Origin of the sequence: Citrobacter sp. RHB21-C05 (assembly GCF_013889015.1) — a bacterium.
Lineage (GTDB): Bacteria > Pseudomonadota > Gammaproteobacteria > Enterobacterales > Enterobacteriaceae > Citrobacter_A > Citrobacter_A sedlakii.
Window position 1 is genome coordinate 403,179 of sequence record NZ_CP057611.1, and the last position, 110,524, is coordinate 513,702.

The 110,524-nt window shown below is 54.3% G+C and carries 123 protein-coding genes, 3 tRNA genes and 4 rRNA genes (1 of these 130 running past the window's edge); 93 read left to right on the forward strand and 37 right to left on the reverse strand.

Going from position 1 to position 110,524, the window contains the following annotated elements:
• From mdcA to mdcH, 8 genes are all read left to right on the forward strand, one after another.
• Positions 1–648, forward strand: partial view of a malonate decarboxylase subunit alpha gene (mdcA, locus tag HVX72_RS01815; protein ID WP_181822443.1) — the end only. 1,008 nt of this gene lie to the left of the window's left edge; 648 of the gene's 1,656 nt are visible here — the last part of the coding sequence; the start codon falls outside the window, past its left edge; its stop codon occupies positions 646–648.
• Positions 648–1,505, forward strand: coding sequence for a triphosphoribosyl-dephospho-CoA synthase (locus HVX72_RS01820; RefSeq protein ID WP_181822444.1), 858 nt, complete (start codon positions 648–650; stop codon positions 1,503–1,505). The genes mdcA and HVX72_RS01820 overlap by 1 nt, the downstream gene beginning before the upstream one ends.
• A gap of 9 nt (positions 1,506–1,514) precedes the next feature.
• Positions 1,515–1,814 (forward strand): malonate decarboxylase acyl carrier protein, encoded by a 300-nt coding sequence (gene mdcC, locus HVX72_RS01825; RefSeq protein WP_042286285.1) that lies wholly within the window; start codon positions 1,515–1,517, stop codon positions 1,812–1,814.
• Positions 1,807–2,640 carry a biotin-independent malonate decarboxylase subunit beta gene (locus tag HVX72_RS01830; RefSeq protein WP_042286283.1) on the forward strand — a complete coding sequence of 278 codons (834 nt, stop codon included), beginning with the start codon at positions 1,807–1,809 and terminating at the stop codon, positions 2,638–2,640. The genes mdcC and HVX72_RS01830 overlap by 8 nt, the downstream gene beginning before the upstream one ends.
• Entirely contained in the window at positions 2,640–3,440 is an 801-nt protein-coding gene (gene mdcE / locus HVX72_RS01835) for a biotin-independent malonate decarboxylase subunit gamma (RefSeq protein WP_181823229.1), read from the forward strand. Before HVX72_RS01830 ends, mdcE begins: the two co-directional genes overlap by 1 nt.
• Before the next feature lie 124 nt (positions 3,441–3,564).
• Positions 3,565–4,524, forward strand: coding sequence for an AEC family transporter (locus HVX72_RS01840; RefSeq protein ID WP_181822445.1), 960 nt, complete (start codon positions 3,565–3,567; stop codon positions 4,522–4,524).
• Positions 4,525–4,526: 2 nt separating this feature from the next.
• Complete coding sequence (locus HVX72_RS01845; protein ID WP_181822446.1) at positions 4,527–5,144, forward strand: malonate decarboxylase holo-ACP synthase; 618 nt, start codon at positions 4,527–4,529, stop codon at positions 5,142–5,144.
• Positions 5,144–6,043, forward strand: a complete 900-nt coding sequence (gene mdcH / locus HVX72_RS01850; RefSeq protein ID WP_181822447.1) for a malonate decarboxylase subunit epsilon — start codon at positions 5,144–5,146, stop codon at positions 6,041–6,043. Before HVX72_RS01845 ends, mdcH begins: the two co-directional genes overlap by 1 nt.
• 65 nt (positions 6,044–6,108) lie before the next feature.
• On the opposite strand, the gene HVX72_RS01855 is transcribed toward mdcH, so the two are convergent.
• Both HVX72_RS01855 and HVX72_RS01860 read right to left on the reverse strand, forming a co-directional pair.
• Positions 6,109–7,041 (reverse strand): LysR family transcriptional regulator, encoded by a 933-nt coding sequence (locus tag HVX72_RS01855; RefSeq protein ID WP_181822448.1) that lies wholly within the window; start codon positions 7,039–7,041, stop codon positions 6,109–6,111.
• A 15-nt stretch (positions 7,042–7,056) separates the two neighbouring features.
• Entirely contained in the window at positions 7,057–8,958 is a 1,902-nt protein-coding gene (locus HVX72_RS01860) for an ABC transporter ATP-binding protein (RefSeq protein ID WP_181822449.1), read from the reverse strand.
• 137 nt (positions 8,959–9,095) lie between these two features.
• On the opposite strand from HVX72_RS01860, the gene kefG reads away from it, so the two are divergent.
• The 4 genes from kefG to slyD all read left to right on the forward strand — a co-directional run bounded on the left by kefG (position 9,096) and on the right by slyD (position 12,359).
• Entirely contained in the window at positions 9,096–9,647 is a 552-nt protein-coding gene (kefG, locus tag HVX72_RS01865; RefSeq protein WP_042286933.1) for a glutathione-regulated potassium-efflux system ancillary protein KefG, read from the forward strand.
• Entirely contained in the window at positions 9,647–11,452 is a 1,806-nt protein-coding gene (gene kefB, locus HVX72_RS01870) for a glutathione-regulated potassium-efflux system protein KefB (RefSeq protein WP_181822450.1), read from the forward strand. The genes kefG and kefB overlap by 1 nt, the downstream gene beginning before the upstream one ends.
• 9 nt (positions 11,453–11,461) lie before the next feature.
• Positions 11,462–11,662 carry a YheV family putative zinc ribbon protein gene (locus HVX72_RS01875; RefSeq protein WP_042286259.1) on the forward strand — a complete coding sequence of 67 codons (201 nt, stop codon included), beginning with the start codon at positions 11,462–11,464 and terminating at the stop codon, positions 11,660–11,662.
• Positions 11,663–11,756: 94 nt separating this feature from the next.
• A complete protein-coding gene (gene slyD, locus HVX72_RS01880) occupies positions 11,757–12,359 on the forward strand; it encodes a peptidylprolyl isomerase (protein ID WP_042286257.1) in 603 nt (200 codons plus the stop codon).
• Positions 12,360–12,494: 135 nt separating this feature from the next.
• On the opposite strand, the gene HVX72_RS01885 is transcribed toward slyD, so the two are convergent.
• On the reverse strand, positions 12,495–12,713 hold the full coding sequence (locus HVX72_RS01885; RefSeq protein ID WP_042286253.1) for a protein SlyX: 219 nt from the start codon (positions 12,711–12,713) through the stop codon (positions 12,495–12,497).
• Positions 12,714–12,935: 222 nt separating this feature from the next.
• On the opposite strand from HVX72_RS01885, the gene fkpA reads away from it, so the two are divergent.
• From fkpA to bfr, 11 genes are all read left to right on the forward strand, one after another.
• Positions 12,936–13,760 carry an FKBP-type peptidyl-prolyl cis-trans isomerase gene (fkpA, locus tag HVX72_RS01890; protein ID WP_042286250.1) on the forward strand — a complete coding sequence of 275 codons (825 nt, stop codon included), beginning with the start codon at positions 12,936–12,938 and terminating at the stop codon, positions 13,758–13,760.
• Positions 13,761–13,926: 166 nt separating this feature from the next.
• Entirely contained in the window at positions 13,927–14,649 is a 723-nt protein-coding gene (locus tag HVX72_RS01895) for a transcriptional regulator (RefSeq protein WP_042286247.1), read from the forward strand.
• On the forward strand, positions 14,649–15,035 hold the full coding sequence (gene tusD, locus HVX72_RS01900) for a sulfurtransferase complex subunit TusD (RefSeq protein ID WP_042286241.1): 387 nt from the start codon (positions 14,649–14,651) through the stop codon (positions 15,033–15,035). Before HVX72_RS01895 ends, tusD begins: the two co-directional genes overlap by 1 nt.
• Entirely contained in the window at positions 15,035–15,394 is a 360-nt protein-coding gene (tusC, locus tag HVX72_RS01905; protein WP_181822451.1) for a sulfurtransferase complex subunit TusC, read from the forward strand. The genes tusD and tusC overlap by 1 nt, the downstream gene beginning before the upstream one ends.
• Before the next feature lie 7 nt (positions 15,395–15,401).
• Positions 15,402–15,689, forward strand: coding sequence for a sulfurtransferase complex subunit TusB (tusB, locus tag HVX72_RS01910; RefSeq protein WP_042286237.1), 288 nt, complete (start codon positions 15,402–15,404; stop codon positions 15,687–15,689).
• A 125-nt stretch (positions 15,690–15,814) separates the two neighbouring features.
• Positions 15,815–16,189 (forward strand): 30S ribosomal protein S12, encoded by a 375-nt coding sequence (gene rpsL / locus HVX72_RS01915; protein WP_000246815.1) that lies wholly within the window; start codon positions 15,815–15,817, stop codon positions 16,187–16,189.
• A gap of 96 nt (positions 16,190–16,285) precedes the next feature.
• Positions 16,286–16,756 carry a 30S ribosomal protein S7 gene (rpsG, locus tag HVX72_RS01920; protein WP_002920113.1) on the forward strand — a complete coding sequence of 157 codons (471 nt, stop codon included), beginning with the start codon at positions 16,286–16,288 and terminating at the stop codon, positions 16,754–16,756.
• Positions 16,757–16,852: 96 nt separating this feature from the next.
• The gene (gene fusA, locus HVX72_RS01925) at positions 16,853–18,967 is read left to right on the forward strand and encodes an elongation factor G (RefSeq protein ID WP_042286235.1); all 2,115 of its coding nucleotides are present in this window, start codon (positions 16,853–16,855) and stop codon (positions 18,965–18,967) included.
• Positions 18,968–19,037: 70 nt separating this feature from the next.
• Positions 19,038–20,222, forward strand: coding sequence for an elongation factor Tu (gene tuf, locus HVX72_RS01930; RefSeq protein ID WP_181822206.1), 1,185 nt, complete (start codon positions 19,038–19,040; stop codon positions 20,220–20,222).
• A 180-nt stretch (positions 20,223–20,402) separates the two neighbouring features.
• The gene (gene bfd / locus HVX72_RS01935) at positions 20,403–20,597 is read left to right on the forward strand and encodes a bacterioferritin-associated ferredoxin (RefSeq protein ID WP_042293128.1); all 195 of its coding nucleotides are present in this window, start codon (positions 20,403–20,405) and stop codon (positions 20,595–20,597) included.
• A gap of 72 nt (positions 20,598–20,669) precedes the next feature.
• Complete coding sequence (gene bfr / locus HVX72_RS01940; protein ID WP_042293126.1) at positions 20,670–21,146, forward strand: bacterioferritin; 477 nt, start codon at positions 20,670–20,672, stop codon at positions 21,144–21,146.
• On the opposite strand, the gene HVX72_RS01945 is transcribed toward bfr, so the two are convergent.
• Entirely contained in the window at positions 21,136–21,612 is a 477-nt protein-coding gene (locus tag HVX72_RS01945; protein WP_181822452.1) for an A24 family peptidase, read from the reverse strand. The two genes, bfr and HVX72_RS01945, sit on opposite strands and share 11 nt — an antisense overlap.
• Before the next feature lie 378 nt (positions 21,613–21,990).
• On the opposite strand from HVX72_RS01945, the gene rpsJ reads away from it, so the two are divergent.
• The 31 genes from rpsJ to arfA all read left to right on the forward strand — a co-directional run bounded on the left by rpsJ (position 21,991) and on the right by arfA (position 36,834).
• Positions 21,991–22,302 carry a 30S ribosomal protein S10 gene (rpsJ, locus tag HVX72_RS01950; RefSeq protein ID WP_001181005.1) on the forward strand — a complete coding sequence of 104 codons (312 nt, stop codon included), beginning with the start codon at positions 21,991–21,993 and terminating at the stop codon, positions 22,300–22,302.
• A gap of 32 nt (positions 22,303–22,334) precedes the next feature.
• Complete coding sequence (gene rplC, locus HVX72_RS01955) at positions 22,335–22,964, forward strand: 50S ribosomal protein L3 (protein WP_042293120.1); 630 nt, start codon at positions 22,335–22,337, stop codon at positions 22,962–22,964.
• 10 nt (positions 22,965–22,974) lie between these two features.
• Positions 22,975–23,580 (forward strand): 50S ribosomal protein L4, encoded by a 606-nt coding sequence (gene rplD / locus HVX72_RS01960; protein WP_000424395.1) that lies wholly within the window; start codon positions 22,975–22,977, stop codon positions 23,578–23,580.
• Positions 23,577–23,879 carry a 50S ribosomal protein L23 gene (gene rplW / locus HVX72_RS01965; protein ID WP_000617546.1) on the forward strand — a complete coding sequence of 101 codons (303 nt, stop codon included), beginning with the start codon at positions 23,577–23,579 and terminating at the stop codon, positions 23,877–23,879. Before rplD ends, rplW begins: the two co-directional genes overlap by 4 nt.
• A gap of 17 nt (positions 23,880–23,896) precedes the next feature.
• A complete protein-coding gene (rplB, locus tag HVX72_RS01970) occupies positions 23,897–24,718 on the forward strand; it encodes a 50S ribosomal protein L2 (protein ID WP_000301864.1) in 822 nt (273 codons plus the stop codon).
• Between the two features lie 16 nt (positions 24,719–24,734).
• Positions 24,735–25,013 (forward strand): 30S ribosomal protein S19, encoded by a 279-nt coding sequence (rpsS, locus tag HVX72_RS01975; RefSeq protein WP_001138117.1) that lies wholly within the window; start codon positions 24,735–24,737, stop codon positions 25,011–25,013.
• 14 nt (positions 25,014–25,027) lie between these two features.
• Positions 25,028–25,360 carry a 50S ribosomal protein L22 gene (rplV, locus tag HVX72_RS01980; protein ID WP_000447529.1) on the forward strand — a complete coding sequence of 111 codons (333 nt, stop codon included), beginning with the start codon at positions 25,028–25,030 and terminating at the stop codon, positions 25,358–25,360.
• Between the two features lie 17 nt (positions 25,361–25,377).
• On the forward strand, positions 25,378–26,079 hold the full coding sequence (gene rpsC, locus HVX72_RS01985; RefSeq protein WP_000529945.1) for a 30S ribosomal protein S3: 702 nt from the start codon (positions 25,378–25,380) through the stop codon (positions 26,077–26,079).
• 12 nt (positions 26,080–26,091) lie between these two features.
• Complete coding sequence (gene rplP, locus HVX72_RS01990; RefSeq protein ID WP_000941208.1) at positions 26,092–26,502, forward strand: 50S ribosomal protein L16; 411 nt, start codon at positions 26,092–26,094, stop codon at positions 26,500–26,502.
• A complete protein-coding gene (gene rpmC, locus HVX72_RS01995; RefSeq protein ID WP_000644742.1) occupies positions 26,502–26,693 on the forward strand; it encodes a 50S ribosomal protein L29 in 192 nt (63 codons plus the stop codon). The genes rplP and rpmC overlap by 1 nt, the downstream gene beginning before the upstream one ends.
• Positions 26,693–26,947 (forward strand): 30S ribosomal protein S17, encoded by a 255-nt coding sequence (gene rpsQ / locus HVX72_RS02000; RefSeq protein ID WP_002438707.1) that lies wholly within the window; start codon positions 26,693–26,695, stop codon positions 26,945–26,947. Before rpmC ends, rpsQ begins: the two co-directional genes overlap by 1 nt.
• Before the next feature lie 162 nt (positions 26,948–27,109).
• Positions 27,110–27,481, forward strand: coding sequence for a 50S ribosomal protein L14 (gene rplN, locus HVX72_RS02005; RefSeq protein WP_002919748.1), 372 nt, complete (start codon positions 27,110–27,112; stop codon positions 27,479–27,481).
• 10 nt (positions 27,482–27,491) lie between these two features.
• The gene (gene rplX / locus HVX72_RS02010; RefSeq protein WP_000729185.1) at positions 27,492–27,806 is read left to right on the forward strand and encodes a 50S ribosomal protein L24; all 315 of its coding nucleotides are present in this window, start codon (positions 27,492–27,494) and stop codon (positions 27,804–27,806) included.
• A 14-nt stretch (positions 27,807–27,820) separates the two neighbouring features.
• On the forward strand, positions 27,821–28,360 hold the full coding sequence (rplE, locus tag HVX72_RS02015; RefSeq protein WP_001096202.1) for a 50S ribosomal protein L5: 540 nt from the start codon (positions 27,821–27,823) through the stop codon (positions 28,358–28,360).
• A 14-nt stretch (positions 28,361–28,374) separates the two neighbouring features.
• On the forward strand, positions 28,375–28,680 hold the full coding sequence (rpsN, locus tag HVX72_RS02020) for a 30S ribosomal protein S14 (RefSeq protein WP_012135425.1): 306 nt from the start codon (positions 28,375–28,377) through the stop codon (positions 28,678–28,680).
• Positions 28,681–28,713: 33 nt separating this feature from the next.
• Positions 28,714–29,106 (forward strand): 30S ribosomal protein S8, encoded by a 393-nt coding sequence (gene rpsH, locus HVX72_RS02025; RefSeq protein ID WP_000062611.1) that lies wholly within the window; start codon positions 28,714–28,716, stop codon positions 29,104–29,106.
• A 12-nt stretch (positions 29,107–29,118) separates the two neighbouring features.
• A complete protein-coding gene (gene rplF, locus HVX72_RS02030; RefSeq protein WP_012135817.1) occupies positions 29,119–29,652 on the forward strand; it encodes a 50S ribosomal protein L6 in 534 nt (177 codons plus the stop codon).
• A gap of 9 nt (positions 29,653–29,661) precedes the next feature.
• Complete coding sequence (gene rplR / locus HVX72_RS02035) at positions 29,662–30,015, forward strand: 50S ribosomal protein L18 (RefSeq protein ID WP_000358960.1); 354 nt, start codon at positions 29,662–29,664, stop codon at positions 30,013–30,015.
• Between the two features lie 14 nt (positions 30,016–30,029).
• Positions 30,030–30,533 carry a 30S ribosomal protein S5 gene (gene rpsE / locus HVX72_RS02040; RefSeq protein ID WP_000940121.1) on the forward strand — a complete coding sequence of 168 codons (504 nt, stop codon included), beginning with the start codon at positions 30,030–30,032 and terminating at the stop codon, positions 30,531–30,533.
• Positions 30,534–30,536: 3 nt separating this feature from the next.
• Entirely contained in the window at positions 30,537–30,716 is a 180-nt protein-coding gene (gene rpmD, locus HVX72_RS02045; protein WP_001140434.1) for a 50S ribosomal protein L30, read from the forward strand.
• A gap of 3 nt (positions 30,717–30,719) precedes the next feature.
• Complete coding sequence (gene rplO / locus HVX72_RS02050) at positions 30,720–31,154, forward strand: 50S ribosomal protein L15 (protein WP_012908430.1); 435 nt, start codon at positions 30,720–30,722, stop codon at positions 31,152–31,154.
• Positions 31,155–31,161: 7 nt separating this feature from the next.
• Positions 31,162–32,493 (forward strand): preprotein translocase subunit SecY, encoded by a 1,332-nt coding sequence (gene secY, locus HVX72_RS02055; RefSeq protein ID WP_001118864.1) that lies wholly within the window; start codon positions 31,162–31,164, stop codon positions 32,491–32,493.
• Positions 32,494–32,524: 31 nt separating this feature from the next.
• On the forward strand, positions 32,525–32,641 hold the full coding sequence (rpmJ, locus tag HVX72_RS02060; RefSeq protein WP_000868187.1) for a 50S ribosomal protein L36: 117 nt from the start codon (positions 32,525–32,527) through the stop codon (positions 32,639–32,641).
• A 146-nt stretch (positions 32,642–32,787) separates the two neighbouring features.
• Positions 32,788–33,144: a 30S ribosomal protein S13 gene (gene rpsM, locus HVX72_RS02065; protein ID WP_012908431.1), complete on the forward strand. Its 357-nt coding sequence runs from the start codon at positions 32,788–32,790 to the stop codon at positions 33,142–33,144.
• Between the two features lie 16 nt (positions 33,145–33,160).
• Positions 33,161–33,550: a 30S ribosomal protein S11 gene (rpsK, locus tag HVX72_RS02070; protein WP_001029684.1), complete on the forward strand. Its 390-nt coding sequence runs from the start codon at positions 33,161–33,163 to the stop codon at positions 33,548–33,550.
• A gap of 33 nt (positions 33,551–33,583) precedes the next feature.
• Positions 33,584–34,204 carry a 30S ribosomal protein S4 gene (gene rpsD, locus HVX72_RS02075; RefSeq protein ID WP_012908432.1) on the forward strand — a complete coding sequence of 207 codons (621 nt, stop codon included), beginning with the start codon at positions 33,584–33,586 and terminating at the stop codon, positions 34,202–34,204.
• Positions 34,205–34,229: 25 nt separating this feature from the next.
• Entirely contained in the window at positions 34,230–35,219 is a 990-nt protein-coding gene (gene rpoA, locus HVX72_RS02080; RefSeq protein WP_001162094.1) for a DNA-directed RNA polymerase subunit alpha, read from the forward strand.
• Between the two features lie 40 nt (positions 35,220–35,259).
• On the forward strand, positions 35,260–35,646 hold the full coding sequence (gene rplQ, locus HVX72_RS02085) for a 50S ribosomal protein L17 (protein WP_001216372.1): 387 nt from the start codon (positions 35,260–35,262) through the stop codon (positions 35,644–35,646).
• 108 nt (positions 35,647–35,754) lie between these two features.
• The gene (locus HVX72_RS02090) at positions 35,755–36,123 is read left to right on the forward strand and encodes a DUF1992 domain-containing protein (RefSeq protein ID WP_042293094.1); all 369 of its coding nucleotides are present in this window, start codon (positions 35,755–35,757) and stop codon (positions 36,121–36,123) included.
• A 10-nt stretch (positions 36,124–36,133) separates the two neighbouring features.
• Positions 36,134–36,559 (forward strand): Zn(2+)-responsive transcriptional regulator, encoded by a 426-nt coding sequence (gene zntR, locus HVX72_RS02095; protein WP_042293092.1) that lies wholly within the window; start codon positions 36,134–36,136, stop codon positions 36,557–36,559.
• A gap of 56 nt (positions 36,560–36,615) precedes the next feature.
• Entirely contained in the window at positions 36,616–36,834 is a 219-nt protein-coding gene (gene arfA, locus HVX72_RS02100; RefSeq protein ID WP_042293091.1) for an alternative ribosome-rescue factor ArfA, read from the forward strand.
• On the opposite strand, the gene mscL is transcribed toward arfA, so the two are convergent.
• The 5 genes from mscL to def all read right to left on the reverse strand — a co-directional run bounded on the left by mscL (position 36,831) and on the right by def (position 41,595).
• Entirely contained in the window at positions 36,831–37,244 is a 414-nt protein-coding gene (gene mscL, locus HVX72_RS02105; RefSeq protein WP_042293089.1) for a large-conductance mechanosensitive channel protein MscL, read from the reverse strand. The genes arfA and mscL overlap by 4 nt on opposite strands.
• A gap of 139 nt (positions 37,245–37,383) precedes the next feature.
• Positions 37,384–38,760 (reverse strand): Trk system potassium transporter TrkA, encoded by a 1,377-nt coding sequence (trkA, locus tag HVX72_RS02110; protein WP_042293086.1) that lies wholly within the window; start codon positions 38,758–38,760, stop codon positions 37,384–37,386.
• 21 nt (positions 38,761–38,781) lie between these two features.
• Positions 38,782–40,071 carry a 16S rRNA (cytosine(967)-C(5))-methyltransferase RsmB gene (gene rsmB, locus HVX72_RS02115; RefSeq protein WP_181822453.1) on the reverse strand — a complete coding sequence of 430 codons (1,290 nt, stop codon included), beginning with the start codon at positions 40,069–40,071 and terminating at the stop codon, positions 38,782–38,784.
• Positions 40,072–40,123: 52 nt separating this feature from the next.
• Positions 40,124–41,071 (reverse strand): methionyl-tRNA formyltransferase, encoded by a 948-nt coding sequence (gene fmt, locus HVX72_RS02120; protein WP_060570675.1) that lies wholly within the window; start codon positions 41,069–41,071, stop codon positions 40,124–40,126.
• Positions 41,072–41,085: 14 nt separating this feature from the next.
• Positions 41,086–41,595, reverse strand: coding sequence for a peptide deformylase (gene def, locus HVX72_RS02125; protein ID WP_181822454.1), 510 nt, complete (start codon positions 41,593–41,595; stop codon positions 41,086–41,088).
• Between the two features lie 129 nt (positions 41,596–41,724).
• Between def and dprA the strand changes: the two genes are divergently transcribed.
• From dprA to HVX72_RS02155, 6 genes are read left to right on the forward strand one after another with little or no spacing between them, the layout of a single operon-like run.
• Positions 41,725–42,849 carry a DNA-protecting protein DprA gene (gene dprA, locus HVX72_RS02130; RefSeq protein WP_042293077.1) on the forward strand — a complete coding sequence of 375 codons (1,125 nt, stop codon included), beginning with the start codon at positions 41,725–41,727 and terminating at the stop codon, positions 42,847–42,849.
• Complete coding sequence (smg, locus tag HVX72_RS02135) at positions 42,821–43,294, forward strand: DUF494 family protein Smg (protein WP_181822455.1); 474 nt, start codon at positions 42,821–42,823, stop codon at positions 43,292–43,294. The genes dprA and smg overlap by 29 nt, the downstream gene beginning before the upstream one ends.
• 26 nt (positions 43,295–43,320) lie before the next feature.
• A complete protein-coding gene (locus HVX72_RS02140; protein ID WP_060570672.1) occupies positions 43,321–43,875 on the forward strand; it encodes a type I DNA topoisomerase in 555 nt (184 codons plus the stop codon).
• The gene (gene tsaC / locus HVX72_RS02145) at positions 43,868–44,440 is read left to right on the forward strand and encodes an L-threonylcarbamoyladenylate synthase type 1 TsaC (protein ID WP_042293071.1); all 573 of its coding nucleotides are present in this window, start codon (positions 43,868–43,870) and stop codon (positions 44,438–44,440) included. Before HVX72_RS02140 ends, tsaC begins: the two co-directional genes overlap by 8 nt.
• A gap of 4 nt (positions 44,441–44,444) precedes the next feature.
• Positions 44,445–45,263 carry a shikimate dehydrogenase gene (gene aroE / locus HVX72_RS02150; protein WP_042293069.1) on the forward strand — a complete coding sequence of 273 codons (819 nt, stop codon included), beginning with the start codon at positions 44,445–44,447 and terminating at the stop codon, positions 45,261–45,263.
• A complete protein-coding gene (locus HVX72_RS02155; RefSeq protein WP_042293067.1) occupies positions 45,260–45,517 on the forward strand; it encodes a DUF1488 domain-containing protein in 258 nt (85 codons plus the stop codon). The genes aroE and HVX72_RS02155 overlap by 4 nt, the downstream gene beginning before the upstream one ends.
• On the opposite strand, the gene HVX72_RS02160 is transcribed toward HVX72_RS02155, so the two are convergent.
• The gene (locus HVX72_RS02160; protein WP_060570669.1) at positions 45,493–46,047 is read right to left on the reverse strand and encodes a gamma carbonic anhydrase family protein; all 555 of its coding nucleotides are present in this window, start codon (positions 46,045–46,047) and stop codon (positions 45,493–45,495) included. The two genes, HVX72_RS02155 and HVX72_RS02160, sit on opposite strands and share 25 nt — an antisense overlap.
• A 468-nt stretch (positions 46,048–46,515) precedes the next feature.
• Between HVX72_RS02160 and HVX72_RS02165 the strand changes: the two genes are divergently transcribed.
• The 7 genes from HVX72_RS02165 (at position 46,516) to rrf (HVX72_RS02195) (ending at position 51,956) form a co-directional block, all read left to right on the forward strand.
• Positions 46,516–48,057 (forward strand): 16S ribosomal RNA (locus HVX72_RS02165).
• A gap of 69 nt (positions 48,058–48,126) precedes the next feature.
• A tRNA-Ile gene (locus HVX72_RS02170) sits at positions 48,127–48,203 on the forward strand.
• A 110-nt stretch (positions 48,204–48,313) separates the two neighbouring features.
• Positions 48,314–48,389, forward strand: a tRNA-Ala gene (locus HVX72_RS02175).
• A 172-nt stretch (positions 48,390–48,561) separates the two neighbouring features.
• Positions 48,562–51,466, forward strand: a 23S ribosomal RNA gene (locus tag HVX72_RS02180).
• Between the two features lie 128 nt (positions 51,467–51,594).
• A 5S ribosomal RNA gene (rrf, locus tag HVX72_RS02185) occupies positions 51,595–51,710 on the forward strand.
• Positions 51,711–51,724: 14 nt separating this feature from the next.
• A tRNA-Thr gene (locus HVX72_RS02190) sits at positions 51,725–51,800 on the forward strand.
• 40 nt (positions 51,801–51,840) lie between these two features.
• A 5S ribosomal RNA gene (gene rrf, locus HVX72_RS02195) occupies positions 51,841–51,956 on the forward strand.
• Together the 16S, 23S and 5S rRNA genes with 3 tRNA genes alongside form the textbook arrangement of a ribosomal RNA operon.
• A gap of 104 nt (positions 51,957–52,060) precedes the next feature.
• Here rrf (HVX72_RS02195) and HVX72_RS02200 read toward each other — a convergent pair.
• The 6 genes from HVX72_RS02200 to HVX72_RS02225 all read right to left on the reverse strand — a co-directional run bounded on the left by HVX72_RS02200 (position 52,061) and on the right by HVX72_RS02225 (position 61,037).
• Positions 52,061–52,819, reverse strand: a complete 759-nt coding sequence (locus tag HVX72_RS02200; RefSeq protein WP_042292042.1) for an amino acid ABC transporter ATP-binding protein — start codon at positions 52,817–52,819, stop codon at positions 52,061–52,063.
• 7 nt (positions 52,820–52,826) lie between these two features.
• Positions 52,827–53,930, reverse strand: coding sequence for an amino acid ABC transporter permease (locus HVX72_RS02205; RefSeq protein ID WP_181823230.1), 1,104 nt, complete (start codon positions 53,928–53,930; stop codon positions 52,827–52,829).
• Between the two features lie 9 nt (positions 53,931–53,939).
• Complete coding sequence (locus HVX72_RS02210; protein ID WP_060571029.1) at positions 53,940–55,121, reverse strand: amino acid ABC transporter permease; 1,182 nt, start codon at positions 55,119–55,121, stop codon at positions 53,940–53,942.
• Positions 55,122–55,190: 69 nt separating this feature from the next.
• Positions 55,191–56,216 carry an amino acid ABC transporter substrate-binding protein gene (locus tag HVX72_RS02215; protein WP_060571030.1) on the reverse strand — a complete coding sequence of 342 codons (1,026 nt, stop codon included), beginning with the start codon at positions 56,214–56,216 and terminating at the stop codon, positions 55,191–55,193.
• Positions 56,217–56,736: 520 nt separating this feature from the next.
• Positions 56,737–59,862, reverse strand: coding sequence for an efflux RND transporter permease subunit (locus HVX72_RS02220; protein ID WP_181822456.1), 3,126 nt, complete (start codon positions 59,860–59,862; stop codon positions 56,737–56,739).
• Between the two features lie 11 nt (positions 59,863–59,873).
• Positions 59,874–61,037 (reverse strand): efflux RND transporter periplasmic adaptor subunit, encoded by a 1,164-nt coding sequence (locus HVX72_RS02225; RefSeq protein ID WP_042292029.1) that lies wholly within the window; start codon positions 61,035–61,037, stop codon positions 59,874–59,876.
• Between the two features lie 407 nt (positions 61,038–61,444).
• On the opposite strand from HVX72_RS02225, the gene envR reads away from it, so the two are divergent.
• Entirely contained in the window at positions 61,445–62,107 is a 663-nt protein-coding gene (envR, locus tag HVX72_RS02230) for an acrEF/envCD operon transcriptional regulator (RefSeq protein WP_181822457.1), read from the forward strand.
• Positions 62,108–62,134: 27 nt separating this feature from the next.
• On the opposite strand, the gene HVX72_RS02235 is transcribed toward envR, so the two are convergent.
• The 13 genes from HVX72_RS02235 to HVX72_RS02295 form a co-directional block, all read right to left on the reverse strand.
• Positions 62,135–62,299, reverse strand: coding sequence for a DUF2556 family protein (locus HVX72_RS02235; protein ID WP_042292024.1), 165 nt, complete (start codon positions 62,297–62,299; stop codon positions 62,135–62,137).
• Between the two features lie 82 nt (positions 62,300–62,381).
• Positions 62,382–63,266, reverse strand: coding sequence for an adenine-specific DNA-methyltransferase (yhdJ, locus tag HVX72_RS02240; protein ID WP_042292021.1), 885 nt, complete (start codon positions 63,264–63,266; stop codon positions 62,382–62,384).
• An 85-nt stretch (positions 63,267–63,351) separates the two neighbouring features.
• Entirely contained in the window at positions 63,352–63,648 is a 297-nt protein-coding gene (fis, locus tag HVX72_RS02245; protein ID WP_000462905.1) for a DNA-binding transcriptional regulator Fis, read from the reverse strand.
• Between the two features lie 23 nt (positions 63,649–63,671).
• On the reverse strand, positions 63,672–64,637 hold the full coding sequence (gene dusB, locus HVX72_RS02250; RefSeq protein WP_181822458.1) for a tRNA dihydrouridine synthase DusB: 966 nt from the start codon (positions 64,635–64,637) through the stop codon (positions 63,672–63,674).
• Positions 64,638–64,963: 326 nt separating this feature from the next.
• A complete protein-coding gene (locus HVX72_RS02255) occupies positions 64,964–65,704 on the reverse strand; it encodes a carbonic anhydrase family protein (protein ID WP_042292016.1) in 741 nt (246 codons plus the stop codon).
• A gap of 143 nt (positions 65,705–65,847) precedes the next feature.
• Positions 65,848–66,729, reverse strand: a complete 882-nt coding sequence (gene prmA, locus HVX72_RS02260) for a 50S ribosomal protein L11 methyltransferase (protein ID WP_042292014.1) — start codon at positions 66,727–66,729, stop codon at positions 65,848–65,850.
• Between the two features lie 11 nt (positions 66,730–66,740).
• A complete protein-coding gene (gene panF / locus HVX72_RS02265) occupies positions 66,741–68,192 on the reverse strand; it encodes a sodium/pantothenate symporter (RefSeq protein WP_181822459.1) in 1,452 nt (483 codons plus the stop codon).
• Positions 68,182–68,424: a YhdT family protein gene (locus HVX72_RS02270; protein WP_181822460.1), complete on the reverse strand. Its 243-nt coding sequence runs from the start codon at positions 68,422–68,424 to the stop codon at positions 68,182–68,184. The genes panF and HVX72_RS02270 overlap by 11 nt, the downstream gene beginning before the upstream one ends.
• Before the next feature lie 108 nt (positions 68,425–68,532).
• Entirely contained in the window at positions 68,533–69,882 is a 1,350-nt protein-coding gene (accC, locus tag HVX72_RS02275) for an acetyl-CoA carboxylase biotin carboxylase subunit (RefSeq protein WP_042292006.1), read from the reverse strand.
• 10 nt (positions 69,883–69,892) lie between these two features.
• Positions 69,893–70,360, reverse strand: coding sequence for an acetyl-CoA carboxylase biotin carboxyl carrier protein (gene accB, locus HVX72_RS02280; protein WP_042292003.1), 468 nt, complete (start codon positions 70,358–70,360; stop codon positions 69,893–69,895).
• A 383-nt stretch (positions 70,361–70,743) separates the two neighbouring features.
• On the reverse strand, positions 70,744–71,343 hold the full coding sequence (gene msrQ, locus HVX72_RS02285) for a protein-methionine-sulfoxide reductase heme-binding subunit MsrQ (RefSeq protein WP_181822461.1): 600 nt from the start codon (positions 71,341–71,343) through the stop codon (positions 70,744–70,746).
• Complete coding sequence (gene msrP, locus HVX72_RS02290) at positions 71,344–72,348, reverse strand: protein-methionine-sulfoxide reductase catalytic subunit MsrP (protein WP_181822462.1); 1,005 nt, start codon at positions 72,346–72,348, stop codon at positions 71,344–71,346. It lies immediately after the preceding gene.
• 105 nt (positions 72,349–72,453) lie between these two features.
• Positions 72,454–73,428: an MDR family oxidoreductase gene (locus HVX72_RS02295; protein ID WP_181822463.1), complete on the reverse strand. Its 975-nt coding sequence runs from the start codon at positions 73,426–73,428 to the stop codon at positions 72,454–72,456.
• 205 nt (positions 73,429–73,633) lie between these two features.
• Between HVX72_RS02295 and csrD the strand changes: the two genes are divergently transcribed.
• The 8 genes from csrD to tldD all read left to right on the forward strand — a co-directional run bounded on the left by csrD (position 73,634) and on the right by tldD (position 86,084).
• A complete protein-coding gene (gene csrD / locus HVX72_RS02300; RefSeq protein ID WP_060571039.1) occupies positions 73,634–75,574 on the forward strand; it encodes an RNase E specificity factor CsrD in 1,941 nt (646 codons plus the stop codon).
• A 308-nt stretch (positions 75,575–75,882) separates the two neighbouring features.
• Positions 75,883–76,926 carry a rod shape-determining protein MreB gene (gene mreB, locus HVX72_RS02305; RefSeq protein WP_181826346.1) on the forward strand — a complete coding sequence of 348 codons (1,044 nt, stop codon included), beginning with the start codon at positions 75,883–75,885 and terminating at the stop codon, positions 76,924–76,926.
• A gap of 63 nt (positions 76,927–76,989) precedes the next feature.
• Positions 76,990–78,015, forward strand: a complete 1,026-nt coding sequence (gene mreC, locus HVX72_RS02310) for a rod shape-determining protein MreC (protein WP_060571040.1) — start codon at positions 76,990–76,992, stop codon at positions 78,013–78,015.
• Positions 78,015–78,503 carry a rod shape-determining protein MreD gene (mreD, locus tag HVX72_RS02315; RefSeq protein ID WP_042291986.1) on the forward strand — a complete coding sequence of 163 codons (489 nt, stop codon included), beginning with the start codon at positions 78,015–78,017 and terminating at the stop codon, positions 78,501–78,503. The genes mreC and mreD overlap by 1 nt, the downstream gene beginning before the upstream one ends.
• 17 nt (positions 78,504–78,520) lie before the next feature.
• Positions 78,521–79,114 (forward strand): nucleoside triphosphate pyrophosphatase, encoded by a 594-nt coding sequence (locus HVX72_RS02320; protein WP_181822464.1) that lies wholly within the window; start codon positions 78,521–78,523, stop codon positions 79,112–79,114.
• The gene (gene rng / locus HVX72_RS02325; protein WP_042291983.1) at positions 79,104–80,573 is read left to right on the forward strand and encodes a ribonuclease G; all 1,470 of its coding nucleotides are present in this window, start codon (positions 79,104–79,106) and stop codon (positions 80,571–80,573) included. The genes HVX72_RS02320 and rng overlap by 11 nt, the downstream gene beginning before the upstream one ends.
• 94 nt (positions 80,574–80,667) lie before the next feature.
• On the forward strand, positions 80,668–84,471 hold the full coding sequence (yhdP, locus tag HVX72_RS02330; protein WP_181822465.1) for an AsmA2 domain-containing protein YhdP: 3,804 nt from the start codon (positions 80,668–80,670) through the stop codon (positions 84,469–84,471).
• A gap of 167 nt (positions 84,472–84,638) precedes the next feature.
• Complete coding sequence (tldD, locus tag HVX72_RS02335) at positions 84,639–86,084, forward strand: metalloprotease TldD (RefSeq protein ID WP_042291977.1); 1,446 nt, start codon at positions 84,639–84,641, stop codon at positions 86,082–86,084.
• A gap of 100 nt (positions 86,085–86,184) precedes the next feature.
• Here the strand turns inward: tldD and aaeR are convergent, their stop codons facing one another.
• Positions 86,185–87,117: an HTH-type transcriptional activator AaeR gene (gene aaeR / locus HVX72_RS02340; RefSeq protein WP_060571044.1), complete on the reverse strand. Its 933-nt coding sequence runs from the start codon at positions 87,115–87,117 to the stop codon at positions 86,185–86,187.
• A 181-nt stretch (positions 87,118–87,298) separates the two neighbouring features.
• Between aaeR and aaeX the strand changes: the two genes are divergently transcribed.
• From aaeX to HVX72_RS02365, 5 genes are all read left to right on the forward strand, one after another.
• Positions 87,299–87,502, forward strand: coding sequence for a p-hydroxybenzoic acid efflux pump operon protein AaeX (gene aaeX, locus HVX72_RS02345; RefSeq protein WP_000051841.1), 204 nt, complete (start codon positions 87,299–87,301; stop codon positions 87,500–87,502).
• A 7-nt stretch (positions 87,503–87,509) separates the two neighbouring features.
• Complete coding sequence (aaeA, locus tag HVX72_RS02350; protein WP_181822466.1) at positions 87,510–88,442, forward strand: p-hydroxybenzoic acid efflux pump subunit AaeA; 933 nt, start codon at positions 87,510–87,512, stop codon at positions 88,440–88,442.
• A gap of 5 nt (positions 88,443–88,447) precedes the next feature.
• The gene (gene aaeB, locus HVX72_RS02355) at positions 88,448–90,415 is read left to right on the forward strand and encodes a p-hydroxybenzoic acid efflux pump subunit AaeB (protein WP_042291969.1); all 1,968 of its coding nucleotides are present in this window, start codon (positions 88,448–88,450) and stop codon (positions 90,413–90,415) included.
• An 87-nt stretch (positions 90,416–90,502) separates the two neighbouring features.
• Positions 90,503–91,951 (forward strand): NAD-dependent succinate-semialdehyde dehydrogenase, encoded by a 1,449-nt coding sequence (locus tag HVX72_RS02360; RefSeq protein WP_181822467.1) that lies wholly within the window; start codon positions 90,503–90,505, stop codon positions 91,949–91,951.
• A gap of 29 nt (positions 91,952–91,980) precedes the next feature.
• Positions 91,981–92,253: a barstar family protein gene (locus HVX72_RS02365; RefSeq protein WP_181822468.1), complete on the forward strand. Its 273-nt coding sequence runs from the start codon at positions 91,981–91,983 to the stop codon at positions 92,251–92,253.
• A gap of 57 nt (positions 92,254–92,310) precedes the next feature.
• Here the strand turns inward: HVX72_RS02365 and yhcN are convergent, their stop codons facing one another.
• On the reverse strand, positions 92,311–92,574 hold the full coding sequence (yhcN, locus tag HVX72_RS02370; RefSeq protein ID WP_042291961.1) for a peroxide/acid stress response protein YhcN: 264 nt from the start codon (positions 92,572–92,574) through the stop codon (positions 92,311–92,313).
• 368 nt (positions 92,575–92,942) lie between these two features.
• Entirely contained in the window at positions 92,943–93,413 is a 471-nt protein-coding gene (argR, locus tag HVX72_RS02375) for a transcriptional regulator ArgR (protein ID WP_012135369.1), read from the reverse strand.
• Between the two features lie 415 nt (positions 93,414–93,828).
• Between argR and mdh the strand changes: the two genes are divergently transcribed.
• Complete coding sequence (gene mdh, locus HVX72_RS02380; RefSeq protein WP_042291960.1) at positions 93,829–94,767, forward strand: malate dehydrogenase; 939 nt, start codon at positions 93,829–93,831, stop codon at positions 94,765–94,767.
• A 201-nt stretch (positions 94,768–94,968) separates the two neighbouring features.
• Here mdh and degS read toward each other — a convergent pair whose 3' ends face one another.
• From degS to zapG, 3 genes are all read right to left on the reverse strand, one after another.
• Complete coding sequence (gene degS, locus HVX72_RS02385; protein WP_042291957.1) at positions 94,969–96,036, reverse strand: outer membrane-stress sensor serine endopeptidase DegS; 1,068 nt, start codon at positions 96,034–96,036, stop codon at positions 94,969–94,971.
• A 90-nt stretch (positions 96,037–96,126) separates the two neighbouring features.
• The gene (gene degQ, locus HVX72_RS02390; RefSeq protein ID WP_181822469.1) at positions 96,127–97,494 is read right to left on the reverse strand and encodes a serine endoprotease DegQ; all 1,368 of its coding nucleotides are present in this window, start codon (positions 97,492–97,494) and stop codon (positions 96,127–96,129) included.
• A 168-nt stretch (positions 97,495–97,662) separates the two neighbouring features.
• A complete protein-coding gene (zapG, locus tag HVX72_RS02395; RefSeq protein WP_042292056.1) occupies positions 97,663–98,061 on the reverse strand; it encodes a Z-ring associated protein ZapG in 399 nt (132 codons plus the stop codon).
• A gap of 192 nt (positions 98,062–98,253) precedes the next feature.
• On the opposite strand from zapG, the gene zapE reads away from it, so the two are divergent.
• The 11 genes from zapE (at position 98,254) to nanQ (ending at position 107,492) form a co-directional block, all read left to right on the forward strand.
• Positions 98,254–99,378, forward strand: coding sequence for a cell division protein ZapE (gene zapE, locus HVX72_RS02400; protein WP_181822470.1), 1,125 nt, complete (start codon positions 98,254–98,256; stop codon positions 99,376–99,378).
• A gap of 241 nt (positions 99,379–99,619) precedes the next feature.
• On the forward strand, positions 99,620–100,048 hold the full coding sequence (rplM, locus tag HVX72_RS02405) for a 50S ribosomal protein L13 (RefSeq protein ID WP_000847556.1): 429 nt from the start codon (positions 99,620–99,622) through the stop codon (positions 100,046–100,048).
• A 15-nt stretch (positions 100,049–100,063) separates the two neighbouring features.
• The gene (gene rpsI, locus HVX72_RS02410; RefSeq protein ID WP_000829818.1) at positions 100,064–100,456 is read left to right on the forward strand and encodes a 30S ribosomal protein S9; all 393 of its coding nucleotides are present in this window, start codon (positions 100,064–100,066) and stop codon (positions 100,454–100,456) included.
• Positions 100,457–100,760: 304 nt separating this feature from the next.
• A complete protein-coding gene (gene sspA, locus HVX72_RS02415) occupies positions 100,761–101,399 on the forward strand; it encodes a stringent starvation protein SspA (protein ID WP_042291949.1) in 639 nt (212 codons plus the stop codon).
• 5 nt (positions 101,400–101,404) lie between these two features.
• On the forward strand, positions 101,405–101,902 hold the full coding sequence (sspB, locus tag HVX72_RS02420; RefSeq protein WP_181822471.1) for a ClpXP protease specificity-enhancing factor: 498 nt from the start codon (positions 101,405–101,407) through the stop codon (positions 101,900–101,902).
• A 118-nt stretch (positions 101,903–102,020) separates the two neighbouring features.
• On the forward strand, positions 102,021–102,803 hold the full coding sequence (nanR, locus tag HVX72_RS02425; RefSeq protein WP_042291946.1) for a transcriptional regulator NanR: 783 nt from the start codon (positions 102,021–102,023) through the stop codon (positions 102,801–102,803).
• 120 nt (positions 102,804–102,923) lie between these two features.
• A complete protein-coding gene (nanA, locus tag HVX72_RS02430) occupies positions 102,924–103,817 on the forward strand; it encodes an N-acetylneuraminate lyase (protein WP_181823231.1) in 894 nt (297 codons plus the stop codon).
• Positions 103,818–103,928: 111 nt separating this feature from the next.
• Entirely contained in the window at positions 103,929–105,419 is a 1,491-nt protein-coding gene (locus tag HVX72_RS02435) for an MFS transporter (protein ID WP_042291941.1), read from the forward strand.
• A gap of 47 nt (positions 105,420–105,466) precedes the next feature.
• A complete protein-coding gene (locus tag HVX72_RS02440; RefSeq protein WP_042291938.1) occupies positions 105,467–106,156 on the forward strand; it encodes an N-acetylmannosamine-6-phosphate 2-epimerase in 690 nt (229 codons plus the stop codon).
• The gene (locus tag HVX72_RS02445) at positions 106,153–107,028 is read left to right on the forward strand and encodes an N-acetylmannosamine kinase (RefSeq protein ID WP_181822472.1); all 876 of its coding nucleotides are present in this window, start codon (positions 106,153–106,155) and stop codon (positions 107,026–107,028) included. Before HVX72_RS02440 ends, HVX72_RS02445 begins: the two co-directional genes overlap by 4 nt.
• Positions 107,025–107,492 carry an N-acetylneuraminate anomerase gene (nanQ, locus tag HVX72_RS02450; RefSeq protein ID WP_181822473.1) on the forward strand — a complete coding sequence of 156 codons (468 nt, stop codon included), beginning with the start codon at positions 107,025–107,027 and terminating at the stop codon, positions 107,490–107,492. Before HVX72_RS02445 ends, nanQ begins: the two co-directional genes overlap by 4 nt.
• 62 nt (positions 107,493–107,554) lie before the next feature.
• On the opposite strand, the gene HVX72_RS02455 is transcribed toward nanQ, so the two are convergent.
• Together HVX72_RS02455 and codB are read right to left on the reverse strand one after the other, a co-directional pair.
• Positions 107,555–108,835 carry a cytosine deaminase gene (locus tag HVX72_RS02455; protein WP_181822474.1) on the reverse strand — a complete coding sequence of 427 codons (1,281 nt, stop codon included), beginning with the start codon at positions 108,833–108,835 and terminating at the stop codon, positions 107,555–107,557.
• On the reverse strand, positions 108,825–110,075 hold the full coding sequence (gene codB / locus HVX72_RS02460; protein ID WP_181822475.1) for a cytosine permease: 1,251 nt from the start codon (positions 110,073–110,075) through the stop codon (positions 108,825–108,827). The genes HVX72_RS02455 and codB overlap by 11 nt, the downstream gene beginning before the upstream one ends.
• Positions 110,076–110,524 lie beyond the last annotated feature (449 nt).

The following is a 110,524-nucleotide window of genomic DNA, read 5'->3' on the forward strand; positions in this document are numbered from 1 at the left end:
TCTAACCGCGCCTTCTGCCAGCTGGCAGGCCAGTACGCGGTCGATATGTTTATCGGCTCTACGCTGCAGGTTGATGGCTACGCTAACTCCTCAACCGTCACCCGCGGTCGCCTCTCCGGCTTCGGCGGCGCGCCAAACATGGGCCACGATCCGCACGGTCGCCGCCACGCCACGCCGGCCTGGCTGAACATGATCACCGAGCCTGACCCAATGCAGCGCGGTAAAAAACTGGTCGTGCAGATGGTGGAAACCTTCCAGGCGGGCGTGAAGCCGACCTTCGTGGAAAAACTCGACGCCGTTGACGTCGCGAAAGCCTCCGGTATGCCGCTGGCGCCGGTCATGATTTACGGCGATGACGTGACCCACGTGCTGACGGAAGAGGGGATTGCTTACCTCTACCGGGCGAAAGATCTGGAAGAGCGTCGCGCCATGGTCGCCGCCGTGGCGGGCATCACCGATATCGGTCTGGGCGTGGATGCCAGACGCGTGGCGGAACTGCGCCAGAGCGGCAAAGTGGTCTATCCGGAAGATATGGGCATTCGCCGCACCGATGCCACCCGCTCTCTGCTGGCGGCGGGCAGCGTGGCCGACCTCGTTGAGTGGTCCGGCGGCCTGTACAACCCACCTGCGAAATTCCGGAGCTGGTAATGAAACTTCTGCCCCGGATCCAGGTTGAAGGCGGTGCCGAATGGCTGGCGCGAACCGCCACGCAGTGTCTGATTGACGAAGCACGTTTAAGCCCGAAACCCGGTCTGGTGGACAGTCGGGGGAACGGCGCGCACCACGATTTATCGCTTGCGCTGATGGAGCGCTCCGCGCACAGCCTGACTCCCACGTTTCAGGCGCTGGCGCAGCAAAGCTGGCAGCGTCCGGCGGATATTGCCCTCAGGCAAACCATAGGGCGACTCGGTCGCGACGGAGAGCGGCAGATGATGGCCGCAACCGGGGGCGTAAACACCCATCGCGGCGCGATCTGGGCGCTGGGGCTGCTGGTGAGCGCGGTGGCGATGCTGGGCGGTGATGCCAGCGCGCAGGCCGTCGCTAACACCGCCGCCCGGCTGGCAAAACTCCCGGACGACGCGGCGCCGAAGGTGTTCAGCAAGGGGGTACGCGCCACGCACCGCTACCGTGTGCCCGGCGCGCGTGAAGAGGCGCAGCAGGCGTTTCCGCACATCATGCAGCGCGCGCTACCGCAGCTTCGCCTGAGCCGTCTTAACGGCAGCAGCGAAACAAACGCCAGACTCGACGCGCTGATGGCAATCATGACCTCGCTCACCGATACCTGCGTGCTGTCGCGCGCCGGAATGGAGGGGCTGGACGCCATGCAGAACGGCGCCCGGGCGGTGCTGAACGCCGGAGGATGCGCAACCCTCGCGGGGCAGCAGGCGCTGGCGCAGTTAGACCGCCAGATGCTGACGCTTAACGCCTCACCGGGCGGCGCCGCAGACCTGCTTGCGGCCACGCTGTTTCTCGATCGCGTCGAAACGCCATATTCAAAGCATTAAGAGGATGTTATGGAAAAAATTACATTGACCGTGCCCGCCCGCCGCGAAGTCAGCGGCAGGGCGCTGGCAGGCGTCGTCGGCTCCGGGGATATGGAGGTGCTGTTCACCGCCGAACCGGGCCAGACCTTGACCGTTGATATCACCACCTCCGTCGACAACAGCCGCGGACGCTGGGAGGCGTTGTTCAGCCGCCTGGAAACCGTCAGCAGCCTGCCCGCAGGCAAACTGACCATCCACGACTTCGGCGCGACGCCGGGCGTGGCGCGCATTCGTATTGAACAGGTGTTTGAAGGGGTGAGCCATGCGTGATGACAGCAGCTTTATCGAATTAAAAGCGCGCCAGCGTGCGCAGGCGCTGCTCGACGAGGGCAGCTACCGCGAACTGCTGGATCCGTTTGAAGGCATTATCTCTCCGTGGCTTGGGCCACAGGGCATTGTGCCGCAGGCCGATGACGGCATGGTGGTCGCGAAAGGGACCATCAACGGCCAGCCAGCGGTAGTCGTGGCGATTGAAGGGACCTTCCAGGGCGGCAGCATGGGCGAAGTCTCCGGCGCCAAAATGGCGGCGGCGCTGGAGCTGGCGGCGGAAGATAACCGCAACGGCATTCCGACGCAGGCGGTACTGTGCCTCGAAACCGGCGGCGTACGCCTGCAGGAAGCGAACCTTGGCCTGGCGGCGATTGCCGATATCCACGCCGCGATCGTTGACCTGCGTCGTTATACCCCGGTCGTCGGGATCGTGGCCGGAACCGTGGGCTGCTTCGGCGGGATGTCTATCGCCGCGGCGCTGTGCAGCTACCTGATTGTGACCCGCGAAGCGCGTCTCGGCCTCAACGGCCCGCAGGTTATCGAGCAGGAAGCGGGCATTGAAGAGTACGACTCCCGCGACCGTCCGTTTATCTGGAGCATGACCGGCGGCGAAGTACGCTATGAAAGCGGGCTGGTGGACGCGCTGGTAGGCGACGGCGTGAACGCGGTGAAAGCCGCGATGAACGAGGCCATCGCGAAAGGCGTACCGGCGAAGCATCGCACCGATAACTATGATGATTACCTGAACCGTCTGACGAATTTCGACACCCGCAAACAGGCCGATGCCGAACAGATTAACGCGCTTTTTGCCCGGGAGGTGAAATGATGAATAACGCAATAAGCCGTGGCGAACGCTGGCTGGAAACGCTCGCCCCGAGCGCCAAACGTATTGAGGGGCTGTGCCCGTCCGTGCAGGCGGCAGACGGTGAGCTGAACGGTGAAACGGTGCGTTTTGTCGCCGTGGTGCCGGATGCCAACAACCACTTCCCGCGCGCGGCGAAAGGGGAAGTCGGTCTGCTGGAAGGCTGGACGCTGGCAAAAGTGGTCAGCGAAACCGTCGCGGAGGATGCTGATAAAGCCGTTAAGCGCCCGATTGTGGCGGTGATTGACGTCCCAAGCCAGGCCTATGGCCGTCGCGAAGAGGCGTTTGGTATCCACCAGGCGCTCGCGGGAGCCGCGGCCGCCTACGCCAACGCGCGTCTGGCGGGTCATCCGGTGATTGGTCTTATCGTCGGTAAGGCAATGTCCGGCGCGTTTCTGGCGCACGGCTACCAGGCTAACCGTCTGATTGCCTTTAACGATAAAGGCGTGCTGATCCACGCGATGGGCAAAGAGTCTGCGGCGCGCATTACGCTGCGTACCGTCGACGCGCTGGAAAAACTGGCGGCAACCATTCCGCCCATGGCGTACGACATCAGCAACTACGCCACGCTGGGGCTGCTTTCCGACCTGCTGGACATCAGCAACCCGGATGCCCCATCCGATAACGATCTGACGCAGGTGAAAACCACCCTGCAACAGGCCATCAGTGACGCGCGTCAGGACACCTCGCTGAAAAGCCGTCTGGGTGCTGACAACCGCCGCAGCTCGGCGCTCGTACGCGAACGTATGAGAGCCAGCTGGTAAGTAATTAAGACCTGCCGAATGTTCGGCTCCGTGGGCGCACGCGCTGCGCCCGCGCGGGCCGCTACATCCGAAAAATAATAATCATCGCGTCCGTGCTAACTTTTTTCTTCATTACAGGTGATTTATGACTTACGTGATTGTTCATGCTCTTGCACCGATATTCATCATCATGTTGCTGGGGTTCTGGGCCGGGAAGGCCAATATGGTTGATAACAAGAATGTTTCCCTGCTCAACATCTTCGTCATGGATTTCGCATTACCTGCGGCGCTGTTCAGCGCGACGGTACAGACGCCCTGGGCGGGCATCGTGGCGCAGTCGCCGCTGATTGTGGTGCTGACGCTGGCGATGTGGATCACCTACGCGGCGATCTATTTCCTTGCTACCGGCGTATTCAAAAAATCGCCGCAGGATGCGGCCGTGTTGACGCTCACCGTCGCCCTGCCAAACTATGCGGCGCTTGGCCTGCCGATTCTGGGCAGCGTGCTGGGCGAAAGTTCTTCCACCTCACTGTCCGTGGCGGTCTCTATCGCCTGTGGTTCCGTGCTGATGACCCCGTTCTGCCTGCTGATTCTGGAGCGTGAAAAAGCGCGCGCCGAGGGCAATAACTCCGGTTCAACGCTCTCCATGCTGCCGGTGCTGATGTGGCGCTCCATTAAAAAACCGATCGTGATGGGCCCGCTGCTGGGTGTGATCCTGTCCGCTATCGGCATCAAAATGCCGGAACTGGTGCTGGCGGCGATTAAACCGCTGGGGCTGTCCGCGACCGCTGCGGCGCTGTTCCTGACCGGCGTGATCCTCTCTGCCCGTAAGCTCCAGATCAACACCATGGTGATCACCTCCACCGTCGCCAAACTGCTGATCCAGCCGGCGATTGCCTGGGGTATCGTTTTAATCTTCGGTCTGCACGGCTCCGTGGCGATCACCGCTATCCTGATGATTGCGCTGTCCGCGGGCTTCTTCGGCGTGGTGTTCGGTAACCGCTTTGGCGTGCAGTCGCCGGATGCAGAAGCCGTGCTGCTGTTAAGCTCCGTACTGTGTATCCTGTCGCTGCCGCTGTTTATCTCGCTGACGTCAGGAATGTAATTATGACCACAACATTACGCCCCCACGACCTCATCTGGCTTACCTCGCGCGACGCGTTGGAAGGTATTACCGAATCCTGGGTTGAATCAGCCTGGCATATCGGCCTGCCGGTGGTGGTACGGCGTGATGTGGATAACGAAGGCCGAATTCCCGTTGGCGTGCGCGGACTGCGCCGCGACCAGCGGGCAGCCGGATGGGTGCAGCCTGAGAATGTGCTACGCGTGGTGTCGCCTGAAGAGCTGTGCGTCACCGCCGATCTGCTGCGTTCGCCGTTTGTCACCCAGCCGCCGGTACAGGTGGCGCTTCAGCTTGCTCAGCAGGCGTGGCCGTGGACGTGGGGCATTACCGGCAGCACCGGCTACGCGCTGGCGACCGGTATTCCGGTGATCCATGCCGACAGCGATCTCGACCTGCTGATCCGCGCTCCGCACGCCGTTGCCCCTGACGCATTTGCTGGCTGGCAGCTTCAGCTCAGCCGCGCGCTATGCCGGGCGGATACGCAGGTGGATACGCCGGAAGGCGGATTCGCGCTGGCGGAGTGGCTACGCGACGGTAAAACGCTGCTGAAAACCCGCCGTGGGCCACGCCTGGTGGCAGATCCATGGCGCAGGGAGGAGTGATGAAAATACTGTTTACCTTTCCGGGTCAGGGCACGCAGCATGAAGGTATGTTGCAAAACCTGCCGGGAACGGAGCTGGAACAGGCACGTCAGGTGTTGGGGAAGGAAGTTGATACGCTGGACAGCGCGGCCTCGTTAACCCACACCCGCGCGGTGCAGCTTTCGCTGTTAATTGCCGGCGTGTCCTGGGCGCGCGAGCTGGAGCGACGCGGCGTGTCGCCTGACATCGTTAGCGGTTTATCGATTGGCGCTTATCCCGCGGCGGTGGCGGCGGGCGCGCTGGAATTTACGGACGCGCTGGAGTTGGTGGCGCTGCGCGGCGATCTGATGGAACAGGCCTGGCCGCACGGCTACGGCCTGACGGCAATCATGGGCTTAACCCTGCCGCAGGTGGAACAGCTTATCGAGGGTAGCGGAACGTACATTGCTAACCTGAATGCCGAAACGCAGATTGTCATTGCCGGATCCGATGAAGGGATGGCGCAGGTGGCAAAACGCGCTCTGGAAAAAGGCGCGAGCAAAGCAAAGCGGCTGGCCGTGAGCGTGCCGTCGCACTGCGAGCTGCTGGCGGAACCGGCGCAGAAGCTGGCGGCGGCGTTTAACTCGGTCACGCTTTCACGCCCGCGCTGCGCGTATCTGAGCGGCAGCACCGGGCGCGTGCTCTGGCAGCCGGAAAGAATTGCCGACGATCTGGCGATGAACATGGCGCGCACCGTGCGCTGGCAGGAAGCGGTGATTTCGGCTAACGAGCGTGACGCAAGGCTGGCGATTGAAATGCCGCCCGGCGGCGTGCTGACCTGCCTGACGCGACAGGCGGCGTGGGAAGGGGAGTCGATTTCCCTGGAACGTAGCGGCGTGGACGTTGCCGTGCATCTGGCGCGGCGGGTACAGTTGTTGTGATTGTTGCCTGCTGGCGCGATGCTTCTCCTGCTTACAGGATGTATTGGCCTCAGGCTAACCGGCAATCAAACGCCAGGCTCCAGACTGCGCGCGTACATTCGTCCTTCGGCGGCGAGCGCCAGCAGATTCGGGTCGCGCTCACGGTTGCGGGCGAAGACAATCGCGATAAGCTGCTGCATCTGGTAGGGCTGCGCCAGCTTCAGTAGCTGCACGGAATTCTCATACATCTTCTTCATGCGTCCCGGCATCAGGGTAAAGCCGACGCCCGCCTGCACCAGACTGAGCATCGAGAAAATGTCATTCACGCGGGTGACGATCTCCGGCTCGAATCCGGCGATATGAAAGGCTTCCTGAAAGCCGGCATAGGTGGCGAAGCCTTCGGCCAGCGAGACAAACTTCTGCTCCCGGTAATCGCGCAGATCGGCAGGCGAGGAGATGTCCAGCGTCGCCGTTGACGGTGCGGCGAGATAGATGTCGTCATGAAACAGCGGCAGCACTTCCAGACTGTTGCGATCGATTTCACTTTCCGAAATAGAAATCAGGATCGCATCCAGCGTGCCTTCTTCCAGCATGGTAAGCAACGCTTCGTTAGATCCCATCGTCAGATCCAGTTCGAGGTCGGGACGCCGTAGCTTCATGCCCATGATCAGATGCGGGACGGTCTCCAGCGTCAGCGAGTAAAGTGTGCCGACGCGTAAGCGCCCCTGGCCGACACCCGCCGTTTTACGCGCTTCCTCCAGCCCTCGCGCCATAAGCTGAGTGACTTCCTGACAATATTCCAGCAGTGTCCAGGCCGCCGGTTGCGGGATCAGGTTGCGACCTTTATGCACAAACAGCGGACAACGGACATTTTCTTCCAGCGTATGTAACGCGCGATGCACGCTCACCCCACTGATATCCAGCGCTTCCGCCGTGCGGGCAATATTCCCTTTCTCCATAAACGTCATGAAGATGCTGAGCTTGCGGAAAGTAATATCGTTGGTGATGAGCGGCGTCATGGTGGTTTCCTGTGGTTAGTCGGCCAGCATTTGCTCAAGCTGCTCTTGCGCGTCCAGCCAGGCTATTTCGCACGCTTCTAGCCCGGCTTTGGCGCTGGCCTGTTGTTGCAGGCACTCGGTCAGTTCTGCTTTACGGCTCTGGTCGTACAGTTCACTGTCGCCCAGCTTTTCTTCCGCCTGCGCTAACAGCGCGTTCAGTTTTTCCATCTCTTTTTCCAGACGGGCGATCTCTTTGCGCAGCGGCTGGGTCTGCGTACGCAGCTCGGCTTCACGACGCTTCTGATCTTTACGCGCTTGCGCACTGTTCGCGTTCTCTTTTGGCGCTTCAGCAGGCTGGTTTTCCTGTTTCTGTACCTCGCTCAGCCACTGCTGATAATCTTCCAGGTCGCCGTCAAACGGTTCGACTTTACGGTCGTGGACCAGGTAGAGATCGTCGGTGGTGGAGCGCAACAGGTGACGGTCGTGCGACACGACGACCAGCGCGCCTTCGAATTCGATCAATGCTTCGGTCAACGCCTGACGCATGTCGAGATCGAGATGGTTAGTCGGTTCATCAAGCAGCAACAGGTTCGGGCGCTGCCAGACAATCAATGCCAACACCAGACGGGCTTTTTCGCCGCCGGAGAAACGCCGCGTCTCTTCCGTGACCTTATCGCCCTGGAAGCCAAAGCCGCCGAGATAGTCGCGCAGTTTCTGCTCCAGTTCCTGCGGCGCCAGGCGCGACAGGTGTTGCAGCGGTGACTCGTCAGCGCGCAGGTACTCCAGCTGATGCTGGGCGAAATAGCCAAGCTTAATGCCTTTCGCCAGGCCGATTTCGCCACTGACCGGCGCGAGCTCGCCCGCCAGCAACTTGATAAGCGTAGACTTCCCGGCGCCGTTGCGGCCAAGCAGGCCAATGCGCGAGCCAGGCACCAGATTCAGCTTAATGGAGTCGAGTATGATGCGCTCGCCGTAACCCGCGCTCACTTTTTCCATTTTCAGCAATGGGTTTGGCAGGCTTTCCGGCGCGCGGAAGCTGAAGTGGAAGGGGTTATCCACGTGCGCAGGGGCGATCAGCTCCATGCGCTCCAGCATTTTGATTCGGCTTTGCGCCTGCTTGGCTTTGGTCGCCTTGGCGCGGAAGCGGTCAATATAGCTTTGCAGATGCGCCACGCGTTCCTGCTGGCTTTCGTACATCGCTTGCTGCTGGGCCAGACGGGTGGCGCGCTGGATTTCAAACGCGCTGTAATTGCCGGTGTACTCGAACAGGTTTTGCTGTTCGATGTGGATAATTTTGTCCACTACCGGGTCGAGAAAATCCCGGTCGTGGGAGATCAGAATCAGAGTGCCCTGATAGCCTTTCAGCCATTTTTCCAGCCAGATAACCGCATCAAGATCGAGGTGGTTAGTCGGTTCGTCGAGCAGCAGCAGATCGGAGCGGCAGATCAGCGCCTGCGCCAGGTTGAGGCGCATACGCCAGCCGCCCGAGAAGTCGCTGACCGGACGTTCAAGTTGTTCGTTGCTGAACCCCAGCCCATGCAGCAGACTGGCGGCGCGTGAGCGGACGGTCCAGGCGTCAATGGCGTCCAGCTTGCCGTGTACGGTGGCGATAGCGTGTCCGTCGTTACGTTCGTTAGCGTCGTGCAACTGGGCTTCCAGTTGACGGTATTCGCGGTCGCCGTCAATGACGTACTCCAGCGCTGGCTGGGCCAGGGCGGGGGTTTCCTGATTCACCCACGCCAGCTGCCAGTTGCCAGGATAGCTAAAACTTCCGGCGTCGGCGCTGATTTCATTTTTCAGCAACGCCAGCAGGGTAGATTTCCCGCAGCCGTTCTTGCCCACCAGGCCGACCTTCTGGCCCGGATTGATAGTGGCAGCGGCATTGTCCAGCAAGACGCGCACGCCGCGACGAATTTGTAACGAGGAGAAAACAATCATAAGGCGCCGTATGTTCTGACTATGTTAATTTATCATTATGATAATGTAGTGTGCTGGCATTCTGCCGCACTGGGGCGCAATGGTAGCCCAAAACAACAACGCGACACAAAAACAGAAATAAAACCGGGAGGGGGATGATGTCTCAGCCAGCAAAGGTGTTGCTGCTGTATGCCCATCCGGAATCTCAGGACTCGGTGGCGAACCGGGTGCTGCTTAAGCCGGCTATGCAGCTCAGTAACGTAACGGTGCACGATCTCTACGCGCACTATCCTGATTTTTTTATTGATATTCCGCATGAGCAGGCTCTTTTGCGTGAGCATGATGTGATTGTGTTTCAGCATCCGCTGTATACCTATAGCTGCCCGGCGCTGTTGAAAGAGTGGCTGGATCGGGTGTTAAGCCGCGGCTTTGCCAGCGGTCCGGGGGGGAACCAGCTCGCGGGAAAGTACTGGCGCAGCGTGATTACCACTGGCGAACCGGAGAGCGCCTATCGCTATGACGCTCTGAATCGTTACCCGATGAGCGACGTCCTGCGGCCCTTTGAGCTGACGGCGGGTATGTGCCGGATGCACTGGATGAGTCCGATCATTATTTACTGGGCCAGGCGGCAGAGCGCGCAAGAGCTGGAAAGCCATGCGAAAGCATATGGCGACTGGCTTACCCAGCCTGTTCCCGTGGGAGGCCGCTGATGGAAGGTTCCGATTTATTGCTGGCGGGCGTGCTGTTCCTCTTCGCGGCGGTGGCGGCGGTGCCGCTGGCTTCACGGCTCGGCATCGGCGCGGTATTAGGGTATCTGCTTGCGGGTATCGCCATTGGCCCATGGGGTCTGGGATTCATTAGCGACGTTGACGAGATTCTGCATTTCTCTGAGCTTGGCGTCGTATTCCTGATGTTCATTATCGGGCTGGAGCTGAACCCGGCGAAACTCTGGCAGCTTCGGCGATCGATTTTTGGCGTCGGGGCGGCGCAGGTGTTGCTCAGCGCGGGGCTGCTCGCCGGGCTATTGATATTGACGGATTTTTCGTGGCAAGCCGCGGTGGTTGGCGGTATCGGTCTGGCAATGTCCTCGACCGCGATGGCGCTACAACTGATGCGCGAGAAGGGGATGAATCGCAGCGAGTCGGGGCAACTTGGCTTCTCGGTGTTGTTGTTTCAGGACCTGGCGGTGATCCCGGCGCTGGCGCTGGTGCCGTTGCTCGCCGGTTCCGCCGACGAGCATTTCGACTGGATGAAGATTGGCATGAAAGTGCTCGCCTTCGCCGGGATGTTGATTGGCGGGCGCTACTTATTGCGCCCGGTATTCCGCTTCATCGCCGCGTCCGGCGTACGCGAAGTGTTTACCGCCGCGACGCTGCTACTGGTGCTGGGTTCTGCCTTATTTATGGACGCGTTGGGGTTGTCGATGGCGCTGGGCACGTTTATTGCGGGCGTGCTGCTGGCGGAAAGCGAATATCGCCATGAGCTGGAAACGGCCATTGATCCGTTCAAGGGACTGTTGCTCGGCCTGTTTTTTATCTCGGTTGGGATGTCGCTCAACCTGGGCGTGCTGTACACCCATCTGCCGTGGGTTGTGGCAAGCGTGGTGGTGCTGGTGGCGGTAAAAACGTTGGTGCTCTATGGGTTGGCGCGGCTCTACGGTCTTCGCAGCTCGGAAAGAATGCAGTTTGCCGGCGTCCTGAGCCAGGGGGGAGAATTCGCCTTCGTGCTGTTTTCTACAGCCTCGTCGCAGCGGCTTTTTCAGGGCGATCAAATGGCGCTATTGCTGGTTACCGTCACGCTGTCGATGATGACCACGCCCATGCTAATGAAACTTATCGACAAATGGCTCTCGCGTCAGTTTAACGGCCCGGATGAAGAGGACGAAAAACCGTGGGTGGATGACGATAAGCCGCAAGTGATTGTGGTCGGGTTTGGCCGTTTCGGCCAGGTGATTGGGCGTTTGCTGATGGCGAATAAAATGCGTATTACCGTTCTGGAACGGGATATCAGCGCCGTAAACCTGATGCGAAAATATGGCTACAAGGTCTATTACGGCGATGCGACGCAGGTGGATCTTCTGCGCTCTGCGGGCGCGGAGGCGGCAGAATCCATCGTTATCACCTGCAACGATCCGGAAGATACGATGAAGCTGGTGGAGATCTGTCAGCAACACTTCCCGCATTTGCATATTCTTGCGCGAGCGCGCGGACGTGTGGAAGCACATGAGTTATTACAGGCAGGGGTGACGCAGTTTTCCCGTGAAACGTTTTCCAGCGCGCTGGAACTCGGGCGTAAAACGCTGGTGTCGCTGGGCATGCACCCTCACCAGGCGCAGCGGGCGCAGTTGCATTTCCGACGGCTGGATATGCGAATGCTGCGGGAGCTTATTCCGATGCATGCCGATACCCTACAAATTTCGCGCGCCAGAGAAGCCAGGCGCGAGCTGGAGGAGATTTTTCAGCGCGAGATGCAGCAGGAACGACGTCAGTTGGACGGCTGGGATGAATTTGAATAGAGGTTCAGTATGACAATCCGTAAACGTTTTATTGCCGGGGCGAAATGCCCGTCCTGCCAGGCGCAGGACACGTTGGCGATGTGGCGCGAGAATAATATCGATATTGTTGAGTGTGTTAAGTGCGGTCACCAAATGCGGGAAGCGGATAAAGATGCGCGCGATCATGTGCGCAAAGAGGAGCAAGTGATCGGGATCTTTCATCCGGACTAGCGATATGCCCCGAGTTTTTTTAAGCTAAAGGGTACACGGGTGCAGATTTCCGCTACAATCTGCGCCAGTAATTTTCCCACGCTCAGGAGATATCATGAAAGTAGCAAAAGACCTGGTGGTCAGCCTGGCCTATCAGGTACGTACAGAAGACGGTGTGTTGGTTGATGAGTCTCCGGTGAGTGCGCCGCTGGACTACCTGCACGGTCACGGTTCTCTGATCTCTGGTCTGGAAACCGCCCTGGAAGGTCACGAAGTTGGCGACAAATTCGATGTAGCTGTTGGCGCGAACGACGCCTACGGTCAGTATGACGAAAACTTGGTACAGCGCGTACCTAAAGACGTCTTCATGGGCGTTGACGAGCTGCAGGTGGGCATGCGCTTCCTGGCGGAAACCGACCAGGGTCCGGTTCCGGTAGAAATTACCGAAGTGGAAGACGACCACGTTGTGGTTGACGGTAACCACATGCTGGCGGGTCAGAACCTGAAATTCAACGTTGAAGTGGTAGCGATCCGCGAAGCGACGGAAGAAGAACTGGCTCATGGTCACGTTCATGGCGCACACGGTCACGACCACGATCATGACCACGGTCACGACGGCTGCTGCGGCGGTCACGGCCATGACCACGGTCACGAGCACGGTGGCGAAGGCTGCTGCGGTGGCGGCGGTAAAGGTCACGGCGGCTGCGGTTGCCACTAATCCCGTCGTCTTTCAAGCCACGCAGGGTCGGCTGGATCTTGCTGTGACGAGAAATTCATAGGGTATTTAGCGCGCTGTACATGAACGGAGCGCAAAAAAAAGCGGGTATAGAATATAACCCGCTTTTTTTACGTCTCAATAATGAGGCGGTGGCGTTTCTTCCGCCTGGGAGGCGATATTGGACGGCTGGCTGGCCTTCAGTTTCTCGGTCAGCAGACGCAGATGATCGCGCAATTTGGCCATTTCCATTTCGTGGGCGGTGACCGTCACGTTGAGCTCTTCAATGGTGATTTCCTGAAAAGCCAGGCGACTTTCCAGTTCGGCCAGACGAGTTTCCAGCGTGGTATCCTGCATGATTCACCTCATTGATTATCCCGGGTTGCGGCGGATTCTACTGAATTCTGTCGATGAGCGCAGCCCTGATTGCGCCGCGCCGAAACTAATTTAAACAAAAAGAGTCTGAAAAGAAGTGAGAATAAGGCATGTCCTTATGTTGATTTGTTCAACAACGCTTTATAGTACGCTTCTTAAATGAAGCTAACCTCGGGGTGAGATGCCCCGGCCCTGGAGATATGGATGAAATCATTGTTTAAAGCCACGCTGCTGGCAACCACGATGGCCGTTGCGCTGCATGCCCCGATGACCTTCGCTGCTGAAGCGGCAAAACCGGCTGCGGCTGCTGACAGCAAAGCGGCGTTTAAAAATGACGATCAGAAATCAGCGTATGCGCTGGGCGCTTCGCTGGGTCGTTATATGGAAAACTCCCTGAAAGAACAGGAAAAACTGGGCATTAAACTGGATAAAGAGCAACTGATCGCGGGCGTCCAGGACGCGTTTGCCGATAAGAGCAAGCTGACTGACCAGGAAATCGAACAAACGCTGCAGGCGTTTGAAGCCCGCGTGAAATCTTCCGCTCAGGCGAAGATGGAAAAAGACGCGACTGAAAACGAAGCCAAGGGCAAAGAGTATCGTAACAAGTTTGCGAAAGAGAAAGGCGTGAAAACGTCCTCTACCGGCTTGCTTTATAAAGTCGAGAAAGCAGGTACCGGCGAAGCGCCGAAAGACAGCGACACCGTCGTTGTTAACTACAAAGGCACGCTGATCGACGGTAAAGAGTTCGACAACTCCTACACCCGTGGCGAGCCGCTCTCCTTCCGTCTGGATGGCGTGATCCCAGGCTGGACCGAAGGCCTGAAAAACATCAAGAAAGGCGGTAAGATCAAGCTGGTCATTCCACCGGAGCTGGCATACGGCAAAACTGGCGTCCCGGGTATTCCGGCTAACTCCACGCTGGTATTCGACGTAGAGCTGCTGGATATCAAACCAGCGCCGAAGGCGGATGCGAAGCCAGAAGCCGCAGCAGAAGCTGACGCAAAAGCCGCAGATGCTGCTAAAAAATAAAAACTGAGAACCGCCGCCGAACAGAGCGGCGGTTTTTTTATTGCAGGCCGGATATAATTAGTTGTGGAAAGTGGAACCTCCACTGTATTAATTTAACCATCCACATAATTAATGAGCCTGCCCTGAAAACATAACGACAGGCTCCTGAAAAGGAGTGTTTTTTTTCATGTCCAGGTCGCTTTTAACCAACGAAACCAGTGAGCTTGATTTACTGGATCAACGTCCTTTCGATCAAACCGACTTTGATATTCTGAAATCCTACGAAGCGGTGGTGGACGGGTTAGCGATGCTCATTGGTTCCCACTGTGAAATCGTTTTGCACTCTTTGCAGGATTTGAAATGCTCCGCCATTCGCATCGCCAACGGCGAGCACACGGGGCGTAAAATCGGTTCGCCGATTACCGACCTTGCGTTACGTATGCTGCACGATATGACCGGTGCGGACAGCAGCGTGTCGAAGTGCTACTTTACCCGTGCGAAAAGCGGCGTCCTGATGAAGTCCGTGACCATTGCTATTCGCAATCGCGAGCATCGCGTGATTGGCCTGCTGTGCATCAACATGAACCTTGATGTACCGTTCTCGCAAATCATGAATACCTTTATTCCGCCTGAAACGCCGGAAGTCGGATCGTCCGTCAACTTCGCTTCTTCTGTTGAAGATCTGGTCACCCAGACGCTGGAATTTACCATCGAAGAGGTGAACGCCGATCGTAATGTGTCTAATAACGCCAAGAATCGCCAGATCGTTCTGAATCTATACGAGAAAGGCATTTTTGATATTAAAGATGCGATCAACCAGGTCGCCGATCGTCTCAATATCTCCAAGCACACCGTGTATCTCTATATTCGCCAGTTCAAAAGCGGCGACTTCCAGGGGCAAGACAAGTAATGCGTTTTGCCATCATGGTTACCGGTCCGGCATATGGTACCCAGCAGGCGAGCAGCGCGCTGCAGTTCGCTCAGGCGTTACTGGAAGAAGGCCACACGCTAAGCAGCGTCTTTTTTTATCGTGAAGGCGTATATAACGCCAACCAGCTGACCTCGCCGGCGAGCGATGAATTTGACCTGGTTCGCGCCTGGCGGCAACTGCACACGCAGCATGGCGTTGCCCTCAATATCTGTGTGGCCGCGGCGCTGCGTCGCGGCGTGGTTGATGAAAGCGAAGCGGGCCGCCTTGGGCTGCTCTCCGCTAATCTTCAGCCGGGATTTACGCTAAGCGGCCTCGGCGCGCTGGCGGAAGCCTCGTTAACGTGCGATCGCATGGTACAGTTCTGATGAAACGCGTGGCTTTTATTTTTTCCACCGCGCCGCATGGCAGCGCATCGGGCCGCGAGGGGTTAGACGCGTTGCTGGCGACCTCTGCTTTAACGGATGATCCCGGCGTCTTCTTCGTGGGTGACGGCGTGTTCCAGATCCTTGCCGGGCAAAAACCGGATGTCGTGCTGGCGCGCGACTATATCGCCACCTTTAAGCTGCTGGGATTGTACGATATCGAACAATGCTGGCTGTGCGCCGCCTCGCTGCGCGAGCGTGGGCTTGGCGATGACGCAGCGTTTGTGGTGGAAGCCACCGCGCTTGAGCCCGAAGCGCTGCGTCGGGAGCTGAGCCATTACGATGTGATCCTGAGATTCTGAGGCTCGTATGCTGCATACCTTACACCGCTCCCCGTGGCAGTCCGATTTCACATCCCTGCAGCGTTTACTCGCGGAAGGCGACGCGCTGTTATTACTCCAGGATGGCGTTATTGCTGCAATAGAAGGCTCTCACTTCCTTGAAACGCTGCGCAACGCCCCCATAACGGTATACGCACTGAAAGAAGACATTGACGCCCGCGGCCTGGGTGGTCAAATTTCAGACAGCGTCGTCAGGGTTAGCTATACTGATTTCGTCAGACTTACGATCCAGCACACCAGCCAGTTGGCCTGGTGATTGTGTGATCGTTGTATATTTCTTGACACCTTTTCGACACCGCCCTAAAATTCGGCGTCCTCATATTGTATGAGGTCGTTTTATTACGTGTTTACGAAGCAAAAGCTAAAACCAGGAGCTATTTAATGGCAACAGTTAACCAGCTGGTACGCAAACCACGTGCTCGCAAAGTTGCAAAAAGCAACGTGCCTGCGCTGGAAGCATGCCCGCAAAAACGTGGCGTATGTACTCGTGTATATACTACCACTCCTAAAAAACCGAACTCCGCACTGCGTAAAGTATGCCGTGTTCGTCTGACTAACGGTTTCGAAGTGACTTCCTACATCGGTGGTGAAGGTCACAACCTGCAGGAGCACTCCGTGATCCTGATCCGTGGCGGTCGTGTTAAAGACCTCCCGGGTGTTCGTTACCACACCGTTCGTGGTGCGCTTGACTGCTCCGGCGTTAAAGACCGTAAGCAAGCTCGCTCCAAATACGGCGTGAAGCGTCCTAAGGCTTAATGGTTCTCCGTTAAGTAAGGCCAAACGTTTTAACTTAAATGTCAAACTAAACTCGTAGAGTTTTGGACAATCCTGAATTAACAACGGAGTATTTCCATGCCACGTCGTCGCGTCATTGGTCAGCGTAAAATTCTGCCGGATCCGAAGTTCGGATCAGAACTGCTGGCTAAATTTGTCAATATCCTGATGGTAGATGGTAAAAAATCTACTGCCGAAACAATCGTATACAGCGCGCTGGAGACCCTGGCTCAGCGCTCTGGTAAATCTGAACTGGAAGCTTTCGAAGTCGCTCTCGAAAACGTGCGCCCGACTGTCGAAGTTAAGTCTCGCCGCGTTGGCGGTTCTACTTATCAGGTACCAGTTGAAGTCCGTCCGGTTCGTCGTAATGCTCTGGCAATGCGTTGGATCGTTGAAGCTGCTCGTAAACGCGGTGATAAATCCATGGCTCTGCGCCTGGCGAACGAACTCACTGATGCTGCAGACAACAAAGGTACTGCAGTTAAGAAACGTGAAGACGTTCACCGTATGGCCGAAGCCAACAAGGCGTTCGCACACTACCGTTGGTAATCCCTTCGGAATTTTAGTCACCAGGCGGGCGCTTCCAGTAAGCAGCCCGCTTTGGGCTACTTAAATTGAACGCCTAAAAGATAAACGAGGAATCAAATGGCTCGTACAACACCCATCGCACGCTACCGTAACATCGGTATCAGTGCGCACATCGACGCCGGTAAAACCACTACTACCGAACGTATTCTGTTCTACACCGGTGTAAACCATAAAATCGGTGAAGTTCATGACGGCGCAGCTACCATGGACTGGATGGAGCAGGAGCAGGAACGTGGTATTACCATCACTTCCGCAGCGACTACTGCATTCTGGTCTGGTATGGCTAAGCAGTATGAACCGCATCGCGTAAACATCATCGACACCCCGGGGCACGTTGACTTCACCATCGAAGTAGAACGTTCCATGCGTGTTCTTGATGGTGCGGTAATGGTTTACTGCGCAGTTGGTGGTGTTCAGCCGCAGTCTGAAACCGTATGGCGTCAGGCAAACAAATATAAAGTTCCGCGCATTGCGTTTGTTAACAAAATGGACCGTATGGGCGCGAACTTCCTGAAAGTTGTTGGTCAGATCAAAACCCGTCTGGGCGCGAACCCTGTTCCGCTGCAGCTGGCAATTGGCGCTGAAGAAGCGTTCACCGGTGTTGTTGACCTGGTGAAAATGAAAGCCATCAACTGGAACGAAGCTGATGCAGGCGTGACCTTCACCTATGAAGACATCCCGGCTGACATGCAGGAACTGGCTGAAGAATGGCACCAGAACCTGATCGAGTCCGCAGCGGAAGCGTCTGAAGAGCTGATGGAAAAATACCTGGGTGGTGAAGAACTGACTGAAGAAGAGATCAAAAAAGCTCTGCGTCAGCGCGTTCTGAACAACGAAATCATCCTGGTTACCTGTGGTTCTGCCTTTAAGAACAAAGGTGTTCAGGCGATGCTGGATGCGGTAATTGATTACCTGCCATCCCCGGTTGACGTACCTGCGATCAACGGTATCCTGGACGACGGTAAAGATACGCCTGCTGAACGTCACGCTAGCGATGACGAGCCTTTCTCTGCACTGGCATTCAAAATCGCTACCGACCCGTTCGTGGGTAACCTGACCTTCTTCCGCGTTTACTCCGGTGTGGTTAACTCTGGTGATACCGTACTGAACTCCGTGAAATCCGCACGTGAGCGTTTCGGTCGTATCGTTCAGATGCACGCTAACAAACGTGAAGAGATCAAAGAAGTTCGCGCGGGCGACATCGCTGCGGCGATCGGTCTGAAAGACGTGACTACCGGTGACACTCTGTGCGATCCGGATCACCCGATCATCCTGGAGCGTATGGAATTCCCTGAGCCGGTAATCTCCATCGCCGTAGAACCGAAAACCAAAGCTGACCAGGAAAAAATGGGTCTGGCTCTGGGCCGTCTGGCTAAAGAAGACCCGTCATTCCGCGTATGGACTGACGAAGAATCTAACCAGACCATTATCGCCGGTATGGGTGAGCTGCACCTCGACATCATCGTTGACCGTATGAAGCGTGAATTCAACGTTGAAGCGAACGTCGGTAAACCTCAGGTTGCTTACCGTGAAGCGATTCGCGCGAAAGTTACCGATATCGAAGGTAAACACGCGAAGCAGTCTGGTGGTCGCGGTCAGTACGGTCATGTTGTTATCGACATGTACCCGCTGGAGCCGGGTTCCAACCCGAAAGGCTACGAGTTCATCAACGACATTAAAGGTGGTGTAATCCCTGGCGAATACATCCCTGCCGTTGATAAAGGTATCCAGGAGCAGCTGAAAGCAGGCCCGCTGGCTGGTTATCCGGTTGTTGACATCGGTATCCGTCTGCACTTCGGTTCTTACCATGACGTTGACTCCTCGGAACTGGCGTTTAAACTGGCTGCGTCTATTGCCTTTAAAGAAGGCTTTAAGAAAGCGAAACCAGTTCTGCTTGAGCCGATCATGAAGGTTGAGGTAGAAACGCCGGAAGAGAACACCGGTGACGTCATTGGTGACTTGAGCCGTCGTCGCGGTATGCTGCGCGGTCAGGAATCTGAAGTTACTGGCGTTAAGATCCACGCTGAAGTTCCGCTGTCTGAAATGTTCGGATATGCAACTCAGCTGCGTTCTCTGACCAAAGGTCGCGCATCGTACACTATGGAATTCCTGAAGTATGATGATGCACCGAGCAACGTTGCTCAGGCCGTAATCGAAGCCCGTGGTAAATAATCCACAGGATTAAAACCTAAGTCCCGTGCTCTCTCCATAAGGGGAGAGCGCTATAGTAAGGAATATAGCCGTGTCTAAAGAAAAATTTGAACGTACAAAACCGCACGTTAACGTCGGCACCATCGGCCACGTTGACCACGGTAAAACTACCCTGACCGCTGCAATCACTACCGTACTGGCTAAAACCTACGGCGGTGCTGCTCGCGCATTCGACCAGATCGATAACGCGCCGGAAGAAAAAGCGCGTGGTATCACCATCAACACCTCTCACGTTGAATACGATACCCCGACCCGTCACTACGCACACGTAGACTGCCCGGGCCACGCCGACTATGTTAAAAACATGATCACCGGTGCTGCGCAGATGGATGGCGCGATCCTGGTTGTTGCCGCGACTGACGGCCCGATGCCGCAGACCCGTGAGCACATCCTGCTGGGTCGTCAGGTAGGCGTTCCGTACATCATCGTGTTCCTGAACAAATGCGACATGGTTGATGACGAAGAGCTGCTGGAACTGGTAGAGATGGAAGTTCGTGAACTGCTGTCTCAGTACGATTTCCCGGGCGACGACACGCCGATCGTTCGTGGTTCAGCTCTGAAAGCGCTGGAAGGCGACGCAGAGTGGGAAGCGAAAATCATCGAACTGGCTGGCTTCCTGGATTCTTACATTCCGGAACCAGAGCGTGCGATTGACAAGCCGTTCCTGCTGCCGATCGAAGACGTATTCTCCATCTCCGGTCGTGGTACCGTTGTTACCGGTCGTGTAGAGCGCGGTATCATCAAAGTGGGCGAAGAAGTTGAAATCGTTGGTATCAAAGAGACTGCGAAGTCTACCTGTACTGGCGTTGAAATGTTCCGCAAACTGCTGGACGAAGGCCGTGCGGGTGAGAACGTAGGTGTTCTGCTGCGTGGTATCAAACGTGAAGAAATCGAACGTGGTCAGGTACTGGCGAAGCCGGGCACCATCAAGCCGCACACCAAGTTCGAATCTGAAGTGTATATTCTGTCCAAAGACGAAGGCGGCCGTCATACTCCGTTCTTCAAAGGCTACCGTCCGCAGTTCTACTTCCGTACAACTGACGTGACTGGCACCATCGAACTGCCGGAAGGCGTAGAGATGGTAATGCCGGGCGACAACATCAAAATGGTTGTTACCCTGATCCACCCGATCGCGATGGACGACGGTCTGCGTTTCGCAATCCGTGAAGGCGGCCGTACTGTAGGTGCGGGCGTGGTTGCTAAAGTTCTGGGCTAATTATTCATTAATTAGTATTGAACTGAAAAGGGCGCTTCGGCGCCCTTTTTGCTGCCTGCTACGTAGCTGTCACAAATCTTCGCAAATTTGTCTTTCCTTCCGCCGCGTAAGCAGAGTTGTGCTATTGTAATCATAACTATTCTCATTTACACTTTGCGCAGAAATTGAACGGGAGCGATCATGTACGTTTGTTTGTGTAATGGTGTAAGTGATAAGAAAATTCGTCAGGCTGTACGTCAGTTTCATCCTCAATCGTTCCAACAGTTACGTAAGTTTATTCCTGTCGGAAATCAATGCGGTAAATGTATACGAGCGGCACGTGAAGTCATGCAGGACGAATTGACGCAAATGCCAGAGTTTAAAGAAATCGCCTGAGTCACACTCTTTTTTTTGACATCCCTGTAGCCCCATCTACGCTCAAGAGAGTGGAAGCGGAGGGACTATAAAATGAAAGGTGATGTTAAAATCATAAATTATCTCAATAAACTATTGGGAAATGAGCTTGTCGCGATTAACCAGTATTTTCTTCATGCCCGTATGTTCAAAAACTGGGGACTCACTCGCCTTAATGATGTCGAGTACCATGAATCCATAGATGAGATGAAACACGCCGATAAATACATCGAGCGTATTTTGTTTCTCGAAGGGATCCCAAACCTGCAGGATCTTGGCAAGCTGGGTATCGGTGAAGACGTCGAAGAGATGTTACAATCCGATCTTCGGCTCGAGCTTGAAGGGGCAAAAGACCTGCGTGAAGCCATTGCCTATGCCGATACCATTCATGATTACGTCAGCCGGGACATGATGATCGAGATCCTGGCGGATGAAGAAGGGCATATTGACTGGCTGGAAACCGAGCTGGATCTCATCGCTAAGTTGGGTATCCAGAACTACCTGCAATCGCAGATTCAGGTCACAAGCTAATACCCCCAGTCATCAATTGATGACATCCAGTGATGAAACCCGCCGCCGCCAGAAATGGCCCAAAAGGCAGCGGGTTTCTTAACGCTCTCTTTCCGCAAATGAGCGTCTCTACTGCGACGCACAGGCTGGCAAGCAGCGATGCGCAAAGCACCAACAGCGGTAACGATGGCCATCCATGCCACGCGCCCAACGCGGCAAGAAACTTCACATCACCATAACCCAGCCCCTCTTGTCCGCGAATAAACCGATAAGTCCAGTACAAACCAGCAAATCCCATATAGCCTGCGACGGCGCCCCATAGCGCATCGGCGAGCCGTGCCGGAAAGAAGCATTGATGAAAAACCAACCCGATCCACAACAGAGGGCAGGTGACGCGGTCTGGCAGCAAACCGGTGCGTAAGTCATAAAGCGCCAGGTACAGGGTCGATGAAACATAGCAAAGCAGAAAGGGCAGGGCGGTTATCATTGGGCAATCTCCCAGCTAAAAAGCGTCACTGTAATGAAGGACTGCCGGAGAACAAGCGGCATTATCAGGATATGCGCGCGGATTTCCGCCGTCACTGTCAGCCGAATTTGCATTGCAACACAACGCTGAAGGCCGCTCGCATTCAGGGGAAAATGTTTAATATCTACGCGATGCTTGCGTCAGGCTGAGATTTGCGTATAATGCGCGGGCTTGTCTTAATCGACGGCAGGTTCGATTTGAACCTCGGGTAACCGATTTGGTTATCTCACAATGCTCCCAATCGGGGAGCTACGTAAGAACGGTTACACTCTCCCATCAATCGTAATGGGTCTGAGGAGTAATCATTTTCGTTTATAAAATAATTGGAGCTCTGGTCTCATGCAGAACCAAAGAATCCGTATCCGCCTGAAAGCGTTTGATCATCGTCTGATCGATCAATCAACCGCGGAAATCGTCGAGACTGCTAAGCGCACTGGTGCGCAAGTCCGTGGTCCGATCCCGCTGCCGACCCGCAAAGAGCGCTTCACCGTTCTGATCTCCCCGCACGTTAACAAAGACGCGCGTGACCAGTACGAAATCCGCACTCACAAGCGTCTGGTTGACATCGTTGAGCCAACCGAGAAAACCGTTGATGCTCTGATGCGTCTGGATCTGGCTGCCGGTGTAGACGTGCAGATCAGCCTGGGTTAATCAGGTCATCGAGCGATTGAGAGGTTGAAACAATGATTGGTTTAGTCGGTAAAAAAGTGGGCATGACTCGCATCTTCACTGAAGATGGCGTTTCAATCCCAGTAACCGTAATCGAAGTTGAAGCAAACCGTGTTACTCAGGTTAAAGACCTGGCTAACGATGGCTACCGCGCAATCCAGGTTACCACCGGTGCTAAAAAAGCTAACCGTGTAACCAAGCCGGAAGCGGGTCATTTTGCTAAAGCTGGCGTAGAAGCTGGCCGTGGTCTGTGGGAATTCCGTCTGGCTGAAGGCGAAGAGTTCACCGTAGGTCAGAGCATTAGCGTTGAGCTGTTTGCTGAAGTTAAAAAAGTTGACGTAACTGGCACCTCTAAAGGTAAAGGTTTCGCAGGTACCGTTAAGCGCTGGAACTTCCGTACCCAGGACGCGACTCACGGTAACTCCTTGTCTCACCGCGTTCCGGGTTCTATCGGTCAGAACCAGACTCCGGGCAAAGTGTTCAAAGGCAAGAAAATGGCAGGTCAGCTGGGTAACGAACGTGTCACTGTTCAGAGCCTGGACGTAGTACGTGTTGACGCTGAGCGCAACCTGCTGCTGGTTAAAGGTGCGGTCCCGGGTGCAACCGGCTGCGACCTGATCGTTAAACCAGCTGTGAAGGCGTAAGGGGATAGCAATGGAATTAGTATTGAAAGACGCGCAGAGCGCGCTGACTGTTTCCGAAACTACCTTCGGTCGTGATTTCAACGAAGCGCTGGTTCACCAGGTTGTTGTTGCTTATGCAGCTGGTGCTCGTCAGGGTACTCGTGCTCAGAAGACTCGTGCTGAAGTAACTGGTTCCGGTAAAAAACCGTGGCGCCAGAAAGGTACCGGCCGTGCGCGTTCAGGTTCTATCAAGAGCCCGATCTGGCGTTCTGGTGGCGTGACCTTCGCTGCGCGTCCGCAGGACCACAGTCAAAAAGTTAACAAGAAGATGTACCGCGGCGCGCTGAAAAGCATTCTGTCCGAACTGGTACGTCAGGATCGTCTGATCGTTGTCGAGAAGTTCTCTGTTGAAGCGCCTAAAACTAAGCTGCTGGCACAGAAACTGAAAGACATGGCTCTGGAAGATGTGCTGATCATCACCGGTGAGCTGGACGAAAACCTGTTCCTGGCCGCACGTAACCTGCACAAGGTTGACGTACGCGATGCGACGGGTATCGACCCGGTTAGCCTGATCGCCTTCGACAAAGTCGTAATGACTGCTGATGCTGTTAAGCAAGTTGAGGAGATGCTGGCATGATTCGTGAAGAACGTCTGCTGAAGGTGCTGCGCGCACCGCACGTTTCTGAAAAAGCGTCTACTGCGATGGAAAAAACTAACACCATCGTTCTCAAAGTTGCTAAAGACGCGACCAAAGCAGAAATCAAAGCTGCTGTGCAGAAACTGTTTGAAGTCGAAGTCGAAGTCGTTAACACCCTGGTCGTTAAAGGGAAAGTTAAACGTCACGGACAGCGTATCGGTCGTCGTAGCGACTGGAAAAAAGCTTACGTCACCCTGAAAGAAGGCCAGAACCTGGACTTCGTTGGCGGCGCTGAGTAAGTCGGAGGAGTAATACAATGGCAGTTGTTAAATGTAAACCGACATCTCCGGGTCGTCGCCACGTAGTTAAAGTGGTTAACCCTGAGCTGCACAAGGGCAAACCTTTTGCTCCGTTGCTGGAAAAAAACAGCAAATCCGGTGGTCGTAACAACAATGGCCGTATCACCACTCGTCACATCGGTGGTGGCCACAAGCAGGCTTATCGTATTGTTGACTTCAAACGCAACAAAGACGGTATCCCGGCAGTTGTTGAGCGTCTTGAGTACGATCCGAACCGTTCCGCGAACATCGCGCTGGTTCTGTACAAAGATGGCGAACGCCGTTACATCCTGGCCCCTAAAGGCCTGAAAGCTGGCGACCAGATCCAATCTGGCGTTGATGCTGCAATCAAACCAGGCAACACCCTGCCGATGCGCAATATCCCGGTTGGTTCTACCGTTCATAACGTAGAAATGAAACCAGGTAAAGGCGGTCAGCTGGCACGTTCCGCAGGGACTTACGTTCAGATCGTTGCGCGCGATGGTGCTTATGTCACCCTGCGTCTGCGTTCTGGTGAAATGCGTAAAGTCGAAGCAGACTGCCGTGCAACTCTGGGCGAAGTTGGCAATGCTGAGCATATGCTGCGCGTTCTGGGTAAAGCAGGTGCTGCACGCTGGCGTGGTGTTCGTCCGACCGTTCGCGGTACCGCGATGAACCCAGTAGACCACCCACATGGTGGTGGTGAAGGTCGTAACTTTGGTAAGCACCCGGTAACCCCGTGGGGCGTTCAGACCAAAGGTAAGAAGACCCGCAGCAACAAGCGTACTGATAAATTCATCGTACGTCGCCGTAGCAAATAATTTTAGAGGATAAGCCATGCCACGTTCTCTCAAGAAAGGTCCTTTTATTGACCTGCACTTGCTGAAGAAGGTAGAGAAAGCGGTGGAAAGCGGAGACAAGAAGCCCCTGCGCACTTGGTCCCGTCGTTCAACGATCTTTCCTAACATGATCGGTTTGACCATCGCTGTCCATAATGGTCGTCAGCACGTTCCGGTATTTGTAACCGATGAAATGGTCGGCCACAAACTGGGTGAATTCGCACCGACTCGTACTTATCGCGGCCACGCTGCTGATAAAAAAGCGAAGAAGAAATAAGGTAGGAGGAAGAGATGGAAACTATCGCTAAACATCGCCATGCTCGTTCTTCTGCTCAGAAGGTCCGCCTTGTTGCTGACCTGATTCGCGGTAAGAAAGTGTCGCAGGCTCTGGATATTCTGACCTACACCAACAAGAAAGCGGCTGTATTGGTCAAGAAGGTTCTGGAATCTGCCATTGCTAACGCTGAACACAACGATGGCGCTGACATTGACGATCTGAAAGTTACGAAAATTTTCGTAGACGAAGGCCCGAGCATGAAGCGCATTATGCCGCGTGCAAAAGGTCGTGCAGATCGCATCCTGAAGCGCACCAGCCACATCACTGTGGTTGTGTCCGATCGCTGAGACTCTGGAGACTAGCAATGGGTCAGAAAGTACATCCTAATGGTATTCGCCTGGGTATTGTAAAACCATGGAACTCTACCTGGTTTGCGAACACCAAAGAATTCGCTGACAACCTGGACAGCGATTTTAAAGTACGTCAGTACCTGACGAAGGAACTGGCTAAAGCGTCCGTATCTCGTATCGTTATCGAGCGTCCGGCTAAGAGCATCCGTGTGACTATTCACACTGCTCGCCCGGGTATCGTTATCGGTAAGAAAGGCGAAGACGTAGAAAAACTGCGTAAGGTCGTAGCGGATATCGCTGGCGTTCCTGCACAGATCAATATCGCCGAAGTTCGTAAACCTGAACTGGACGCAAAACTGGTTGCTGACAGCATCACTTCTCAGCTGGAACGTCGTGTTATGTTCCGCCGTGCGATGAAGCGTGCTGTACAGAACGCAATGCGTCTGGGCGCTAAAGGTATCAAAGTTGAAGTTAGCGGCCGTCTGGGCGGCGCGGAAATCGCACGTACCGAATGGTACCGTGAAGGTCGCGTACCGCTGCACACTCTGCGTGCTGACATCGACTACAACACCTCTGAAGCGCACACCACTTACGGTGTAATCGGCGTTAAGGTATGGATCTTCAAAGGCGAGATCCTGGGTGGTATGGCTGCTGTTGAACAACCGGAAAAACCGGCTGCGCAACCTAAAAAGCAGCAGCGTAAAGGCCGTAAATAAGGAGCGTCGCTGATGTTACAACCAAAGCGTACAAAATTCCGTAAGATGCACAAAGGCCGTAACCGCGGTCTGGCTGCAGGCGCGGATGTTAGCTTCGGCAGCTTCGGTCTGAAAGCTGTTGGCCGTGGTCGTCTGACTGCCCGTCAGATCGAAGCAGCACGTCGTGCTATGACCCGTGCAGTTAAGCGTCAAGGTAAGATCTGGATCCGTGTATTCCCGGACAAACCGATCACTGAAAAGCCGCTGGCAGTGCGTATGGGTAAAGGTAAAGGTAACGTGGAGTATTGGGTTGCCTTGATTCAGCCGGGTAAAGTCCTGTATGAAATGGACGGCGTACCGGAAGAGCTGGCCCGTGAAGCATTCAAGCTGGCAGCAGCGAAACTGCCGATTAAAACCACCTTTGTAACTAAGACGGTGATGTAATGAAAGCAAAAGAGCTGCGTGAGAAGAGCGTTGAAGAGCTGAACACCGAGCTGCTGAACCTGCTGCGTGAGCAGTTCAACCTGCGTATGCAGGCTGCAAGTGGCCAGCTGCAACAGTCTCACCTGTTGAAGCAAGTGCGTCGCGATGTCGCACGCGTTAAGACTTTACTGACTGAGAAGGCGGGTGCGTAATGACCGATAAAATCCGTACTCTGCAAGGTCGCGTTGTTAGCGACAAAATGGAGAAATCCATTGTTGTTGCTATCGAACGTTTTGTGAAACACCCGATCTACGGTAAATTCATCAAGCGTACGACCAAACTGCACGTACATGACGAGAACAACGAATGCGGTATCGGCGACAAGGTTGAAATCCGTGAATGCCGTCCGCTGTCCAAGACTAAGTCCTGGACGCTGGTTCGCGTTGTAGAGAAAGCGGTTCTGTAATACAGTACGCATTCTCAACGAATAAACGGCTCAGCGATGGGCCGTTTATTTTTTCTACCCATATCGTTTGAGCGGTGTTATAATGCCGCGCCCCCGATATGGGGCTTTTTTAACGACCTGATTTCGGGTCTCAGTAGTAGTTGACATTAGCGGAGCACTAAAATGATCCAAGAACAGACTATGCTGAACGTCGCCGACAACTCCGGTGCACGTCGCGTAATGTGTATCAAGGTTCTGGGTGGCTCGCACCGTCGCTACGCAGGCGTAGGCGACATCATCAAGATCACCATCAAAGAAGCAATTCCGCGTGGTAAGGTCAAAAAAGGTGATGTGCTGAAGGCGGTAGTGGTGCGCACCAAGAAGGGTGTTCGTCGCCCGGACGGTTCTGTCATTCGCTTCGATGGTAATGCATGCGTTATTCTGAACAATAACAGCGAGCAGCCTATCGGTACGCGTATTTTTGGGCCGGTAACTCGTGAGCTTCGTACCGAGAAGTTCATGAAAATTATCTCTCTGGCACCAGAAGTACTCTAAGGAGCGAATCATGGCAGCGAAAATCCGTCGTGATGACGAAGTTATCGTGTTAACCGGTAAAGATAAAGGTAAGCGCGGTAAAGTTAAGAATGTCCTGTCTTCCGGCAAGGTCATTGTTGAAGGTATCAACCTGGTTAAGAAACACCAGAAGCCGGTTCCGGCTCTGAACCAACCAGGCGGCATCGTTGAAAAAGAAGCTGCTATTCAGGTTTCTAACGTTGCAATCTTCAATGCGGCAACCGGCAAGGCTGACCGTGTAGGCTTTAGATTCGAAGACGGTAAAAAAGTCCGTTTCTTCAAGTCTAATAGCGAAACTATCAAGTAATTTGGAGTAGTACGATGGCGAAACTGCATGATTACTACAAAGACGAAGTAGTTAAAAAACTCATGACTGAGTTTAACTACAATTCTGTCATGCAAGTCCCTCGGGTCGAGAAGATCACCCTGAACATGGGTGTTGGTGAAGCGATCGCTGACAAGAAACTGCTGGATAACGCAGCAGCTGACCTGACAGCAATCTCCGGTCAAAAACCGCTGATCACCAAAGCACGCAAATCTGTTGCAGGCTTCAAAATCCGTCAGGGCTATCCGATCGGCTGTAAAGTAACTCTGCGTGGCGAACGCATGTGGGAGTTCTTTGAGCGCCTGATCACTATTGCTGTACCGCGTATCCGTGACTTCCGTGGCTTGTCCGCTAAGTCTTTCGATGGTCGTGGTAACTACAGCATGGGTGTCCGTGAGCAGATCATCTTCCCAGAAATCGACTACGATAAAGTCGACCGCGTTCGTGGTTTGGATATTACCATTACCACTACTGCGAAATCTGACGAAGAAGGCCGTGCTCTGCTGGCTGCCTTTGACTTCCCGTTCCGCAAGTAAGGTAGGGTTACTGAATGGCTAAGCAATCAATGAAAGCACGCGAAGTAAAACGCGTAGCTTTAGCTGATAAATACTTCGCGAAACGCGCTGAACTGAAAGCGATCATCTCTGATGTGAACGCTTCCGACGAAGATCGTTGGAACGCTGTTCTTAAGCTGCAGACTCTGCCGCGTGATTCCAGCCCGTCTCGTCAGCGTAACCGCTGCCGTCAAACAGGTCGTCCACATGGCTATGTGGGCAAGTTCGGGTTGAGCCGTATCAAGCTACGTGAAGCCGCAATGCGCGGTGAAGTACCAGGCTTGAAAAAGGCTAGCTGGTAATTGTCACCAATTGAATCACGGGAGTAAAGACAGATGAGCATGCAAGATCCGATCGCGGATATGCTGACCCGTATCCGTAACGGTCAGGCCGCGAACAAAGCTGCGGTCACCATGCCTTCCTCCAAGCTGAAAGTGGCAATCGCCAACGTGCTGAAGGAAGAAGGTTTTATCGAAGATTTTAAAGTTGAAGGCGACACCAAGCCGGAACTGGAACTGACTCTTAAGTATTTCCAGGGTAAAGCTGTTGTAGAAAGCATTCAGCGTGTCAGCCGCCCAGGTCTGCGCATCTACAAACGTAAAGATGAGCTGCCGAAAGTTATGGCGGGTCTGGGTATCGCGGTTGTTTCTACCTCTAAAGGTGTTATGACTGATCGTGCAGCGCGCCAGGCTGGTCTTGGTGGCGAAATTATCTGCTACGTAGCCTAATCGGAGGAAAAAATGTCTCGTGTTGCTAAAGCACCGGTCGTTGTTCCTGCCGGCGTTGATGTAAAAATCAACGGTCAGGTTATTACGATCAAAGGTAAAAACGGCGAGCTGACTCGTACTCTCAACGATGCTGTTGAAGTTAAACATGCAGATAATGCACTGACCTTCGGTCCGCGTGATGGTTACGTAGACGGTTGGGCTCAGGCTGGTACCGCGCGTGCCCTGCTGAACTCAATGGTTATCGGTGTTACCGAAGGCTTCACTAAGAAGCTGCAGCTGGTTGGTGTAGGTTATCGTGCAGCGGTTAAAGGGAATGTAGTAAACCTGTCCTTAGGTTTCTCTCACCCTGTTGACCATCAGCTGCCGGCTGGGATTACTGCAGAGTGCCCGACTCAAACTGAAATCGTGCTGAAAGGCGCTGATAAGCAGGTGATCGGCCAGGTTGCAGCAGATCTGCGCGCCTACCGTCGTCCTGAGCCTTATAAAGGCAAGGGTGTTCGTTACGCCGACGAAGTCGTGCGTACCAAAGAGGCTAAGAAGAAGTAAGGTAACACTATGGATAAGAAATCTGCTCGTATCCGTCGTGCGACCCGCGCACGCCGCAAGCTCCAGGAGCTGGGCGCAACTCGCCTGGTGGTACATCGTACCCCGCGTCACATTTACGCACAGGTAATTGCACCGAACGGTTCTGAAGTTCTGGTAGCTGCTTCTACTGTAGAAAAAGCTATCGCTGAACAACTGAAGTACACCGGTAACAAAGACGCGGCTGCAGCTGTGGGTAAAGCTGTCGCTGAACGCGCTCTGGAAAAAGGCATCAAAGATGTGTCCTTTGACCGTTCCGGGTTCCAATATCATGGTCGTGTCCAGGCACTGGCAGATGCTGCCCGTGAAGCTGGCCTTCAGTTCTAAGGTAGAGGTGTAAGATGGCTCACATCGAAAAACAAGCTGGCGAACTGCAGGAAAAGCTGATCGCGGTAAACCGCGTATCTAAAACCGTTAAAGGTGGTCGTATTTTCTCCTTCACAGCTCTGACTGTAGTTGGCGATGGTAACGGTCGCGTTGGTTTTGGTTACGGTAAAGCGCGTGAAGTTCCAGCAGCGATCCAGAAAGCGATGGAAAAAGCCCGTCGCAATATGATTAACGTCGCGCTGAACAACGGCACCCTGCAACACCCGGTTAAAGGTGTTCACACGGGTTCTCGTGTATTCATGCAGCCAGCTTCCGAAGGTACCGGTATCATCGCCGGTGGTGCAATGCGCGCCGTTCTGGAAGTTGCTGGGGTTCATAACGTTCTGGCTAAAGCATACGGTTCCACCAACCCGATCAACGTGGTTCGTGCAACTATTGATGGCCTGGAAAATATGAATTCTCCAGAAATGGTCGCTGCCAAGCGTGGTAAATCCGTTGAAGAAATTCTGGGGAAATAAACCATGGCAAAGACTATTAAAATTACTCAAACCCGCAGTGCAATCGGTCGTCTGCCGAAACACAAGGCAACGCTGCTTGGCCTGGGTCTGCGTCGTATTGGTCACACCGTAGAACGTGAGGATACTCCTGCCGTTCGTGGTATGGTCAACGCGGTTTCCTTCATGGTTAAAGTTGAGGAGTAAGAGATGCGTTTAAATACTCTGTCTCCGGCCGAAGGCTCCAAAAAGGCGGGTAAACGCCTGGGTCGTGGTATCGGTTCTGGCCTCGGTAAAACCGGTGGTCGTGGTCACAAAGGTCAGAAGTCTCGTTCTGGCGGTGGCGTACGTCGCGGTTTCGAGGGTGGTCAGATGCCTCTGTACCGTCGTCTGCCGAAATTCGGCTTCACTTCTCGTAAAGCAGCGATTACAGCCGAAGTTCGTCTGTCTGACCTGGCGAAAGTAGAAGGCGGCGTTGTAGACCTGAACACGCTGAAAGCGGCTAACATTATCGGTATCCAGATCGAGTTCGCGAAAGTGATCATGTCTGGTGAAGTCACTACTCCGGTAACTGTTCGTGGCCTGCGTGTTACTAAAGGCGCTCGTGCTGCTATCGAAGCTGCTGGCGGTAAAATCGAGGAATAAGTAGCAGATGGCTAAACAACCGGGATTAGATTTTCAAAGTGCCAAAGGTGGCTTAGGCGAGCTGAAACGCAGACTGCTGTTTGTTATCGGTGCGCTGATTGTGTTCCGTATTGGCTCTTTTATTCCGATCCCTGGTATTGATGCCGCTGTACTTGCCAAACTGCTTGAGCAACAGCGAGGCACCATCATTGAGATGTTCAACATGTTCTCTGGTGGTGCTCTCAGCCGTGCTTCTATCTTTGCCCTGGGTATTATGCCGTACATTTCGGCATCGATTATTATCCAGCTGCTGACGGTGGTTCATCCAACGTTGGCGGAAATTAAGAAAGAAGGGGAGTCTGGTCGTCGTAAGATCAGCCAGTACACCCGTTACGGTACTCTGGTGCTGGCAATATTCCAGTCGATCGGTATTGCTACCGGTCTGCCGAATATGCCTGGTATGCAAGGCCTGGTGATGAACCCGGGCTTTGCATTCTATTTCACCGCTGTTGTAAGTCTGGTCACGGGAACCATGTTCCTGATGTGGTTGGGCGAACAGATTACTGAACGAGGTATCGGTAACGGTATCTCAATCATTATCTTCGCCGGTATTGTCGCGGGTCTCCCGCCAGCCATCGCCCATACTATCGAGCAAGCGCGTCAAGGCGACCTGCACTTCCTCGTGTTGCTGTTGGTTGCAGTATTAGTATTTGCAGTGACGTTCTTTGTTGTATTTGTTGAGCGTGGTCAACGCCGCATTGTGGTAAACTACGCGAAACGTCAGCAAGGTCGTCGTGTCTATGCTGCACAGAGCACACATTTACCGCTGAAAGTGAATATGGCGGGGGTTATCCCGGCTATCTTCGCTTCCAGTATTATTCTGTTCCCGGCAACCATCGCGTCATGGTTCGGGGGCGGTACTGGTTGGAACTGGCTGACAACAATTTCGCTGTATTTGCAGCCTGGGCAACCGCTTTATGTGTTACTCTATGCGTCTGCAATCATCTTCTTCTGTTTCTTCTACACGGCGTTGGTCTTCAACCCGCGTGAAACAGCAGATAACCTGAAGAAGTCCGGTGCATTTGTACCAGGAATTCGTCCGGGAGAGCAAACGGCGAAGTATATCGATAAAGTAATGACCCGCCTGACTCTGGTCGGTGCGCTTTATATTACCTTTATCTGCCTGATCCCGGAGTTCATGCGTGATGCAATGAAAGTACCGTTCTACTTTGGTGGGACCTCACTGCTTATCGTTGTTGTCGTGATTATGGACTTTATGGCTCAAGTGCAAACTCTGATGATGTCCAGTCAGTATGAGTCTGCATTGAAGAAGGCGAACCTGAAAGGCTACGGCCGTTAATTGGTCGCCCGAGAAGTTACGGAGAGTAAAAATGAAAGTTCGTGCTTCCGTCAAGAAATTATGCCGTAACTGCAAAATCGTTAAGCGTGATGGTGTCATCCGTGTGATTTGCAGTGCCGAGCCGAAGCATAAACAGCGCCAAGGCTGATTTATTCGCATATTTTTCTTGCAAAGTTGGGTTGAGCTGGCTAGATTAGCCAGCCAATCTTTTGTATGTCTGTACGTTTCCATTTGAGTATCCTGAAAACGGGCTTTTCAGCATGGTGCGTACATATTAAATAGTAGGAGTGCATAGTGGCCCGTATAGCAGGCATTAACATTCCTGATCAGAAACATGCTGTGATCGCATTAACGTCGATCTACGGCATCGGTAAGACCCGTTCTAAAGCCATCCTGGCTGCAGCGGGTATCGCTGAAAATGTTAAGATCAGTGAGCTGTCTGAAGGACAAATCGACACGCTGCGTGACGAAGTTGCCAAATTTGTCGTTGAAGGTGATCTGCGCCGTGAAATCAGCATGAGCATCAAGCGCCTGATGGATCTTGGTTGCTATCGCGGTTTGCGTCATCGTCGTGGTCTCCCGGTTCGCGGTCAGCGTACCAAGACCAACGCACGTACCCGTAAGGGTCCGCGCAAACCGATCAAGAAATAATCGGGGTGATTGAATAATGGCAAAGGCACCAATTCGTGCACGTAAACGTGTAAGAAAACAAGTCTCTGACGGCGTGGCTCATATCCATGCTTCTTTCAACAACACCATCGTGACTATTACCGATCGTCAGGGTAACGCGCTGGGTTGGGCAACAGCCGGTGGTTCCGGTTTCCGTGGTTCTCGCAAATCCACTCCGTTCGCAGCTCAGGTTGCAGCAGAGCGTTGCGCTGACGCCGTTAAAGAATACGGCATCAAGAATCTGGAAGTTATGGTTAAAGGTCCGGGTCCAGGCCGCGAATCTACTATTCGTGCTCTGAACGCCGCTGGTTTCCGCATCACTAATATTACTGATGTGACTCCGATCCCTCATAACGGTTGTCGTCCGCCGAAAAAACGTCGCGTATAACGCTTCGTTTTCCAGGTTTGTTGGAGAAAGAAAATGGCAAGATATTTGGGTCCTAAGCTCAAGCTGAGCCGTCGTGAGGGCACCGACTTATTCCTTAAGTCCGGCGTTCGCGCGATCGATACCAAGTGTAAAATTGAACAAGCTCCTGGCCAGCACGGTGCGCGTAAACCGCGTCTGTCTGACTATGGTGTGCAGTTGCGTGAAAAGCAAAAAGTTCGCCGTATCTACGGTGTGCTGGAGCGTCAGTTCCGTAACTACTACAAAGAAGCAGCACGTCTGAAAGGCAACACCGGTGAAAACCTGTTGGCTCTGCTGGAAGGTCGTCTGGACAACGTTGTATACCGTATGGGCTTCGGCGCCACTCGTGCAGAAGCACGTCAGCTGGTTAGCCATAAAGCTGTTATGGTAAACGGTCGTGTTGTTAACATCGCTTCTTATCAGGTTAGTCCGAATGACGTTGTTAGCATTCGTGAGAAAGCGAAGAAGCAGTCTCGCGTGAAAGCCGCTCTGGAGCTGGCTGAGCAGCGTGAAAAGCCAACCTGGCTGGAAGTTGATGCTGGCAAGATGGAAGGTACGTACAAGCGTAAGCCTGAGCGTTCTGATCTGTCTGCGGACATTAACGAACACCTGATCGTCGAGCTTTACTCCAAGTAAAGCTTAGTACCAAAGAGAGGACACAATGCAGGGTTCTGTGACAGAGTTTCTAAAACCGCGCCTGGTAGATATCGAGCAAGTGAGTTCGACGCACGCCAAGGTGACCCTTGAGCCTTTAGAGCGTGGCTTTGGCCATACTTTAGGTAACGCACTGCGCCGTATTCTGCTCTCATCGATGCCGGGTTGCGCGGTGACCGAGGTTGAGATTGATGGTGTACTACATGAGTACAGCACCAAAGAAGGCGTTCAGGAAGACATCCTGGAAATCCTGCTCAACCTGAAAGGGCTGGCGGTGAGAGTTCAGGGTAAAGATGAAGTTATTCTTACCTTGAATAAATCTGGCATTGGCCCTGTGACTGCAGCCGACATTACCCACGACGGTGATGTCGAAATCGTCAAGCCGCAGCACGTGATCTGCCACCTGACCGATGAGAACGCGTCTATTAGCATGCGTATCAAAGTTCAGCGCGGTCGTGGTTATGTGCCGGCTTCTACCCGAATTCATTCGGAAGAAGATGAGCGCCCAATCGGCCGTCTGCTGGTCGACGCATGCTATAGCCCTGTAGAGCGTATCGCCTACAATGTTGAAGCAGCGCGTGTAGAACAGCGTACCGACCTGGACAAGCTGGTCATCGAAATGGAAACCAACGGCACAATCGATCCTGAAGAGGCGATTCGTCGTGCGGCGACCATTCTGGCTGAACAACTGGAAGCTTTCGTTGACTTACGTGATGTACGTCAGCCGGAAGTGAAAGAAGAGAAACCAGAATTCGATCCGATCCTGCTGCGCCCTGTTGACGATCTGGAATTGACTGTCCGCTCTGCTAACTGCCTCAAAGCAGAAGCTATCCACTATATCGGTGATCTGGTACAGCGTACTGAGGTTGAGCTTCTTAAGACGCCTAACCTTGGTAAAAAATCTCTTACTGAGATTAAAGACGTGCTGGCTTCCCGTGGGCTGTCTCTGGGTATGCGCCTGGAAAACTGGCCACCGGCAAGCATCGCTGACGAGTAACCGGATCGCAGGTTAAGGTTTTACTGAGAAGGATAAGGTCATGCGCCATCGTAAGAGTGGTCGTCAACTGAACCGCAACAGCAGCCATCGCCAGGCTATGTTCCGCAATATGGCAGGTTCACTGGTTCGTCATGAAATCATCAAGACGACCCTGCCTAAAGCGAAAGAGCTGCGCCGCGTAGTTGAGCCGCTGATTACTCTTGCCAAGACTGATAGCGTAGCTAATCGTCGTCTGGCATTCGCCCGCACTCGTGATAACGAGATCGTGGCAAAACTGTTTAACGAGCTGGGCCCGCGTTTCGCGAGCCGCGCCGGTGGTTACACTCGCATTCTGAAGTGTGGCTTCCGTGCAGGCGACAACGCGCCGATGGCTTACATCGAGCTGGTTGATCGCTCTGAGTCGAAAGCAGAAGCTGCTGCAGAGTAATCTGTAGTAACGTAAAAAAACCCGCTCCGGCGGGTTTTTTTATATCCGCAGCATCCCCACTTATCTACAATAATTTGTATTCTTTTTGTTCATCCCCTGGAGCGTTGTATGTGGTTACTGGACCAGTGGGCGGAGCGCCATATCCTTGAAGCGCAGAGTAAAGGCGAATTTGACCATCTGCCCGGACGCGGAGAACCGCTCATTCTGGATGACGACTCGCATGTTCCTGCTGAACTACGCGCTGGCTATCGCTTACTGAAAAATGCAGGCTGTCTTCCCCCTGAACTGGAACAGCGTAAAGAAGCGATTGCGCTGCTGGATTTGCTAAACGGGATTCGACAGGATGATCCTCAGTATCAGGAAGTCAGTCGTCGTTTGTCATTACTGGAGCTCAAGCTCAGACAGGCCGGGGTGAGTACGGAATTTCTTCGCGGTGAATATGCCAAAAAGCTGTCGCATAAAATCAGTGAGCGTTAAAGGAGAAGAGATGTATCGTATTGGAGAGTTAGCAAAGCTGGCCGAGGTTACGCCGGACACTATCCGCTATTATGAGAAGCAGCAGATGATGGAACATGAAGTCCGTACTGAAGGTGGGTTCCGCTTGTATACCGAAAACGATCTTCAACGCCTGAAATTTATCCGCTACGCGCGACAGCTTGGTTTTACACTCGAGTCGATCCGCGAACTGCTGTCGATCCGTATCGATCCTGAGCATCATACCTGCCAGGAATCAAAAGGGATCGTGCAGGAGAGGCTGAAAGAAGTTGAAGCAAGAATAGCGGAACTGCAAACAATGCAGCGCTCCCTGCAACGACTGAATGACGCCTGTTGTGGTACGGCGCACAGTAGCGTTTACTGTTCGATTCTCGAGGCCCTGGAGCAAGGTGCCAGTGGAATAAAGTCAGGCTGTTGATTTAGTCAACCATCAGGATTACACTCGCGCCGTTAAATCCTACAACTGGAGTAATTATGAGCCGTTATCAACATACGAAAGGGCAGATCAAAGACAACGCCATAGAGGCACTACTGCATGACCCACTTTTCAGGCAACGCGTGGAAAAGAACAAGAAAGGCAAAGGCAGTTATTTACGTAAAGGAAAACACGGCAATCGCGGGAACTGGGAGGCCAGTGGCAAGAAAGTGAATCACTTTTTTACCACTGGCCTTCTGCTTTTAGCGAGCAGTTAAGAACGGTTATTTTGTTCTTTGAGCAGGTCACGAATTTCAGTGAGTAGCACTTCTTCTTTTGTCGGAGCGGGTGGCGCCGCCGGCTCTTCTTTTTTCTTACGGTTGAGTTTGTTAATCAACTTGATCGCCATGAAGATAGCAAACGCGACAATCACGAAATCAAAGATGTTCTGAATAAACACACCGTAATGCATCACAACAGCCGGGATGTCGCCCTGCGCCTCACGTAGCGTAAAGGCAAACTGTTTGAAATCGATCCCGCCAATTAATAATCCCAGCGGTGGCATGATGATATCGGCAACCAGTGACGAAACAATCTTACCGAACGCCGCACCAATAATGACACCCACTGCCAAATCGACAACATTCCCGCGCATCGCGAATTCGCGAAACTCTTTAATAATGCTCATTTTTATTCTCCCAAGCAGCTGACGATAATAAGTTTAACAAATGTTAAGGCAATTTCCATTTATGTCATGAGATAAATGTTCGAATTAACCTTGTCAAATCAGTGGATTAAAAAGGGTGCTAATAATGCACCCTTCTCAGTTACAGGAAGAAAGGGCTTGGCTGGAATAAGCGTTCGACGTCGGTAATAAACTTTTTGTCGGTCAAAAACATAATGACATGATCGCCTTGCTCGATGCGCAAATTGTCATTCGCAATCATGACGTCATTGCCACGGACCACGGCGCCAATAATTGTTCCTGGCGGCAGTTTGATTTCATCAATAACCCGGCCCACCACGCGGGAGGTGCTCTCATCCCCGTGCGCCACAGCTTCAATGGCTTCCGCCACGCCACGGCGTAAAGAGGAAACGCCTACAATATCCGCCTTACGGACGTGGCTGAGTAACGCTGATATCGTTGCCTGCTGCGGTGATATGGCGATATCTATGACGCTCCCCTGAACGAGGTCGACATAAGCGCGGCGCTGGATTAGCACCATCACCTTTTTTGCGCCCATCCGTTTAGCCAACATTGCCGACATGATATTCGCTTCATCGTCGTTGGTCACCGCAATAAAGAGATCGACCTGATCAATATGTTCTTCGGTTAACAACTCCTGATCCGACGCATCGCCAAAAAAGACGATCGTATTTTGCAGTTTTTCAGCCAGCTCTGCCGCCCGTTGCTGATCGCGTTCGATCAGCTTCACGCTGTAATCTTTTTCCAGGCGACGTGCCAGGCCTGCGCCGATATTACCGCCGCCAACCAGCATGATGCGTTTGTACGGTTTTTCCAGCCGCTGCAACTCGCTCATTACCGCGCGGATATGCTGAGAAGCCGCAATGAAGAAGACTTCATCCCCGGCTTCGACAATGGTTGATCCCTGTGGGCGGATAGGACGATCGTGACGGAAAATAGCCGCGACTCGCGTATCAATATGCGGCATGTGCTCACGCATGGTTGACAGGGCATTCCCGATCAGCGGACCGCCGTAGTAAGCCTTAACGACAGCCAGGCTGACCTTGCCTTCCGCAAAGTTAACCACCTGCAGTGCGCCGGGATATTCGATCAGCCGGTAAATGCTATCGATAACCAGTTGCTCCGGGGCAATGAGATGATCGATAGGTACGGCCTCAGAATGAAACAGTTTGTCTGCATCGCGAACGTAGTCAGGAGAGCGTATACGCGCGATACGATTCGGTGTGTTGAATAAAGAATAGGCCACCTGGCAGGCGACCATGTTTGTTTCATCGGAACTGGTTACAGCTACCAGCATATCGGCATCGTCAGCCCCGGCCTCACGCAGAACGCGAGGATGTGAACCGTGGCCCTGCACCACGCGCAAATCGAACTTATCCTGTAAGCTTCGCAGACGCTCACCGTTAGTATCGACCACGGTGATATCGTTGTTTTCGCCAACCAGGTTTTCTGCCAGTGTGCCGCCAACCTGCCCTGCGCCCAGAATGATTATTTTCATCAGTCGTGACCCGTTATCTCATCACTTTTTGATTAGCTTAGCGTAAAAGAAGCCATCACCTTCTTCTGCGCCAGGCAGATTTTGCCGGCCAGGTTGTTCAGGCGTACCGGTTTCGCTGAGAATGGCGTCTGCTGTGCGTTGCAGGAAAGCTTTAACCTGCAGACTGTTCTCTTCCGGCAGTACTGAACAGGTTGCGTACACCAGCGTCCCGCCTGATTTCAGATGCGGCCAGATGGCATCCAGTATTTCTGCCTGTAACTTCGCCAGTTCGGCAATGTCCCGATCCCGACGCAGCCATTTTATGTCTGGATGGCGACGGATAACGCCAGTGGCAGAGCAGGGAGCGTCCAGTAAAATACGATCAAACTGCTGCTTGCCGCACCACTGTGCCGGATAACGTCCGTCGCCTTGCTTAACGGTCGCTTTCATCCCGAGACGTTTAAGGTTGTCATAAACGCGAGAGAGCCGCTGTTCATCAACATCCACGGCCAGAACATCGGCTTCGGGGGCCGCTTCGAGGATGTGTGTGGTTTTACCGCCTGGCGCCGCGCATAAATCTAATATATGTTCGCCGTTTTGCGGCGCAAGAAAGGTGACGCAGCCCTGAGCGGAAGCGTCCTGAACGGTGACCCAGCCTTCGTCGAAGCCAGGAAGCGCATGCACTGGTGAAGGCGTTTCCAGGCGTACCGCGTCAGGGTATGCCGGGTGGGTGAAGCCTGTCATGCCTGTTTCTTCCAGTCGTGCCAGCCAGGCGTCTCGTGAATGATGCGTGCGGTTTACCCGCAACCACATCGGTGGGCGCTGGTTGTTGGCCTCGACAAGAGCTTCCCATCGTTCCGGCCAGGCTTTTTGCAGGCGCTTAAGCAGCCAGGAAGGATGCAAAAAACGCGCTTCAGTGTTCGAAAATTCCGCCAGCAGCTCATCCTGCTTACGCTGGAACTGACGTAACACGCCGTTGATAAGGCCTTTCAGTTGAGGGCGCTTGATGGCGACTGCGCCCTCGACCGTTTCGGCCAGCGCGGCGTGAGGGGGAATGCGCGTATGCAGCAGTTGGTAGAATCCGACCATAATCAGGTAATGCACGGTACGCTGCTTGCCCGTCATTGGGCGAGACATGAGCTTGCTGATCAGCCACTCCAGTTGTGGCAGCGTGCGCAGCACCCCAAAGCACAACTCCTGCAGCAGTGCCTTATCTTTGTCGGAAACCTTTTGTTGCATCGGCGGCAGAACATTGCTCAATGATTGTCCTTGCTCGACGACCTGTTCAATGGCTTGCGCCGCCATACTGCGTAAGTTGAGTTTCTTATTCATAACCGCAAAAATAAAAATGCCCGGCGACACCGGGCGGAGTAAGAAGTGACCGTCAGGCCAGACGGTTGCCAGGAATGAACCATTCCCGACGTGAATTTAAAAGATCCTGCGCGCTCATGGCTTTTTTTCCGGCGGGCTGCAACGAGAGCAAATTTAAAATGCCGTCGCCTGTGGCAACCTGAATGCCGTGTTTTGTCGCGTCCAGAATAGTCCCGGGCTGAGCCTGGGTGGCAGCAGCCACAACGGACGCCTGCCAGACTTTCACCGGCTGACCGTCAATTTCCAGCCAGCTCATCGGCCAGGGGTTGAACGCGCGAATGCAGCGTTCCAGTTGCGCTGCGGAAAGCGACCAGTCAATTCGGGCTTCTTCTTTGCTGAGTTTCTCAGCGTGGGTAACCAGCGCATCATCTTGAGCTTCTGGTTTTGTCCGCCCTTCGGCTAATTGTTTCAGCGTTTCGATCAAACCCTGCGGGCCCAACTCTGCCAGCTTGTCGTACAGCGTACCGCTGGTATCTTCTGCAGTAATCGGACAAGCGAGCTTGTAGAGCATATCGCCCGTATCCAGACCAACGTCCATCTGCATAATGGTTACGCCTGTTTCGGCATCGCCAGCCCAAAGCGAACGTTGAATCGGCGCCGCGCCACGCCAGCGTGGGAGCAAGGAACCGTGGACGTTAATGCAACCGAGCCGCGGCATATCCAGCACCGCTTTGGGAAGAATCAGACCATACGCTACGACAACCATAACGTCTGCGTGCAGATCGGCAACCAGGTGCTGGTTTTCCTGCGGGCGTAATGAGGCGGGTTGGAATACGGGAATGCCTTTTTCTTCCGCCAGCACTTTTACCGGGCTGGGCATGAGTTTCTTGCCGCGGCCTGCCGGGCGGTCGGGCTGGGTAAACACGCCGACAACGTTGTGTCCAGAAGACAACAGCGCGTCAAGATGACGCGCTGCAAAGTCAGGTGTACCCGCAAAAATAATACGTAGTGAGTCTGACACGTTGATTCTTGTCCTTAAGCTCGTGCGTTCAGGCGGTCGAGTTTTTCAACTTTCTGACGAATACGTTGCTGCTTCAGCGGCGACAAATAATCGATAAACAATTTACCGACTAAATGATCCATTTCGTGTTGGATACAAATAGCCAGCAGGCCGTCGGCTTCCAGCTCAAATGATTTACCCTCGCGATCGAGCGCGCGAATTTTCACTTTTTCCGCTCGTGGCACCAAAGCGCGCTGTTCCGGAATCGACAGGCACCCTTCTTCGATACCGGTCTCGCCTTCTTTTTCCAGCAGTTCCGGGTTAATGAGTACCAGGCGCTCGTCGCGGTTTTCAGAGACGTCAATCACGATTATCCGCTGATGAATATCAACCTGCGTCGCTGCCAGGCCAATACCTTCTTCTGCGTACATCGTCTCGAACATATCATCGACGATACGCTGAATGTCTGCATTCACTTCTTCAACCGGTTTTGCGACTTTGCGAAGGCGCTCGTCCGGAATATGTAACACTTGCAAAACTGCCATAGTTATCCAGAGTTGTGTTCAGGAGTTGAAAAGATTATTACCTCTATTCTAGACAAATCCCCCTCTGATTGACAGCATCAGTGACCAATCGCAAAGATTGCTGAGACTGCCTGTGGCAGGGGGACAAGGATGAACCGTACAGAGATTTGGCTACGTTTAATGCGGGTGAGTGAATTGTGCGGCGACGAGATGCTGCGCATCGCACACTGGCTTATCGCACAGCCACATATTGATGCCGCGGTGCTTCGCAACGCGGGGTTTTCGCCCTCCTGGATTAAACGCTTTTTCTCGCTTTCGGATGAAGAACGGGAGAAAACGCTGCTTTGGCTTGAGGCGCCTCATCATTATTTATTACTGGCGGATGATGATCATTATCCAACCCAACTTCGTGCTATTGACGATTATCCTGGCGCCCTGTTTGTTTCCGGAAGCCTTGCCTGTCTTCATGACGTACAGCTGGCGGTGGTGGGAAGTCGTACGCCTTCCTGGTACGGAGAACGGTGGGGGCGGATGTTCTGCGAAAAGCTCGCAGGTTGGGGAATTACGATCACCAGCGGACTGGCGCGCGGCATCGATGGAATAGCGCATACTGCGGCAATCCAGGCACAGGGTAAAAGTATCGCTGTGTTGGGCAGCGGTCTCGAGGTTATCTATCCACGTAGTCATGGCTATCTGGCAGAGCGATTGCTCGACGCGGGCGGGGCGCTGGTATCCGAATTTCCGCTGGCAATGCACCCGCTCCCGCGCAATTTTCCCCGACGAAACCGTATCATCAGCAGTCTGAGCAAAGGCGTGCTGGTGGTAGAGGCAGCGCAGCGCAGCGGATCTCTGGTGACTGCACGCTGCGCGATAGAGCAAGGCAGGGAAGTGTTTGCTTTACCGGGGCCAATAGGGAACCCGGGAAGCGAAGGGCCGCATTGGCTCGTGAAGCAGGGCGCCACACTTGTGACTTCGCCAGAGGAAATCGTGGAAAATTTGCAGTATGGCTTACATTGGCTGCCAGATGAGCCTGAAAATTCACTTTATTCACCAGATCGCGAAGCTGCGGCATTGCCATTTCCCGAGCTCCTGGCTAACGTAGGAGATGAGGTAACACCTGTTGACGTCGTCGCTGAACGTGCCGGCCAACCTGTGCCAGCGGTAGTGGCTCAGCTACTCGAACTGGAGTTAGCAGGATGGATCGCAGCTGTACCCGGCGGCTATGTCCGATTGAGGAGGGCATGCCATGTTCGACGTACTAATGTATTTGTTTGAAACGTATATCCACAACGAAGCGGAATTACGTGTGGATCAGGACAAACTTGAACGGGATCTTACCGACGCCGGTTTTGATCGTGAAGACATCTACAATGCACTCCTGTGGCTGGAAAAGCTGGCTGACTATCAGGAAGGGCTTGCTGAGCCAATGCAGCTTGCTTCCGATCCTCTCTCTGTTCGTATTTATACTCCAGAAGAGTGCGATCGTCTGGATGCCAACTGCCGGGGATTTTTGTTATTCCTCGAGCAGATTCAGGTGCTAAACCTCGAAACGCGAGAAATGGTGATTGAACGCGTACTCGCGCTGGATACCGCAGAATTCGACCTGGAAGATCTGAAATGGGTCATATTAATGGTGCTGTTTAACATTCCAGGATGTGAAAATGCCTACCAGCAAATGGAAGAATTACTCTTTGAAGTGAATGAAGGTATGCTGCATTAATCAATCTTAATCCAGCATGAGTTGTTATGGCTAAATCAGCACTGTTTGCGGTGCGTAAAAATGAGCCCTGCCCACAGTGTGGGGCTGAACTGGTTATTCGCTCCGGGAAACACGGTCCGTTTCTCGGATGCTCTCACTATCCGGAATGCGACTATATTCGTCCGCTGAAATCCACGGCGGACGGACATATTGTCAAAGTTCTGGAGGGGAAATTCTGCCCCGATTGCGGCGCCGAGCTGGTGCTACGACAGGGGCGATTTGGTATGTTTATCGGCTGCAGCAATTATCCGGAATGTGATCATACCGAGATGATTGATAAGCCAGACGAAACCGCAATAACCTGCCCTCAATGCCTGACTGGTCACCTGGTTCAGCGGCGTTCTCGTTATGGCAAAACCTTTCATTCCTGCGATCGCTATCCGGAATGCCAGTTTGTCATTAACGCCAAACCGATAGCTGGAGAGTGCCCTGAGTGTCACTATCCGCTCCTTATCGAAAAGAAAACCGCGCAAGGTGTTAAGCACTTCTGCGCCAGTAAACAATGTGGAAAGCCGGTTTCGGCGGAACAAAAAAGTGAATAATAACCTGCCAACAGACTCTATCGCCGCAGCGGTAGAGGAACTTAATAATAAAAATGTCATCGCCTATCCAACGGAAGCTGTATTTGGTGTCGGGTGCGATCCCGACAGCGAAACGGCTGTAAATCGTCTGCTGGCGCTCAAACAACGCCCGGTAGACAAAGGGCTGATTTTGATCGCCGCAAATTTTGAACAACTCAGACCATATATTGACGACAGTATGCTCACCGAAGCACAGCGTGAAGCTGTATTTGCATGTTGGCCAGGGCCGGTAACCTTTGTTTTCCCTGCGCCTGAGAGCACGCCACGCTGGCTAACAGGTCGCTTCAATTCACTGGCGGTACGTGTGACAGATCATCCGCTGGTGGTCGCCCTGTGTAAGGCGTATGGCAAACCGCTGGTATCAACCAGCGCCAACCTTAGCGGACTGCCGCCGTGTCGCACAACGGAAGATGTGCGGGCGCAATTCGGCGACGACTTCCCGATTGTGGAAGGCGAAACGGGCGGTCGTTTGAATCCTTCTGAAATTCGCGATGCATTAACGGGCGAACTGTTTCGACAGGGGTAAGAGAATGGAAACCTATGCTGTTTTCGGCCATCCGATAGCACACAGTAAGTCACCGTTTATTCATCAGCAATTTGCGCAGCAGTTGCAAATCGATCACCCGTATGGTCGCGTACTGGCGCCCGTGGATGACTTTGTTAACACGTTAAACGCTTTTTTTGCCGGGGGAGGCAAAGGGGCGAACGTCACGGTGCCTTTTAAAGAAGAGGCTTTTGCCCGTGCGGATGAATTGACGGAGCGTGCGGCGCTGGCTGGCGCAGTGAATACGATCAAACGACTTGAGGATGGTCGTCTACTCGGAGATAACACTGACGGTATCGGTTTGTTAAGCGATCTTGAACGTTTATCCTTTATTCAACCGGGGCAGCGAATTTTGCTGATCGGCGCTGGCGGGGCAGCGCGTGGGGTTCTGTTACCGTTACTTTCTCTGGATTGTGGCGTGACCATTGTCAACCGAACGGCATCCCGGGCTCAGGAACTGGCGAAGGTCTTTGCGCATACCGGTAGTGTGCAGGCGCTGGGCATGGATGAACTGGCAGACCATCACTTTGATGTGATCATCAATGCCACATCCAGCGGACTCAATGGTGAGATCCCGGCGATCCCTGCGTCGCTGATTTATCCCTCGGTCTGTTGTTACGACATGCTTTACCAGCAGGGACGGACGCCTTTTCTCTTGTGGTGTGAACAACATGGCGCGAAGCGCGTTGCCGATGGCCTGGGAATGCTGGTAGGGCAGGCTGCTCATGCCTTTTTGCTCTGGCATGGTATTTTACCCGAAATCGAACCGGTGATTGCGCGCCTCAAGCAGGAGTTGTCTGCATGAACCAGGCGATTCTGTTTCCTGACAGAGAGGAATGGCGTGTGGATGAATGCGCTGTTTGCTTCCCGGCGCTGGTGAATGGCATGCAGTTAATGTGTGCCATAAAGGGGGAATCGCTGGCGAAACGCTTTGGTGGCGAAACGGCGGAGGAATGGCTGGCTCACTTTTGTGAGCACCGCTGGGATCTGGAAGAAGAGGCTGAAGCCTTGATCCAGTCCCAGCAGGAAGACGATCAGGGATGGATCTGGCTGTCCTGAGTCAGATACTCGTCTTTCCATTTCACGTAGTTGTTGGCGGAATATCGCAACGCCGTTTTCTCATCTTCCGTTAGAGGCCGGATCTGTTTAACCGGGCTTCCCAGATACAGATAGCCGCTTTGCAGACGTTTGTTTTGCGGCACCAGACTGCCGGCGCCAATCATCACGTCATCTTCAATGATCGCGCCATCTAACAGAATCGAGCCCATTCCGACCAGGACGCGGTTGCCAATAATGCAGCCGTGGAGCATTACTTTATGTCCAACAGTGACATCTTCGCCCACGATCAGTGGATTACCTTCAGGGTTGGAAGGCGATTTGTGAGTGACGTGTAAGACGCTGCCATCCTGAATATTGGTGCGTGCGCCAATCTCAACGTAATTTACATCGCCACGGATCGCGACAAGCGGCCAGATCCCGACATCGTCTGCCAGACGAACATCGCCAATGATAACGCTGCTGCGATCGAGCATCACGCGTTGTCCGATCTGCGGAAAAAGATCCTTATAAGGGCGTAATACGTCAGACATGTTTACCTCAGATAAAGAGAACAGTAATGATGACTTTGGTTGCATTTCTGGCCTTGTGCAAGTGATTTAGCTATCAAAAAAGCGTCACATTGCGCAGGAATGAAACGAAAGGAGTGAAAAAGCAGCAAATGGAAAAAAAGATCGAAAAAAGGCTTGTGCAAAAAATTGGGATCCCTATAATGCGCCTCCGTTGAGACGACAAAGTGAAACGCTTCACAAGATGGTCGTCACAATGAAGAGAAAAATCCTGAAATTCAGGGTTGACTCTGAAAGAGGAAAGCGTAATATACGCCACCTCGCGACAGAGCGCTGAAGCGCGTCGCAACTGCTCTTTAACAATTTATCAGACAATCTGTGTGGGCACTCAAAGTGACATGGATTCTTAACGTCGAAAGACGAAAAATGAATACCAAGTCTCTGAGTGAACACGTAATTCATTACGAAGTTTAATTCACGAGCATCAAACTTAAATTGAAGAGTTTGATCATGGCTCAGATTGAACGCTGGCGGCAGGCCTAACACATGCAAGTCGAACGGTAACAGGAAGCAGCTTGCTGCTTCGCTGACGAGTGGCGGACGGGTGAGTAATGTCTGGGAAACTGCCCGGTGGAGGGGGATAACTACTGGAAACGGTAGCTAATACCGCATAACGTCGCAAGACCAAAGAGGGGGACCTTCGGGCCTCTTGCCACCGGATGTGCCCAGATGGGATTAGCTTGTTGGTGAGGTAACGGCTCACCAAGGCGACGATCCCTAGCTGGTCTGAGAGGATGACCAGCCACACTGGAACTGAGACACGGTCCAGACTCCTACGGGAGGCAGCAGTGGGGAATATTGCACAATGGGCGCAAGCCTGATGCAGCCATGCCGCGTGTATGAAGAAGGCCTTCGGGTTGTAAAGTACTTTCAGCGGGGAGGAAGGGATTGTGGTTAATAACCGCAGTCATTGACGTTACCCGCAGAAGAAGCACCGGCTAACTCCGTGCCAGCAGCCGCGGTAATACGGAGGGTGCAAGCGTTAATCGGAATTACTGGGCGTAAAGCGCACGCAGGCGGTCTGTCAAGTCGGATGTGAAATCCCCGGGCTCAACCTGGGAACTGCATTCGAAACTGGCAGGCTTGAGTCTCGTAGAGGGGGGTAGAATTCCAGGTGTAGCGGTGAAATGCGTAGAGATCTGGAGGAATACCGGTGGCGAAGGCGGCCCCCTGGACGAAGACTGACGCTCAGGTGCGAAAGCGTGGGGAGCAAACAGGATTAGATACCCTGGTAGTCCACGCCGTAAACGATGTCTACTTGGAGGCTGTGCCCTTGAGGCGTGGCTTCCGGAGCTAACGCGTTAAGTAGACCGCCTGGGGAGTACGGCCGCAAGGTTAAAACTCAAATGAATTGACGGGGGCCCGCACAAGCGGTGGAGCATGTGGTTTAATTCGATGCAACGCGAAGAACCTTACCTGGTCTTGACATCCACGGAAGACTGCAGAGATGCGGTTGTGCCTTCGGGAACCGTGAGACAGGTGCTGCATGGCTGTCGTCAGCTCGTGTTGTGAAATGTTGGGTTAAGTCCCGCAACGAGCGCAACCCTTATCCTTTGTTGCCAGCGGTCCGGCCGGGAACTCAAAGGAGACTGCCAGTGATAAACTGGAGGAAGGTGGGGATGACGTCAAGTCATCATGGCCCTTACGACCAGGGCTACACACGTGCTACAATGGCATATACAAAGAGAAGCGACCTCGCGAGAGCAAGCGGACCTCATAAAGTATGTCGTAGTCCGGATTGGAGTCTGCAACTCGACTCCATGAAGTCGGAATCGCTAGTAATCGTGGATCAGAATGCCACGGTGAATACGTTCCCGGGCCTTGTACACACCGCCCGTCACACCATGGGAGTGGGTTGCAAAAGAAGTAGGTAGCTTAACCTTCGGGAGGGCGCTTACCACTTTGTGATTCATGACTGGGGTGAAGTCGTAACAAGGTAACCGTAGGGGAACCTGCGGTTGGATCACCTCCTTACCTTAAAGAACCTGCCTTTGTAGTGTCCACACAGATTGTCTGATGAAAAACGAGCAGTAAAACCTCTACAGGCTTGTAGCTCAGGTGGTTAGAGCGCACCCCTGATAAGGGTGAGGTCGGTGGTTCAAGTCCACTCAGGCCTACCAAATTCGCTCCCGTGCTTTGTTGTGGCAAAGCTCGCATACTGATGTATGCTTCGCTTCACCACGCCGCGCCCGGAAACGAATTATCGGTAAAGAGGTTCTGACTACACGATGGGGCTATAGCTCAGCTGGGAGAGCGCCTGCTTTGCACGCAGGAGGTCTGCGGTTCGATCCCGCATAGCTCCACCATTCTGTAGAACGTTTACGTAAGAAAACTTCAGAGTGTACCTGAAAGGGTTCACTGCGAAGTTTTGCTCTTTAAAAATCTGGATCAAGCTGAAAATTGAAACACAGAACAACGAAAGTTGTTCGTGAGTCTCTCAATTATCGCAATCAGAAGTGAAACATCTTCGGGTTGTGAGGTTAAGCGACCAAGCGTACACGGTGGATGCCCTGGCAGTCAGAGGCGATGAAGGACGTGCTAATCTGCGAAAAGCGTCGGCGAGGTGATATGAACCTTTGACCCGGCGATGTCCGAATGGGGAAACCCAGTGTGATTCGTCACACTATCGTTAACTGAATACATAGGTTAACGAGGCGAACCGGGGGAACTGAAACATCTAAGTACCCCGAGGAAAAGAAATCAACCGAGATTCCCCCAGTAGCGGCGAGCGAACGGGGAGCAGCCCAGAGCCTGAATCAGCCAGTGTGGTAGTGGAAGTGTCTGGAAAGGCACGCGATACAGGGTGACAGCCCCGTACACAAAACCACACCGGTTGTGAGCTCGATGAGTAGGGCGGGACACGTGGTATCCTGTCTGAATATGGGGGGACCATCCTCCAAGGCTAAATACTCCTGACTGACCGATAGTGAACCAGTACCGTGAGGGAAAGGCGAAAAGAACCCCGGCGAGGGGAGTGAAAAAGAACCTGAAACCGTGTACGTACAAGCAGTGGGAGCCTCTTTATGGGGTGACTGCGTACCTTTTGTATAATGGGTCAGCGACTTATATTCTGTAGCAAGGTTAACCGAATAGGGGAGCCGCAGGGAAACCGAGTCTTAACTGGGCGTTAAGTTGCAGGGTATAGACCCGAAACCCGGTGATCTAGCCATGGGCAGGTTGAAGGTTGGGTAACACTAACTGGAGGACCGAACCGACTAATGTTGAAAAATTAGCGGATGACCTGTGGCTGGGGGTGAAAGGCCAATCAAACCGGGAGATAGCTGGTTCTCCCCGAAAGCTATTTAGGTAGCGCCTCGTGAACTCATCTCCGGGGGTAGAGCACTGTTTCGGCTAGGGGGCCATCCCGGCTTACCAACCCGATGCAAACTGCGAATACCGGAGAATGTTATCACGGGAGACACACGGCGGGTGCTAACGTCCGTCGTGAAGAGGGAAACAACCCAGACCGCCAGCTAAGGTCCCAAAGTCATGGTTAAGTGGGAAACGATGTGGGAAGGCTCAGACAGCCAGGATGTTGGCTTAGAAGCAGCCATCATTTAAAGAAAGCGTAATAGCTCACTGGTCGAGTCGGCCTGCGCGGAAGATGTAACGGGGCTAAACCATGCACCGAAGCTGCGGCAGCGACACTATGTGTTGTTGGGTAGGGGAGCGTTCTGTAAGCCGTTGAAGGTGTGTCGTGAGGCATGCTGGAGGTATCAGAAGTGCGAATGCTGACATAAGTAACGATAAAGCGGGTGAAAAGCCCGCTCGCCGGAAGACCAAGGGTTCCTGTCCAACGTTAATCGGGGCAGGGTGAGTCGACCCCTAAGGCGAGGCCGAAAGGCGTAGTCGATGGGAAACAGGTTAATATTCCTGTACTTGGTGTTACTGCGAAGGGGGGACGGAGAAGGCTATGTCGGCCGGGCGACGGTTGTCCCGGTTTAAGCGTGTAGGTGTGTGTTCCAGGTAAATCCGGTTCACTTTAACACTGAGGCGTGATGACGAGGCACTACGGTGCTGAAGTGACAAATGCCCTGCTTCCAGGAAAAGCCTCTAAGCATCAGGTAACACGAAATCGTACCCCAAACCGACACAGGTGGTCAGGTAGAGAATACCAAGGCGCTTGAGAGAACTCGGGTGAAGGAACTAGGCAAAATGGTGCCGTAACTTCGGGAGAAGGCACGCTGATATGTAGGTGAAGTGATTTACTCATGGAGCTGAAATCAGTCGAAGATACCAGCTGGCTGCAACTGTTTATTAAAAACACAGCACTGTGCAAACACGAAAGTGGACGTATACGGTGTGACGCCTGCCCGGTGCCGGAAGGTTAATTGATGGGGTTATCCGTAAGGAGAAGCTCTTGATCGAAGCCCCGGTAAACGGCGGCCGTAACTATAACGGTCCTAAGGTAGCGAAATTCCTTGTCGGGTAAGTTCCGACCTGCACGAATGGCGTAATGATGGCCAGGCTGTCTCCACCCGAGACTCAGTGAAATTGAACTCGCTGTGAAGATGCAGTGTACCCGCGGCAAGACGGAAAGACCCCGTGAACCTTTACTATAGCTTGACACTGAACACTGGTCCTTGATGTGTAGGATAGGTGGGAGGCTTTGAAGCGTGGACGCCAGTCTGCGTGGAGCCGCCCTTGAAATACCACCCTTTAATGGCTGGTGTTCTAACGTGGGCCCGTAATCCGGGTTGCGGACAGTGTCTGGTGGGTAGTTTGACTGGGGCGGTCTCCTCCTAAAGAGTAACGGAGGAGCACGAAGGTTGGCTAATCCTGGTCGGACATCAGGAGGTTAGTGCAATGGCATAAGCCAGCTTGACTGCGAGCGTGACGGCGCGAGCAGGTGCGAAAGCAGGTCATAGTGATCCGGTGGTTCTGAATGGAAGGGCCATCGCTCAACGGATAAAAGGTACTCCGGGGATAACAGGCTGATACCGCCCAAGAGTTCATATCGACGGCGGTGTTTGGCACCTCGATGTCGGCTCATCACATCCTGGGGCTGAAGTAGGTCCCAAGGGTATGGCTGTTCGCCATTTAAAGTGGTACGCGAGCTGGGTTTAGAACGTCGTGAGACAGTTCGGTCCCTATCTGCCGTGGGCGCTGGAGAACTGAGGGGGGCTGCTCCTAGTACGAGAGGACCGGAGTGGACGCATCACTGGTGTTCGGGTTGTCATGCCAATGGCACTGCCCGGTAGCTAAATGCGGAAGAGATAAGTGCTGAAAGCATCTAAGCACGAAACTTGCCCCGAGATGAGTTCTCCCTGAGACTATAAGTCTCCTGAAGGAACGTTGAAGACGACGACGTTGATAGGCCGGGTGTGTAAGCGCAGCGATGCGTTGAGCTAACCGGTACTAATGAACCGTGAGGCTTAACCTTACAACGCCGAAGATGTTTTGGCGGAATTGAGAGATTTTCAGCATTGATTCAGAGTTAAGTACGCAATAGTTTACGCAGCCAGCGCCGCTGATGCGATAAAGTATTGCGTACAGAGCACAAAGAATTTGCCTGGCGGCCGTAGCGCGGTGGTCCCACCTGACCCCATGCCGAACTCAGAAGTGAAACGCCGTAGCGCCGATGGTAGTGTGGGGTCTCCCCATGCGAGAGTAGGGAACTGCCAGGCATCAAATTTAGCGTGCTGATATGGCTCAGTTGGTAGAGCGCACCCTTGGTAAGGGTGAGGTCCCCAGTTCGACTCTGGGTATCAGCACCACTTAATTAGGTTAAAGTTCGGCACAGTAGAAAAGAATTTGTCTGGCGGCAGTAGCGCGGTGGTCCCACCTGACCCCATGCCGAACTCAGAAGTGAAACGCCGTAGCGCCGATGGTAGTGTGGGGTCTCCCCATGCGAGAGTAGGGAACTGCCAGACATCAATTAAGTGAGAAGGCCATCCGAAAGGATGGCCTTTTTGCGTTTGGAACCCTATGAATCTATAGGCCCGGTAAGCGTGGCGCCACCGGGCAAAACAAGCGTTTAATGAATGACCTGCGACAGGAACGCTCGCGTACGTTCTGATTTCGGATGCGCGAAGAACTCATCTGGCGGAGCCTGCTCTACAATCTCTCCCCGGTCCATGAAGATCACTCTGTCTGCCACGGTTCTGGCAAACCCCATCTCATGCGTGACGCAAAGCATTGTCATCCCCGACTGTGCCAGGCCAATCATGGTATCCAACACTTCTTTAACCATTTCAGGGTCCAACGCTGAAGTAGGTTCATCAAACAGCATGATTTTCGGTTTCATGCACAGCGAGCGAGCAATCGCTACGCGCTGCTGCTGACCGCCCGAGATCTGGCCCGGGAATTTATGAGCATGCTCCGCTATACGAACGCGTTCGAGATAGTGCATCGCCAGGGCTTCGGCCTCTTTTGTCGGCATTTTACGTACCCAAATGGGAGCCAGCGTACAGTTTTGCAGAACAGTGAGATGCGGAAAGAGATTAAAATGCTGGAACACCATTCCAACCTCCTGCCTGACGCGTTCGACATTACGAATGTCCTCATTCAGCTCGATACCATCCACAACGATACGTCCTTGTTGATGTTCTTCGAGATGATTAATGCAGCGGATCGTCGTTGATTTCCCCGATCCGGAAGGACCACATAAAACAATGCGTTCTCCCTGTCTTACGCTCAGGTTAATATCCTTTAAAACATGGAACTGCCCGTACCATTTATTAACGTTTTCCAGCGTAATCATCGCGTCGGCAGATGGCATTAAAAGTTGGCTCATAGAATCCTCAGTGCGGCGTACGCCCGGTGTTAAAGCGCTTTTCCAGATACTGGCTGTAGCGCGACATGCTGAAGCAAAAAATCCAGTAAATCAGAGCGGCAAAAACATAGCCTTCGGTGGACATACCCAGCCAGGCAGGGTCAACCGTGGCTTGTTGCACGCTACTGAAGAGATCGAACAGGCCGATGATGATGACCAGACTGGTATCTTTAAACAGCGCAATGATGGTGTTGACCAGGCCCGGAATAACCATCTTCAGGGCCTGGGGAATAATGACCAACCCTTGCATTTTCCAGTAGCCAAGAGCTAACGATTCCGCCGCTTCATATTGACCCTTTGGCAGCGCCTGAAGCCCACCACGAACAACTTCCGCGACATAGGCGGACTGAAACAGAATCACCCCTACCAACGCCCGAATGAGTTTATCGATACTTGTTCCTTCTTCCATGAACAATGGCAGCATAACCGATGACATAAACAGGACGGTGATCAGCGGCACGCCTCGCCAGAACTCAATGAAAATAACGGATAAGATCCGGACAACGGGCATATGGGAGCGGCGCCCCAGAGCCAGTAGAATCCCTAAGGGTAACGCCCCAGCGATCCCGACAGAGGCGATGATTAAGGTCAGGGTCAGCCCTCCCCACTGGCGCGTCTCAACCCGCTCCAGCCCCAGCAAACCGCCATACAACAACCACCAGACCACTAACGGGTAGATGACTGCCCAGACAGCAATATAACGTCCGCGCCGGGGCATCCTGTTCCAGAACATCGGAACAATTGAGACCAGCCCGATAAACAGCGCCAGCTTGATCCGCCAGCGTTGCTCGTGCGGATAAAGGCCAAACATAAACTGGCCGAAGCGTTCATGGATGAACACCCAGCATGCGCCTGATTGCGTGCAGTCCGCACGAGCAGAACCGACCCAATTGGCCTGCAAAAACGCCCAGTTTACGAAGGGAGGAATAAGCTCCCACATCAGCCACAGGCATAAGATCGTCAGTAGACTATTCAATACGCTGGAAAAAAGATTTTTACGCACCCAGGCCACGATTCGGCCATGACCATGACTGGCCGGACGCGCGGGATGTGACAGCAGAACTTTTGTCATCATGCTTCCTTAGCGCTCAACGAGGGCGATGCGGCGGTTATAAATATTCATCAGCAGTGAGATGCTCAGGCTGATGATCAGATACACCGACATGGTGATGGCGATCGTTTCAATGGCCTGTCCTGTCTGATTCAGAACCGTTCCCGCGAACAGCGAAACCATATCGGGATAACCAATCGCGGCGGCCAGCGAGGAATTCTTTACAATATTGAGGTACTGGCTCGTTAACGGCGGGATGATCACCCGCAGCGCTTGAGGAATAATGACCTGACGTAGGGTGACCGTGTTTGGAAGCCCCAGCGAACGCGCTGCTTCATGTTGACCATATGGTACCGCCTGAATCCCCGCGCGAATAATTTCCGCAATAAACGCCGAGGTATAAACCGACAGTGCCAGCGTCAACGCCGCCAGTTCGGGGATAAGCACCATACCGCCACGGAAGTTAAAGCCCCGCAATTCGGGGATGTCCCAATGAAGCGCAGCGCCAAAAAGCCAGTGGGCGAACAGTGGCAACAGGACAATCAGCCCCAGCGCAGTAGGCCAGGTTTTACGTAACTGTCCTGTTTTTGTCTGGTGCATTTTATTGAAGCGAAACAGCCCAACGGAAATCGCAACGGCGAGCGCAATTGAGATCGTAAAAGGCAGTATGCCTTCTCCCAATTGCGGAGAGGGAATATAGAGACCCCGGTTACTCAGAAACACGGCATCCAGCGCGCTGACAGCCTGCCGCGGCCCGGGCAAATTGCGTAACACCGCGAAGTACCAGAAAAATATTTGCAAAAGTGGGGGGACGTTGCGAAAGATCTCAATATACACCGTCGACAGTTTGCGCAGTAACCAGTTATCGGAAAGGCGTGCCAGCCCGAGAAAAAAGCCGAGAACGGAGGCAAACACAATACACAATGCGGAAACCAACAAGGTGTTAAGCAAACCAACCAGAAAAACGCGCCCGTAAGTATCACCCTGTTGATAGTCAATCAGGTGCTGGACAATACCAAACCCGGCACTGCGGTCAAGAAACGCAAAACCTGAAGTAATGCCGCGATTGCTCAGGTTATTAATCGTATTGTGAACAAGGTAAATAACCACGGCGACGACCGCAAGAATGGCGATAATTTGAAACAGCCACGCGCGGACCACAGGATGAGAAAAGGAGAGCGATCCTTTTGCGTGAGAGCGGCGATGGAACATAAGAAAGCCTCGGTAACAATGACTCTGGACTGAGCGCCGCCTGTGCGGCGCTCGTTACAGCACAACGGCTTAACGTACGGGTGGTGCGTACTGGATGCCGCCGTTATTCCAGAGATTGTTTTGCCCACGTTTGATCTTCAACGGGCTTTCCGATCCCACGTTACGTTCAAAGATCTCAGCGTAATTACCCACCTGCTTGATGATGTTATATGCCCACTTGTTATCGAGTTTCAGGTCTTTACCGTAATCCCCTTCTTTGCCTAACAGATGAGCCATATCCGGCGTCGCGGGGTTAGCCGCTTTCTCATCAACGTTTTTCGACGTGACGCCCATCTCTTCAGCATTAAGCATCGCAAACAGCGTCCAGCGTACAACAGCAAACCATTCATCATCGCCGCGACGGACAACAGGGCCAAGCGGCTCTTTGGAGATTACCTCCGGCAGGACGATCCATTCGCCTGGGTTACTTAGTTTAATGCGCAGAGCGTAAAGCTGAGACTGGTCGGAGGCGAGGGTATCACAACGTCCTGACTCCAGCGCTTTTGCCGACTCGTCAGAGCGATCAAAGGTCACTGGGGTATACTTCATCTTATTCGCTTTAAAATAGTCAGCCACGTTCAGCTCAGTGTCTGTTCCTGCCTGAATACAAACGGTCGCGCCATCAAGTTCTTTCGCGCTTTTCAGACCCGCTTTGTTGTGTGTCAGAAAACCGATGCCGTCGTAATAGGTTACGCCGGTAAATGACATGCCCATCCCGGCGTCACGCGAGGAGGTCCAGGTCGTATTCCGCGAGAGAAGATCCACTTCGCCGGACTGTAACGCGGTGAAGCGCTCTTTGGCCGTCAGCGGGGTGTATTTCACTTTGCTGTCGTCGCCGAGCACAGCAGCAGCGACACCGCGGCATACGTCGACATCAATGCCCGAGAATTTCCCCTCCGCGTCGGCGTAAGAAAAGCCGGGCAGCCCATCACTGATCCCACATTGTACGAAGCCTTTCTTTTTTACGGCATCCAGGGTTGCACCCGCATGTACCTGATTTGCAACCGTAAGCAGCACGCCGGCAGCAGCCAGCGTGGCGATCATCATCTTTTTCATAATGCATCCTGTGTGGCGAGAATTATTGTTATGGAGAACGTTACGCAACGTTTTAAACCTGTCTGTGGCCTGGCCGTACTCTTATAAGCAAAGGGAGTGCCAGGTTTTGCGTCAGCGTGCACGACGCAATATCCAGAGTGTAGACAGGATTAAATACATGCAGCGCCCTTAAATAGTGCGAAAATGAAACGTAAGCCACATTTTGGAGCAAAATGTTTTTAACATATTCACTAAATCGAAATACTAATTTCGGACGTGAATATCGACAGGGTGAGTAATAGAAAAGTATTTCGTAAATGAGCAGTAGGAAATTTACAGAGCTCACAGAAAAGTAAATCAATGAAGAGAAAAAGATAATTAAAGGTGATACCAGAAATCATTTTCAAACGGCTTAATTATGGTGATACAGGTAAAAGCGTAATGACACCCTGCCGGACAGAACAAAATAATGATTCGATTCATAAAGTAAGAACAAGGCAGGATGTCACAAAGGCGTCCTGAGACGCCTTTGTTGACACGGTTACTGGCGGGTTCGTCCAAAACGTCCTCTGACGACCACGAAGAAGACAGGCACAAAGAAGATTGCCAGCAGGGTTGCTGAAACCATGCCGCCCATCACGCCGATCCCGACCGCATTTTGCGCGCCGCTACCCGCGCCATTACTGATCGCAAGCGGCAATACGCCAAGTATAAAGGCCAGTGACGTCATGAGAATTGGACGTAAACGCATACGTGACGCAGAGAGCGTCGCTTCAATAACGCCATTGCCTTCTTTATCCATTAAGTCTTTCGCGAATTCGACAATCAGGATCGCGTTCTTCGCGGACAGGCCAATGGTGGTTAACAGCCCAACCATAAAGTAAACGTCATTCTTTTGCCCAAATAACGTTGCGGCGAGCAATACCCCTACAATACCTAACGGCACAACCAGCATCACCGAGAAAGGTATCGACCAGCTTTCATACAGTGCGGCCAGGCAAAGGAAGACGACGACAAACGAGATGGCGATTAGCGCTGGCGCCTGGTCTCCGGATAGCCGCTCCTGATACGACATTCCTGTCCAGTCATAGCCAATCCCCACAGGAAGATTGGAAGCCATGCTTTCCATTAAGGCCATCGCCTCACCGGAACTGGTTCCAGGGGCGGCTTCCCCCAGGATCTCCATTGAAGGCAGGCCGTTGTAACGTTCCAGACGCGGCGAACCGTAAATCCAGTGCGACGAACTAAACGTAGAGAACGGCACCATCTCTCCATTTGCGCTCCGCACATACAGATTATCGATGTCCTCTGGCAACATGCGGAACTGGGCGTCGGCCTGAACATAGACTTTCTTCACACGACCACGGTCAATGAAGTCGTTAACGTAGTAGCCGCCCAGCGCCGCAGAGATTGTCTCGTTGATATCGGACAGCGAGACGCCCAGCGCCTGCGCTTTTTCCTGATCGACGTCCAGCTTAAACTGCGCAGTGTCTTCCAGCCCATTCGGGCGAACGCGTACTAACGTTTCAGGATGTTGAGCCACCATTCCTAAAAGCTGGTTTCTCGCCTGGGTTAACGCGTTATGCCCCAGCCCCGCCTGGTCGATAAGCTCAAAGTCGAAGCCCGTTGCGGTACCCAGCTCGACAATTGCTGGCATGTTGAAAGGGAAAACCATGCCATCCCGGATCTGGCTGAAAGCGCGAGTCGCCCGGGCGATAATCGATTCAACGTTGTTTTCTTCGCCGCTACGCTCCTCCCAGGGCTTGAGGCTCACAAAGGCCATCCCCGAGTTTTGTCCCTGACCGCTGAAGCTAAAGCCGTTCACGGTAAAGACGCTTTCAACGTTGGCTTTCTCGGTGTCCAGATAATAATGGGTCACTTGATCCAGCACGTTTTGCGTGCGCTCCTGCGTTGCCCCGGCAGGAAGTTGGATCATGGTCAGAAACACGCCCTGATCCTCTTCAGGCAAGAAGGATGTCGGCAAGCGTACGAACAGGAGCGCCATCCCGACAACAATCAGCAGATAGATTAGCAGGTAACGACCGGTGTTGTGGACAATGCCGCTGACGCTATTGGTGTAATGGTTGACGCTATGATCGAATTTGGCGTTAAACCAGCCGAAGAAACCGCTCTTTTTCTCATGATGCTCAGCGGAGACGGGTTTAAGCAACGTCGCGCAGAGCGCAGGCGTGAGGATCAACGCGACCAGCACCGAGAGCGCCATTGCCGACACAATGGTGATGGAGAACTGGCGGTAGATTGCACCTGTCGATCCGCCAAAGAAGGCCATCGGGATGAACACGGCGGAGAGCACCATTGCGATCCCCACCAGGGCGCCCTGAATCTGCGACATGGACTTCTCAGTGGCTTCCCGTGGAGGCAACTTATCTTCCATCATCACGCGTTCGACGTTTTCAACCACCACTATCGCGTCATCGACCAACAGGCCGATGGCGAGCACCATGCCGAACATGGTCAGGGTGTTTATCGAGTAACCAAATGCCGCCAGTACCGCAAACGTCCCCAACAGGACAACCGGAACGGCAATGGTCGGGATCAGCGTGGCGCGGATGTTCTGCAGGAACAGATACATCACCAGGAATACCAGTACGATTGCTTCGAAAAGTGTTTTCACCACTTCATGAATGGAGATTTTCACAAACGGGGTGGTGTCATACGGGTAAACCACTTTCATTCCCGCCGGGAAGAAGGGCTGTAGCTCGACCAGTTTGGCCTTAATGGCGGTGGCAGTATCAAGGGCGTTGGCGCCGGTAGCCAGTTTAATCCCCAGACCGGATGCCGGTTTACCGTTAATGCGAGCGACAACGTTATAGTTTTCTCCGCCAAGCTCAATGCGCGCGACATCTTTCAACCGCACGACGGAGCCGTCGCTGTTTACGCGCAGCGTGACTTTGCCGAATTCTTCGGGATCTTTCAGACGCGTCTGCGCAATGATCGAGGCGTTAAGCTGTTGTCCCGGCAGGGCGGGCGTCCCGCCAAGCTGACCGGCCGCGATTTGGTCGTTCTGCACTTTCAACTGGTTGATAACATCTACCGGCGTGAGCTGGTATTTGTTCAGGAGATTGGCATCCAGCCAGATGCGCATCGCATACTGCGCGCCAAACAGTTGAACGTCACCGACGCCGTTCAGACGGCTGATGGAGTCTTTAACGTTTGAGGCGACATAGTCGGAGATATCGTCCTGGGTGGTCTGAGGGTTATCGGAAACAAAGCCTGCAACCATCAGGAAGCTACTGCTCGACTTCTCAACGCTAATTCCCTGCTGCTGAACTTCCTGCGGCAGGAGCGGCGTCGCCAGCTGCAGTTTGTTCTGAACCTGAACCTGAACCTGAACCTGAGCGATATCCGGATCGGTACCCGACTCGAAGGTCAGCGTGATGGTTACGCTTCCCGCAGAGTCGCTGGTGGAGGACATATACATCAGGTTATCGATACCGTTCATATTCTGTTCGATAACCTGAGTCACGGTATCTTGTACCGTCTGGGCATCTGCCCCCGGATAGTTTGCGGAAATCGAAACCGCCGGTGGCGCGATGGTGGGGTACTGCGCAACGGGCAGTTGCATAATGGCCAGGGCGCCCGCCAGCATCAGAATGATGGCCAGTACCCAGGCAAAAATAGGACGCCTGATAAAAAAGTTTGCCATGTCCGTTTACCTTATTGCGCCGCTTGTGCAGCAGGGGCTTCGGTATCCGGCGTGGCTTTCACTTTGGTGCCTGGACGCGCTTTTTGCAACCCGCTCACGATCACCCGATCGCCAGGCTGTAACCCTTCGCTTATCAGCCATTTGTCGCCAATTGCCTGCGAAGCGATGACGGGGCGGGATTCCACTTTGCTTTCGTTGTTCACGACCAGTACCGTGGCATCGCCGCGCGGGGTTCGCGTGACGCCTTGCTGTGGTACGAGGATCGCGTTTGGCTGCACGCCTTCATCGATACGCGCGCGTACAAACATGCCCGGCAGCAATGTGTGCTGCGGGTTAGGGAACACGGCGCGTAAGGTGATTGAGCCGGTGCTTTCGTCAACGGTGACATCAGAGAACTGTAAAGCGCCTTTTAGCGGATACGCTTGGCCATTTTCCATGACCAGCTCGACGCTACTGCTGGCGTTATCCTTGTGCAGACTGCCTTGTTCGAGAGATTCTTTCAGACGCATGAAGTCGTTGCTGGATTGAGTCACATCGACGTAAATAGGGTCGAGCTGCTGTACGGTTGCCAGTTCCGTCGCCTGCCCGTTAGTCACCAGTGCGCCTTCGGTGACGCTTGATTTGCCAATCCGTCCGCTTATCGGCGAGGTGACTTTGGTATAAGCGAGATTGATACGCGCGCTTTCCACCGCGGCTTTTGCGGCTGTGACGGCGGCATCAGCCTGGCGCGCATCGGCAATGGCCTGATCGTATTCCTGTTGGCTGATGTACTTTGTACCAACCAGCGGAACATAGCGTTTCACCGTCAAATGGGCGATGGCGGCAGCGGCTTCGCTTTTCGCCAGCTCGCCTTTCGCACTGTCATAGTCGGCCTGATAGGTTGCCGGATCGATCTGGTAAAGCGACTGTCCTGCCTCGACATCGCTACCTTCGGTGAAATTCCGTTTAAGGACAATACCGCTAACCTGCGGGCGAACCTCGGCAATGCGGAAGGCTGTGGTGCGTCCCGGTAATTCTGTGGTCACGGCTAATGGCGCGGTGTTGACCACGTGTACGGTCACTTGCGGCTCGCTGGCATGCGCTTGTTGCTCTCCCTGATCGTTACAACCGGCCAGCAGCGCAGCAGAGATGATAATGAATGAGGGCAGGAGTGAAAACCTGGCATGTTTCGTCATTACTGTTCCTTAAAAACCAATAGCTCGTTATTTACCGGATAACGGTAAGGCGGTAACGTGCGCGAAAAAATAACAGCTTGCTATCCTACAAATTATTGGGTCGCGATGTAAGTAATACTTATTTTTAGGTTGGCGCAACGGCACGTAAAAACAAAAAAAGGAACCCTGGCTTACCGTATTGCCCTGTCGAATTTAGACATTATTTATTGCGAGTTAATATATTTTGAAATATACATTCTTTGTGTGAATAATTTATCTATTAGCATTCGTGCACTCTATTTGTTTGAATGATTTGTGCGTCACAATCAGGCTTTTATTTCGTGTGCGCGGGTATGAGATGTTACAGTCGGCTTTTCCAGAACGGCTTTACTGGCGTAATAATTACTCCGACTCTGATGTGATACTCCATGGCAAAAAAAACCAAGGCTGATGCCCTTAAAACGCGACAACATTTAATTGAAACGGCCATTACACAGTTTGCCGCACGGGGCGTAGGCAACACCACGCTCAATGATATTGCCGACGCCGCCCAGGTCACGCGTGGCGCAATCTACTGGCACTTCAGCAACAAGACGCAGTTGTTTAACGAAGTGTGGCAGCAGCAACCCCCTTTGCGCGATCTTATTCAGGAACGAGTCACTGCGCCGAATGCAGAAAACCCGTTACAACAACTGCGTGAGAAGTTTATCGTCGCATTGCAATATATTGCCGACGTTCCACGACAGCAGGCTTTATTACAAATCTTATATCATAAATGTGAGTTTCAGGATGACATGATATCTGAGCGGGAAATACGTGAGAAGATAGGTTTTAACCAGCAGGCGTTACGCGAGGCATTACAGGCCTGTATGGCGGAGGGCGTGATACCCGGAACCCTTGATCTGGACGTAGCCTTAATCATTATTTGCGGCAGTTTTAGCGGCATCCTTAAAAACTGGTTAATGAACCCTGCCAGTTATAATCTTTATGAGCAGGCGCCTGCGCTGGTGGATAACGTATTAAGCATGTTAAGCCCGGACGGAAATGTCAGGCAATTAATAAAACCAACCAATATTCACGGGGAAATATAATCATTTCCCCAATTCAAAAACGTGACGCTATTGCAGGTCGGCACAGTTGACTAACTTTAGGGGATTCACCGAGTCCATGTTGCGACACTTGTCGGATTCCGTGGTGATAAGCTCGATCCACTGAATCAGTAACGCATCAAAGATAAAAACGGAGACCGCAAAAACAACCAGCCACCAATACTTGCGAATCATTGTCCAATCCTGTGTATTCATGCCCAAGCGTGCTGGAAATATACACGAAAAATGCGCTCTGAAAAGCGGGCTTACAATGCTTTTACTTTGTCACGACGCTGAGCGTTTTGGGCCCCGTCCGGCTCTTTTTCGACAAATTTTTCGTCTTCCTTTTTTTCACTTTCGCAAGCTCATCGCTGGTGAAGTGCGAGGTCACATTCATGCGTCGCAGGCCTATCTTGACGTATTCATCATTTACCTCAATACCAATGAACTTCCGTCCTGTCTCCAGCGCCACCGCGCCGGTGGTAAAGCTGCCTGCGAAAGGATCAAGGACGGTATCGCCAGGGTTTGAGGAGGCCAATACGATCCGCTTTAACAGGGCGACAGGCTTTTGCGTCGGATGGTTTTCATATTCATTCATCAGGTAACGCACACGGGGAAACTCCCAGACGTTTCCCGGGACTTTTTGCGTGTTGTAGGGCTGAGGCGGGTTTTTACGGTAGTCGATCAACGCTCGTTTAGCGCCGGTTTTCGTCTCAACCAGAATCGCTTCGCTATTGAAGGTGTAATTTTTGGCGTCTTTTACCATCATCAGGATCGGTTCGTACATTGAGCCGAAATATTTCTTTGCCTGTACGCCTGAGCTGTCGTAGGACCAGACGATCCGGCTCTTGATGGTAAACAGATTCCGGCACTTGAGATCAATATATGGCATGTTCTCGGTGCTGTTCATGATGTACATCGTGCCCTGCTTTTTCAGTACCCGATGACACTCTTCAATGCATTCGAACAGCCAGGCGAGGAAAACGTCCGCGTCCCAGGCTTCCCGCATGCCGTCAAAATCTTTTCCGATGTTATAGGGCGGATCGGCAAAAATTAAGTCGACGCTTTCAGTGGGTAATTTCTTGAGTTCGGCTAACGCATCTCCGTGAATGACCGACGTCGATTCATTGCCAAAGTAGTGTGGTTCAACTCCCGTTTTCATCTCTACTCCACAAGAAATGCGTATAAAAAAGGCGCTTCCCCATGCCGAGTAGCGCCTTTTATATCAGACAGTTAACTGATTAGTATCAGTTCATGCCGTATTTTTTCAATTTTTTACGCAGCGTACCACGGTTGATGCCCATCATCAGAGCAGCACGGGTCTGGTTACCGCGGGTGTATTGCATCACCATGTCCAACAGGGGCTGTTCAACTTCAGCCAGTACCAGCTCATAGAGGTCATTAACATCCTGACCGTTCAGTTGAGCAAAATAGTTCTTCAGTGCCTGTTTAACCGAGTCACGCAGGGGCTTTTGAGTTACCTGATCCTGAGAGTTAACGGTAGAAACGGTCAGTACGTCAGAATTTACGCGTTGTTCGAACATAGTTCTGTCAGCTCTTTATTTCATTACGCAAAATTTTCGAAGTATGCCTCCAACGCCTCCAGCTGTTCGCTGGCGTCTTCAATGGCGTTGAATGTGCGCCGAAACTGGTCATTTGGAGCGTGCTCCTGGAGATACCAGGAGACGTGTTTACGCGCAATTCGGTACCCTTTTGCCTGGCCATAAAAGTCATGCAATTCCCGAACATGCGCACAAAGCAAGCGCTTAACCTCTGCCAAAGGCAGGGGGGACAGCAGCTCCCCAGTGTCCAGATAATGCTGGATTTCCCGGAAGATCCAGGGTCTTCCCTGAGCTGCGCGGCCTATCATCAGGGCATCAGCCCCCGTATAGTCGAGCACAGCTCTGGCTTTAAGCGGGTCAGTAATGTCGCCATTCGCGATAATCGGAATGGAAACTTTCTGCTTAACTGCCCGAATACTGTCGTACTCAGCATCTCCATTGAACAAACAGGCGCGGGTGCGTCCATGAATGGTCAGAGCCTGAATGCCACAATCTTCAGCCAGTTGGGCAATCTCTACGCAGTTACGGTGTTCCGGAGCCCAGCCGGTGCGAATCTTCAGGGTGACAGGAACGTCCACTGCTCTGACGACCTCGGTTAGTATTGACTTCACTAATTCCGGGTACTGCAAGAGGGCTGAACCTGCGAGCTTGCGATTCACTTTTTTAGCCGGACACCCCATATTGATATCAATAATCTGGGCGCCGCTTTCCACGTTGATACGTGCGGCATCGGCCATCTCAACAGGGTCGCTACCGGCAATTTGCACCGTGCGAATTCCTGGCTCATCAACGTGCACCATCCGTAGCCGGGACTTGTCGCTTTCCCAAACCTGCGGGTTAGAAGACATCATCTCGGATACGGTCAATCCTGCTCCCATCTCGTAGCACAGCGTCCGAAAGGGTCTGTCAGTGATGCCAGCCATTGGCGCTGCGATCAGGCGATTTCTGAGCTGGTATTGTCCGATGCGCATGAGTTAAGAAATGACCATACTGTGACTGCAAGGCGGCGTATATTACGCATTTTTTGCACGAGATGAAAGGCCAAACTTTGACCAATCCTCTGAGATGGATCAAAGAATCACCGTTAAACGAAGGTGACTTGAATAATTAGCTTTATAAATCATTAAATTAAAAAAATGTGTCGAATTTCTGTACGCGTATTATTTTGCGTAACTTCTCATTTTTTCTTCGATACCACAGGAGCTGACAAGATAATCTGCTGAATTAACCAGCAGATTAGCAGGTCATAGTGTGACTATGCTCTCATTACAGGCATGAACGTTTACCGTGTCGTCGTTTACTCAACCACCACGCGGCCATTCAGCGGCTGTGCCGGGCGGCTATTGTCATGGTGCATGGTGTGGCTGAACTTCTCCAGCTGTGCCGCAGAGAGGGTCAGCGGATGCTTAAGAACGATCCAGGTCACGCCTTCAGAGCAGGGCGGTGTGGTCAGAGAGCCGCTGAAACGCCAGTAAGATTTCTCTTTTGGCAACAGCGCGTTCAGGTCCATCTGGGTGGTAATCTTGACGTCCTGAGCGGCTTTTTCCGGCATCGTCGCCCACAGCTTTTCCAGCTCGCTATTGGCGGCGCCTTTGTCGAACATGACGGCGACGACGGTAATCGCCCCTTTCGCATCTTTATGCACCAGATGCATCTCCATGGCGTAATGCTTACCGTGAACGGTGTTTTCGCTCGGCGCATGGAAGTGAAACTGCTGCAACGTGAATGGTTGGCCATCGATCGTTACGGTATCCGCAGTGGTGGATTTTAACCCGGCCTGAATGGTATGCCCGTTGTTGATCAGCGTGACAGGGCCATCAACATAGTGGGTAGCCAGCGGACTCAGATGGGCATTGACCGTATGGTCGATATTAACCGGGGACTGATTCATTCCTGTCTGACAGGTTTTATATTCCTCACTCAGCGTACCCCAGTGCTCCGGGGCGCCTTCGCCTTCATAGGTCCAGTGTGAGGCCAGTGCCGTAAACGGCATGATACTTAGCGCCAGAAGCGCTGCCTTGCTCAAAGAATGGTTCATCGTATTCTTCCAATGAATGTATATGATTTTTATATGTGTAACTTCAATGGGTTACGTCACTATTTTAGCGAATGGAAGGCGATGGGAAAGAGGTAAAAAACCGAAAAAAAGGCCTGCGAACAGGCCATATTGGAAAAAAGGGATTACTGTTTTATTCCGGTGATCCGGCACCACTCCTCTTTTTCCACTACCGGATCGAGGGCGAAGAGATCGGCATAGGCTTCGCAGACGCTTTCCGCCTGGCTGGCGAGGATACCGGAAAGGCCCAGCAAACCGCCTGTAACGGGCAGGACGCTGATTAACGGCGCCAGCTCGCGTAACGGGCCAGCAAGGATATTAGCGACCACCACGTCGGCTTTCAGGGCTTCTGGTTGATCCTGCGGCAGGTAAAGCGCCAGGCGATCGGAAACGCCGTTACGTTCGGCGTTGTCGCGACTGGCCTGAATCGCCTGCGGATCAATGTCCACGCCGATGGCTTTCGCCGCCCCAAGCTTCAGCGCCGCAATCGCCAGAATGCCGGAGCCACAGCCGAAGTCGATCACGGTTTTACCGGTTAAATCGAGGCTGTCCAGCCATTGCAGGCACAGGGAGGTCGTTGGATGTGTGCCGGTACCGAACGCCAGTCCCGGGTCGAGCATGACGTTGACCGCGTTTTCGTCGGGGACTTCACGCCAGCTGGGGCAGATCCACAGGCGTTCGCCAAAGCGCATCGGGTGGAAGTTTTCCATCCATTCGCGCTCCCAGTCTTTATCTTCTAACTGTTCGATTTTATGGGCAAAACCCGCGCCAAGCAGCGGATGATTCTCAAGAATCGCGACCACCTCTTTCATGTCCGTCTCGGCGTCAAACAGGCCGATCACGTCAGTGTCGCCCCACAGGCGGGTTTCGCCCGGCAATGGCTCGAAAACCGGCGTGTCGTGGGTATCCTGGAAGGTAATGGAAACAGCGCCTGCTTCCATTAACGCATCACTCAGATCTTCCGCATTCGCACCGGTGGTATTCAGTTTTAATTGGATCCATGGCATGGCAAAACTCTTTATTTATCAGTAGACAATACGGCGGCCTGTGGTGCGGGGGAACCGAAACGGTTTCCGACCAGAAAGGCCAGCAGACTTAGCAGTAGCGAGGGCACTATCGGGTGAAAGCCCTGATACTGAATATTCAGGGTGGCGAGGATGGCGTATAGCCCACCACCGACGATCATCGCGCTCAACGCCCCGGTTGCGTTTGCGCGCTCCCAGTACAGCCCAAGCACCAGAGGCCACAGGAATACCGCTTCCAGTCCGCCAAACGCCAGCAGATTCAGCCAGATAATCATCTCTGGCGGCTTCCAGGCCGCCAGCAATAACAGCGCTCCCAGGATCAAGGTGATCGCCGCGGACATACGCTTCAGCCGCGTCTCATTTTCCGCGTGATCCGGGCGAATATTGAGGTAGAGATCTTTAATGATCGTAGCGGAACTCTGCAGCAATTGCGCATTGATCGTCGACATAATCGCCGCCATTGGCGCAGCCAGGAAGATCCCGGCAGCGAAAGGCGGCAACACCTTGACCATCAGCGTGGGAATCACCAGATCCGGCACCGTCAGGTCCGGGATCACCGCGCGTCCCAGCGCGCCCGCAAGGTGCATCCCAAACATCAGGATCGCGACCACGATGGTGCCGATGATCATCCCGCGATGCACGGCCTTGCTGTCTTTATACGAAATACAGCGTACTGCCGTATGCGGTAGCCCAATCACGCCAAAGCACACCAACACCCAGAACGAGGTCATAAAGGCGGGAGACAGGATATCATCCGCCCCCTGAGGGGAGATCAGTTGCGGATTAATGGCCTCCAGGGTTGCAACCGCGTGACCTAAACCGCCTGCGGCGTGCACGATACCGACCAGCAGAACGATCGTACCAATAAGCATCACCAACCCTTGCAAGGTGTCGTTCAGCACGCTGGCGCGAAAGCCGCCAAAGGCGGTGTACAGCGCGATACTGACCCCGAAAATCAGCAGCCCGGTTTCGTAAGGAATACCCGCCGCCGTTTCCAGCAGCCGCGCGCCGCCGATGAACTGCACTGTCATCGCCCCGACAAAGGCCACCAGCAGGCTGAGACTCGCCAGCCACACCAGCAGTCGGCTTTGGTAGCGGGCAAACAGCATGTCATTAAGGGTCACGGCATTATAACGGCGCGCGAGAATGGCGAACTTTTTACCGAGGACGCCCAGCGAGAGCCAGACAGCGGGGAGCTGAATCATTGCCAGCAGAACCCAGCCCAGCCCGTATTTATAGGCGGCGCCCGGGCCACCAATAAATGAACTGGCGCTGATATAGGTCGCGGTCAGGGTCATGGCCAGCACAACCCCGCCCATTGAGCGGCTGCCGAGGAAATATTCATTCAGAAATGAGCCGGTCTGCCTTTTACGCATGGCATAAACAGAAATGGCAAATACCACAACCAGGTAGGCAACCAGCGGCAGAATGACTTCAAGCTGCATCGTCATCCTCCAGCGGAATGTCGCGATAGATAAATTTTACCATTGCCCAGCACAGCAGAATGAAGATCAGCGGCGTCAACAGGCAGGCCATCTCAAACCAATGGGGCAGCCCGGTGAAACCCGGCGCTACGCCTGGTAAGTAAGCAGTCACTAACCATGCAGCAAGATAAAGAAGGGTCAGCCACAGCGCCCAGCGCGCTTCTTTATGGGCCTGAACAAAACATTTGTCCATTTTTTGTCCCTTGTGGATGAAGAAAGCGGGGATTGTACATGATGGGGCCTGGCGATCCCCAGAAATAAAAAAGGCCGGGTTGCCCGGCCTTTTCGCATAAACGCTGACTTACTTCTCGTTCAGACCGAGTTTTTTCTCCAGGTAGTGGATGTTCGTGCCACCATTCTGAAAGTGCTCGTCGTTCATAATGCGGGTCTGCAAATCAACGTTGGTTTTGATACCGTCGATGATCAGCTCCTGCAGGGCGTTCTTCATGCGGGCAATCGCCACGTCACGGTTTTCGCCGTAGCAGATGAGCTTGCCGATCATGGAATCATAGTACGGCGGTACGGTGTAACCGGCGTAAATATGGGACTCCCAGCGCACGCCAAAGCCGCCAGGCGCATGGAAACGCGTGATTTTGCCGGGGCTTGGCAGGAAGGTATTCGGGTCTTCGGCGTTGATACGGCATTCCACCGCATGGCCGCGAACCACAACTTCTTCCTGTTTGATGGACAGGGGCTGACCGGCTGCGATACGCAGCTGTTCTTTGATCAGATCGACGCCGGTAATCATTTCGGTAACCGGATGTTCAACCTGAATACGGGTATTCATCTCAATGAAGTAGAACTCGCCGTTTTCGAACAGGAACTCAAAGGTACCCGCCCCGCGATAGCCGATATCGACGCACGCTTTCGCGCAACGCTCGCCGATGTAACGACGCAGTTCCGGGGTAATGCCCGGCGCTGGCGCTTCTTCGACGACTTTCTGGTGACGACGCTGCATGGAGCAGTCACGTTCCGCCAGATAGATCGCGTTCCCCTGACCGTCAGCCAGCACCTGAATTTCGATGTGGCGTGGGTTTTCGAGGTATTTCTCCATGTACACCATGTCATTGCTGAAAGCCGCTTTCGCTTCCGCCTTGGTCATGGAAATGGACTGCGCCAGTTCAGCATCGCTGCGCACCACGCGCATACCGCGACCGCCGCCGCCGCCGGAGGCTTTGATGATCACCGGGTAACCGATGCGTTTCGCATGGGCGCGGTTCGCATCCATATCATCGGTCAGCGGGCCGTCAGAACCCGGTACAGTCGGTACGCCTGCTTTCTTCATGGCGGTAATCGCAGACACTTTGTCGCCCATCAGGCGAATAGTGTCGGCTTTCGGGCCGATGAAGATAAAGCCGGAACGTTCAACCTGCTCGGCAAAGTTGGCGTTCTCAGAGAGGAAGCCGTAACCCGGGTGAATCGCGACCGCGCCGGTGATTTCGGCGGCGCTGATGATCGCCGGGATGTTCAGATAGCTTTTTACGGACGGAGCCGGACCAATACAGACCGTCTCATCCGCCAGCAATACGTGTTTTAAATCGCGATCCGCGCTTGAGTGCACGGCCACGGTCTTGATGCCCAGTTCTTTACAGGCACGAAGAATACGCAGTGCAATCTCGCCACGGTTGGCGATAACAATTTTATCCAGCATGTTCGCCTCGTTACTCGATGACGACCAGCGGCTCGTCAAATTCTACCGGCTGACCACTTTCGACCAGGATCGCTTTCACAGTACCTGATTTGTCTGCTTCGATCTGGTTCATCATTTTCATGGCTTCGACGATGCACAGGGTATCGCCGACGTTGACTTTCTGACCCACTTCGATGAACGCTTTGGCGTCCGGGCTCGGGGTGCGGTAGAAAGTACCAACCATTGGGGAACGTACGATGTGACCACTGATTTCCGCTGCGGCGGCTGCCGGCGCTTCTGCTGCCGGAGCAACTGCGTTAGACAGAGCCGGTTGCTGCTGCATCACTGGCGCAGCGTAAGCCTGTTGCATAACCGGGAAGCTGCCTGCCGGCGCTGCACGACTGATGCGTACAGATTCTTCGCCTTCAGAAATTTCCAGTTCGGAGATGCCTGATTCTTCAACCAGCTCGATCAGTTTTTTAATCTTACGAATATCCATGAGTGGGTTCCGTACTCTTTGTTTAGTGTGATTGTGACAGAGGGGTTACCGCTGTCTGTAAAGCGTGAGTCCCAACGGCAACAGCGCGTTTGCCTGTCAGGACGTCGGTCTATTTCGCCTTTACGCCTCAAGTGAGACTTGTCGGTCAAAATGCTGCGATTTGCGGCAATCCTCCGGCAAAAAACAAAATATACCTTCAAAGCGCGATTGTCACCCTTTCAGCGGCTTAAAAACGCCTTCCGGGAGGTCAGGGTCGCACATTATAACGATTTCGTAGCAATTGGCAGCTAAATACTGGTCTTATCAGGGAAGATAATCAACCGCTAACACGTAAATAACATCTGAGTCTCTGCGTTTTGTAACCGACAGCACACTTCGCTGAACTAGCGCCACCACTGGCGAAACTTCTTGTAACGGCAGGCTAAAAGCGCCAGCGCCAGCAGGGCGTAAATAACGGGTTGCGGGGATAAAACCTTCACTGACCAGAGATAATGTAAAGGGGCGAGGATCGCCACCAGATAGACGACGTTATGCAGTAATTGCCAGCGTTTGCCCAGCTTGCGCTGCGCCGCCTGCGTGGAGGTCAGCGTCAGCGCCAGCAAAATAAGCCAGCTGATAATGCCCAGCGTCAAATACGGGCGCGTAATCAATTCGCGGCCCAGTAAACCCAGATTCTGAATGCCCAGCTCCAGCATCGCATAGCTGGTTAGATGCAGCGTGGCCCAGGCAAAACACCATAGCCCCAGCAAACGCCGCGTGCGTATCAATAAGGGCTGTTTAGCGTAACGCGCCAGCGGCGTGACCAACAAGGTCGCCAGGAGAAATTTCAGAGCGGTCCTACCGGTAAAATGCTGAATATCTTTCACCGGATCGGCGCTTAACCCGCCGCTGTTAATTGCCCAGAACAGCCAAAGCAACGGCACAATTCCCGCCAGGTGAAGGAGGATTTTCAGCCAGGTAATCTGTTTTGCATTCAGCCGCACTTATATGTTCTCCAGCAGATCCAGTCCCCGGTATAACGACGCCACCTGCTCGCCATAGCCGTTGAACAGCAAGGTCGGCTGGCGCTTAACGTCAAGGATCCCGCCCGTACCGATAAATCGCTCCGTGGCCTGCGACCAGCGCGGATGATCGACGTGCGGATTCACGTTGGCGTAAAAACCGTACTCATCCGGGGCAGCGAGATTCCAGGTGGTCGGCGGTCGTTCGCGGGTGAGTTTGATGCTAACGATCGATTTAATGCCTTTGAAGCCATATTTCCACGGCACTGTCAGACGGATAGGCGCGCCGTTTTGCGGCGGTAGCGCTTTACCGTAGACGCCAACGGTGAGCAGGGTAAGCGGGTGCATGGCTTCGTCAAGCCGCAGGCCTTCAACGTAGGGATACTTCAACCCGCCGCCGATAAAACGATCTTTTTGTCCCGGCATATCGTCCGGCGCGTAAAGCGTCTCGAGCGCCACATAACGGGCATTGCTGGTGGGTTCGACAAGTGCGAGCAGCTTATGTAAAGGAAAGCCAATCCACGGTACCACCATTGACCAGGCCTCGACGCAGCGCATCCGGTAAATGCGTTCTTCTAAAGGAAAGCGGGTGGTTAAGGCGTCGTGGTCCAGCGTCAGGGGTTTAGCGACCTCTCCGCTGATTTTCAGCGTCCAGGGATCGGTTTTCATGCTGCCGGCATTGGCCGCCGGATCGGCTTTATCCAGTCCGAATTCATAGAAGTTGTTATAGCCAGTGACCTTATCTTCCGGCGTTAAAGTCAGGCTGTTTTGCCACTCGCTGGGTTTACTGAAGTCGAGCGGCTTTCCGGCAGGCGCGGGGGGGCGATCGTTGCCTTTAAACCATCCCAACAGATCGGCCTGCGCCGTTGTAGGGAGCGAGAGGGCGGCAGCGCTGATGCCCAGGGCTTTAAGCACCTGGCGGCGATGCATAAAAAAAGCCGATTCGGCGGTGACATCGGCTTCAGTAAGTGGACGGCATTTTTTCATAACAGACTCCCGGCATACGCATAACGCGTAGTTACTATGGCAGGGAGTCTGTCAATGCGCTGAGAAATTTCGTTATTTAAATGTAAATTTTTGCAGCGCTACGGCTTATTTAACCTTGACCAGCGTACGGCCATGAACCTGATTGTTCATGATGGCGTCGGCGAATTTCGGCGCGTCGGCCAGCGCGATCTCCGTTGTGGCTTGTGCGTAGAAGCTTTCCGGCAGGTCACGAACCAGTCGTTCCCAGGCCTGGGCGCGGCGGGCGTGCGGCGTCATCACGGAATCCACACCCTGCAAACGCACGTTGCGCAGAATAAACGGCATCACCGTTGTCGGCAGGGCAAAACCGCCCGCCAGACCACAGGCCGCCACGCAACCCCCGTAGTTCATCTGTGCCAGAACTTTTGCCAGCACCTTATCGCCAACGGTATCCACCGCGCCTGCCCACAGCTGTTTTTCCAGCGGGCGAGACTCGGCGAACTCGTCGCGTCCCAAAATGCGCTGGGCGCCAAGTTGTTTCAGATAAGCATGGGTGCTTTCACGACCCGATACGGCAACGACCTGATAACCCAGCTTATGCAGCAGGGCGACAGCCGTACTGCCCACGCCGCCGCTGGCGCCGGTCACCACGATTTCGCCATCTTCAGGGCGGATACCGGCCTCTTCCAGAGCCATTACGCAGAGCATGGCGGTGAAGCCCGCCGTACCGATCACCATTGCCTTACGGCTATCCAGGCCTTTCGGCATCGCCACCAGCCAGTCCGCTTTGACGCGCGCCTGCTCGGCCAGACCGCCCCAATGATTCTCGCCAACGCCCCATCCGGTCAGTAAAACGTCCTGACCGGCATGAAAACGCGGATCCTCGCTTGCGCGCACAGTGCCAGCGAAATCAATTCCAGGAATCATCGGAAAATGACGGATAATTTTTCCCTTTCCGGTGATCGCGAGCGCATCTTTGTAGTTCAGACTGGACCAGTGCACGTCCACGGTAACATCGCCTTCCGGCAACCGGCTTTCTTCAAGCGTCTGCACGAATGCGAGGGTTTTACCGTCCTGCTGTTCCAATATCAAAGCCTGCATAACCTGTCCTCAATGTTGCGTAGTGGATTGGAAAATGATTCCTGAAGACTATACTCGCTAATTGAAACGTGACGTCGATTCAACGCAATAAATTGCCAGATACACCTGATTTGGTAGTATGCACTCACTCTTTGCGCAACCAGGCGGATTTCGCGTTTGGTTATGCATTTTCGTGTCGCAATTTACTGGCGGAGTTAACACAAGGATGCGATTAACGACGAAATTCTCAGCTTTTGTTACGCTACTCACCGGGTTGACCATTTTTGTCACCCTGATCGGCTGCTCGCTGAGTTTTTACAATGCCATCCAGTACAAAATGAGTCATCGCGTGCAGGCGGTCGCCACTGCTATCGATACGCATCTCGTTTCGCGCGATTTCAACGCGCTGTCACCACACATCAACGAACTGATGATGTCTGCGGATATCGTCCGGCTTGATTTGCGCCAGGGTGAAAAAACGATCTTTACCCAGACGCGCGCCAGCAGCTACCGTCCGGTTGGCACCAGTAATATGTTCCGGGAACTGTCGGTACCGCTGTTAAAACATCCGGGCATGACGATGGATCTGGTTTATCAGGATCCGATGGGGAATTATTTTCATTCGCTGATGACCACCGCGCCGCTCACGCTGGCGATCGGTTTTATTATCCTGATGCTGTTTCTGGCTGTGCGCTGGCTGCAGCGCCAACTTTCCGGCCAGGAGCTACTGGAGGTGCGTTCTACGCGGATCCTGAACGGCGAACGCGGACCGAATGTTCGCGGCAGCGTGTATGAATGGCCGGCGCGCACCAGCAGCGCGCTGGACATGCTGCTCTCCGAGATCCAGAGCGCGCAGGAGCAACGCAGCCGACTCGATACGCTTATTCGCTCGTACGCGGCTCAGGACACCAAAACCGGCCTCAGCAACCGTCTCTTTTTTGATAACCAACTGGCGACATTGCTGGACGATCAAGAAAAGGTCGGCGCTCATGGGGTGGTGATGATGATTCGTCTGCCGGACTTCAATTTGCTGCGTGACAGTTGGGGACGCAACCTCGCCGAAGAAGAACTGTTCAGCCTGATCAATTTGTTATCCACCTTTATCCTGCGCTTTCCGGGCGCGCTGCTGGCGCGTTACCATCGCAGTGACTTCGCCGTGCTGTTGCCGCACCGTACCCTGAAAGAGGCGGAGAGCGTCGCCGGGCAACTTCTGAAAGCGGTCGATGCGCTGCCAACCAATAAAATGCTCGATCGCGACGATATGTTCCATATCGGCATTTGCGCTTGGCGTAGCGGCCAGTCGACCGAACAGGTGATGGAACATGCGGAAGCGGCCACCCGCAACGCGGTATTGCAGGGCGGAAATAGTTGGGCGGTGTACGATGATACGCTGCCGGAAAAAGGGCGCGGCAACGTACGCTGGCGCACCCTCATTGAACAAATGCTCAGTCGCGGCGGGCCGCGCATTTATCAAAAGCCTGCGGTCACCCGCGAAGGGCGCGTTCACCACCGGGAACTGATGTGCCGCATTTTTGACGGCCATGAAGAGGTTAGCTCGGCGGAATATATGCCGATGGTGCTTCAGTTCGGCCTGTCGGAAGAGTATGACCGTCTGCAGATCAGCCGGGTCATTCCGCTCCTGGGCTACTGGCCGGAAGAAAATCTGGCGATTCAGGTCACCGTAGAGTCGCTGATTCGTCCGCGTTTTCAACGCTGGCTGCGTGATACCTTGATGCAGTGTGAAAAATCACAACGTAAACGCATAATTATTGAACTTGCAGAGGCAGATGTGGGTCAACACATCAGCCGGTTACAGCCAGTTATTCGTCTGGTGAATGCGTTAGGCGTTCGGGTGGCGGTAACCCAGGCGGGTTTAACGTTGGTCAGCACCAGTTGGATCAAAGAGCTCAATGTGGAATTACTCAAGCTCCATCCGGGATTGGTCAGAAACATTGAGAAGCGAACAGAGAACCAGTTACTGGTGCAAAGCCTGGTGGAAGCCTGTTCGGGCACCCATACCCAGGTTTACGCGACAGGCGTACGGTCGCGTGGCGAGTGGCAGACGCTGACAGCCCGCGGCGTTGCGGGCGGACAGGGGGATTTCTTTGCCTCCTCCCAACCGCTGGATACAAACGTGAAAAAATATTCTCAAAGATACTCGGTTTGACCTGCCGTTTGTTCAGTTTTCACGTAGAATAACGCGCGCTGTGCTTTCATGGGGGTGTGCTTGTCTGCTCGCCAGGGTGTTGCAGCACATATGCAGGTGAATGACCTTAAACAGGTTGCAAATGAAAGCGAGGATTGCTGCTGAAAAGCTCAGCCCTGAGGGACTCAGGTAGAGATTTGTAACAGAGGAAACGAACTGCACTAATTTTCACCGTAGCAGATGATTTTTGCGCCTTGTCGCTGCTGCGTGTGGTTGGTAAAGTAAGCGGATTTTGTTTTCCGCCCCAGCTTTCAGGATTATCCCTTAGTATGTTGAAAAAATTTCGTGGCATGTTTTCCAATGACTTGTCCATTGACCTGGGTACCGCGAATACCCTTATTTATGTAAAAGGACAAGGCATCGTATTGAATGAGCCTTCCGTTGTGGCCATTCGTCAGGATCGTGCCGGTTCGCCGAAAAGCGTGGCTGCAGTAGGTCATGACGCGAAGCAGATGCTGGGCCGTACGTCGGGCAATATTGCTGCGATTCGCCCCATGAAAGACGGCGTGATCGCCGACTTCTTCGTGACTGAAAAAATGCTCCAGCACTTCATCAAGCAAGTGCATAGCAACAGCTTTATGCGTCCAAGCCCGCGCGTGCTGGTGTGTGTGCCGGTTGGCGCGACCCAAGTTGAACGCCGTGCTATTCGTGAATCCGCGCAGGGCGCAGGCGCCCGTGAAGTGTTCCTGATCGAAGAGCCAATGGCTGCCGCTATCGGCGCAGGCCTGCCGGTTTCTGAGGCAACCGGTTCCATGGTGGTGGATATCGGTGGCGGGACGACGGAAGTGGCTGTTATCTCTCTGAACGGCGTCGTTTATTCGTCCTCTGTGCGTATCGGCGGCGACCGCTTCGACGAAGCAATCATCAATTACGTCCGCCGTAACTACGGCTCTCTGATCGGTGAAGCGACCGCAGAACGTATTAAGCACGAAATCGGTTCCGCTTACCCGGGTGATGAAGTGCGCGAAATCGAAGTGCGTGGTCGTAACCTGGCGGAAGGCGTTCCACGCGGCTTTACCCTGAACTCCAATGAAATCCTGGAAGCGCTGCAGGAACCGCTGACCGGTATCGTGAGCGCGGTGATGGTTGCGCTGGAACAGTGCCCGCCGGAACTGGCGTCTGATATCTCCGAGCGCGGCATGGTGCTCACCGGCGGTGGCGCGCTGCTGCGCAATCTTGACCGCCTGTTAATGGAAGAAACCGGTATTCCAGTTGTTGTCGCTGAAGACCCGCTGACCTGTGTGGCGCGTGGCGGCGGCAAAGCGCTGGAAATGATCGACATGCACGGCGGCGACCTGTTCAGCGAAGAGTAATCGGATGCAGGCAGGGGCGTGTCTGGCGCCTCTGCCGAATCTGATACGAGAATACGCAAACTTATGAAGCCAATTTTTAGCCGTGGCCCGTCGCTACAGATTCGCCTTATCCTGGCGGTGCTGGTGGCGCTCGGCGTCATTATCGCCGACAGCCGTCTGGGTACGTTCAGTCAAATCCGCACGTACATGGATACCGCCGTCAGTCCTTTCTACTTTATTTCCAATGGTCCCCGTGAACTGCTTGATGGCGTCTCGCAAACGCTGGCTTCGCGCGACCAGCTTGAGCTTGAAAACCGGGCGCTGCGTCAGGAACTGCTGCTGAAAAACAGCGAGCTGCTGATGCTCGGGCAGTACAAACAGGAGAATGCGCGTCTGCGCGAGCTGCTGGGATCGCCGCTGCGTCAGGATGAACAAAAAATGGTGACGCAGGTCATCTCGACGGTTAACGATCCCTACAGCGATCAGGTGGTTATCGACAAAGGCAGCGTGAACGGCGTTTACGAAGGCCAGCCGGTCATCAGCGATAAAGGCGTTGTCGGCCAGGTGGTCGCGGTGGCGAAGCTGACCAGCCGTGTATTACTGATTTGCGACGCGACCCATGCGCTGCCGATTCAGGTACTGCGTAACGATATCCGTGTGATTGCCGCCGGTAACGGCTGCACCGATGATTTGCAGCTCGAACACCTGCCAGCCAATACCGACATTCGCGTTGGCGATGTGCTGGTGACGTCGGGGCTGGGCGGGCGCTTCCCGGAAGGTTATCCGGTGGCCGTGGTTTCCTCCGTTAAGCTGGATACACAGCGGGCATATACCGTTATACAGGCGCGTCCAACCGCCGGTTTACAGCGTCTGCGCTATCTGCTGCTGTTGTGGGGCGCCGACCGTAACGGATCAAATCCCATGACGCCGGAAGATGTGCATCGCGTGGCGAATGAGCGCCTGACGCAGATGATGCCTCAGGTGCTGCCCTCGCCGGATATGATGGGGCCGCCTGCGCCAATGCCCGCGCCAGCGACCGGGATCGCCACGACGCCCGTAACGCCGCCGCAGCCTGCGTCGCCTCAGCCGCGTCCGTCGGGAGGTCAGTAGTGGCGAGCTATCGTAGCCAGGGTCGCTGGGTTATCTGGCTCTCGTTTCTCATCGCGCTTTTATTACAAATCATGCCCTGGCCGGAGGAGATCATCGTCTTTCGGCCAAACTGGGTGCTGCTCATTTTACTGTACTGGATCCTCGCGCTGCCGCACCGCGTAAATGTGGGCACAGGCTTTGTGATGGGTGCCATACTGGATCTGATTAGCGGTTCCACGCTTGGCGTGCGGGCGCTGTCGATGAGCATCATCGCGTATCTGGTCGCATTAAAATTTCAGTTATTCCGCAATCTGGCGCTCTGGCAGCAGGCTCTGGTGGTGATGTTGCTTTCGCTGGTGGTGGATATTATTGTTTTCTGGTCAGAGTTTTTAGTGATCAACGTCTCTTTCAGACCTGAAGTGTTCTGGAGTAGTGTAGTCAACGGCGTGCTCTGGCCGTGGCTGTTCTTGCTGATGCGTAAAATCCGCCAGCAGTTCGCGGTGCAATAAGTGCAATAAAGGTTTCTATGACGTCTCTATACTTAGCTTCCGGTTCACCCCGCCGCCAGGAACTGCTCACCCAATTGGGCGTTGCGTTCGAGTGTATCGTTACCGGTATCGAAGAGATGCGCGGCGCAGGGGAAAGCGCGCAGCAGTATGTCTCTCGGCTGGCGCGTGAAAAAGCACAGGCGGGCGTGACGCTGTCCCCGCGCGATTTGCCGGTGCTGGGGGCGGACACGATCGTCATCCTTCATGGTGAAGTTTTAGAGAAACCGCGCGATGCAGAACACGCCGCGACAATGCTGCGTAAGCTATCCGGGCAGACGCACCAGGTGATGACCGCCGTGGCGCTGGCCGACAGTCAGTACGTGCTCGACTGTCTGGTGGTGACCGATGTGACGTTCAGAGCGTTGTCGGATGCGGATATCGCTGACTATATCGCCAGCGGTGAACCGATGGATAAAGCAGGTGCATACGGTATTCAGGGGCTGGGTGGCTGTTTTGTCAGGAAGATAAATGGCAGCTATCACGCCGTAGTCGGCTTACCGCTGGTTGAAACGTATGAGTTGCTAAGCAATTTTAACTCACTGCGTGAGAAAAGGGATAAACATGACGGCTGAATTGTTGGTAAACGTAACGCCATCGGAAACGCGTGTGGCGTATATCGACGGCGGGATCCTCCAGGAGATTCACATTGAGCGTGAGGCGCGACGGGGAATCGTAGGCAATATCTACAAAGGTCGGGTAAGTCGCGTACTGCCGGGTATGCAGGCGGCTTTTGTAGATATTGGGCTGGATAAAGCCGCATTTCTTCATGCTTCTGACATCATGCCGCATACCGAATGCGTGGCGGGCGATGAGCAGAAACAGTTTACCGTACGGGACATTTCCGAACTGGTGCGTCAGGGACAGGATTTGATGGTGCAGGTGGTGAAAGATCCCCTCGGCACCAAAGGCGCGCGTCTGACCACCGACATCACCCTGCCTTCCCGTTATCTGGTCTTTATGCCCGGCGCGTCTCACGTTGGGGTGTCTCAGCGTATTGAAAGCGAAGCCGAACGCGAAAGACTGAAAAAGGTGGTGGCGGAATATTGCGACGAGCAGGGGGGATTTATCATTCGCACCGCGGCAGAAGGCGTGTGTGAAGACGATCTGGCTTCCGATGCCGCCTACCTCAAGCGTGTCTGGACGAAAGTCATGGAGCGCAAAAAGCGCCCGCAGACGCGGTATCAGATGTACGGCGAACTGGCGCTGGCGCAGCGCGTATTGCGTGATTTTGCCGATGCGCAGTTGGATCGCATTCGCGTGGATTCCCGTCTGACCTACGAGGCGCTGCTGGAGTTTACCGCCGAGTACATTCCCGAAATGACCAGCAAGCTGGAGCATTACAGCGGGCGTCAGCCGATTTTTGATCTCTTTGATGTGGAAAATGAGATCCAGCGGGCGCTGGAGCGCAAGGTTGAGCTGAAGTCCGGCGGTTATCTGATTATCGATCAGACCGAAGCGATGACGACCGTTGATATCAATACCGGCGCTTTTGTCGGCCATCGCAATCTCGACGACACCATTTTTAACACCAATATCGAAGCCACGCAGGCCATTGCCCGCCAGCTTCGCCTGCGCAATCTGGGCGGCATTATTATCATCGACTTTATCGATATGAATAATGACGATCACCGCCGTCGGGTTCTGCATTCTCTGGAGCAGGCGCTGAGCAAAGACCGTGTGAAAACCAGCATCAATGGCTTTTCACAGTTGGGACTGGTGGAAATGACGCGCAAACGCACGCGTGAAAGCGTGGAACATGTGCTCTGCAACGAGTGTCCAACCTGTCATGGTCGCGGTACGGTGAAAACGGTGGAAACCGTGTGTTATGAAATTATGCGTGAGATCGTACGCGTGCATCATGCATACGATTCCGACCGTTTCCTGGTTTATGCTTCTCCGGCGGTCGCGGAGGCCCTGAAAGGGGAGGAGTCGCACGCGCTGGCGGAAGTGGAAATTTTTGTTGGCAAACAGGTTAAAGTGCAAATCGAACCGCTCTATAACCAGGAGCAGTTTGACGTCGTAATGATGTAATCATTTACGTAGGCCAGATCACGCGTTCACGCCGCCATCTGGCACCCTTTGCTTGCAGTTTGCGAGCCACTTTCAGGCAGACAAGGAGAGACGCGTGAGGCGATTGCCGGGGATATTACTGCTCACTGGAGCCGCGCTCGTCGTCATCGTAGCGCTGCTGGTCAGTGGCCTGCGCCTGGCCCTGCCGCATCTCAACAGCTGGCGTCCTGCCATCCTCGCCAAGATCGAATCCGCGACCGGTTTGCCGACGGAGGCCAGCCAGCTTACCGCCAGTTGGCAAAATTTTGGTCCGACGCTGGAAGCGCGGGACATCCGCGTGCAGCTAACTGACGGCGGCGAGTTTGCGGTGAAGCGCGTCACCCTGGCGCTGGATGTCTGGCAAAGTTTGCTGCATATGCGCTGGCAGTTTCGCGATCTGACGTTCTGGCAGTTGAACCTACGCACCAATACCCCCATTCAACGCAGCGGAGACGCGGATACCCCTGAAGCGGGACGCATCAGCGATCTTTTTCTGCGTCAGTTCGATCACTTCGATCTCCGCGACAGCCAGATCAGCTTTCTGACCCTTTCAGGCCAGCGCGCCCAGTTGGCTATCCCCCAGTTGACCTGGCTTAACAGCCGAAACCGTCACCGCGCGGAGGGGCAGGTCAGCCTGTCGAGCCTGACCGGTCAACATGGCGTAATGCAGGTCCGTATGGACCTGCGCGACGATGATGGACTGCTGAATAATGGCCGCGTCTGGTTGCAGGCGGACGACATTGACGTCAAGCCGTGGTTGGGGCGATGGATGCAGGACAACGTGGCGCTGGAAACCGCGCGCTTTAGTCTTGAGGGCTGGATGAACATCAGCAAGGGAGAGATCGCTGGCGGCGATGTCTGGCTGAAAAAGGGCGGCGCGAGCTGGAAAGGCGAAAACACGACCCACACGCTTGCAGTCGATAACCTGACGGCGCATATCAGTCGCGAACAGCCCGGTTGGCAGTTCGCCATTCCAGATACCCGCATCACCATGGACGGCAAGCGCTGGCCGAGCGGCGCACTGCAGCTTGCCTGGATCCCTGAGCAGGACGTGGGCGGCGCGGACGGTAAACGTAGCGACGAGCTACGCATTCGCGCCAGCCATCTTGATTTAGCCGGCCTTGATGGGCTGCGCCCCGTGGCGGCGAAGCTCTCGCCTGCGCTTGGTGAAGTCTGGCAGGCGACGCAGCCGAGCGGAACGATTGACACGCTGGCGCTGGATATCCCCCTTGATGCGACCGAAAAGACCCGTTTTCAGGCTGCATGGCGCGATCTGGCGTGGAAGCAGTGGAAGTTGTTGCCGGGAGCAGAGCATTTTTCCGGGACCCTTTCAGGAAGCGTTGAGGATGGTCGGCTAACCGCCGCCATGAAGCAGGCGAAAATGCCGTATGAAACGGTTTTCCGCGCGCCGTTAGAAATTGAAGATGGCGTAGCGACCCTGAACTGGCTGAAGAATGAGAAAGGTTTTCAACTGGATGGGCGCGATATCGACGTTAAAGCCAAAGCGGTACATGCCCGCGGCGGTTTCCGCTATCTGCAACCCGCAGGCGACGAGCCGTGGCTGGGCATTCTGGCGGGTATCAGCACCGACGACGGCTCCCAGGCCTGGCGGTATTTTCCGGAAAACCTGATGGGTAAAGCGCTGGTGGATTATCTCAGCGGGGCGATTCAGGGCGGTGAAGCGGATAACGCGACGCTGGTCTATGGCGGAAACCCCCATCTGTTCCCTTATAAACACAACGAAGGCCAGTTTGAAGTGCTGGTGCCGCTGCGTAACGCCAAATTCGCTTTCCAGCCGGACTGGCCTGCGCTGACCAATCTGAATATCGAGCTGGATTTCCTTAACGACGGCTTGTGGATGAAAACCGACGGTGTCGATTTGGGTGGTGTAAAAGCCTCCAATCTGACAGCGGTCATCCCCGACTATTCGAAAGAAAAACTGTTGATTGATGCCGATATCACTGGGCCTGGCGACGCAGTGGGGCCGTATTTTGACGGTACGCCGCTTAAAGAGTCGCTCGGCGCCGCTCTTGAGCAGTTGCAAATTGGCGGCGATGTGAATGCTCGCTTACATCTGGATATTCCCCTCGACGGCGAGCTGGTAACGGCGAAAGGCGACGTCACGTTGCGCGACAACAGTCTGTTGATAAAACCGATCGACAGCACCCTGAAAAACCTTAGCGGTAAATTCAGCTTTACCAATGGCGATCTCAACAGTGGGCCGATGACGGCGAACTGGTTTAATCAACCGTTAAACGTCGATTTCTCCACGACCCAGGGAGCAAAAGCGTATCAGGTCGCGGTGAACCTCAACGGTAACTGGCAGCCCACCCGTACCGGCGTATTGCCTGCCCAGGTGAATGACGCGCTCGGTGGCAGCGTGGCGTGGAAGGGAAAGGTGGGGATTGACCTGCCGTATCGTTCAGGCGCGCATTACCACGTTGAGTTGAACGGCGATCTTAAAAATGTAAGTAGTCGCTTACCTGCGCCGCTGAATAAAAAAGCCGGTGAACCGTTACCCGTTAGCATTACCGCTAACGGCGACCTGCGTAGCTTTGCCCTCACCGGCAACGCAGGCAAAGAGAACCATTTTAACAGCCGCTGGCTGCTGGGTCAGAAGCTTACCCTGGACCGCGCCATCTGGACGGCGGAAAGTCGAACCACACCGCCACTGCCCGAACAGGAAGGTATCGAACTTAATCTGCCCGCGTTGGATGGCGCCGAATGGCTGGCGTTATTCCAGAAAGGTGCGGCGGATAACGTGACCAGCAGCGCGAAGTTTCCTCAGCGCATTACCCTGCGTACGCCAGCGCTGACGCTGGGCGGTCAACAGTGGAACAACATGAGCATTGTCTCACAGCCAGCGCTGAACGGAACGACCGTTGAAGCGCAGGGGCGAGAGATCAATGCGACGCTGGCGATGCGCAATAACGCGCCGTGGCTGGCGAATATCAAATACCTTTATTACAACCCGTCCACAGCGAAACCTGCAGAAAAAAACGACGCTCCCGCGACGCCGTTTGCCAATGTAGATCGCGTCAGTTTCCGCGGCTGGCCTGACATGCAGCTGCGCTGTAGCGAATGCTGGTTATGGGGGCAGAAGTATGGGCGCATCGATGCCGATCTGGCGATCAACGGCGATACGCTGAACCTGAGCAACGGGTTGCTGGACACCGGCTTTGCCCGGCTCACCGCGGACGGCCAGTGGGTCAACGCGCCTGGCCGAGAACGCACTTCGATTAAAGGTAAACTGCGCGGCAACAAGATTGATGCGGCGGCAGGCTTCTTTGGCGTGACCACGCCGATGCGCAACGCGTCGTTTAATGTCGATTACGATCTGCACTGGCGCAATCCGCCGTGGCAACCAGATGAAGCCTCACTCAACGGGATTATTCGTACCCGTCTGGGCAAAGGGGAAATCACCGACTTAAGCACCGGCCACGCCGGGCAGCTCCTGCGCTTGCTCAGCGTAGACGCGCTGCTGCGTAAACTGCGCTTTGATTTTAGCGACACCTTTAGCGAAGGGTTCTACTTTGATTCGATCCGCAGTACCGCGTGGATTAAAGACGGCGTGTTGCATACCGATGATACGCTGGTGGACGGCCTGGAAGCGGATATCGCTATGAAAGGATCGGTTAATCTGGTGCGACGCGAACTGGACATTGAAGCGGTCGTGGCGCCGGAAATCTCTGCCACGGTGGGCGTGGCTGCCGCGTTTGCGGTCAACCCGATCGTCGGCGCGGCGGTATTTGCCGCCAGTAAGGTGCTTGGGCCGCTGTGGAACAAAGTGTCGATTCTGCGCTATCGGATCACCGGTCCGGTCGATCAACCGCAGATCAACGAAGTTCTGCGCCAGCCGCGGAAAGAAAAAACGCAATGATTTGACGGCGACGCGGAATTACCCCACTCTCAGTACATAGTCTTGCCGGAGGGTAACGTAGCGACCTACATTATGACGTTTCCGTAGGTCGCATACACGCAGCGCCATCCGACGTAAATTTTTTAGCATAGCGCTCTCCTACGCAGCAACTAACGAGTAGCAAAACGATGAGTCTGAACCTGGTAAGTGAACAATTGCTGGCAGCAAACGGCCTGAAACATCAGGATCTGTTTGCCATTTTGGGCCAACTGGCCGAACGCCGTCTCGATTACGGCGATCTCTATTTTCAGTCGAGCTATCACGAATCCTGGGTTTTAGAAGATCGCATCATTAAGGATGGTTCTTACAATATTGACCAGGGCGTGGGCGTACGGGCGATCAGCGGCGAAAAAACCGGGTTTGCGTACGCAGACCAGATCAGCCTGCAGGCGCTGAGCCAGAGCGCACAGGCTGCGCGCACCATTGTCAGAGACAGCGGTGACGGGAAAGTGAAAACGCTGGGCGCAGTGGAACACTCCGCGCTTTATACCTCAGTGGACCCGCTCCAGAGCATGACCCGTGAGGAGAAGCTCGATATCCTGCGTCGTGTCGATAGCGTGGCGCGAGACGCTGATACCCGCGTGCAGGAAGTCACCGCGAGCCTGACCGGCGTCTATGAACTGATCCTTGTGGCGGCAACGGACGGAACGCTGGCGGCGGATGTGCGTCCGCTGGTGCGTCTTTCCGTTAGCGTACAGGTGGAAGAAGACGGTAAACGCGAGCGCGGCGCCAGCGGCGGCGGCGGTCGTTTCGGCTATGACTGGTTCCTTGCGGATCTGGACGGGGAGGTTCGCGCAGACGCATGGGCGAAAGAAGCGGTACGTATGGCGCTGGTTAATCTCTCCGCCGTCGCCGCGCCGGCAGGCACGCTGCCGGTGGTGCTTGGCGCGGGCTGGCCGGGCGTGCTGCTCCATGAAGCGGTAGGCCACGGACTGGAAGGCGACTTTAACCGTCGTGGTACGTCGGTGTTCAGTGGACAGGTCGGCGAGCTGGTCGCTTCTGAACTCTGTACGGTGGTGGATGACGGCACGATGGTCGATCGTCGTGGTTCTGTCGCGATTGACGATGAAGGCACGCCGGGCCAGTACAACGTGCTCATCGAAAACGGCATTCTGAAAGGTTACATGCAGGATAAGCTGAATGCGCGCTTAATGGGCGTTGCGCCAACCGGAAACGGTCGTCGTGAGTCTTACGCACATCTGCCGATGCCGCGCATGACCAACACCTATATGTTGCCGGGGAAATCCACCCCGCAGGAGATCATTGAATCCGTCGAATATGGCATCTACGCGCCAAACTTTGGCGGTGGTCAGGTGGATATCACTTCTGGTAAGTTCGTCTTCTCGACTTCGGAAGCCTATCTCATTGAAAACGGTAAAGTGACCAAACCGGTAAAAGGCGCAACGCTGATTGGTTCCGGGATCGAAGCGATGCAGCAGATCTCTATGGTGGGTAATGACCTGAAGCTGGACAACGGCGTCGGCGTCTGCGGCAAAGAAGGACAGAGCCTGCCGGTGGGCGTCGGTCAGCCGACGTTGAAGGTGGATAACCTGACCGTGGGCGGCACCGCGTAAGTTGCGGGTCTGCCGTGCCGGATGGCCGCACGTTGCGAGTTATCCGGCCTGGCGTGTAGTGTTCCTGCGTGCCCGATAAGCGACTGCGCCATCGGGCAATTTAGCCTTTCTCTTTTCCCCGACCGTACATTCCCTGAAATAGCTGCGATACATCGACAAAATAATCGGTCAGGTAGTTAATCACGACCTGCACTTTCAGCGGCAGCTTATCTTTTTCGGTATACAAGGCATAAACCGGACGCGGATCGGACTGATAACGCGGTAATAAGATCTCCAGCTCTCCGCGGTTAATCTCGTTGATCACCCACATCAACGGGACGTAGGCGACGCCCGCGCCGGCGGTCAGCCAGCGGCTCAGGGTCATCGGATCGTTGGTGACAAAGCGTCCCTGTGGGATCAGACGGGTTGAAATCCCTTCTGGCGCGATCAGCTCAAACTCATTGTCCGGACGGACGCTGTACTCCAGCCATGAGTGGTTTGCGAGGTCGGCTGGCTTCTCCGGTATGCCATATTGCGCGAGATAGCGTTTGGCGGCGCAAACCACCATTGGCATCGCCCCCAGGCGGCGGGAAAACAGACTGGAATCCTGTAACGCGCCCACGCGGATCACCACGTCCAGGCCGTCAGCAATCAGGTCGGGTGCGGGAATACCGGTGACCAGATTTACCGTCAGGCCGGGGTACTCTTTCAGCATTTTTGCGGTCAGTCCGGCGAGGACATTTTGTGCCATCGTTGAAGAACAGCCGATCCGCAACGTGCCGATAGGGGTATTGTTAAACGCGTAAAGCTGCTCGTGAACATCCTGCACTTCATGGAGCATTCGACGGCAGCCCTGGTAGTAAATTTTTCCGGCTTCAGTCAGCCCAATGCTGCGCGTACTGCGGTTGAGCAGTTTAACCTGCAGTTCATCTTCCAGTTTTGCAACCGTCTGGCTGATGGATGAAACGCTCATTTGTAGCTGTCTGGCCGCGGCGGTGAAGGAGCCAAATTCCACGACTTTGGCAAACACCGACATCCGTTTTAATCGTTCCATTATTCACTCTGGCTTAAAAGTGATTTAGATCACATATTATAGATAACAGCATAACAGTTACGTTAATATATTATTATTCAAATAACGGCTGCGTCGCTCTCGCCTGGCTTTCCTTGCCCTTCTCCGCGGCGACACGGCTAAAAACTGTATCGCCTGCACTCTCTAAAAAATCAAGGTCAACATGAGTCTGTTTCCCGTTATCGTGGTGTTTGGTCTGTCCTTCCCACCGATATTTTTCGAATTGCTTCTGTCACTGGCGATTTTCTGGCTGGTGCGCCGGGTGCTTGTGCCCACGGGCATCTATGATTTTGTCTGGCATCCGGCTCTGTTCAATACCGCGCTGTATTGCTGTCTCTTTTACTTAATATCGCGCCTGTTCGTTTGAGGTTGAAGTGAAAACACTAACAAGAAAACTCTCCCGTACGGCCATTACCCTCGTTCTGGTCATCCTGGCGTTCATCGCTATTTTTCGCGCCTGGGTCTATTACACCGAATCACCGTGGACGCGTGACGCGCGCTTCAGCGCCGACGTGGTCGCCATTGCGCCCGATGTTTCCGGGCTGATCACTGACGTGAATGTGCATGATAACCAGCTGGTAAAGAAAGATCAGGTGCTGTTTACCATTGACCAGCCGCGCTACAAGAAAGCGCTTGAAGAAGCAGAAGCCGACGTCGCCTATTACCGGGTGCTGTCGCAGGAAAAACGTCAGGAGGCCAGCCGCCGTAACCGTCTTGGCGTACAGGCGATGTCACGAGAGGAAATCGACCAGGCCAATAACGTTCTGCAAACCGTCTTACATCAGCTTGCGAAAGCGCAGGCGACCCGCGACCTGGCAAAATTAGATCTTGAGCGTACCGTGATCCGCGCTCCGGCCGACGGCTGGGTCACTAACCTTAACGTTTATACTGGCGAATTTATTACCCGCGGCTCCACCGCTGTGGCGCTGGTGAAGCAAAACTCGTTCTACGTGCTGGCCTATATGGAAGAGACCAAACTGGAAGGCGTGCGTCCGGGTTACCGCGCCGAGATCACCCCGCTGGGCAGCAACACGGTGCTGAAAGGTACGGTGGACAGCGTGGCGGCGGGGGTGACCAACGCCAGCAGCACGCGTGACGACAAAGGTATGGCCACTATCGATTCTAACCTTGAATGGGTCCGTCTGGCGCAGCGCGTGCCGGTGCGTATTCGTCTTGACGATCAGCAGGAGAACCTGTGGCCTGCCGGGACGACCGCGACTGTGGTTGTCACCGGTAAGCAGGATCGCGACGCCAACAACGACTCGTTCTTCCGTAAAATGGCGCACCGTCTGCGCGAGTTTGGTTAATCGCGATGGGTATTTTTTCCATTGCCAACCAGCACATCCGCTTTGCGGTTAAACTGGCATGCGCCATCGTACTGGCGCTGTTTGTTGGCTTTCATTTTCAGCTTGAGACGCCGCGCTGGGCCGTTCTGACCGCGGCTATCGTCGCGGCGGGACCGGCTTTCGCCGCTGGCGGCGAACCCTATTCCGGCGCTATCCGCTATCGCGGGATGCTGCGTATTATTGGGACTTTCATCGGCTGTATTGCCGCCCTGGTGATCATCACGACGATGATCCGCGCGCCGCTGCTGATGATTATGGTGTGCTGTATCTGGGCGGGGTTTTGTACCTGGGTATCGTCGCTGGTGCGTATCGAAAACTCCTATGCCTGGGGATTGTCGGGCTATACCGCCCTGATTATCGTTATCACCATTCAGCCGGAACCGCTGTTGACGCCGCAGTTCGCCGTTGAACGATGTAGCGAAATCGTCATCGGGATTGTCTGCGCCATCATGGCGGATCTTCTGTTTTCTCCGCGATCCATCAAACAGGAAGTGGATCGCGAACTGGACAGCCTGCTGGTCGCGCAGTACCAATTGATGCAGCTGTGTATCAAACATGGCGACAGCGAAGAAGTGGATCAGGCCTGGGGCGATCTGGTGCGGCGAACCGCCGCGCTGGAGGGAATGCGCAGTAACCTGAACATGGAATCATCGCGTTGGGCGCTTGCCAACCGCCGTCTGAAGGCGATTAACACGCTTTCGCTGACTATGGTGACTCAGTCCTGCGAAACCTATTTGATTCAGAATACGCGACCGGAAGCGATCACCGATACGTTCCGGGAGTTCTTCGATATGCCCGTTGAAACGGCGCAGGACGTGCATAAACAGCTTAAACGCCTGCGTCGGGTGATTGCGTGGACCGGCGAGCGCGAAACGCCGGTGACCTTGTACACCTGGGCCGGGGCGGCGACGCGCTATCTGCTGCTTAAACGGGGAGTAATCGGTAATACCAAAATTAGCGGTACCGAGGAGGAGATCCTGGAGGGCGAGCCGGTGGTGAAAGTGGAATCCGCCGAGCGTCATCATGCGATGGTCAACTTCTGGCGTACCACGATTTCCTGCGTACTGGGCAGCCTGTTCTGGCTGTGGACCGGCTGGACCTCCGGCAACGGGGCAATGGTCATGATCGCGGTGGTGACCTCGCTCGCCATGCGTTTGCCGAATCCGCGGATGGTGGGGATCGATTTTATCTACGGGACGCTCGCGGCGCTGCCGTTGGGGGCGTTTTACTTTCTGGTGATCCTGCCTAATACCCAGCAAAGCATGTTGCTGCTGTGTCTGAGCCTTGCGGTGTTGGGGTTCTTTCTCGGGATCGAAGTACAGAAGCGGCGGCTGGGATCGATGGGGGCGCTTGCCAGTACCATTAACATTATCGTACTGGACAACCCGATGACCTTCCATTTCAGTCAGTTTCTCGACAGCGCGTTAGGGCAAATTGTCGGCTGCGTGCTGGCGTTCCTGGTTATCCTGTTGGTGCGTGATAACTCCCGCGCCCGTACCGGACGTGTGCTGCTGAACCAGTTTGTCTCTGCGGCGGTCTCGGCGATGACCACCAACGTGGTGCGTCGTAAAGAGAATCATCTTCCGGCGCTTTATCAGCAGTTGTTTTTGCTGATGAACAAATTTCCTGGCGACCTGCCGAAATTCCGTCTTGCCCTGACGATGATCATTGCGCATCAGCGCCTGCGCGACGCGCCTGTTCCAGTCAACGAGGATCTGTCAGCGTTTCACCGCCAGCTGCGCCGTACAGCGGATCACGTAATATCGGCCAGCAATGACGATAAGCGTCGACGCTACTTCGCGCAATTGCTGGAGGAGCTGAACGTCTATCAGGAAAAACTGCGAGTCTGGGAAGCGCCGCCGCAGGTGACCGAGCCGGTAAAACGTCTGACCGGCATGCTACACAAGTATCAACATGCGCTCACCGATAGCTGACCTGAAACCGACGCCAAAAGCGTCGGTTTTTTTATGGCTATACTTATTCGATGTGCGCAAAACCATGACATCGAAAGGAGAAACACCATGCAAACGCTCCAGGAGAACGAACTTTTCCAGACGGGATATCTGGTTGATGGATTGTGGAAAACGCTGGATACCACCTTTGATGTCCTGAACCCGGCCACCGGCGAGATAATCGCGAAGGTCGCCAAAGCGGGTAAACAGCAGACCGAGGAGGCGATTGCCGCCGCCAGCAAAGCGTTTCCCGCCTGGCGAGCGAAAACGGCGAAAGCGCGCTCGGCTATTTTGTACCGTTGGTACGAATTGATTATTGAGAATAAACGTTGGCTGGCCCAGTTAATGACCACCGAACAGGGGAAACCGCTGAAAGAAGCGGAAGGCGAAGTGGAGTACGCCGCCAGCTTTATCCAGTGGTTTGCGGAGCAGGCTAAACGCGCTAACGGTGAAATTATTCCGCCGGTCAAACCCGGATCGCGCATTCTGGCGACCCGTGAACCGGTGGGGGTGGTGGCGGCCATAACCCCGTGGAACTTCCCGATGGCGATGTTGACGCGAAAACTTGGCCCGGCGCTGGCCGCTGGCTGCACCGGCGTGATTAAACCCGCCAATAACACACCGCTAAGCGCCTTTGCGCTGCTTACCCTGGCGAAGAAAGCGGGCGTACCGAATGGCGTCCTCAACGCCGTGGCGGGCAATACGCAGGAGATCAGCGACGCGATTATGGCCAGCCATGAAGTGCGCAAAATCTCCTTTACCGGTTCCACTGCCGTCGGGAAAACGCTGGTGCGAAACGCGGCGGAAACGATGAAAAAGGTCTCGATGGAGCTGGGCGGCAACGCGCCTTATATCGTATTTGACGATGCCGATATCAATGCCGCCGTGCAGGGTGCGATCGCCAATAAATTCCGCAATGCCGGTCAGGTATGCGTGAGCGTCAACCGTTTCTATATTCAGGAGAACGTCTACGACGAATTTACCCGCAGGCTGGCGGACGCAGTACAGGCGCTGAAGGTCGGCAACGGACTGGACGAAGGCGTAGTGGTTGGGCCGCTCATAGAGCCGTCTGCGGTCGACAAAGTGCGTGAGCACGTCGACGATGCAGTGGCGAAAGGCGCGAAGGTGTTGGCGGGCGGCAAGGCGCATCCGTCTGGCGGTAACTTCTGGTTACCGACGGTGCTGGGGGAGTGCAGTGATGGCATGAAGCTGGCCAGCGAGGAGACTTTTGGGCCGGTTGCCGCCTGCTTCCGTTTTACCAGCGAAGACGAGGTCATTCAGCGAGCGAATAACACGCCGTTTGGCCTCGCCGCCTACTTCTATACGCAAAACCTGCAGCGGGTTTTCCGCGTCTCGCAGGCCATTGAAAGCGGCATGATCGGCATTAACGAATGTGCGGTTTCCACCGAGCTGGGGCCGTTTGGCGGCGTGAAAGAGTCAGGGTTGGGACGTGAAGGATCGGTGCTGGGGCTGGACGAATTCCTGGAAGTGAAAACCCTGCACATTGGCGGCCTGTAAGTGAGGTGGCGTCGGGAAGGTGGCGACAAATGAACATCTATACATTTGATTTTGATGAAATTGAGGATCAGACCGATTTTTATCGTGAATTTACCCGGATGTTTGGCCTCGCCAGCGAAAACGTGAACGATCTCGATGCGCTGTGGGATATCGTTATGAGCGAAAAGCTGCCGCTGCCGCTGGAGATCGAGTTTGTGCATCTCCCCGACAAGCTGCGCAGACGCTATGGCGCGCTGATTCTGCTGTTTGATGAAGCGGAAGAAGAGCTGGAAGGGCAGTTGCGCTTCAACGTCCGTCATTAAGGCATAAAAAAGCCCCCGACAGTCGGGGGCAAGGTCGTCGGACTAGACGACGAGGGTTTATTTGTACAGTTCGGCAGTGGCATGCCAGTTGTCACCGCTGCGGGCTTCAGTGATCTGATACGCTGATGCGCCTTTTTCTTCGGCTTTTTTGTTCAGCATTTCATGCATGTCCATCGGGTTTGAGCCGATCGCGCTTACGGAGATAGAACCCATTGCTTCGCGATTTTGTGCTTGTTCTGCGGTAATCGAATCTGCGGCGAAAGCGCCGAAAGAAAGAACAGAGAGAACGCTTAATGCTGCAACAGTAGTTTTGATTTTCATGATAAGTACCTCGTCGAATTTTATTATTGGGGGTCTTCGTTTCGTGACCCTCATCACAGAACTGAGTATACACTAATAACGCGATAAATTAATACCACGCTAACTGTTTCGCTGCTTTGTCAGTGATTAAAAACGACATTTTTATAACAATGCGTCATTAAAAATGCAGGCATTTAGTGTCTTTTTCAATAAAATCAAAATGTTATACAATTTAGCGATTTGTGCGTTTTAGAGAAGATGTATTCACTATGTGAATGTCTTTAGGCAGTAAAAGGCACTAACTGTTAAATCAGATGCAGCAGAAAAGCGGGTGAATTGAGGTGCGGGCCGGGTTTTCCCCGCCGCGGAACGCAGCGGGGTGAAGGGGATTAAAGCTCTTGCTCGAACAGCTCCAGAATGGCTTCGTACAGATCTTTCACCGTAAAGCCGTTCGCCGGCGTGGTGAAGATAGTGTCATCACCGGCGATGGTGCCAAGGATACCTTCGGCTTTACCGAGCGAGTCCAGCAGGCGCGCGATCAGCTGCGCGGCGCCGGGGCTGGTGTGGATCACCACCACCGCATCGTTATAGTCGATGTCCAGCACCAGATTCTTCAGCGGACTGGAGGTCGTGGGGACGCCGAGTTCAGCCGGCAGGCAGTAAACCATCTCCATTTTCGCGTTGCGGGTGCGTACCGCGCCGAACTTGGTCAACATGCGGGATACTTTGGACTGGTTGATATTATCAAAGCCCTGATCCTGCAACGCGAGGACGATTTCGCCCTGGGAACTGAATTTTTCTTCTTTGAGCAGCGCTTTAAACGCTTTAACTAACTCTTCTTGCTTAGCGGAGCTTCGCATAAGTCACCCGTAGTATGAGGATGGAAACAACATTATTATGCATACAGATGAATTTTTATGCAAACAGTCTGCCTTAGTGAAGGCTGAAATAATGTTATGAAAGAGCGGAATTTTATCAAATTTCGTTATCAAGAAACATGCCTGTGTCACGCCTCGCAAATAAGCTTAAAAGTAAATTAATTGTTATCAAAATGATGTTGTTTTGGTCGGGCAGTAGGGTATATTGTCACCACCTGTTGGAAAGTTGCTCGACTGCGCTGGCGTCCTCGTATTACGTAAATTAAATGCATAAAAGCTAAATTCGCGTGACTACACATAATTGAGTATGAGTGATTGTATTCATCGTATTTGTGGATTATGGTCGCCGCCGCGGAGCAACAAACACTTAGTTTATCAATATAATAAGGAGTTTAGGATGAAAGTCGCAGTCCTCGGCGCAGCTGGCGGCATCGGCCAGGCGCTTGCACTACTGTTAAAAACCCAACTGCCTTCAGGTTCAGAACTCTCCCTGTACGACATCGCTCCAGTGACTCCCGGTGTGGCCGTTGATCTGAGCCATATCCCAACTGCTGTGAAAATCAAAGGCTTCTCCGGTGAAGACGCGACCCCGGCGCTCGAAGGCGCTGACGTGGTGCTGATCTCCGCAGGCGTTGCACGTAAGCCGGGCATGGACCGTTCCGACCTGTTTAACGTTAACGCAGGTATCGTTAAGAACCTGGTTCAGCAGATCGCGACCACCTGTCCGAAAGCCTGCATCGGTATCATCACCAACCCGGTGAACACCACCGTGGCTATCGCCGCTGAAGTGCTGAAAAAAGCGGGCGTTTACGATAAGAACAAACTGTTTGGCGTCACCACGCTGGACATCATCCGCTCCAACACCTTTGTCGCGGAATTGAAAGGCAAGCTGCCAACCGACGTTGAAGTTCCGGTAATTGGCGGACACTCTGGCGTGACGATTCTGCCGCTGCTGTCGCAGATCCCGGGCGTGAGCTTTACCGAGCAGGAAGTGGCTGACCTGACCAAACGTATCCAGAACGCGGGTACTGAAGTGGTTGAAGCAAAAGCCGGTGGCGGTTCCGCAACCCTGTCGATGGGCCAGGCGGCGGCACGTTTTGGCCTGTCTCTGGTTCGCGCGTTGCAGGGCGAAAAAGGCGTGGTGGAATGTGCCTACGTTGAAGGTGACGGCCAGTATGCGCGTTTCTTCTCTCAGCCGCTGCTGCTGGGTAAAAACGGCGTGGAAGAACGTCAGTCTATCGGCAAACTGAGCGCATTCGAACAGAACGCGCTGGAAGGCATGCTGGACACGCTGAAGAAAGACATTCAGCTTGGCGAAGAGTTCGTTAACAAGTAAGCGAACCGTAGCCAGAAAAGACAAAGCCGGAGCGCAGACTCCGGTTTTTTTGTGATTGGGTTTGGCGATATTCTCTGTACCCCGAATCATTCACGTAGCGTCGGGGCAGCAAGTCAGTGAATCCCCAGAAGCGTAAGAACAGTACGAGACTGGGGAGAATGACCATAGCCAACAAAGCGGCAGCGTGACGGATGCAGCGTATTAATTGGTCGCCGGGTATTCCTGAATGGTGACCTGCAACGTCAGTTGCTTGTCATCACGCATGACCACCACAGGGATCACCGACCCCGGTCGGATCTCCGCCACCTGATCCATCGTTTCCAGCGCGGACACGGCCGGCTTATTGTTCACCGAGATAATCAGATCGTTAACCTGAATTCCCGCCTGCGCCGCCGGGCCATCCGGGGCGACTTCATTTACGACGATCCCCTGGATCTGATCCATCCCGCTGCCTTGTGCGTGCAGCGGCGCAATCTCGCGACCGCCAATGCCAATGTAGCCGCGGATCACGCGCCCGTCGCGGATCAGCTTATCCATAATTTTGGTCGCCAGCTGGAACGGGATGGCAAAGCCGATCCCCTCCGGGGTTTCACCATCGTTGCTCTTGTCAAACGACAGCGTGTTGATTCCCATCAGTTCGCCCAACGAATTCACCAGCGCGCCGCCGGAGTTTCCGTGGTTGATCGAGGCGTCCGTTTGCAGGAAGTTCTGCCGTCCCGTCGGGTTCAGGCCGATGCGCCCCGTCGCGCTGATAATCCCCTGGGTAATGGTCTGCCCGAGGTTGTACGGGTTACCAATAGCCAGCACGACGTCGCCAATGTGTGGCGTGCGACGGGTGTTGATCGGAATGGTTGGCAGGCCGCCGGTGGCGTTAATTTTCAGGACCGCCAGATCGGTCAGCGTGTCGGAGCCGACCAGCAGCGCTTCGAACACCCGACCATCCTGAAGGGCGACGATGATTTGGTCGGCATCGTTGATCACGTGCTTGTTGGTAATGATATAGCCGCGTTGATCCATAATGACGCCCGAACCGAGCGTGCGGATCTCCAGCTGGTTATGCGCGGTGCTGTTCATGCTGCGGTTATAGACGTTGACCACCGCAGGCGCCGCGCGACGTACCGCAGAGTTGTAGCTCGCCGGCGTCTCGTCGGCGCTGTCGTATTGCGGTACGGAAAGGGTGTTGATTTTGCGTAGCGAAGGCATGGCGGCCAGAAGAATGGCGCCGACAATCAAACCAATTGCGACCGAACGTAAGAGCTTCACAAACATGATGGAGGCGTCATTAATAAAGGAAACGGCAGCAGCATACCACGAGTTAACCGGACATCACACGCGGGGCTGATGTCCGGTTAAGTCGCATTAGCGCAGGAGCAGGTAAATACTCTCGTTACCGCGAACCACCTGTAGCGCGATGATTGACGGTTTCGCTTCCAGCACTTTGCGCATTTCGGCGATGGAATGGACGCGATCGCGGTTGACCCCGATAATCACATCATCTTTCTGCAAACCAGCCTGGGCGGCCGGGCTGCTTTTCTCCACGCTGTCAATTTTGATGCCTTTGCTGCCGTCTTTCAGCTGACCGTCGCTCAGCGTCGCGCCCTGAAGCGCCGGGGCGATCATTTCCGCACTCGCAGAGGCGGAAGTACTGGTGTCGAGCGTGACTTCTACGTCCAACGACTTACCGTTACGCAGCAGGCCCAGTTTCACTTTTGTGCCCGGTTCAGTGGTGGCAATACGCGATCGCAGTTCGGCAAAGCTATTGAGCGGCTTACCGTTGAGGCTGGTGATGACGTCGCCGGATTTCACGCCTGCCTTCGCGGAACCGGAGTTCGGCAGCACTTCGCTGACAAACGCGCCGCGCTGAACGTCAAGTTTGAACGCTTTGGCGATGTCAGCGGTCATTTCGGTGCCCTTGATACCGAGCAGGCCGCGTTTGATTTCGCCAAACTGAATCAACTGCTGCGCCAGAATGCGCGCCATATTACTGGGGATGGCAAAGCCAATGCCCACGCTGCCGCCCCCGGGCGCGAGGATGGCGGTGTTGATGCCAATAAGCTCGCCGTTCAGGTTAAGCAGCGCGCCGCCGGAATTCCCGCGGTTAATCGAGGCGTCGGTCTGAATAAAGTTTTCCAGTCCTTCCAGATTCAACCCGCTGCGTCCCAGCGCGGAGACGATACCCGAGGTGGCGGTCTGTCCCAGACCGAACGGGTTGCCTACGGCCACCGCAAAATCGCCGACGCGCAGTTTGTCGGAGTCGGCGATAGCGATTTGCGTCAGCTTGCTGGCGTTCTGAATTTGCAGCAGGGCGATGTCGCTCTGGTCGTCGCTGCCAATCAGCTTCGCGTCAAACTCGCGACCGTCGTTAAGCTGTACGCTGATTTTTTGCGCCTGGTTAATGACGTGATTGTTGGTCAGCACATAACCTTTCGCGGCGTCGATGATCACCCCGGAGCCAAGACCTTCGAACGGCTGTGAGGGCTGATCCGGCAGTTCGTCACCGAAGAACTTTTTGAACTCTTCCGGTACTTTCTGGCTTTGGGTGGCGGTGCCTTCAACCTTCACGCTCACCACGGCAGGCAGCACCTTTTCGAGCATCGGCGCCAGGCTCGGCAGCGCGGGCTGGCCCGGAACCTGGCCGGGAATCGAGGCGACGGCCTGAAACGGTGCCGAGAGAGTTAACCCGACACTTAACGCTAAAGCACTCAACAGCTGGGTGTGTTTTTTCATGGATCCTGCTCTCGTACCTTGAGTGAAAGGAAAGTCGATTCAAAACAGGTTGATGTTATTGAATTTTCAGTCAGCTAACAATGCGGATAATGATTAAATGATAGTCGGGACGGGAGAGAAGAGGCGGGCGCAATGAGCGCGCCCGGAAAATTTCGTGCCGATGTGCGATCAGTCGCGCTTTGCGCCGCTACGCAGCAGGCCGGATGCGCCTTCAGAGTAGTCACGCGGCATTTGCACCGGCGCTTGATCGTTGCTGGCTTCAGACTCCGCCAGGCGGTTACGAAACGGATTCGACTCTGCAGACAGTTCCGGCAGCAGGCTGCTGGAGCTTTTCGCCATGTGCTGATACAGCTGGCGGTAATCATGGGCCATGGTGTCCAGCAGTTCGGCGCTGCGGGCAAAGTGGCTCACCAGTTCTTCACGGTACTCTTCCAGCTCAGCTTTGTTCTTTTCCAGTTCGTACTGCAACGCCTGTTGCTGACGTAATTTGCGATTACCAAAACGCATGGCTACGGCGCCGATGATGATGCCGACGACTAAACCAATTAGCGCATATTCCCAGGTCATGAACATCTCCCGTTGTCTTTTGTTTCCGTAGGGTGTTGGCTTTAGGCTCCATGCCCGCGCCTGATATAGCCACTATAACCGCTAATCCCGCAGAAGTGGAATCCCACGTGTATATCGCGTAGTGTAGAACGGCCTTTTTTTCGACAACCGTGAACGACGGCACACCGATTTTCAAGGAATAACAATAACATCATGCAAAGCATTTCCCCCACATCGCGTTATCTGAAAGCCATTAACGACGGCACCCACCAACCCGACGACGTACAAAAAGAGGCGGTTAACCGCCTGGAGGCGATCTATCAGGCGCTAACGGTAAAGACGCCGCCAGCCGCCCCGGTGAAAGGCTTTATGGCCCGCGTCGGCCAGCTGTTGGGAAAACGAGAAGTGACGCAGCGCGTCCCGGTGCGCGGCTTATATATGTGGGGCGGCGTCGGGCGTGGGAAAACCTGGCTGATGGATCTTTTCTACCATAGTCTGCCGGGCGAACGTAAACAGCGTCTGCACTTTCATCGTTTTATGCTGCGCGTCCATGAAGAACTGACGGCGCTCCAGGGGCAGAGCGATCCGCTGGAAACGATCGCTGACCGTTTTCAGGCCGAAACGGACGTGCTGTGCTTTGACGAATTTTTTGTTTCCGACATTACCGACGCGATGCTGCTCGGCGGGCTGATGAAAGCGCTGTTTGCCCGCGGTATCACGCTGGTGGCGACCTCGAATATTCCGCCTGACGAGCTGTACCGTAATGGCCTGCAGCGCGCACGCTTTCTTCCCGCCATTGATGCCATTAAGCAACATTGCGACGTCATGAACGTGGACGCGGGCGTTGATTATCGCCTGCGAACCCTGACCCAGGCGCACCTGTGGCTTTCACCGCTTAACGATGAAACGCGGCAACAGATGGATATGCTATGGCTGGCGCTGGCAGGGGTGAAGCGCGAGCAGGGGCCGACGCTGGAAATCAATCACCGTCCGCTGCCGACGCTGGGCGCCGAAAACCAAACGCTGGCGGTGTCGTACGACACGCTGTGCGTCGACGCCCGCAGCCAGCATGACTACATTGCCCTGTCGCGCCTTTACCATACGGTAATGCTGTTCGATGTGCCGGTGATGACGCCGCTGATGGAGAGCGAAGCGCGGCGCTTTATCGCGCTGGTGGATGAGTTTTACGAACGCCATGTCAAGCTGGTGATCAGCGCGGCGGTGCCTTTATATGATATTTATCAGGGGGAGCGGCTGAAGTTCGAGTTCCAGCGCTGCTTGTCGCGGTTGCAGGAGATGCAGAGCGAGGAGTACCTCAAGCGGGAGCATATGCCCTGAACGCTCGCCCTCCGGCGCGGATGACCGTTACACAAATCACAAAAAGGGGTCGATCTTTGACCCCGACTTCTCTATAATCCTGCGACCCCACGTTACAAGAAAGTTTTTTTCCCGAAACTTTTTGTGTGCTGGCATTGGCTATTCGAAGGGGTAGGTTTGCCGGACTTTGTCGTGTGAACCTCAACTGACTAAACGTTTGGGTGTTCACCAACGTGTAACTTATTTATTGGGTAAGCTTTTAATGAAAACTTTTACAGCTAAACCAGAAACCGTAAAACGCGACTGGTACGTTGTTGACGCGACCGGTAAAACTCTGGGCCGTCTGGCTACTGAACTGGCTCTTCGCCTGCGCGGTAAGCACAAAGCGGAATACACTCCGCACGTAGATACCGGTGATTACATCATCGTTCTGAACGCTGACAAAGTTGCTGTAACCGGCAACAAGCGTACTGACAAAGTGTACTATCATCACACCGGCCACATCGGTGGTATCAAACAAGCGACCTTTGAAGAGATGATTGCTCGCCGTCCTGAGCGTGTGATTGAAATCGCGGTTAAAGGCATGCTGCCAAAAGGCCCGCTGGGTCGTGCTATGTTCCGTAAACTGAAAGTTTACGCTGGCAACGAGCACAACCACGCGGCACAGCAACCGCAAGTTCTTGACATCTAATCGGGATTATAGGCAATGGCTGAAAATCAATACTACGGCACTGGTCGCCGCAAAAGTTCCGCAGCTCGTGTGTTCATCAAACCGGGCAACGGCAAAATCGTAATCAACCAACGTTCTCTGGAACAGTACTTCGGTCGTGAAACTGCTCGCATGGTAGTTCGTCAGCCGCTGGAACTGGTCGACATGGTTGAGAAACTGGATCTGTACATCACTGTTAAAGGTGGTGGTATCTCTGGTCAGGCTGGTGCGATCCGTCACGGTATCACCCGCGCTCTGATGGAGTACGACGAGTCTCTGCGTTCTGAACTGCGTAAAGCTGGCTTCGTTACTCGTGACGCTCGTCAGGTTGAACGTAAGAAAGTCGGTCTGCGTAAAGCACGTCGTCGTCCGCAGTTCTCCAAACGTTAATGGTTCTCTGCCTCTGGCAGAAGACTCTTGGCGAAAAAACCCGCTTCGGCGGGTTTTTTTATGGATAAATCGGGCGTAATCCCCTGACAACTCCCTCTTTTTCCCCATTTCCGGAATCGACTCACCACAAAGGTCACAAAATCTGGTAAACTATCATCCAATTTTCTGCCCAAATATCGGGTATTGCTCATTTTTTGTTTGCTTTTTGAACGATGATGACCTTTCCGATGTGGGTGACATCACTTCTGGCTGGCCACGCGGTGGCTGGTAGCAGTAAAAATTCTGAATATACCTGGAGGTTTTCATGGCTGTCGCTGCCAACAAACGTTCGGTAATGACGCTGTTTTCTGGTCCTACTGACATCTATAGCCATCAGGTCCGCATTGTGCTGGCTGAGAAAGGTGTGAGTTTTGAGATCGAGCACGTGGAGAAGGACAATCCACCTCAGGATCTGATTGACCTCAACCCGAATCAGAGCGTCCCGACACTGGTGGATCGTGAGCTGACCCTGTGGGAATCTCGCATCATTATGGAATACCTGGATGAGCGTTTCCCTCATCCGCCGCTGATGCCGGTTTACCCGGTCGCACGTGGCGAAAGCCGCCTGTACATGCACCGTATCGAAAAAGACTGGTATACCCTGATGAACGTCATCGTCAACGGGTCTGCCTCGGAAGCGGACGTCGCGCGTAAGCAACTGCGTGAAGAACTGCAGGCGATTGCGCCGGTCTTCGGTCAGAAGCCGTACTTCCTGAGCGATGAATTCAGTCTGGTCGATTGCTACCTGGCGCCGCTGCTGTGGCGTTTACCGATCCTGGGCATTGAGTTCAGCGGTGCGGGCGCGAAAGAGCTGAAAGGCTATATGACCCGCGTCTTTGAACGTGACTCTTTCCTGGCTTCTTTAACCGAAGCTGAACGTGAAATGCGCCTCGGCCGGGGTTAATGCCTATGGATTTGTCACAGCTGACACCACGTCGTCCTTATCTGCTGCGTGCTTTCTATGAGTGGTTGCTCGACAACCAGCTCACGCCGCATCTGGTGGTGGATGTGACGTTGCCTGGCGTGCATGTTCCAATGGAGTATGCGCGCGACGGTCAGATCGTCCTGAATATCGCTCCGCGCGCGGTGGGGAATCTGGAACTGGCCAACGACGAAGTGCGTTTTAATGCGCGTTTTGGCGGCGTACCGCGCCAGGTTTCCGTCCCGCTGGCGGCAGTGCTGGCGATTTATGCGCGTGAAAACGGCGCCGGAACGATGTTTGAACCGGAAGCGGCGTACGACGAAGACGTTGCCAGCCTGAATGATAATGACGCGGCGTCTGGCGCTGAGAGCGAAACCGTCATGTCGGTTATCGACGGCGATAAGCCGGATCGTGATGACGACGACAATCCGGATAACGATCCGCCGCCGCGCGGTGGACGACCAGCGCTTCGCGTGGTGAAGTGATGTCAAACAGGCTCGTCAGAGCCTGTTTTTTTATGCCTGCCGCCCTGTTTCCCCCTTATTTCGATCCTGTGTTAGGATGAAGCTGCTATACATTCCCGTAACGTGCTGATCAGGTCTTATGAAAACATTTGATTCACAAGCTGAAAATTCGTCTGCCCTTATCGGTCGTAGTCTGCGAAAACGTCCGCTGGCGCGGAAAAAGCTCTCTGAGATGGTGGAAGAAGAACTGGAACAAATGATTCGTCGCCGGGAATTTGGCGAGGGCGAACAGCTTCCGTCTGAGCGTGAGCTGATGGCGTTCTTCAACGTGGGACGCCCCTCGGTGCGTGAAGCGCTGGCGGCGCTCAAGCGTAAAGGGCTGGTGCAGATCAACAATGGTGAACGCGCCCGTGTCTCCCGTCCTTCCGCCGACACGATCATCAGCGAATTGTCCGGCATGGCGAAAGATTTCCTCGCCCATCCCGGAGGCATTGCCCACTTCGAACAACTGCGGCTGTTTTTTGAATCGAGTCTGGTGCGCTACGCCGCGGAGCACGCCACTGACGCGCAGATCGATCTACTGGCGAAAGCGCTGGAACTCAACAGCCAGTCGCTGGATGACAACGCGCTGTTTATCCGGTCCGACGTGGATTTTCACCGCGTGCTGGCGGAGATCCCCGGTAATCCGATTTTCATGGCGATCCATGTCGCTTTGCTCGACTGGCTGATCGCCGCGCGTCCAACGGTACCTGATCGCGAGCTTCATGAGCATAATAGCGTTAGCTATCAGCAGCATATCGCGATCGTCGAAGCGATTCGTCAGCGCGATCCTGACGAAGCCGATCGTGCGTTACAAACCCATCTCAATAGCGTCTCCGCCACCTGGCACGCCCTCGGACAACAGTCTCGATCTAAAAAATAACGATCCTTTAGTGAAGCAGATCGCAATATAAGCATGCTGTATTGCACTGCTGCTTATTTGATCTGGTATAACAGGTATAAAGGTATGCAATCAGATAACACAACAGTGACAGAGGTCGGTATGGCAAAAGAGTTACGAGGCGTAATGCCAGCGTTATTAACCCCTTTCGATTCGCAACAGCAGCTGGATATCGACAGTCTGCGCCGTCTGGTGCGCTTTACTGTCTCGCAGGGCATCGATGGGCTTTATGTGGGTGGGTCGACCGGGGAAGCCTTCGTTCAGAGCATCGCGGAGAGAGAGCAGGTACTGGAAGTTGTCGCTGAAGAAGCGAAGGGCGACGTCACGCTGATTGCCCATGTGGGAACGGTGAGTACCGCGGAAAGCCAACAGCTCGCCCGGGCGGCGCATCGCTATGGTTTTGACGCTGTCTCCGCGGTGACGCCGTTTTACTATCCGTTTAGTTTTGAGGAGCATTGCGACCACTATCGGGCAATCATTGATTCGGCAGAGGGATTACCCATGGTGGTTTATAACATCCCGGCGCTCAGCGGCGTGAAGCTCAGCCTGGATCAGATCAACACGTTGGTGACGCTACCGGGCGTCGGCGCGCTGAAGCAAACTTCTGGCGATCTGTATCAGATGGAGCAAATCCGTCGCGCGCATCCGGATCTGGTGCTGTACAACGGCTACGATGAGATTTTTGCTTCCGGCCTGCTGGCGGGGGCGGATGGTGGGATCGGCAGCACCTATAACATTATGGGTTGGCGCTACCAGGGCATTGTAAAGGCGCTCAAGGCAGGTGACATTCAGGCTGCGCAACAACTGCAAACCGAGTGTAATCAGGTTATCGATCTGCTGATAAAAACCGGGGTATTCCGTGGGCTGAAAACGGTACTGCACTATATGGACGTGCTGTCCGTCCCGCTGTGCCGTAAGCCGTTTGCCCCGGTAGACGAACGCTATCTACCGGAACTGAAGGCGCTGGCTCAGCAATTGTTGGCAGAGAAGGCGTAACCGTGAAAAGCCGGGGGCGCTTCGCTTGCCCGGCCTGCAAAACATACTCTGTAGGCCGGATAAGGCAACGCCGCCGTCCGGCATAACAGCAAAAATTATCGGGAGAGTGTTATGAGTAAGTGTACCCAAAGCATCCCGTGGTATCGCCATCTCAATCGCGCCCAATGGCGGGCGTTTTCTGCCGCATGGCTGGGATATTTGTTGGATGGTTTTGACTTTGTGTTAATTGCCCTTGTTCTGACCGAAGTACAAAGCGAATTTGGGCTGACGACGGTACAGGCGGCAAGCCTGATTTCGGCGGCCTTTATTTCCCGCTGGTTTGGCGGGCTGATGCTGGGGGCGATGGGCGATCGCTACGGGCGTCGTCTGGCGATGGTCACCAGCATCATTATGTTCTCTGTGGGAACCCTGGCCTGTGGTTTTGCGCCGGGATACACCACCATGTTTATCGCCCGACTGGTGATCGGCATGGGCATGGCGGGGGAATACGGCTCCAGCGCCACGTACGTCATTGAAAGCTGGCCGAAACATCTGCGTAACAAAGCCAGCGGCTTTCTGATTTCCGGTTTCTCCGTCGGTGCGGTGGTTGCCGCACAGGTTTATAGCCTTGTCGTTCCTGTCTGGGGATGGCGTGCACTGTTTTTTATCGGCATTTTGCCAATCGTCTTTGCCCTTTGGCTGCGTAAAAACATTCCGGAAGCCGAAGACTGGAAAGAGAAGCATGAAGGTAAAGCGCCGGTGCGCACGATGGTCGATATTCTCTATCGGGGCGAGCATCGCGTCGTCAACGTATTGATGACGATCGCGGCGGCAACAGCGCTGTGGTTCTGCTTTGCCGGCAACCTGCAAAATGCGGCGATCGTTGCCGTGCTTGGCCTGTTGTGTGCGGTTATCTTTATCAGCTTCATGGTGCAAAGCAGCGGCAAGCGCTGGCCGACAGGGGTGATGCTGATGGTCGTCGTGCTGTTTGCGTTCCTCTATTCATGGCCTATCCAGGCGCTGTTGCCAACGTATCTGAAAACCGAACTGGCGTACGATCCGTCAACCGTTGCGCGCGTGCTGTTCTTTAGCGGCTTTGGCGCGGCGGTCGGCTGCTGCGTGGGCGGTTTCCTCGGCGACTGGCTTGGCACGCGCAAAGCCTATGTCTGCAGTCTGCTGGCCTCGCAAGTATTGATCATTCCGGTGTTTGCGATTGGCGGCACAAACGTCTGGGTGCTCGGTTTGCTACTGTTTTTCCAGCAGATGTTAGGGCAGGGGATCTCCGGGATCTTGCCGAAACTGATCGGCGGTTATTTTGACACCGATCAGCGTGCAGCGGGCCTGGGCTTCACCTACAACGTGGGGGCATTGGGCGGCGCGTTGGCCCCCATCCTCGGCGCGCTTATCGCCCAGCGTCTGGATCTGGGTACCGCGCTGGGATCGCTCTCGTTTAGCCTGACCTTTGTGGTGATCCTGCTGATTGGCCTGGATATGCCGTCCCGCGTGCAGCGCTGGCTGCGCCCGGAAGCATTACGTACGCACGACGCCATTGATGGCAAACCGTTCAGCGGCGCCGTACCGCTCGGCGGCGATAAAAGCGCGTTAGCGAAAGGTAAAAGTTAAGCCATTTACCCGGTCTCGTACCGGGTAACACTCGGAAGGGAAGAAGTATGTCGTTACTTGCTCAACTGGATAAAAGTATCGCCGCAAACGGCGGCCTGATTGTCTCCTGTCAGCCGGTTCCCGGCAGTCCGCTGGATAAGCCGGACATCGTTGCGGCGATGGCGCTGGCGGCGGAGCAGGCGGGGGCGGTCGCCCTGCGTATTGAAGGCATCGACAATGTACGGGCAACGCGCGCTGTGGTGAACGTGCCGATTATCGGCATCCTCAAGCGCGATCTGGACGACTCTCCTGTGCGCATCACCGCGTTTCTGGACGATGTCGATGCGCTGGCGCAGGCCGGGGCGGATATTATTGCGTTTGATGGTACCGATCGCGTGCGACCGGTACCTGTGGACGCGCTGCTGGCGAGGATCCATCATCATCAGCGTCTGGCGATGGCGGACTGCGCGTCGCGTGAGGACGGACTGGCCTGCCATCAGCGGGGCGCGGATATGATTGGCACCACGCTTTCCGGTTACACGACGCCGGAAACGCCAGAAGAGCCCGATCTGGCGCTGGTCAAAACCCTGAGCGACGCCGGGTGTCGGGTGATTGCCGAAGGGCGCTACAACACGCCAGCGCAGGCCGCGGAGGCGATGCGTCACGGCGCCTGGGCGGTGACGGTGGGGTCTGCGATTACGCGTCTGGAACACATCTGCGGGTGGTACAACGCGGCGCTGAAAAAGGCGGTGCTATGACGACGCTGGCGATTGATATTGGCGGCACCAAACTCGCCGCCGCCCGGGTGGATGAGGATTTACAGATCCGCGAACGAATTGAACGTCCAACGCCCGCCAGTAAAACGCCAGATGCCCTGCGCGAAGCGCTCGCGGAACTGATTGCGCCGCTGCAGGCGCAGGCGCAGCGGGTTGCTGTCGCGTCAACCGGGATAATTCGCGACGGTAGCCTGCTGGCGATTAACCCGCAAAATCTCGGCGGGTTGCTACACTTTCCGCTAGTTGAAACAGTAAAAGCGATCACCGGGTTACCGACCCTGGCGGTCAACGATGCGCAGGCAGCGGCCTGGGCGGAATACCATGCGCTGGCCGATGCGACCCGCGATATGGTGTTTATCACCGTGTCGACCGGTGTGGGCGGCGGGGTGGTGAGCGGCGGCAAATTGCTGACCGGTAGCGGGGGGCTGGCCGGGCATCTCGGACACACCCTGGCGGATCCGAACGGCCCACGGTGCGGCTGCGGTCGGATTGGCTGCGTGGAGGCGATTGCCTCGGGACGCGGCATTGCCGCCGCCGCGCAAGGCGATCTTGCTGGTTGCGACGCCAGAACCCTTTTTGCACGCGCGGCGGAAGGGGATGCGCAGGCGGCACAGCTGGTTACGCGCTCGGCGAAAGTACTGGCGCGGCTGATCGCCGATGTCAAAGCGATCACCGACTGCCAGCGGGTAGTGGTGGGCGGCAGCGTCGGACTGGCGGAAGGTTATTTGACGCAGGTCGGCGATTTTCTGGCCCAACAACCGCCGGTCTATCACGTTGCATTATCCGCCGCGCACTACCGACACGATGCAGGGTTACTGGGCGCAGCGCTGCTGGCTCAAGGAGAACGTCTATGATATTGGGTGAAGTTCGTTCGTTACCGTCCGCAGGTTTGCATCCTGTGCTTCTGGATGCGCTGACGCTCGCGCTGGCGGCAAGGCCGCAGGAAAAAGCGCCTGGTCGCTATGCGCTGCAGAGCGACAATATTTTTATGAATGTGATGGAATTTTTCACGCAGTCGCCGACGGAAAAGAAAGCGGAGCTGCACGAGCAGTATATCGATATCCAGCTGCTGTTAGCGGGGAAAGAGCGCATTCACTTTGGCGTGAACGGCGCGGCGCGACGTTGCGAAGAGATGCATGAAGAAGAGGATTACCAGTTGTGTAGTGAAATCGCAGACGAACAGTCGGTCACCCTGCAACCGGGGATGTTCGCCGTGTTTATGCCGGGAGAGCCGCATAAGCCAGGATGTGTATTTCAGGAGCCAGGCGAAATTAAGAAAGTGGTGGTGAAGGTACGAGCCAGTTTGCTGGCCGTTTAGACCGGATGCATTTACAGGCCGGACAGGGATGACTCCGCTATCCGGCAATATTCTTCAGCACATTACCGCTTAAACGTGACCGCTTCTGGCTGCGTCAGATGCAGCGTTGTCTGGCTGGGAACCGTCTCGGCAATGATCTTTCCGTGGCGGATGGAATAGCGCGCAGGCGTCTGGCGACGAACCGCATCAAAACCATTCTCAGCCGGTAAAATCACCAGGTTCGCCGAATTTCCTACCTTCACGCCGTAATCCTGCAGGTGGAGCGTTTTCGCACTGTGGCTGGTGATCAGATTTAGCCCATCGTTAATCTGTCCGTACCCCATCAGTTGGCAGACGTGTAATCCCATATGCAGCACCTGCAACATGTTTGCGGTGCCCAGCGGATACCACGGATCGAAAACGTCATCATGACCAAAGCAAACGTTGATTTCCGCTTCCAGCATTTCTTTCACCCGCGTCACGCCGCGACGCTTAGGATAGGTGTCGAAACGGCCCTGCAGGTGAATGTTCACCAGCGGATTAGCGACGAAGTTAATGCCCGACATTTTCAGTAAACGGAACAGGCGGGACGCGTACGCGCCGTTATAAGAGTGCATCGCCGTGGTATGACTGGCCGTGACGCGTGGACCCATCCCGTCACGATGCGCCAGCGCGGCGACGGTTTCAACGAAGCGCGACTGCTCATCATCGATTTCGTCACAGTGCACGTCGATCAGCCTGTCGTACTTCTGCGCCAGCGCGAACGTTTTATGCAACGACTCAACGCCATACTCGCGGGTAAATTCAAAGTGGGGGATCGCGCCAATTACGTCCGCGCCCATCCTCACCGCTTCTTCCAGCAATGCCTCGCCGTTGGGGTAAGAAAGAATGCCCTCCTGCGGGAACGCCACGATTTGCAGATCGACCCATGGGGCAACATCCTGCTTCACTTCCAGCATCGCTTTAAGCGCCGTCAGCGTGGGATCGGAGACGTCAACGTGAGTACGGACATGCTGGATACCGTTGGCCATTTGCCACTTCAGCGTCTGCATTGCGCGAGTCTTAACGTCTTCGTGGGTGAGGAGCGCCTTACGCTCTGCCCAGCGTTCAATACCTTCGAATAACGTACCCGACTGGTTCCAGCTCGGTTCACCTGCTGTTTGCGTTGTATCCAGGTGAATATGCGGCTCGACGAAAGGCGGAATCACCAACCCGCCTTCGGCGTCAAGTTGTTGACCTGCAGGCGCTGAGGCGGTTTCCTGTGGTTCAATACGGCTGAATCGTCCGTTTTCAATCGCGATCTGCCATAGCCCTTCTTGCCCCTGCAAGCGGGCCTGACGAATCGTGAGCGTATTATTCTGCATGGGTGGCCTCCGGGGCGTTAGCAAAGGTTCGTCTGGCGAATGGGGTTAACAGGATGTAGCTGAATACGCCGCCGAGGACCGCATTCACCGGCACAATGCCGTGGAGATAGTGCCCGGCTGCCACGCCGAGCGCGACTGACAAGATGGCGACCCAGTTGACCGTCACAAAAGTTGCGTTGTGGAAGTTGGCGTAGCGGCGGCGGTTGATCAGATAATCGGCGATAATCACCCCGCCAACGGGGGGAATCGCTGCCGACAGAAAGGTCAGCCAGCCGACAAAGTTATTGTACAGCCACAGCGCGCAGAGCGTACCGATAATCCCATTTACTACTGACAGCGTGCGGCTGGAGAGCCCAGTAATGTTGGCAAAGCCCAGACCCGATGCGTAGAGCGCGTTGTCATTGGTCGTCCAGATGTTCAGGCCAAGAACGATAATGGCGGGCAGTAGCAGGCCCTGAGCAATCATAACGTCAGAGATATCAGCCTGGCCCACCGCGGCGGCGCCTGCGGCACCGAAAATAAACATCAGCGAGTTGCCAAGGAAAAACGCCACCATCGCGACCAGTACGGCGCCTTTCGCGTTGCGGCCAAAGCGGACGAAATCGGCGGTGAGCGTCCCGGCGCTGATGAACGAGCCGACGACCAGCGCCAGCGCGCCTGAAAAATTGAGCGGTGTCTGCGGCACGATCGCTTTTAAGTGATCCAGACCGCCCACGCCGTCCACTGCCAGCCACACGGAGTAGCTGCCGAGGATGACAATCGCGGGAACGGCGATGATCGATAACACCGTCAGCGCCGAGATGCCAAAGAAAATGGTCATGGTCATCAGCAGGCCGGAAACCGCGATGAGGATATTGACGTCAATTCCCGTTGCTTTACTCACCGGGATTGCGAACATGGCCACGCCAACCCCAAACCAGCCTACCTGCGTCCCGCCTAATAGCAGGGAGGGAAGCCATGAGCCTTTCACACCAAATGAGTAGCGGGCGAGGAGGTGGGTCGAAAGGCCAGTTTTGGCGCCAATGTAACCGAGAAAAGCGGTGTAAATACCGAGGAGAAGATTACCGAAGAGAACTGCCAGGAAGAAATCATGATAGGAAAGACCGGTGCCGAGCGTGCCGCCGGTCCACATACTGGCGGAAAAAAATGTCAATCCCAACATTACAAACGTTAATGGAATGACACCTTTCCGCGCCGTCAGTGGGACGGGTCCCTGGCTATAATTGTTATCTTGCGACACAACGCCTCCTTGAATTTTGGTCAAAAAATCCGCCGCATAATATACATTTTTCTGGTGAATGCAAACGTTTCCGTCCGGATTTACATACGCTGCGGAGGAACCACGAGCCCAGCGTGGGGAGAGTAACGTTGCCGCCGGACAGTATCCGGAGGTGTCCGTATAAAAATGTCGTTAATGGCCCTGGTATAAACGGAAGATGTCCGCAATATTGTTGCCAATTACTTTTTTATTTTCACATTTGCGGCAATCATGACTTTGAATTAATAACCTCGTAACAAATTAAAACATCATTATTATCTTTTTATTTTATTCGGCGATCGGGTATGACGCCCGTTTTATCTCTGCGACGTTATTCCGTGCAATCATGCCAGAAGCATCGCGTTAGTCGTATTAATATAAAATTTATCACCATTAATATTTATGGTGTTAATTTGAAAAACAGCAATGAT

Bases quoted from the DNA above. Each gene is read 5' to 3' on its own strand.
- HVX72_RS01820 (WP_181822444.1), top strand. From the start codon at position 648: ATGAAACTTCTGCCCCGGATCCAGGTTGAAGGCGGTGCCGAATGGCTG.
- mdcC (WP_042286285.1), top strand. From the start codon at position 1,515: ATGGAAAAAATTACATTGACCGTGCCCGCCCGCCGCGAAGTCAGCGGC.
- HVX72_RS01830 (WP_042286283.1), top strand. From the start codon at position 1,807: ATGCGTGATGACAGCAGCTTTATCGAATTAAAAGCGCGCCAGCGTGCG.
- mdcE (WP_181823229.1), top strand. From the start codon at position 2,640: ATGAATAACGCAATAAGCCGTGGCGAACGCTGGCTGGAAACGCTCGCC.
- HVX72_RS01840 (WP_181822445.1), top strand. From the start codon at position 3,565: ATGACTTACGTGATTGTTCATGCTCTTGCACCGATATTCATCATCATG.
- HVX72_RS01845 (WP_181822446.1), top strand. From the start codon at position 4,527: ATGACCACAACATTACGCCCCCACGACCTCATCTGGCTTACCTCGCGC.
- mdcH (WP_181822447.1), top strand. From the start codon at position 5,144: ATGAAAATACTGTTTACCTTTCCGGGTCAGGGCACGCAGCATGAAGGT.
- HVX72_RS01855 (WP_181822448.1), bottom strand. From the start codon at position 7,041: ATGACGCCGCTCATCACCAACGATATTACTTTCCGCAAGCTCAGCATC.
- HVX72_RS01860 (WP_181822449.1), bottom strand. From the start codon at position 8,958: ATGATTGTTTTCTCCTCGTTACAAATTCGTCGCGGCGTGCGCGTCTTG.
- kefG (WP_042286933.1), top strand. From the start codon at position 9,096: ATGTCTCAGCCAGCAAAGGTGTTGCTGCTGTATGCCCATCCGGAATCT.
- kefB (WP_181822450.1), top strand. From the start codon at position 9,647: ATGGAAGGTTCCGATTTATTGCTGGCGGGCGTGCTGTTCCTCTTCGCG.
- HVX72_RS01875 (WP_042286259.1), top strand. From the start codon at position 11,462: ATGACAATCCGTAAACGTTTTATTGCCGGGGCGAAATGCCCGTCCTGC.
- slyD (WP_042286257.1), top strand. From the start codon at position 11,757: ATGAAAGTAGCAAAAGACCTGGTGGTCAGCCTGGCCTATCAGGTACGT.
- HVX72_RS01885 (WP_042286253.1), bottom strand. From the start codon at position 12,713: ATGCAGGATACCACGCTGGAAACTCGTCTGGCCGAACTGGAAAGTCGC.
- fkpA (WP_042286250.1), top strand. From the start codon at position 12,936: ATGAAATCATTGTTTAAAGCCACGCTGCTGGCAACCACGATGGCCGTT.
- HVX72_RS01895 (WP_042286247.1), top strand. From the start codon at position 13,927: ATGTCCAGGTCGCTTTTAACCAACGAAACCAGTGAGCTTGATTTACTG.
- tusD (WP_042286241.1), top strand. From the start codon at position 14,649: ATGCGTTTTGCCATCATGGTTACCGGTCCGGCATATGGTACCCAGCAG.
- tusC (WP_181822451.1), top strand. From the start codon at position 15,035: ATGAAACGCGTGGCTTTTATTTTTTCCACCGCGCCGCATGGCAGCGCA.
- tusB (WP_042286237.1), top strand. From the start codon at position 15,402: ATGCTGCATACCTTACACCGCTCCCCGTGGCAGTCCGATTTCACATCC.
- rpsL (WP_000246815.1), top strand. From the start codon at position 15,815: ATGGCAACAGTTAACCAGCTGGTACGCAAACCACGTGCTCGCAAAGTT.
- rpsG (WP_002920113.1), top strand. From the start codon at position 16,286: ATGCCACGTCGTCGCGTCATTGGTCAGCGTAAAATTCTGCCGGATCCG.
- fusA (WP_042286235.1), top strand. From the start codon at position 16,853: ATGGCTCGTACAACACCCATCGCACGCTACCGTAACATCGGTATCAGT.
- bfd (WP_042293128.1), top strand. From the start codon at position 20,403: ATGTACGTTTGTTTGTGTAATGGTGTAAGTGATAAGAAAATTCGTCAG.
- bfr (WP_042293126.1), top strand. From the start codon at position 20,670: ATGAAAGGTGATGTTAAAATCATAAATTATCTCAATAAACTATTGGGA.
- HVX72_RS01945 (WP_181822452.1), bottom strand. From the start codon at position 21,612: ATGATAACCGCCCTGCCCTTTCTGCTTTGCTATGTTTCATCGACCCTG.
- rpsJ (WP_001181005.1), top strand. From the start codon at position 21,991: ATGCAGAACCAAAGAATCCGTATCCGCCTGAAAGCGTTTGATCATCGT.
- rplC (WP_042293120.1), top strand. From the start codon at position 22,335: ATGATTGGTTTAGTCGGTAAAAAAGTGGGCATGACTCGCATCTTCACT.
- rplD (WP_000424395.1), top strand. From the start codon at position 22,975: ATGGAATTAGTATTGAAAGACGCGCAGAGCGCGCTGACTGTTTCCGAA.
- rplW (WP_000617546.1), top strand. From the start codon at position 23,577: ATGATTCGTGAAGAACGTCTGCTGAAGGTGCTGCGCGCACCGCACGTT.
- rplB (WP_000301864.1), top strand. From the start codon at position 23,897: ATGGCAGTTGTTAAATGTAAACCGACATCTCCGGGTCGTCGCCACGTA.
- rpsS (WP_001138117.1), top strand. From the start codon at position 24,735: ATGCCACGTTCTCTCAAGAAAGGTCCTTTTATTGACCTGCACTTGCTG.
- rplV (WP_000447529.1), top strand. From the start codon at position 25,028: ATGGAAACTATCGCTAAACATCGCCATGCTCGTTCTTCTGCTCAGAAG.
- rpsC (WP_000529945.1), top strand. From the start codon at position 25,378: ATGGGTCAGAAAGTACATCCTAATGGTATTCGCCTGGGTATTGTAAAA.
- rplP (WP_000941208.1), top strand. From the start codon at position 26,092: ATGTTACAACCAAAGCGTACAAAATTCCGTAAGATGCACAAAGGCCGT.
- rpmC (WP_000644742.1), top strand. From the start codon at position 26,502: ATGAAAGCAAAAGAGCTGCGTGAGAAGAGCGTTGAAGAGCTGAACACC.
- rpsQ (WP_002438707.1), top strand. From the start codon at position 26,693: ATGACCGATAAAATCCGTACTCTGCAAGGTCGCGTTGTTAGCGACAAA.
- rplN (WP_002919748.1), top strand. From the start codon at position 27,110: ATGATCCAAGAACAGACTATGCTGAACGTCGCCGACAACTCCGGTGCA.
- rplX (WP_000729185.1), top strand. From the start codon at position 27,492: ATGGCAGCGAAAATCCGTCGTGATGACGAAGTTATCGTGTTAACCGGT.
- rplE (WP_001096202.1), top strand. From the start codon at position 27,821: ATGGCGAAACTGCATGATTACTACAAAGACGAAGTAGTTAAAAAACTC.
- rpsN (WP_012135425.1), top strand. From the start codon at position 28,375: ATGGCTAAGCAATCAATGAAAGCACGCGAAGTAAAACGCGTAGCTTTA.
- rpsH (WP_000062611.1), top strand. From the start codon at position 28,714: ATGAGCATGCAAGATCCGATCGCGGATATGCTGACCCGTATCCGTAAC.
- rplF (WP_012135817.1), top strand. From the start codon at position 29,119: ATGTCTCGTGTTGCTAAAGCACCGGTCGTTGTTCCTGCCGGCGTTGAT.
- rplR (WP_000358960.1), top strand. From the start codon at position 29,662: ATGGATAAGAAATCTGCTCGTATCCGTCGTGCGACCCGCGCACGCCGC.
- rpsE (WP_000940121.1), top strand. From the start codon at position 30,030: ATGGCTCACATCGAAAAACAAGCTGGCGAACTGCAGGAAAAGCTGATC.
- rpmD (WP_001140434.1), top strand. From the start codon at position 30,537: ATGGCAAAGACTATTAAAATTACTCAAACCCGCAGTGCAATCGGTCGT.
- rplO (WP_012908430.1), top strand. From the start codon at position 30,720: ATGCGTTTAAATACTCTGTCTCCGGCCGAAGGCTCCAAAAAGGCGGGT.
- secY (WP_001118864.1), top strand. From the start codon at position 31,162: ATGGCTAAACAACCGGGATTAGATTTTCAAAGTGCCAAAGGTGGCTTA.
- rpmJ (WP_000868187.1), top strand. From the start codon at position 32,525: ATGAAAGTTCGTGCTTCCGTCAAGAAATTATGCCGTAACTGCAAAATC.
- rpsK (WP_001029684.1), top strand. From the start codon at position 33,161: ATGGCAAAGGCACCAATTCGTGCACGTAAACGTGTAAGAAAACAAGTC.
- rpsD (WP_012908432.1), top strand. From the start codon at position 33,584: ATGGCAAGATATTTGGGTCCTAAGCTCAAGCTGAGCCGTCGTGAGGGC.
- rpoA (WP_001162094.1), top strand. From the start codon at position 34,230: ATGCAGGGTTCTGTGACAGAGTTTCTAAAACCGCGCCTGGTAGATATC.
- rplQ (WP_001216372.1), top strand. From the start codon at position 35,260: ATGCGCCATCGTAAGAGTGGTCGTCAACTGAACCGCAACAGCAGCCAT.
- HVX72_RS02090 (WP_042293094.1), top strand. From the start codon at position 35,755: ATGTGGTTACTGGACCAGTGGGCGGAGCGCCATATCCTTGAAGCGCAG.
- zntR (WP_042293092.1), top strand. From the start codon at position 36,134: ATGTATCGTATTGGAGAGTTAGCAAAGCTGGCCGAGGTTACGCCGGAC.
- arfA (WP_042293091.1), top strand. From the start codon at position 36,616: ATGAGCCGTTATCAACATACGAAAGGGCAGATCAAAGACAACGCCATA.
- mscL (WP_042293089.1), bottom strand. From the start codon at position 37,244: ATGAGCATTATTAAAGAGTTTCGCGAATTCGCGATGCGCGGGAATGTT.
- trkA (WP_042293086.1), bottom strand. From the start codon at position 38,760: ATGAAAATAATCATTCTGGGCGCAGGGCAGGTTGGCGGCACACTGGCA.
- rsmB (WP_181822453.1), bottom strand. From the start codon at position 40,071: ATGAATAAGAAACTCAACTTACGCAGTATGGCGGCGCAAGCCATTGAA.
- def (WP_181822454.1), bottom strand. From the start codon at position 41,595: ATGGCAGTTTTGCAAGTGTTACATATTCCGGACGAGCGCCTTCGCAAA.
- dprA (WP_042293077.1), top strand. From the start codon at position 41,725: ATGAACCGTACAGAGATTTGGCTACGTTTAATGCGGGTGAGTGAATTG.
- smg (WP_181822455.1), top strand. From the start codon at position 42,821: ATGTTCGACGTACTAATGTATTTGTTTGAAACGTATATCCACAACGAA.
- HVX72_RS02140 (WP_060570672.1), top strand. From the start codon at position 43,321: ATGGCTAAATCAGCACTGTTTGCGGTGCGTAAAAATGAGCCCTGCCCA.
- aroE (WP_042293069.1), top strand. From the start codon at position 44,445: ATGGAAACCTATGCTGTTTTCGGCCATCCGATAGCACACAGTAAGTCA.
- HVX72_RS02155 (WP_042293067.1), top strand. From the start codon at position 45,260: ATGAACCAGGCGATTCTGTTTCCTGACAGAGAGGAATGGCGTGTGGAT.
- HVX72_RS02160 (WP_060570669.1), bottom strand. From the start codon at position 46,047: ATGTCTGACGTATTACGCCCTTATAAGGATCTTTTTCCGCAGATCGGA.
- HVX72_RS02200 (WP_042292042.1), bottom strand. From the start codon at position 52,819: ATGAGCCAACTTTTAATGCCATCTGCCGACGCGATGATTACGCTGGAA.
- HVX72_RS02205 (WP_181823230.1), bottom strand. From the start codon at position 53,930: ATGACAAAAGTTCTGCTGTCACATCCCGCGCGTCCGGCCAGTCATGGT.
- HVX72_RS02210 (WP_060571029.1), bottom strand. From the start codon at position 55,121: ATGTTCCATCGCCGCTCTCACGCAAAAGGATCGCTCTCCTTTTCTCAT.
- HVX72_RS02215 (WP_060571030.1), bottom strand. From the start codon at position 56,216: ATGAAAAAGATGATGATCGCCACGCTGGCTGCTGCCGGCGTGCTGCTT.
- HVX72_RS02220 (WP_181822456.1), bottom strand. From the start codon at position 59,862: ATGGCAAACTTTTTTATCAGGCGTCCTATTTTTGCCTGGGTACTGGCC.
- HVX72_RS02225 (WP_042292029.1), bottom strand. From the start codon at position 61,037: ATGACGAAACATGCCAGGTTTTCACTCCTGCCCTCATTCATTATCATC.
- envR (WP_181822457.1), top strand. From the start codon at position 61,445: ATGGCAAAAAAAACCAAGGCTGATGCCCTTAAAACGCGACAACATTTA.
- HVX72_RS02235 (WP_042292024.1), bottom strand. From the start codon at position 62,299: ATGATTCGCAAGTATTGGTGGCTGGTTGTTTTTGCGGTCTCCGTTTTT.
- yhdJ (WP_042292021.1), bottom strand. From the start codon at position 63,266: ATGAAAACGGGAGTTGAACCACACTACTTTGGCAATGAATCGACGTCG.
- fis (WP_000462905.1), bottom strand. From the start codon at position 63,648: ATGTTCGAACAACGCGTAAATTCTGACGTACTGACCGTTTCTACCGTT.
- dusB (WP_181822458.1), bottom strand. From the start codon at position 64,637: ATGCGCATCGGACAATACCAGCTCAGAAATCGCCTGATCGCAGCGCCA.
- HVX72_RS02255 (WP_042292016.1), bottom strand. From the start codon at position 65,704: ATGAACCATTCTTTGAGCAAGGCAGCGCTTCTGGCGCTAAGTATCATG.
- prmA (WP_042292014.1), bottom strand. From the start codon at position 66,729: ATGCCATGGATCCAATTAAAACTGAATACCACCGGTGCGAATGCGGAA.
- panF (WP_181822459.1), bottom strand. From the start codon at position 68,192: ATGCAGCTTGAAGTCATTCTGCCGCTGGTTGCCTACCTGGTTGTGGTA.
- HVX72_RS02270 (WP_181822460.1), bottom strand. From the start codon at position 68,424: ATGGACAAATGTTTTGTTCAGGCCCATAAAGAAGCGCGCTGGGCGCTG.
- accC (WP_042292006.1), bottom strand. From the start codon at position 69,882: ATGCTGGATAAAATTGTTATCGCCAACCGTGGCGAGATTGCACTGCGT.
- accB (WP_042292003.1), bottom strand. From the start codon at position 70,360: ATGGATATTCGTAAGATTAAAAAACTGATCGAGCTGGTTGAAGAATCA.
- msrP (WP_181822462.1), bottom strand. From the start codon at position 72,348: ATGAAAAAATGCCGTCCACTTACTGAAGCCGATGTCACCGCCGAATCG.
- HVX72_RS02295 (WP_181822463.1), bottom strand. From the start codon at position 73,428: ATGCAGGCTTTGATATTGGAACAGCAGGACGGTAAAACCCTCGCATTC.
- csrD (WP_060571039.1), top strand. From the start codon at position 73,634: ATGCGATTAACGACGAAATTCTCAGCTTTTGTTACGCTACTCACCGGG.
- mreB (WP_181826346.1), top strand. From the start codon at position 75,883: ATGTTGAAAAAATTTCGTGGCATGTTTTCCAATGACTTGTCCATTGAC.
- mreC (WP_060571040.1), top strand. From the start codon at position 76,990: ATGAAGCCAATTTTTAGCCGTGGCCCGTCGCTACAGATTCGCCTTATC.
- HVX72_RS02320 (WP_181822464.1), top strand. From the start codon at position 78,521: ATGACGTCTCTATACTTAGCTTCCGGTTCACCCCGCCGCCAGGAACTG.
- rng (WP_042291983.1), top strand. From the start codon at position 79,104: ATGACGGCTGAATTGTTGGTAAACGTAACGCCATCGGAAACGCGTGTG.
- tldD (WP_042291977.1), top strand. From the start codon at position 84,639: ATGAGTCTGAACCTGGTAAGTGAACAATTGCTGGCAGCAAACGGCCTG.
- aaeR (WP_060571044.1), bottom strand. From the start codon at position 87,117: ATGGAACGATTAAAACGGATGTCGGTGTTTGCCAAAGTCGTGGAATTT.
- aaeX (WP_000051841.1), top strand. From the start codon at position 87,299: ATGAGTCTGTTTCCCGTTATCGTGGTGTTTGGTCTGTCCTTCCCACCG.
- aaeB (WP_042291969.1), top strand. From the start codon at position 88,448: ATGGGTATTTTTTCCATTGCCAACCAGCACATCCGCTTTGCGGTTAAA.
- HVX72_RS02360 (WP_181822467.1), top strand. From the start codon at position 90,503: ATGCAAACGCTCCAGGAGAACGAACTTTTCCAGACGGGATATCTGGTT.
- HVX72_RS02365 (WP_181822468.1), top strand. From the start codon at position 91,981: ATGAACATCTATACATTTGATTTTGATGAAATTGAGGATCAGACCGAT.
- yhcN (WP_042291961.1), bottom strand. From the start codon at position 92,574: ATGAAAATCAAAACTACTGTTGCAGCATTAAGCGTTCTCTCTGTTCTT.
- argR (WP_012135369.1), bottom strand. From the start codon at position 93,413: ATGCGAAGCTCCGCTAAGCAAGAAGAGTTAGTTAAAGCGTTTAAAGCG.
- mdh (WP_042291960.1), top strand. From the start codon at position 93,829: ATGAAAGTCGCAGTCCTCGGCGCAGCTGGCGGCATCGGCCAGGCGCTT.
- degS (WP_042291957.1), bottom strand. From the start codon at position 96,036: ATGTTTGTGAAGCTCTTACGTTCGGTCGCAATTGGTTTGATTGTCGGC.
- degQ (WP_181822469.1), bottom strand. From the start codon at position 97,494: ATGAAAAAACACACCCAGCTGTTGAGTGCTTTAGCGTTAAGTGTCGGG.
- zapG (WP_042292056.1), bottom strand. From the start codon at position 98,061: ATGACCTGGGAATATGCGCTAATTGGTTTAGTCGTCGGCATCATCATC.
- zapE (WP_181822470.1), top strand. From the start codon at position 98,254: ATGCAAAGCATTTCCCCCACATCGCGTTATCTGAAAGCCATTAACGAC.
- rplM (WP_000847556.1), top strand. From the start codon at position 99,620: ATGAAAACTTTTACAGCTAAACCAGAAACCGTAAAACGCGACTGGTAC.
- rpsI (WP_000829818.1), top strand. From the start codon at position 100,064: ATGGCTGAAAATCAATACTACGGCACTGGTCGCCGCAAAAGTTCCGCA.
- sspA (WP_042291949.1), top strand. From the start codon at position 100,761: ATGGCTGTCGCTGCCAACAAACGTTCGGTAATGACGCTGTTTTCTGGT.
- sspB (WP_181822471.1), top strand. From the start codon at position 101,405: ATGGATTTGTCACAGCTGACACCACGTCGTCCTTATCTGCTGCGTGCT.
- nanR (WP_042291946.1), top strand. From the start codon at position 102,021: ATGAAAACATTTGATTCACAAGCTGAAAATTCGTCTGCCCTTATCGGT.
- nanA (WP_181823231.1), top strand. From the start codon at position 102,924: ATGGCAAAAGAGTTACGAGGCGTAATGCCAGCGTTATTAACCCCTTTC.
- HVX72_RS02435 (WP_042291941.1), top strand. From the start codon at position 103,929: ATGAGTAAGTGTACCCAAAGCATCCCGTGGTATCGCCATCTCAATCGC.
- HVX72_RS02440 (WP_042291938.1), top strand. From the start codon at position 105,467: ATGTCGTTACTTGCTCAACTGGATAAAAGTATCGCCGCAAACGGCGGC.
- HVX72_RS02445 (WP_181822472.1), top strand. From the start codon at position 106,153: ATGACGACGCTGGCGATTGATATTGGCGGCACCAAACTCGCCGCCGCC.
- nanQ (WP_181822473.1), top strand. From the start codon at position 107,025: ATGATATTGGGTGAAGTTCGTTCGTTACCGTCCGCAGGTTTGCATCCT.
- HVX72_RS02455 (WP_181822474.1), bottom strand. From the start codon at position 108,835: ATGCAGAATAATACGCTCACGATTCGTCAGGCCCGCTTGCAGGGGCAA.